Annotated in this window: 60 protein-coding genes; 30 read left to right on the plus strand and 30 right to left on the minus strand. The window is 53.7% G+C overall.

Annotation, left to right across the window (positions count from 1 at the left end; translation table 11 throughout):
• Window positions 1–90: 90 nt before the first annotated feature.
• The 8 genes from ACYVHB_RS28880 to ACYVHB_RS28915 all read right to left on the minus strand — a co-directional run bounded on the left by ACYVHB_RS28880 (window position 91) and on the right by ACYVHB_RS28915 (window position 14,002).
• Window positions 91–1,176, minus strand: coding sequence for a restriction endonuclease subunit S (locus ACYVHB_RS28880; protein ID WP_461055379.1), 1,086 nt, complete (start codon window positions 1,174–1,176; stop codon window positions 91–93).
• The gene (locus ACYVHB_RS28885; protein WP_461055380.1) at window positions 1,173–1,397 is read right to left on the minus strand and encodes a hypothetical protein; all 225 of its coding nucleotides are present in this window, start codon (window positions 1,395–1,397) and stop codon (window positions 1,173–1,175) included. The genes ACYVHB_RS28880 and ACYVHB_RS28885 overlap by 4 nt, the downstream gene beginning before the upstream one ends.
• A gap of 76 nt (window positions 1,398–1,473) precedes the next feature.
• Window positions 1,474–1,683 (minus strand): hypothetical protein, encoded by a 210-nt coding sequence (locus tag ACYVHB_RS28890; protein ID WP_461055381.1) that lies wholly within the window; start codon window positions 1,681–1,683, stop codon window positions 1,474–1,476.
• 2 nt (window positions 1,684–1,685) lie between these two features.
• A complete protein-coding gene (locus ACYVHB_RS28895) occupies window positions 1,686–2,165 on the minus strand; it encodes a DUF6932 family protein (protein WP_461055382.1) in 480 nt (159 codons plus the stop codon).
• On the minus strand, window positions 2,162–4,246 hold the full coding sequence (locus ACYVHB_RS28900) for a type I restriction-modification system subunit M (RefSeq protein WP_461055384.1): 2,085 nt from the start codon (window positions 4,244–4,246) through the stop codon (window positions 2,162–2,164). Before ACYVHB_RS28900 ends, ACYVHB_RS28895 begins: the two co-directional genes overlap by 4 nt.
• Before the next feature lie 319 nt (window positions 4,247–4,565).
• Window positions 4,566–6,548, minus strand: coding sequence for an autotransporter outer membrane beta-barrel domain-containing protein (locus tag ACYVHB_RS28905; RefSeq protein WP_461055385.1), 1,983 nt, complete (start codon window positions 6,546–6,548; stop codon window positions 4,566–4,568).
• A gap of 15 nt (window positions 6,549–6,563) precedes the next feature.
• The gene (locus tag ACYVHB_RS28910) at window positions 6,564–7,586 is read right to left on the minus strand and encodes a hypothetical protein (protein ID WP_461055386.1); all 1,023 of its coding nucleotides are present in this window, start codon (window positions 7,584–7,586) and stop codon (window positions 6,564–6,566) included.
• 8 nt (window positions 7,587–7,594) lie between these two features.
• Entirely contained in the window at window positions 7,595–14,002 is a 6,408-nt protein-coding gene (locus tag ACYVHB_RS28915) for an RHS repeat-associated core domain-containing protein (protein WP_461055387.1), read from the minus strand.
• Window positions 14,003–15,528: 1,526 nt separating this feature from the next.
• On the opposite strand from ACYVHB_RS28915, the gene ACYVHB_RS28920 reads away from it, so the two are divergent.
• Window positions 15,529–16,293, plus strand: a complete 765-nt coding sequence (locus ACYVHB_RS28920; RefSeq protein WP_461055388.1) for a hypothetical protein — start codon at window positions 15,529–15,531, stop codon at window positions 16,291–16,293.
• A 1,551-nt stretch (window positions 16,294–17,844) separates the two neighbouring features.
• On the opposite strand, the gene ACYVHB_RS28925 is transcribed toward ACYVHB_RS28920, so the two are convergent.
• The 9 genes from ACYVHB_RS28925 to ACYVHB_RS28965 form a co-directional block, all read right to left on the minus strand.
• Window positions 17,845–20,166 carry a T9SS type A sorting domain-containing protein gene (locus tag ACYVHB_RS28925; protein WP_461055389.1) on the minus strand — a complete coding sequence of 774 codons (2,322 nt, stop codon included), beginning with the start codon at window positions 20,164–20,166 and terminating at the stop codon, window positions 17,845–17,847.
• A 29-nt stretch (window positions 20,167–20,195) separates the two neighbouring features.
• Window positions 20,196–20,435 (minus strand): hypothetical protein, encoded by a 240-nt coding sequence (locus ACYVHB_RS28930; protein ID WP_461055390.1) that lies wholly within the window; start codon window positions 20,433–20,435, stop codon window positions 20,196–20,198.
• A gap of 6 nt (window positions 20,436–20,441) precedes the next feature.
• The gene (locus tag ACYVHB_RS28935; protein ID WP_461055391.1) at window positions 20,442–21,521 is read right to left on the minus strand and encodes a serine hydrolase domain-containing protein; all 1,080 of its coding nucleotides are present in this window, start codon (window positions 21,519–21,521) and stop codon (window positions 20,442–20,444) included.
• A gap of 4 nt (window positions 21,522–21,525) precedes the next feature.
• A complete protein-coding gene (locus ACYVHB_RS28940; protein ID WP_461055392.1) occupies window positions 21,526–22,908 on the minus strand; it encodes a hypothetical protein in 1,383 nt (460 codons plus the stop codon).
• Between the two features lie 53 nt (window positions 22,909–22,961).
• On the minus strand, window positions 22,962–24,332 hold the full coding sequence (locus ACYVHB_RS28945) for a hypothetical protein (RefSeq protein WP_461055393.1): 1,371 nt from the start codon (window positions 24,330–24,332) through the stop codon (window positions 22,962–22,964).
• A gap of 43 nt (window positions 24,333–24,375) precedes the next feature.
• A complete protein-coding gene (locus ACYVHB_RS28950) occupies window positions 24,376–24,801 on the minus strand; it encodes a hypothetical protein (RefSeq protein ID WP_461055394.1) in 426 nt (141 codons plus the stop codon).
• 110 nt (window positions 24,802–24,911) lie between these two features.
• Window positions 24,912–25,406: a Spy/CpxP family protein refolding chaperone gene (locus ACYVHB_RS28955; RefSeq protein WP_461055395.1), complete on the minus strand. Its 495-nt coding sequence runs from the start codon at window positions 25,404–25,406 to the stop codon at window positions 24,912–24,914.
• Window positions 25,407–25,410: 4 nt separating this feature from the next.
• Window positions 25,411–25,725 (minus strand): hypothetical protein, encoded by a 315-nt coding sequence (locus ACYVHB_RS28960; protein ID WP_461055396.1) that lies wholly within the window; start codon window positions 25,723–25,725, stop codon window positions 25,411–25,413.
• Between the two features lie 14 nt (window positions 25,726–25,739).
• Window positions 25,740–26,330 (minus strand): RNA polymerase sigma factor, encoded by a 591-nt coding sequence (locus ACYVHB_RS28965; protein WP_461055397.1) that lies wholly within the window; start codon window positions 26,328–26,330, stop codon window positions 25,740–25,742.
• Window positions 26,331–26,627: 297 nt separating this feature from the next.
• On the opposite strand from ACYVHB_RS28965, the gene ACYVHB_RS28970 reads away from it, so the two are divergent.
• A complete protein-coding gene (locus ACYVHB_RS28970) occupies window positions 26,628–27,431 on the plus strand; it encodes a sterol desaturase family protein (protein ID WP_461055398.1) in 804 nt (267 codons plus the stop codon).
• 44 nt (window positions 27,432–27,475) lie between these two features.
• Here the strand turns inward: ACYVHB_RS28970 and ACYVHB_RS28975 are convergent, their stop codons facing one another.
• Entirely contained in the window at window positions 27,476–28,615 is a 1,140-nt protein-coding gene (locus tag ACYVHB_RS28975; RefSeq protein WP_461055399.1) for an alpha/beta hydrolase family protein, read from the minus strand.
• A gap of 249 nt (window positions 28,616–28,864) precedes the next feature.
• On the opposite strand from ACYVHB_RS28975, the gene ACYVHB_RS28980 reads away from it, so the two are divergent.
• From ACYVHB_RS28980 to ACYVHB_RS28995, 4 genes are all read left to right on the plus strand, one after another.
• On the plus strand, window positions 28,865–30,040 hold the full coding sequence (locus ACYVHB_RS28980; protein ID WP_461055400.1) for a hypothetical protein: 1,176 nt from the start codon (window positions 28,865–28,867) through the stop codon (window positions 30,038–30,040).
• A gap of 365 nt (window positions 30,041–30,405) precedes the next feature.
• Window positions 30,406–30,657, plus strand: a complete 252-nt coding sequence (locus tag ACYVHB_RS28985; protein ID WP_461055401.1) for a hypothetical protein — start codon at window positions 30,406–30,408, stop codon at window positions 30,655–30,657.
• 26 nt (window positions 30,658–30,683) lie between these two features.
• Window positions 30,684–32,141, plus strand: coding sequence for a DUF1800 domain-containing protein (locus ACYVHB_RS28990; protein WP_461055402.1), 1,458 nt, complete (start codon window positions 30,684–30,686; stop codon window positions 32,139–32,141).
• A 93-nt stretch (window positions 32,142–32,234) separates the two neighbouring features.
• Complete coding sequence (locus ACYVHB_RS28995) at window positions 32,235–33,455, plus strand: DUF1501 domain-containing protein (RefSeq protein WP_461055403.1); 1,221 nt, start codon at window positions 32,235–32,237, stop codon at window positions 33,453–33,455.
• A 290-nt stretch (window positions 33,456–33,745) separates the two neighbouring features.
• Here the strand turns inward: ACYVHB_RS28995 and ACYVHB_RS29000 are convergent, their stop codons facing one another.
• Window positions 33,746–34,696, minus strand: a complete 951-nt coding sequence (locus tag ACYVHB_RS29000; protein WP_461055404.1) for an alpha/beta fold hydrolase — start codon at window positions 34,694–34,696, stop codon at window positions 33,746–33,748.
• Window positions 34,697–35,429: 733 nt separating this feature from the next.
• Between ACYVHB_RS29000 and ACYVHB_RS29005 the strand changes: the two genes are divergently transcribed.
• The 8 genes from ACYVHB_RS29005 to ACYVHB_RS29040 all read left to right on the plus strand — a co-directional run bounded on the left by ACYVHB_RS29005 (window position 35,430) and on the right by ACYVHB_RS29040 (window position 47,126).
• The gene (locus ACYVHB_RS29005) at window positions 35,430–37,367 is read left to right on the plus strand and encodes a glycoside hydrolase family 127 protein (RefSeq protein ID WP_461055405.1); all 1,938 of its coding nucleotides are present in this window, start codon (window positions 35,430–35,432) and stop codon (window positions 37,365–37,367) included.
• A 9-nt stretch (window positions 37,368–37,376) separates the two neighbouring features.
• The gene (locus ACYVHB_RS29010; protein ID WP_461055406.1) at window positions 37,377–38,897 is read left to right on the plus strand and encodes a sulfatase family protein; all 1,521 of its coding nucleotides are present in this window, start codon (window positions 37,377–37,379) and stop codon (window positions 38,895–38,897) included.
• A 20-nt stretch (window positions 38,898–38,917) separates the two neighbouring features.
• Window positions 38,918–39,448, plus strand: a complete 531-nt coding sequence (locus tag ACYVHB_RS29015) for a gluconate 2-dehydrogenase subunit 3 family protein (protein ID WP_461055407.1) — start codon at window positions 38,918–38,920, stop codon at window positions 39,446–39,448.
• A gap of 41 nt (window positions 39,449–39,489) precedes the next feature.
• Entirely contained in the window at window positions 39,490–41,205 is a 1,716-nt protein-coding gene (locus ACYVHB_RS29020; protein WP_461055408.1) for a GMC family oxidoreductase, read from the plus strand.
• Window positions 41,206–41,218: 13 nt separating this feature from the next.
• On the plus strand, window positions 41,219–42,841 hold the full coding sequence (locus ACYVHB_RS29025) for an arylsulfatase (RefSeq protein ID WP_461055409.1): 1,623 nt from the start codon (window positions 41,219–41,221) through the stop codon (window positions 42,839–42,841).
• A 28-nt stretch (window positions 42,842–42,869) separates the two neighbouring features.
• Window positions 42,870–44,435: a sulfatase gene (locus tag ACYVHB_RS29030; RefSeq protein WP_461055410.1), complete on the plus strand. Its 1,566-nt coding sequence runs from the start codon at window positions 42,870–42,872 to the stop codon at window positions 44,433–44,435.
• Between the two features lie 234 nt (window positions 44,436–44,669).
• Window positions 44,670–46,859: a TonB-dependent receptor gene (locus ACYVHB_RS29035; RefSeq protein ID WP_461055411.1), complete on the plus strand. Its 2,190-nt coding sequence runs from the start codon at window positions 44,670–44,672 to the stop codon at window positions 46,857–46,859.
• Between the two features lie 45 nt (window positions 46,860–46,904).
• The gene (locus ACYVHB_RS29040) at window positions 46,905–47,126 is read left to right on the plus strand and encodes a hypothetical protein (protein WP_461055412.1); all 222 of its coding nucleotides are present in this window, start codon (window positions 46,905–46,907) and stop codon (window positions 47,124–47,126) included.
• 7 nt (window positions 47,127–47,133) lie between these two features.
• Here ACYVHB_RS29040 and ACYVHB_RS29045 read toward each other — a convergent pair whose 3' ends face one another.
• The 4 genes from ACYVHB_RS29045 to ACYVHB_RS29060 all read right to left on the minus strand — a co-directional run bounded on the left by ACYVHB_RS29045 (window position 47,134) and on the right by ACYVHB_RS29060 (window position 59,485).
• Complete coding sequence (locus ACYVHB_RS29045) at window positions 47,134–47,916, minus strand: 3-keto-disaccharide hydrolase (protein ID WP_461055413.1); 783 nt, start codon at window positions 47,914–47,916, stop codon at window positions 47,134–47,136.
• Between the two features lie 127 nt (window positions 47,917–48,043).
• The gene (locus tag ACYVHB_RS29050) at window positions 48,044–52,981 is read right to left on the minus strand and encodes a putative Ig domain-containing protein (RefSeq protein ID WP_461055415.1); all 4,938 of its coding nucleotides are present in this window, start codon (window positions 52,979–52,981) and stop codon (window positions 48,044–48,046) included.
• Window positions 52,982–53,258: 277 nt separating this feature from the next.
• Window positions 53,259–57,875 (minus strand): putative Ig domain-containing protein, encoded by a 4,617-nt coding sequence (locus ACYVHB_RS29055; protein WP_461055442.1) that lies wholly within the window; start codon window positions 57,873–57,875, stop codon window positions 53,259–53,261.
• 119 nt (window positions 57,876–57,994) lie between these two features.
• A complete protein-coding gene (locus ACYVHB_RS29060; RefSeq protein ID WP_461055416.1) occupies window positions 57,995–59,485 on the minus strand; it encodes a hypothetical protein in 1,491 nt (496 codons plus the stop codon).
• Between the two features lie 99 nt (window positions 59,486–59,584).
• Between ACYVHB_RS29060 and ACYVHB_RS29065 the strand changes: the two genes are divergently transcribed.
• Window positions 59,585–61,012, plus strand: a complete 1,428-nt coding sequence (locus tag ACYVHB_RS29065) for a sulfatase family protein (protein WP_461055417.1) — start codon at window positions 59,585–59,587, stop codon at window positions 61,010–61,012.
• A 93-nt stretch (window positions 61,013–61,105) separates the two neighbouring features.
• Window positions 61,106–62,725 (plus strand): hypothetical protein, encoded by a 1,620-nt coding sequence (locus tag ACYVHB_RS29070; protein WP_461055418.1) that lies wholly within the window; start codon window positions 61,106–61,108, stop codon window positions 62,723–62,725.
• 17 nt (window positions 62,726–62,742) lie between these two features.
• Here ACYVHB_RS29070 and ACYVHB_RS29075 read toward each other — a convergent pair whose 3' ends face one another.
• Together ACYVHB_RS29075 and ACYVHB_RS29080 are read right to left on the minus strand one after the other, a co-directional pair.
• Window positions 62,743–64,902, minus strand: coding sequence for a glycosyl hydrolase family 28-related protein (locus tag ACYVHB_RS29075; RefSeq protein WP_461055419.1), 2,160 nt, complete (start codon window positions 64,900–64,902; stop codon window positions 62,743–62,745).
• Between the two features lie 138 nt (window positions 64,903–65,040).
• A complete protein-coding gene (locus ACYVHB_RS29080) occupies window positions 65,041–65,292 on the minus strand; it encodes a hypothetical protein (RefSeq protein WP_461055420.1) in 252 nt (83 codons plus the stop codon).
• Between the two features lie 211 nt (window positions 65,293–65,503).
• Here ACYVHB_RS29080 and ACYVHB_RS29085 point away from each other — a divergent pair, with 211 nt between their 5' ends.
• From ACYVHB_RS29085 to ACYVHB_RS29095, 3 genes are all read left to right on the plus strand, one after another.
• The gene (locus tag ACYVHB_RS29085) at window positions 65,504–67,165 is read left to right on the plus strand and encodes a sulfatase family protein (RefSeq protein WP_461055421.1); all 1,662 of its coding nucleotides are present in this window, start codon (window positions 65,504–65,506) and stop codon (window positions 67,163–67,165) included.
• Between the two features lie 348 nt (window positions 67,166–67,513).
• Window positions 67,514–68,941 (plus strand): sulfatase family protein, encoded by a 1,428-nt coding sequence (locus tag ACYVHB_RS29090; protein ID WP_461055422.1) that lies wholly within the window; start codon window positions 67,514–67,516, stop codon window positions 68,939–68,941.
• Between the two features lie 41 nt (window positions 68,942–68,982).
• Window positions 68,983–70,410 (plus strand): arylsulfatase, encoded by a 1,428-nt coding sequence (locus ACYVHB_RS29095; protein ID WP_461055423.1) that lies wholly within the window; start codon window positions 68,983–68,985, stop codon window positions 70,408–70,410.
• A 196-nt stretch (window positions 70,411–70,606) separates the two neighbouring features.
• Here the strand turns inward: ACYVHB_RS29095 and ACYVHB_RS29100 are convergent, their stop codons facing one another.
• A complete protein-coding gene (locus ACYVHB_RS29100) occupies window positions 70,607–71,809 on the minus strand; it encodes a helix-turn-helix transcriptional regulator (protein WP_461055424.1) in 1,203 nt (400 codons plus the stop codon).
• 255 nt (window positions 71,810–72,064) lie between these two features.
• On the opposite strand from ACYVHB_RS29100, the gene ACYVHB_RS29105 reads away from it, so the two are divergent.
• The 10 genes from ACYVHB_RS29105 (at window position 72,065) to ACYVHB_RS29150 (ending at window position 83,945) form a co-directional block, all read left to right on the plus strand.
• Complete coding sequence (locus tag ACYVHB_RS29105) at window positions 72,065–73,492, plus strand: purine-cytosine permease family protein (RefSeq protein WP_461055425.1); 1,428 nt, start codon at window positions 72,065–72,067, stop codon at window positions 73,490–73,492.
• Window positions 73,489–73,680 carry a hypothetical protein gene (locus ACYVHB_RS29110; protein ID WP_461055427.1) on the plus strand — a complete coding sequence of 64 codons (192 nt, stop codon included), beginning with the start codon at window positions 73,489–73,491 and terminating at the stop codon, window positions 73,678–73,680. The genes ACYVHB_RS29105 and ACYVHB_RS29110 overlap by 4 nt, the downstream gene beginning before the upstream one ends.
• Window positions 73,677–75,497, plus strand: a complete 1,821-nt coding sequence (locus ACYVHB_RS29115; protein WP_461055428.1) for a beta-L-arabinofuranosidase domain-containing protein — start codon at window positions 73,677–73,679, stop codon at window positions 75,495–75,497. Before ACYVHB_RS29110 ends, ACYVHB_RS29115 begins: the two co-directional genes overlap by 4 nt.
• Before the next feature lie 96 nt (window positions 75,498–75,593).
• A complete protein-coding gene (locus ACYVHB_RS29120) occupies window positions 75,594–78,839 on the plus strand; it encodes a SusC/RagA family TonB-linked outer membrane protein (RefSeq protein WP_461055430.1) in 3,246 nt (1,081 codons plus the stop codon).
• Between the two features lie 33 nt (window positions 78,840–78,872).
• Entirely contained in the window at window positions 78,873–80,534 is a 1,662-nt protein-coding gene (locus ACYVHB_RS29125; protein WP_461055431.1) for a RagB/SusD family nutrient uptake outer membrane protein, read from the plus strand.
• 8 nt (window positions 80,535–80,542) lie between these two features.
• Window positions 80,543–81,526, plus strand: coding sequence for a formylglycine-generating enzyme family protein (locus ACYVHB_RS29130; RefSeq protein WP_461055432.1), 984 nt, complete (start codon window positions 80,543–80,545; stop codon window positions 81,524–81,526).
• A gap of 345 nt (window positions 81,527–81,871) precedes the next feature.
• Window positions 81,872–82,447 (plus strand): antitoxin Xre-like helix-turn-helix domain-containing protein, encoded by a 576-nt coding sequence (locus ACYVHB_RS29135; protein WP_461055433.1) that lies wholly within the window; start codon window positions 81,872–81,874, stop codon window positions 82,445–82,447.
• Between the two features lie 24 nt (window positions 82,448–82,471).
• Window positions 82,472–82,948, plus strand: a complete 477-nt coding sequence (locus ACYVHB_RS29140) for an RES family NAD+ phosphorylase (protein WP_461055434.1) — start codon at window positions 82,472–82,474, stop codon at window positions 82,946–82,948.
• 396 nt (window positions 82,949–83,344) lie between these two features.
• Window positions 83,345–83,782 (plus strand): recombinase family protein, encoded by a 438-nt coding sequence (locus tag ACYVHB_RS29145; protein WP_461055435.1) that lies wholly within the window; start codon window positions 83,345–83,347, stop codon window positions 83,780–83,782.
• Between the two features lie 46 nt (window positions 83,783–83,828).
• A complete protein-coding gene (locus ACYVHB_RS29150) occupies window positions 83,829–83,945 on the plus strand; it encodes a helix-turn-helix domain-containing protein (RefSeq protein WP_461055444.1) in 117 nt (38 codons plus the stop codon).
• A gap of 226 nt (window positions 83,946–84,171) precedes the next feature.
• Here the strand turns inward: ACYVHB_RS29150 and ACYVHB_RS29155 are convergent, their stop codons facing one another.
• The 4 genes from ACYVHB_RS29155 to ACYVHB_RS29170 form a co-directional block, all read right to left on the minus strand.
• Complete coding sequence (locus ACYVHB_RS29155; protein ID WP_461055436.1) at window positions 84,172–84,600, minus strand: response regulator; 429 nt, start codon at window positions 84,598–84,600, stop codon at window positions 84,172–84,174.
• Window positions 84,601–85,293: 693 nt separating this feature from the next.
• Window positions 85,294–86,205: an alpha/beta fold hydrolase gene (locus ACYVHB_RS29160; RefSeq protein WP_461055437.1), complete on the minus strand. Its 912-nt coding sequence runs from the start codon at window positions 86,203–86,205 to the stop codon at window positions 85,294–85,296.
• A gap of 196 nt (window positions 86,206–86,401) precedes the next feature.
• The gene (locus tag ACYVHB_RS29165) at window positions 86,402–86,872 is read right to left on the minus strand and encodes an RES family NAD+ phosphorylase (protein WP_461055438.1); all 471 of its coding nucleotides are present in this window, start codon (window positions 86,870–86,872) and stop codon (window positions 86,402–86,404) included.
• 8 nt (window positions 86,873–86,880) lie between these two features.
• Window positions 86,881–87,294 (minus strand): antitoxin Xre-like helix-turn-helix domain-containing protein, encoded by a 414-nt coding sequence (locus tag ACYVHB_RS29170; RefSeq protein WP_461055439.1) that lies wholly within the window; start codon window positions 87,292–87,294, stop codon window positions 86,881–86,883.
• Window positions 87,295–87,648: 354 nt separating this feature from the next.
• Here ACYVHB_RS29170 and ACYVHB_RS29175 point away from each other — a divergent pair, with 354 nt between their 5' ends.
• Window positions 87,649–88,059, plus strand: coding sequence for a hypothetical protein (locus tag ACYVHB_RS29175; RefSeq protein ID WP_461055440.1), 411 nt, complete (start codon window positions 87,649–87,651; stop codon window positions 88,057–88,059).
• The last annotated feature ends 477 nt before the right edge of the window (window positions 88,060–88,536 follow it).

Below are 88,536 nucleotides of genomic sequence, written 5' to 3' on the forward strand. Positions count from 1 at the left end.
AAGGTAATCAGCTCGGCTTCAACAAGATCAATATGCTTTTCTTTGCGGCTCATGCCGCTAAAATAGTTGATCTATTCTAAATTTGCCTAATTACTTATCTACTGTTGCCCCCAATTTTGAGCAATAAGTCAAAATGAATTTTTGCATACCCTTTAAAAGCCACTTCAGAAACTGATTTGATATTTTAGCTTTTGGAACTATAGCTTTCATATCCTGATTAAGGGTGACTTCAAGAGTGTTTATTGCAACCGGAAGCGTATGCTTTAAAATACCTGAACGTACCACCACCAAAATACTCCCGGCTGGAATCAAAGTAGTTGCACTGTTTTGTAAAGCCAATTCAGTTATGTAGTCTTGTGTACTTGATATTAATTCAACCTTCATATCTTTAGGAGATACCCAGGGGATGTCTCCATCCCAAAAAGCCTTCTCAGTTGTAGAGGGAGTACCTCCGCCTAACACTTGTTGCACTACGTATTTCAACTTCTTCACTTCCCAATGGGCCGGAATCTTGCCCAACCACGGCAAGCCGGAGTCTTTACGTGGTGCGCGGGCGATGAGGCCTTGCGTAACGGCGTCGTTGATAAGCCCGGCCCGTTCTTCTTGTAACAGCGCAATCAATTCTCGCTTCTGGGCCAGCAGGTCGTCAATCTGGGCGGTTCGGCGGTCGAGGTAATCGGCAATGGCGGCTTGTTCAGCGAAGGATGGATAAGGTAATTTTAAATGGGCTATATAATCGTCCCAACTTGCACGTGGCATCTTAGTGCCTTCCGTTGAACTGTTGACAGTACTGATGAACTCATTCGACAGCAGACGATAATACGTGTATTTACCAGACAGTTCACCTTTTGATCGCGAAACGAGCAACTCTCCCAAACAGCCACCTGATTGATTGGCATAATAAACCTTTGCCAGATAAGGTCTCAGTTTATTGAAGATTACGTCTTCTGGTCGAAAACCTGTTGCGTCGCTTTGAGTGAATAATTCATCAGATAAATTTACCAATCGCCCGGTTCCGCTTTCAATATTCTCAACTGCAATCCGAAATGAGGTTTGTGGAAAGTCATTCTTTACTGACGTTAATAAGTACTTTAACTTCTTTACGTTCCAATGCTCGGGAATATTACCGAGCCATTCGACGCCGGAGGACTTATAAGCAGGGTAGGGGTTAGTCATTCTGATTTCTTACGGGCCGTATGTTGGTGCGCGTTCAGTAACGCATCTAAATCGGCTTGGGTGGTTAACTTGTGTTGTTGAAGCCGCGCCATCTCCTCGTCAGCTTTCCGCACAAAGTAGTCGGCCAGCAGCGTTTTGATGTCGGCTAATTCGTTTTGGTCCAAGTCGTACGAAAACAACTGGAGCAAATGCAGTTGTACGGGGTTGAGTTTCGTTGGCATCAGGCTGAACGTAGGTCTCTATTCCAAATTTACGGAGCCGACGCAAAATAACGGACTGGTGTGCATCAGCGTGTGGTCATGCCGCTACGGATACGTTAAGTTCGTAGCTTTCCCGCATAAGCTGGCTCAGTTCATCAGCAAATTGCTGCCGTAGCCGCTGATAACCTTCAATAGTCAATTGATCGGGTTCGGATTGGGCCTGATGGGTATGAATAAGCTGGTTGAGCCGGGCAATGTGGTTCAGCAGATCTTCGATGTCGTCAAAATGTACGTTGGTCGGTTGCATCGTCAGTCAATGGTTAAGCAAACGCATCCTTTGGGATGTCGGCGGTTTGTTCGGCGATCTTTCCGGGATTGGGTAAACAACGACAGCCATTCCATCTTGTCTAAGTTAGTCAAAAAATGACTTCGGTGGTCATCGGGAAAGACCCGCACCGCATAAGCATCTAAGTTAGGGTAAGCGGCAAACCGTTCTCGAAGCTCACCTTCAAGCTGTTGGTGTTGTCGAAACGGAATAAAAGTCACTAAGTCCATATCGTTGGGGTATGACTTCTGCGTAACAAAACTGCCGTTCACCCATTGCTCGGCTCCTGCCAATTCCAGTCTCCGAAGGTCAACCAGTAGGTCAGCGTGTTGTTGAAGCAGCGTTTGTCGATGTTCATTAAAGCCGAACGTTTCCCGAAAGTGGTCAAGTGTCGTAACGATGGGTTGGGCAGGCACAAGGTAGCCCCATTCATCAAACACCAACGGCGTATTCGGTTGCATCATAAAATTTGTCGAATCATCCCGGCCGTTTTCTCTTCCAGGGCCAGAATTGCCGCTTTGATTTCGGTCAGGGAGCGTGGGGCTTTGTACTCGTAGAAATACCGCGTGAAGTTGACTTCGTACCCCACGATGCCTACTTCGCCATCACGCTCGTCGCGTTTCTTCTTATCGGTATCAATCCAGGCGTCGGGAACGTGTGGCAACACCTCCCGCTTAAAGTAATCGTAAATGTTCTCCCGAAGCGGCACATTTTCGTAATCGCGCAGGTTGGCGTCAACTTCAAAAGGAGATGGCGGTCCGGCGGTCCGGTCGTCCGGTTTGGATCGTTCTTTACGTACTTCAGCCGCTTCCGGGTCAACCTGGCAAAGCAAACTGACCACGGTCATGATCTCACTGTCTTTCAACGCCGGGCTTTTGAGCATACTTTTTACGCGCCGTCTGACCTCGTTGAAATCGTAGTACGCATCAGTTCCGAACTCCGTCCGCAAGGCATTGACCCACTCCAACACATCGGCTTCCAGCAGCGATTTATTGAACAGCAAAGCGGTTAGTTCATCATCGGTTAACTCGCGCACCTGAAACCGTAGCCGCAACGGTCGCTCAATGGTAATGCGCCGATAGCCGAAATCGGTGTTGTTGAAGATTTTGCAAAATCGTCCTTCTTCAAATTCATCGTAGAGTCGGGTAATGTCCGAAATCTGGGGTTTAGCCGTAAGATCGTCTTCGTCGGGTTCGCTGATCTTCTTACGCTTATTGCCTAAGCTCTTGGGCATCTTGACGTAGAACGGATTATTCTTGTCGTCAAATTGACTGCCTGATGCGTTGATGAGTTGCACCTTACCCCGACGTTCGGGCTTCTTGCGGTCGGTCACAATCCAGATGTACGTGGCAATACCGGTGTTGTAAAACAGTTGATCGGGCAAGGCAACGATGGCTTCAAGCAGGTCGTTTTCAAGTAACCACCGCCTGATTTCGCTCGGCCCGCTACCAGCCCCACCACTAAACAGTGGCGACCCGTTGAAGACCACCGCAATGCGGCTCCCGCCCGTATTACGTTTCATTTTCGAGACCATGTGCTGCAAAAACAGCAGCGACCCGTCGCTGATGGGCGGTAGTCCGGCTCCGAATCGTCCGCTCCATCCCTGGCTGGCGTGTTCATCGCGAATTTTCTTCTCGACCTTTTTCCAATCGACTCCGAATGGCGGGTTCGACAGCATATAGTCGAACTGAACCCCGGTCAATCCGTCCTGGGTGAGCGTATTTCCGAACTTAATATTCTCGGCCTTATGGCCTTTGATAAGCATATCGGACTTACAAATAGCGTAGGATTCGGGGTTGATCTCCTGCCCAAACAATTCCAGCTTGGCATCGGGGTTCAACCCATCTAATGGATTTACCACGTATTCTTCAGCTACAGACAACATCCCGCCCGTGCCACAGGCTGGGTCATAGATCGTTTTGACGATGCCAGGCGTAGTCAGAACGTCCTTATCATCCGCAAAAAGAAGGTTTACCATAAGCCGGATTACCTCGCGGGGTGTGAAGTGTTCTCCGGCAGTCGCGTTAGAGGCTTCGGCAAACTTGCGGATAAGCTCTTCAAATACGTATCCCATCTCCAACGAGGTAATTTTCTTAAATACCTTATTGGTGGCATCCTGACTTGCAAAACGTTTTATTACAAGATAAAGTAGATCAAACTCTTCCAGTTTACGTATCTGATCGTTGAAACTGAAATACTCAATAATCTGACGAACCTCCGCTGAAAACCCATTCAAGTAGTTACGAAAGTTGTCGCCAATGTTATCAGCATCGTTAGCTAAGTCGCTAAATGAAAAGTTGCTGCGATTATGAAATTTGAGCTTAGTGCGGCTATTAAGCATTCGCTCCAGAACATCAGGCGATTTATCTCTTAACCTTTCATAATCTGTCAATACGGCTGCTTTGGTTGGCTCTAACACCATATCAAGCCGCCGAATCACGGTGAGTGGTAAAATGACAGTGCCGTAATCTGCTTGTGAATAATGACCGCGCAGCAGGTCGGCAATATCCCAAAGAAACTTGGCTTTCGCTTTAAAATCTTTCATCTGTAATCTCAGTGAACAATATGTATCTTCTTACGGTGGTCTCAAAGGTACATATTGCTCACTAACCAGCGAAGGCCGACCCCTACGCATGAGAGGATAAAATACGTAAAGGGTATGAGCTAAGACCTGCGCCAGATATTACTTTGGTTTCTGCCCTGCTGCTGTAAACACAGCATCTAACCAACGCGAAGCCCTTGGCGAAGCTCTGATACAGATTCTTCAATGTTATCCTGCGAACAAAGAAGTACTGGTCCCGCGCTTCGCCTTTGTTCGTTTCATAAAGGTGATGGCAAAAGGTAAAACGGCAGTCGGTATTAGCTCATTTAGGTGAACCTGCTGGTGTTTGCCGCTCAGCATGAATGAACAGTTGATTCACTAACTCCTTCAACTTCTTTAAGTCCTGACTCAGTTGTTCGTTCGTCTGTCGTAATTGATCGTTGTCAGATTTGAGGCTGAGCAGGTGCAACATCTGCTCTTCCTGCGTCTTAACTAAATTGATAATCAAATTTTCAACGGACGCGCCCTTTGTTGTCATTTCGTCCGCAGAAGGAAAACCAGGGAGGTGCCGATTTGTCAGTAAGTATTGTTTAAGCTGGTCAAGCGGCATTGAGGTGTATGGCTCCTTTAATACATAATCGGGCCAAAGTTTTGCCGACGTGGTTTGCAGCCGTATTGTGTTGGCCGAGGCTGTCCCCAGTACCACCTTTCCTTCTTGATCTACAGTTAGAAAATTATCGGTCCGCGCCGTTGGACGGCTCTCGGCGGTCAATCTACTTAGTAGCAGCCCAGAGTCATCTGCTTTTTCTCCTACTACGTGCAGTCGCGCCAGCGGAGCTGAAGTCCCGATGCCCACGTTGGCATTAGCTCCCAAGACTACTGCATTACTGATTGTTACACGAGCGTCGGCACCAATAGCCGTGGCATTTTCTAAATTAGGTGACTCCCCATTTGCCCGATAGCCAATCAGGGTATTGCTCCCACCCGACCAGTTTCCTCCACCTGACTCCCCGCCAATGATAACGTTATGTATTCCTGAACCATCCCCCGCTTGACTGTTGTAACCCATCAATATGTTATCATTACCAGTAATGACGTTGGTATTTGAGGTAGGGCCAATAATGATATTATTATTGCCTGTAGTGTTACTGGCACCTGCTTTGAAACCGATGAATGTATTATTTTGGCCAGTGGTAGTGCCTTTACCAGCCTGATAGCCAAACATTGTATTTGCTGAACCAGTCAATGAATTACCGACTTCTGTGCCGACTAATGTATTCTGTCCGCCGATAATATTATTATAACCGGCTACTAAACCGATAAATGTGTTACCTGCTCCTGTGGTATTTCGGTAACCGGAACCATAACCCATAAATACGTTACCCGAACCAGTTGTATTGGAATAACCTGTTGAAGTTCCAAAGAAGCTATTTTGATTACCCGCGTTAGCTTGACCTGACTCAGATCCGAAAAAAGAATTTTGATAGCCTGATGTATTATTTAGCCCTGAACTTTGTCCAACAAATGTGTTATAAGACCCTGTTAGATTTCCGTAACCTGCTCTCCATCCTAATGATGTATTACTCTTACCCTGCGTGTTAGATTGACCTGACTGCGTACCAAGAAAAGTATTTTCAGCACCTGTAGTGTTGTAAGAGCCAGAGTAAGTACCAACAAAGGTGTTATCGTAGCCATCTTTATTACTGTCACCGGACCACCCACCTAAAAATACATTCTGCCGCCCGGTTGTGTTTAATCTCCCTGTTGATAGACCGATAAATGTATTGCTATTTCCAGTTGTATTGCTTGTACCACTTAAACCACCTACAAACACATTATAAAAACCAGTAGTGTTTGCTCTACCACTGGAAATACCAACCATGACATTATTTTGCCCCGATGTATTAGATTCTCCAGCACTTTTACCTACAAACACATTATCATTCCCTGTTACATTACGATATCCGGCTCCCTGCCCAACGAATGTGTTTTGATTACCCTCTGTGGTGCTCTCGCCTGCTAAACTTCCCAGAAATGTATTATAAGCTCCGGTCGTGTTATAATATCCCGTATTGGCTCCGAAAAAAGCGTTAAAACTTGCCGTGGTATTCACCCTTCCGGAACCCTGCCCAACAAATACATTGTGAGAACCAGTAGTTGATGATCCCGTTGTATTACCGATAAACAGATTTTGAGTACCCGTTATGTGAATAAATTTATTTGGGCCAAACTTAAGTACGTCCTGCCCCTTTCCTGTTAAGGTACATAAACCGAACAGTGCGCTGAAAAATAGTTGCTTTGTCATGGCTTGAATAGAAGATCAGAAAGGTTGAAGATTAACAAAACCTCCGTTTTGATTAATAATGTAGCCCCCACCTAAAACGAGCGTTTTGGCATTGCCGATGATGCCATCGACCGTAACGATATGGCGAATGTAAACCTCATCGCTAAGCGTGGGAATACGCCCACAGACCCAGGTAGACGGCGCATTCCAGGGACCCGCCTGAGCAGTTATGAGAGCCGTTCCAGCATTACAATTATGCGAACCACCCACCGACACAACTGATTGGCCGCTACTGGGACAATACGGTTTGTTGCAGTAGGCAACGAAGTTGGTAGCCGGTTCATAGACTTTTACGGAGACACTACTACCAATCTGCCCGGTTGACCATAGCACCGTACCCGTGCAGCCATAAGCGTTGAGCGTGACCGGCTGGCCGTAGGGTACGGAGGGGCTGTTGGCGTTAGTTGCAATATTATCCGCCACACAGTTGACCGTTACGCCAATGCTGGCCGAACCACTGTTGGGGCAGTAGGGTTTGGCACAACGAGCCGTATACATAGTCGTAGCCGTTGGATTGACGGTGATTTGATTGCCGGTCTGCCCGGTGCTCCACTCAACGACGCCTACACAGCCGTAAGCGTTTAGTAGAACAGGCTGCGTAGGTTGCACCAACGTGGTGCTGGCCCCAACCGTTACCTCGTTGACCGCACACTGGGTAACCGTTACTTCCACTTTCCCAACTCCGCTGGTGCAACCCGTTACCACGCACGAAGCCGAATACTGCGTTGTAACCGTCGGGTTAACCGTGATGCTGGCTCCCTCTTGCCCCGTTGACCACCGCACCAAACCCGTGCAACCCGAAGCTGCCAGCGTAGCGGCTTGGCTGGGGTTTACCGCCTGCGGACTGGCCGTTACCTTTGGGTGTGGGCTACTACCCTGCATTTTCTTAGAAATGCGGTTCCCGCTGGCATCGTAGGTTAGAGCCGTAATGAACTGGGCACAGCAATTGTGTACTAAAATCCAATAGAAAAGAACCAATACGACAAAGAATTTAATCATTCCAAAGTTTATCTATTTTGATTGACGGTTTGATTATATTCCTCATAGGTAGATCCACCTATTACACCTACATCAAATGCTGTTAAACCAACACCAACCCATCCTGCCCAACGGGCACCTGCACGAAGTAAACCAGGTGAAGCTCTCATTTTAAAACTGTCAGTCAAAGGATAACCTACAGGAGAACGTATACTACCTATTCTAATATCTCCTGTTCTGAGAATAATAGAGGACGCTAAAGATGTCGTACCCGAAGCTCCTTCCATAATAAACGATTTTGGTATAATATCCCAAGTCATACCAATTGTTGCTATTTCCCCAGCTTCTCCAAATCCAAACTGAGTAGCTGTTCGATTTTTTAAAATTTCCCAAGCTAAACCCAATTTTGACAAATCTCTCTTTCCGTTATATTCATATGTCTTGTGTATTTGTTCTTCATTATACATCTGCACAAATGCTCCCGAAATTGCCCCATTAGTGAAACTACCTCCAGCTAAACTGGAAGCAGTTCCTCCAGCAATTGCGGACGTTGCAATACGAGCACTGTAATCACTCAGTTGATTAATGAATGGTCCGGCGGCACCTGAAACGGCACCTGAGGCAAAACCTTGGATGAATTTACCTCCCTGCAACTCAGTCATCGATCCTTGCACTACACCATGACCAACAGCCTTAATACCAATATGAGCAGCCTGCTCCGCTAACGTTGCTTGTGCGAATTCCTTACCGTTTAATGCAGTTTCTGCCAAGTCGCCAACTCCGTAAGTTAGTCCAGCCGACACCCCACCAATGACCGCGCCTTTCAATCCAGATTTTAGGGCATCTCCTAAACCTCCTCCGTTTAATAAAGTACCCGTTGCGTTAGAGGCAAAACCAGCAGCAGCCCCCGAAACAATGATCGCTCCGAGACCACCCGCTTGTAAACCTATTGCCCCAGCCAGTAATGGGCCACCAATTCCACCTGTCACTACCGCTACTGCTGTAATCACTACTGGCTTCCAAACCGCTTTTACTACCTTCTTTATCTTTTTCCAGGCTTTACTAAGCCAACCATATCCGCTTGGGTCAACGTAGCTCAAGGGGTTGTTATTGGTGTAGCTGTACCGATTCAACGATTGCAAATCGGTCATGTCCTGAATAAATGGGTCGGGCGAGAGGAAGCGGCCCAACATGGGGTCGTACACTCGCCCGTTCATGTCGATCAGGCTGAACAAATCGTAATGCTCGTGGTCGGTGAAGCCGCGCTCGTGGCTGCCAGCGAACCGTCCGGCTAATGCCGTCCAGTCGGCGTTACGTCTCTGCCCCCAGGCGTCAAAACTCATTTCTTCAAGCAGTACACCGCCCGCTCCCGTAAAGCCCGTTACCGAACCGAGATGATCTTTCAGATAATATTTTGTCGTAACGGTGGTGCTGGCTCCCTGCGTTTCGCGGACCACAATGCCCGCTCCACCAATGTAGCTGGTCGTTTTGGTCCGCCCGGTGGCAAAACTCTCAATTTCAACCAGCCCGCCTACGTAGATTTTGGTACGGGTAAGCGTTCCCCGTACAAACAGCTTCTGCATGACCCGCTGCTGGTCGGGGCCGTAGTAAATTTCGGCGTAGGAGGTATCGTTGGCAATCCGCCGAACTTTGTTGAACGACGTGAACTCAGTCGTAATGTCGAGGGTGATTGAGCAGGCGAGACCGGGATTGTTGGACCGCACGTTCAGCAGCCGGTGCGGGCCGTTATTCGCGCTCCCGTATTCGTAGAGGCCCACGCCCGATTTGTAGGTGATGTTGCCCAAGTCGTCGTAACGTACCGTGTCGCGGGCGGTGCCGTTCAGGTACGTCAGCGTCAGGCGGTTTATGTCATCGTAGTCGAACGATTCGCGCTTGGATCGCTTTACGTCTTGCCGCTCCATCAGGTGACCCAGGTCGTTGAACTGAAACGCAAACTCCTGCAACACTGCCCCGTTGTAGGTCGACTTGATGCGTTGCAAATAATTCGTGGCGGCCTCGTACTGTTGCTCCGTTCGTACACCATTGCCAAATTCCTGCTGCGTTACGTCACTCTTGGCGTCCATCGTGATGACCTTCCAGAACAGGCTATTATCGGCGTTGTTGCGCAGTTCAGACAAATGACCGTACGCGTTGTAAACGTGCTTCAGCACCAAGCCCGACGAGGGGTAGGTTACCCGCTCTACCCGACTCTGACTGTCGTAAACGTAGGCAGTAGCGTAATTCTGGCCGTTCACCGTGAGGGTTTCCTGGCTTTTACGACCCAGATTGTCGTAGGTAAACGTTTGATTCGATACGTAACCGGTTACGCTGCTGAGCCGCCCGATGGCTTTGTTGCCCTGATCGAAGGCGTAGGTTGTTACGCCTTCGTCCTCCGTTCGTTTCGTCAGCCGCCCCAACCGGTCATACTCCATCCTGACTTCTTTGCCACTGGGATACGTCTGTTTGGTCAGTTCACCAAAACCGTTGTATTCGTAACGATACGTCCCCATGTCGGGGTCCGTCATGCGAATCTTATAGCCCCGTGCGTCGTACTCGTTGGTGATTGTATTGCCCCTCTGATCTTTAACCGTCAGCAGTCGGTCGGCCGCGTCGTAGGTGTAATAAACGTGCTGACCGTTCTGCCAGCTACTTTGTACCAACCGGTCTTTGGTATCTTCGACCTCGGTTTTCTTCTGGTTTTTATAATTGAATTGCTCTGTCACTAAACCCCCGTACACGGTATTGGCCGTACGGACACCCCCAGTTTTAGATTCCGAGACGGCAATCGGCCGACCTAAATTATCGAGTTGCTTTTCGGAATAACCCGTCGACGATTCGTTGGCGTAATAAGGAAACGAGTCCTGAATTTTCTCGCGGTACTCGGGCGAGGTAACGCGGTCAAACGTATGGTCAACCACAATCCACCGCCCGTCGAAACTCCGGCTTTTAGTTTGCACCGCCCGGTTATACGAGTCGAAATGCTCGATGCTCTCCTGACCCGCGCTGGTTTTGGTATACGTCAGAAATACGGCCTCGGCGGGGCTTTGGTAGTTGGCAGTACTGGCTTTCCAGTAGGCCATCGTCCGCCAGGTACCATCCGGCCCGGTTTGCCGTGTGGGTCGGGAGAAACCATCGTATTCGGTCGTGCTGGTCAGACCGTTGGGGTCGGTTATCACCGTGGGCAGTCCAAACCGAAGGTCATAAGCCGTAGTGGCCGTTTGGCCCAGCGGATTGGTGACTTTAACCGCAAATCGTTTAGTAGCGGCATCGTACTCGCTCAGCATAGTGCGCGTATCGAAAGCCGTTCCAGTCCAGGCCGTCGTCTCACTTCGGGTGACGTTACCGGCTGCATCGTAGGTATACGTTTTTCGGACCTGTTGCTGGTTATTCAGGTTAGCATCGGCCAGTTCGCCCGTCAGCAGACCTGTAGCGGCATCGTAAGTGAATGAGGATTGGCGGGTAATCGTCGGCTGGCCGGGCGCGTAGCGGTACAGTGTAGCCGTGGTCAGCCGCCCCAGAATCCAGTTGGCCGCGTCATTAGTATAGGTACTGACGGTTGAGTCGCGCAGGCTACTGCCATAGTCGACGGTCACGTAAATTGGATTTCCCCAGTCGTCATGCGCTTTACGGACGGTCTGCGTTTTACCATTTACGTAGTCGCTGGTAATGGTTCGCTGGTCGTAGGCGGCAAAACTGGTTGGATTGGTTGCCGGGTAATTAATGAGCGTTGGAAAGATTTCGGTTTTCGCAATTAGGACACCATTCGGATAATAGCGTTCGGTTCGGGTCAGCGTCTGGCCAGTGTACTTAAAATTGTCGGCATCCTGACGGTAGTGTCGACTCTCATAGATGCCCGTGATCGTGTCGCGCTCAATCGTCTTGACGAATCCCCGAAACCCCCGCCCCTCGGTGTTGATGGTAGCCCCGCAGTACCAATACGTTTTGGCTGTTTCGTCGCCGGTACTGGTGCGGGTTTTGATTTTGGCCACCACATAGAGGGGCGACTGCACATCGATGTTTGGGAACGTCACTAAACCTGCCCGCTCGTAAAGAGCACTATTGAGCATGTTGTCGTAGCTTACTTCTACCGACAGCCCCGCTCCATTGGTAACCCGTTTAAGCGAATACCCTTCGCTTTGCCGCAGGCGTTGCAGGTAATACTTGTTGGCAGCCGCATCGAAATAGTACAGATCGGCGTGGGACCCCTTCAGAAACTGGCCAACCCGAAACTGATTAGCCGCTTTAAACATAGCCGTCGGCCAGGCGTCGTAGAGCGTCGTGGTGACGTTAAAGTTGAAGTTGCCTTTATTGATGAACGTGTGATTGTGGCCTTCAGAAGCGTCGAAAAATGTTAGATCAAGTAGCCCGTCGGCATTGAAGTCGTTAGGATAAATACCCGTAAAACTACTGGGAAGGGTTTCCGAAAGCGCTAAGGAAACCGGTTGTACAGTGGTGGGTGCGGTTCCGAACAGATAAGCTACTCCACTGCTATGCGGATAGCCGCCCTGGTTCGGGTACAGAAACACCTGTCCAGCCGCCGGTTTGTAAACCAGCAAATCCGGTAAGTCATCGGCGTTGCAGTCGGCCAGTAGGACGGTGTTCGCGGCTCCTGCCAGCCACGACGCGGGAATGCTGCTGCTACGGTCGTAGCGAGTTTGTTGGCTTTGAAACTGATTTTTACGGGTAGCCGCATCGGCTACCGTGCGCTGCGCTTCCGTCCAGACAATGACATTGTTTCCACTCGCTTTGTCGTAAATCAGGATGTCCGTCAGGCCGTCGCCGTTGAGATCATTAAACACCTCTTCGGGACTGGAGAAATTAAGGGTGTTGTTATAGCCAGTCAGCGATGCAGCCTGCACCGATTGGTAGTACGTCTGGACCGTGGCGTTGTTCGTTGGTAAGGTTTGAGCTACGTGAGCCGCCGAAAGCGTCGGTACGTTACCCGGAAAGGAGAGATCAACAAAGTCCGTCAGGCCGTCGTGATTGAGATCGGTTAAATAATCGTCCCACACACTTGCGCCTACTTTCCCAAGTTTTACGTAATAATTGCAGGAGTAGGGTTGAGCCGACACCGGGTCCGATAGGACAAACGCATACGAGTTAGCACCAGCCGTATTTGGCTGGAACGTAACGATGATGTCATTAAGCGCATCGCCGTTGAGTTCGCCCACGTCTAAACGCAGATTGGTCCCGCCACCTCCGCCCAGGTCGACCGCCCGGCTGATGGATGTTACGAAGGAGCGGTCGCCATTGTTGAGGTAGAACTGAATGGTGACGATGGTTCCGGCAGTGGTCCAGGTGGTAATGTCGGTCAGGCCATCGCCATTGAAATCGCCGAAGAGCCGGTTCGTGCCGATGTTGGTCGTTGTAACTTCGGCGGGTGTTCCTAAGCCAATCGTTTTGTTACTCCATTCAAATGTAGTTGGGTTGAATGTCTGTACGGGCGACGATCCGTCGGTCTCGGTAATCTGCGTTAGCAGCGAGTACTGGTCGAACTGATAGGAAAGCAGATACTCGCGAATCAGCGTAGTCTGGTAATAAACTTGAACGCTTCTTAAACGCTTCGTGTAGGTGTTTTTCTGTTGATAGCGGATACCATACAGCAGGATTGGGTCGGGCCGAGTTTCGTAAACGAACTGGATTTTGTTGTACGGTGTGACACTGGCTCCGGTATTGCCGGTATACTCAATCTTATCGGGATAAACTTCGCCGGTCGTAGCATCGCGCAGATACGAAAAGGTCATGTAGTTTCCTTTCCGGTCCTCAATCCGATTCACGAGCCATTGAATACCGACTGATTGACCAGACGGTGATGAACTCATTACCCGCGAATCTGTCGTATTGCCATATTCAAATATTAATCCTGACTTCGTGTAGGTTTTGAAAAATTGGGGGCTTTGCGTACCGGCATTTTCGGTCAGCACTACTTTAGTGAAGCTATTCTGCTCTGTGTAGTACTGCGTCTGATCGTTGCCGTAGTTAGCATCAAATGCTTGCGCTGGTGGTACCGATTGCGGAGCTAATACCAACCGCTCACCATCTAAACTGAAGCGATCATTCTTGTCGTAAGTAATGCCAGTTGCTACGCTCTTAGTCTGTTGTGCGGCATCGGCTGTTTCGTCCTGAGCGCGCGTGCGCGTGGAGCGGCTAATACTTGATAGTCCGGTCACCATCCACCCCAATCCGACTGTACCGTTACTGTTTTGGCTACTGTAGCTCAACCCAACTCTGGGTTGCAAACCGGCTGTGCCGAGCGGGAGGACGAACGGAAGTTGATAGGTAGCTGCCCCAGCATCGGAGACGGCAAACTGGCCGGGGGTATAGCCAAAGTTGTGTCCAGTAGGAACGGCCGTTTGAGCGAATAACGATGAGAAGTTACTGAATAAACTCAGCAGTGCAATAACACTGAGAACGGCGTGGTAAAAAGGTCTCATCATAGGCGTTTGCTGGTCTACAATCAGTACGCTACACCTTTTATGAACCTATTTTAATAGGTGATGATGAATTAGGTAGACGCGACTCAAAGCAAAAAGAATAGACGTTGAAAGATAGGTCCAAGACATTCAACTACCTTACTTCTATAAGAGTAACCTTTATTAAATTTATTAAACGTAGTAATGTTAACCCAAAAAGTAAAAACTAAATAGATGGTAAAGTTAAATCAACGGCTTCAGCTTAGCTCAAAGATTAGCAGTCACACAGAATCCATCATAAACGGTTAAGCTATATCAACTTAGTTTCTAACTCACTCTAAATGAATTATGAAGACGATTAACAAGTTTTACGCTTATAAAAACTAATACCTCAAGCTACCAATGAGAGAAGTGTATGCAAATTGTATGCAAATAAAAAAGCCAGTTAACTTTATATAAAGTTAACTGGCTGATAATCAAGTGCACTCGTAGGGACTAATAAAGCTCCTTGATTATCAGTTAGTTACGTCCAAATTTAAATCATCGTATCAAAAATGTAGCAAAACGGGGTGAGGTCCCCCAATTTCCGGGTCGGTGAGCGGTGATCTCGACTCCTCATTTTTGATTCTTCATTGACGCGAAAGTTGACTGGGTAACTGTCTGTCTTCTCATGGCATGCATGACACAGTGTACGGCCATTATCTACATCCCAGGGCATAGTACAGCCAATGGCCTCTTCCAGATAGGTAACTGCATTCCCGCGGATCAAAGTAGACAAACTAACGATATGGTTAGCCTCAATGACTCGCTTCCGTCCATTGTTAGCTCCGTCGTCAAGACACAGGTAAAATAATCTCTCACAAGTACGGCTCTTTTCTGGTCTTCGTACTGCTAGCCAGTTGTATAAGCTGAGTAAATAGTTTACGTTGTTGTACGGGATTTGGTCCCATATAGGATGTATAATCAGTTCGAACTACTACTTGTAGAGCTATTCGTTTCAATCTGGGTATCAGTTGTAACGCTCGAAATAGGGCTTCTATACCGGTACCATTCACCCGTAACCGACTACCGAAAAGCTGAATCGGAGTTTAGTTGGGCCACACGATAAGACGCACTACGACACCCCAAAGCAACCCGCCATGTTTGCATAGGATTTGAGCCACCCCTCGACGAAATGGCCTTTGCCAAAACTCGTCCAACTAAGTCGGCTCAACCACAAAACACTATGCGCTGGCTCTATTACCAACACCTACCCCCTTAAAGAAACCAGCTATAACCTCCTGGCCTCCCACGAGCTGATCACTCCCAAGGGCCTCCGAACTGCCTGCCCGAAAGCGACCTGCTCGGCAGGAGACACCATCCTTGTGACCCTGCCCCGGAGCAGGCGTTTTTTAGCCCTGCCCCCTGTACTGTTGGCCTATAAAGTGATCATTCTTGACCCCTGTTCCAATGTCTACCCTCGTACATTGTACCCGTGTATACACTGTACAGGTGAAGAACAAACCAAAAGCGATTCCTAATTCGTAATGACACGCTCAACCAAACCAATCATGGCTAAATCCCACGACCCCCTCTCTATTGGCCAGCTGGCTCAGCCCCTTGCCGCTCACGCTCATCAGGCCGGCCTGACACCACCCGCCCAATCGGCTTATCAAGACAATTTTGGTAAATTCGTCCGACAGGGAGCCACCTACACGCATGTCATCCGCTTCGCTGACACCCGAAAGTCGACCCTGATTGGCTACAGCCAACCCCGGGGGGGGCGCGAGAAACAGGATAAGGTGGTGCTGCTCCAGGACATCATCCGCCGCCTACTGGCTAGCCCCAAAGCCTACCTGCAGGCGGGGGCCTGCATCGAGTTTTACAATAACCTCTCCGATGATGACCGCGACTCGATCTGGATATTCACCCTCCACCACAGCCGGGCCGAGCCCAGCCACTATGCCAGCCAGCTCCCCTGGCTGATGGCCTACCTGGAGGGCCTCTATAAACCCAAACCGGATGCTTACGTGCAGGGTCTCTTCACGCCCCCTACTGGCAATCCTGCCGCTTACTCACCCCTGGTAGCCCTGTCCCCCACCAACACCCCACCGACGATTACCCCCCAGCCAGGGAGCCTGCCCTTGGCTACCCACTATGCAGAGGCGGGGACCCGAGCCTTATCGGAGACCAAGCGCTTCCAAGACCGCATGGAGCTCGACGACTATCTCAAACCCTTTATCATCGCCGGGGTCATACCCCCCGGTGAGATCGAAGGCTACCGCTGGAAGGTGATCCGCAACCAGCACTTGCCCGACAACTACATCCGCCGTTGAGCTGCTCGTGCCTCTCCCCCCCATGTAGCGGTGGCTTACTGCTGAAGCGATGGGTTCGAGAAAGTGGTCCCTTGAGCACCTGACCAAGGGGTCCATCCAGGCGCCAAAAACGGTGCTCTTGGGCGAGCTACTCAGTGGTCTGTTGAGGAAGACCGACTGGTCAGCTCGCCCAGGGGTTTGGGTGCCGACACCAATGCCATTCGGGTCGAGCGAAGGGGTTACCCAGGTTGACCACCTCAGCTGGGTAGGCGACTACCCAGCTTACACCCCGCTTACACTCTGTAATCATACTGCCCAATTGGAGCCGATAATGAGCTGACCCCGTCATACACCCCCCTTACACCCTGTAATCATGCTGCTCGATCGGAGCCAATAATGGGCTGACCCCGTCATACACCCTGTAATCATGCTGTAATCACCCCGATTACACCCTGTAATCATGCTGTCTGACTCCTGTAGTACCGGTGTAAGCCTAAACCCATATGACAACCGGTACACCAGCGGTTGGGGAGATCTACCAGACAAGTGCTAAGCCCAGGCCCCACAAGAAAGACCAACTGACAAGGGGATTGTCGACTGGACCTAAAAACCAAAACTCATCAACTACCCATGAAAACAGAAATAGGGGCATCTGCTCCCTTAAAGGTGACTACTTAGCAACCTTCATTGCTTCGATAAAAACTACATCCACTTTGGAGATCCCTTCTTCAGCAGGCCTCTCATTGAGCCTGTGTCAGCCCAAGTACCGCCCCGCATGCACCCCGCGCAGGGGTGCATCGAGTAGCCCGTTTATCTCCTCCGCTGCCCACCCTCAATTGATTGATTCGCCCAGAGAGGCGATTAGTCCCCAAGGGGCGCTGGCAATGGGACCCAGAATGGACCCTATTAGTAACTAGGTTACCACCCAGTTCATGAGGGGTATTTGGTCCAAACAAGCCGCACTAGCGGATCGAGCGGGGCAGGAGTGTTAACTACTTGGTTAATGCTTATTGTCAAACTCATAGCCATAGGCTATCACTAAGAATTCTCTATATGAGGCGTGAACGACGCGTATGATTGACCAATCAGGTCGTTAGACGTTTTTTACTGGCGTCACGACGTTACTGCTGATCAAGAGTCAGCTTAGGTCTTGACTTAAGTTGAACGATGTGGCTACTTGGCCGCCGTATAGATCCGCTCATTAGACTGAAAGACGCCTTTTTTTTACTGACGAGGTCACGCAATCTTAAATAAAGGGAGGTTTTTATGAACGATTTCCAGCAGTAGCCCATACTGATACAAACCATTCATTGATAGCAAAATAACGAGTTCATTTATTAGAATTAGCTACCCTTTTATTGGTTGAAAACGGCCATGACCCGTCCTGAAATCACTCGATTATGCAGGTACCATTGAATAGGAGGGGAGCCTGTACGGATATAAATAGGCAAGTTATAGATAGAAAACGCGACTTAATCTATACCAGAAGCCTGACGAGGGGTTATTGAGCTATTTTTTGGCTGAAGGAAACGGAGCAGTACTGTACGCCAATAATCACTGGTTAAACGCCGGTCAGTATTTTAAAAAGCGACCGGCCCGGTTGTCTGACCGGATAATGTACAGGCCCGTCGGTAAATCGGCGATGGAAATAGTCGTCGTTGGGTGGTCGCTTTCCTTCACCAAAAACCCGCTGACGTTGAACATCCGATACCCTTTATCGCAGGTTACATTGATGACCGAGGTGGCCGGGTTGGGATAAATCAGGCCATTTCCGGGCGGAGAAATGGGCTCCTCCACGCCGGTTACGACGGCTGGTTTGGCAAACCGATCCAGACTGGTGGTGATGTAGGGCCGACCGGGTTCGTAAACATGGTCGCGCAGCACAAAAATGGTGTTGCCGTCAAAGGCGATGGCGCGGGCAAAAATTCGTTCCAGCGTCTGGTCGAACTGATAGAGCGCGTTCAGATTCCCGTTGATATCGAACAAGGCCACCACCATATCGTCCGACGCGGGCGTACCTAAGCTGTTGTTGCTGGCCCCGGCGAAACTCCCGAACGTATAAAAAATCACGCCAACGCCCGTACCCGACAACGCAATCGACTCGCCGGACTGCCCTTCGCTCAGGCCCAACTGGTTCAACCAGACAATTTTGTGGGTGTTGTTGTCGATTCGGGCCGTGAACACCTGCGGCATTTGCGGATTACCAAAGCCCGAAACCAGTTCGCCGGTGGTCATGCCGGTAACGAACATATCGCCACTGACCGGGTCAACGACCAAATCAAACGCGAGGTCGTTTTCGGCGGAGGCATATTGGGTGTTTCGGAGCCGTGTACCGGTGGGTGTCAACTCGATGATAAACAGGTCGTAAGCTCCCAACGGCGTTCCTGCATCGCCGATTTGCCCTTCCGTATCGCCGAAGAGCAGGATGTTTCCGTTTTTCGCGGTTTGGCTGGCAAAAATCCGGTCGTTTGCCGCGCTACCGAATTGAAGCGTGTTTAGCACGGTGCCAGTGGCCGAAATCCGAACGGCAAACGCATCCAAGCCGCCCGCGTTTTTGAACGCTGGAAAATTACCTTCCGTGAAGCCCGTGGCCATCAACGTGCCATCGTTCAGGAACGACACGCCAAACCCGAAATCCTTGCCGTCGGCCGTGCCAAACGTGGTGCGCATCTGCAAAACGCCATCGCCGTTCAGCTTCAACACCAGCACGTTATCCTCCGATTTCAACGCGCCCCCGCTGCTACCGATCCCGACAATGCCGAAGGTGGGATGAGTGTTCAGCGTTCGCAGGTATTCGTTTTCGTTACTCAACCAGGTCCAGAGCAGGCGGTCATTCTGGTAGGCGTTGATGATGGTTTTCTGCTGCACAAAATCATACACAGCGGTGATGACTTTGCTGCCGATGGTGACCATGGATTCGCCCCCCGTAAAATTCGATTTGCGATCAAGTTGAGCATCCAATTTCCCAACCATGCAGGCAGGTTGCGTCAGGGGCGACGCGCCGGTTCCCCCGCCGACGGGTGGCGTGTTGGGGCTGATGCCTTCGACTTTTAGCTGACCGGCAGAGGGTGCTTTGGCCACGATAAAATAAAGCCCCCGCGTCGGCGACCGAAAATCAATGGAATCGCCCGTGGTCAGCACCCGGCCCTGCGACGATAGCAGGGTCAGCACGGGTTTTGCGCCCGTGAAATTGATCGGTTTGATTTTGGCACGCTCACCCCGCAGCAGTTGCAGAATCGGGTGACGACGGATGCCAGCGGTCATTGCCACAGTGCCTTCAGTCAGCACCGGCCCCGCCTGAACAACGGGAATCGTATCGGCCAGGCTCGTGCCATTGGACAGCCGCGCCAACAGGATAACGGGGGCCGTCGTGACGTTGTAAAACACTAACGGATTGGTCGTTACGCCCCGAATGACTCCGCCCGTTCCTGAAATCGACCAGTTTACGGTAACGCCCGCTGGCAGGTTGATTGTCGAGTAATTGTCGTCCGAATTAGGCAGCACGGAGTCGGGGCCATTATACAAAACCGTCTGTGCCCAGGCCGTCACCGAAGCAAAGGTCAGGATAGTTAAGAGGACTAAAAATCGCATAGGTAGGGTGATTTTACGGGCTAAACGGGGCGAGGTGACCGACTGATCGCCGACAGATGCCGAGCCTGTATAATTCCCAGTCACGGCTATTTGACCGTCGGGGCCAGAGGCTACGCCCCGTGCGTAGTAGTCACTGGTTCCCCCGTAGCTTTTGGCCCACGTCCATGTTGGCTCCGTGCCGGTCAGAGATGTTGGTGAAACTGGCGCGGAAGGGTCTGGATTTTGGCAGGCAAATGATCCTAAAGCCAGTAACCACACCAGACTTCGATAATTCGGATTATGGCTCACTGAATACAATCTCATTTTATAGGTCTGAATAACCAATCCAGGTTTTAGTCGCTACACAAATCACTGGAATAGACCAATAAATAGGGAATCCAGTGGTCGGCTTCGGGTCGGCAATGAATGTGTACCGTATGGCCAGCAATGGAGCATATCGTCACGCTGGCTCCATCGACCTTTACCATTTTGATAAATCGCCCCTTTAAATGAATCGCCAGAATCTGCTCAACAGCCGTGAGGTGCTGAAAAGGACAGGGGCCATTAACCGAACAATGTACGGACGTTTCCATAACAGGTTATTCCGAGGCTTTTTTACCCCGCAGCAGGTAACTCATAAAATCTTCGTCGGTAAACGAACGGGCCGACGTGCCCAGCGTTGCCTGCCGAACTATGACTAATTTTTGCGACGGAATCACGTACAGGCGCTGCCTGCCCGCCCCGGCTGCGAAATACAAATCTTCCGGTGCCCAGGTCGCGTTGGCCAGGGCCTGCAATTCTTTCACGGTCGCGTTTTGGTTGGCAATGACATCGCTGACGGGTTGTTTCAGCCACCAAGTCAGGCCGTAGGTTGGGTTTTGGGGCACGGTTGGTTTCATACACTCGTCGATCAGTTCGGGGCGGATGAGTTGCTTTCCCTGCCACAGCCCACGATTTCGGACAAACTCACCAAACGTAGCCCAGTCTTTAGCGGTCATTGTGGCTCCTCCGGCGACCTGCGGATTGCCATCGGCGCAGCGGTAAATCCACTGAACCTGCACACCGAGTGGGTCCATAATCCGGCGTTTGAGGTAGGCTTCGTAGGTTTCGGTGCCGCCGTTTGCCTGTAGTTTGCGTTGTATAGCTGCCGCAAATGAATTGAAGTGATACGGCCCGTACTCGAATCGCTGGCCCGGTTCGTAGCACGTGGGTTCGGCCAGAATATCGGCCCACGATTCCATGCTCGTGGCCGATCCCTGTTCGCCGGATAATTGCCCATCGGTTTGGTTGAGCATTTGCCGGAGCGTGATGCGCGATTTGCGGGCATCGGTTTTCCATTCCGTGATGTAGGTGCTGGCCAGATCATCGAACGTAATCAGGCCATCAGTGATGGCGACTGCGGCTACGATGCCGTTAAAACTTTTGGTGCCACTGGCCAGCATCTGTTGTTGCGAAGCCGAACCGCCGTTGTCGTACTGCTCAAAAACGACCTTGCCATCCTGCATGATGTACAAAGATCGACCGCCGGTATTCTTCTGATAATCAGCCATTAGTGTCAAATTGGCAGCCAGAATGGGCGGCACTGTGACGGGTGGCACGACGGCTGTGTCGTCGGTATTGGATTTGCAGCCAGCTAGGGTGGTTGCGAGCAGCGTGGCAAAAATGATGGATCGGATCATGGCTTTAGTCTTCGTAATAATAGCCGAAAATGATACCCATTTCGTCGTCCGATGTCAGGCCGGAGCGCACGGTTTGGGTTGTGTTGTTGTAGTAGGTAATCTCCGACGTCAGCCCTTCGCCTTTGGCCAAAATCAGCGCGGGCGTGAAGTTTTTAATTAGCGGGTGTACCCAATCCGTGCTTTCATAAACCACCTGTCCGTCGCGGGAGCCGCCCTTGATGCGGATGATGAATTTTTCGCCCAGTTTGTGGTTGTGCGACGTCAGCATCACGATGTGCCGGGGCGTATCGAACGTCCAGGATTTGGTGAATGTTTTGCGTTGCCCTGCCGGAACATCGATGCCCTGATTGCCTAAATCCAGTTCCTGCACCACGTGCTGCACTGTGGCGGGGGCTGTCGTGTACAGGTTGACGTAATTTTCGCCGTACAGCACCGTGTTGGTTTTGTTGAAATAATGGGCGTTTACGTCAATCGAATAGTTGGCCGGAAATTTCAGGGCCATACCCGCCGGGAACGTATAATCCTGATTAGATTCGGTGCCACCACCCAGAAAAATGTGATTGGCCGCCGACAGCGATGTTTGCCGGTTTAAGGTGTTATCGGGGTTCCGCAAGTCGCGCACCTGATTCATGGCCGGTAACACGGCCCGGTTCCGAAAGTCATACAGTACCATATGGTGGCTGTTGGGGCGGCTCTGCGACACAATGCGGTTGACATAAATCTCGGTCGGATTGCCAACGGCCCGGTGGACAAATATCTCCCGCTCAAAATTCGGATTCACATCGAAACGATCCAGTTTCAGTTGGTACCCCGTGCCAACAGCGGGCGCGGCCATCGGCATAAATGCGGCTGTAGAATTACTCGGCGTTTTATCGTCCAGCAGGGCTGCGTCGGCTACCGAACCCGTAGCGGGCGCACCGGCTTCGATCCACCGGCGCACAAACTCGATCTGTCCTACCGACAGCAATTGCCCGCCCAGCGGCATTGGACTCCCGTAGTTTTTGCCACTGTGATGAATGGACCCGTTGGGTTCCAATTTGTGATACAGCAGACTCGACGCCGACGCAAACGGTTTCACCCGCATTAGCCCGTCGGCCAGCGCGTTGGGATTTTTCGATAGCACATCCACCAAATTCTTGTAAGCCACCCCTTTTGCCAACACAAGGCCGTGCTGCTTAAACCCCCCGTCTGATTCTGATGCGTGGCAACCCGCCGTGGCGCAGGAAGTCGTCAACACCCGATCCTGCAATAGCTCGAAACTGGCCATCTCGACGGGCGTAACCGGCTCCGATTCATTGGATTGGCAACCGATCAGGCTGACCAATAAGCCGGTCAACATAACCATACCCAGCCGGGGGGCGAGCGAATAGAGCGTCTGTGTTTTCATGAAATTTGTTGATGGAAAAAGGAGCTAACGAGTAGGAATATTGACACTGATAATCAGAACGTTCCGCGATAAATCCAGGCGGCTTTCGAGATTGGGATGCTGTTGCAGTCGAATCCACCGGCATAAATCACTTTCCGATTATCGGAAGCAAACGGCGACACGCACATCGACCGGGTGGCAACCAGGGTGTCGCGTACCGTGGGGGCGTTGTTCACGATGTATTTCAACGTGTAGTCAACGTTTCGGCCCCGTTGCCGCCGGTCAAAATACATCCCGTTCGTTGACCAGCGGTTCAGGTTCGACGGTGGGTTGCTGCCAGTCAATGCCGACGGATCGTAGCGCATCTCAAAGCCAATCAACCGAATATCGTCGGTAGCATTGGCGGGATTGAAAACGGGGATATTGTCGTTGTACGCGGCCAGGACGTATTTGATCGGAATGCCCAACAGCGTGGTCAGACTACCCGTAAAATCATATTCGACGGTGGTGGCGAAGTTGCCGACCGGGTCTATTCGGAGGGCTTCGTTGTTCCAGCACAGCCACAGTACCTCACCGCTGCCGCCCGGATTGGGGATCGCCGACAGGCCGCGCACGTCTTCGCTTTCTCCCCCGCCAGTCAGCGTCTTGACCAGACTCCAAGCTCCTATACCGTCCGTCCGCCTGTAAACGTGTCCAACACCACCACCGCTGGTGGCGCAGTAAATAGCATTGTTACAGACGGTAAAGCCCATTACCCGCTCGTTGGGCGGGGCCACAAACTCTGGCTTGGCCGACCATTGTATTTTGCCTGGCAAGGTGCTGTTGTGAGTACCGCTGAAAATGCCATAGTCGACCAGACCGGCAAAGACAACCGTTGTGCCATTGACCGAGTCTTTGTGCAACCCTAATGCCCGGCAGTTGATGTTGGCTGGCAGGGTCGCAATCGTGGTGCCGATCCAGGTGTTGGCCGCATCGTTGCGGATGTAAAAAATGACGTTCCCGGCATTGTTGTTAGGAATCGTCAGCAGCAGCGTGTCAGGTTTTATGGCCGCACCCGTACAGTTGGTCGTAAACACAAACGATTTCATGGCTCCGATCCGCAGATTTTCGGCGGTAAACTCCTTATCAACCTGCCATTGCGCATCGGCCCGGTCTAAGCGCAAGATTTCGGCAGAACGGATGCTTACGTCGGGTTCCATCCAATAGCTGTTACCAGCATAGAGCTTACCCTTGTGCGCCACGATCTGCATGATCTCGTTTCCACCCCGGTATATTCCCGCATTGTCGCGGGTGCCGGGCAAAAACGTACTTGTCCAGTTGGTTTGCGTCGGTGTGGGCGTTGGCACCACAACGGGCGTTGTGTCGGGTGTTACGTTGGATTTTTTGCAGCCGCTAACCAGTAACACGAGCCAGAGCAGGGCGATAGCGAAAGTCGTCGATTTCATGCGTAGCGAATGGGTTCGGTTGCCGGTTAGCGGTCGGTTATGGTTAACGACTATCACGATCACGCTGACCTCGATTCTGCTTCATACGATCTTTCCGCTCGTCTTTGAACACTTCATACTGTTTGTATTGACCGCTGTTGAGCACTTTTTTCAGTTCCTTGTCCTGGCTGTTGGCCATATCGCGAACCTGCTTCATCATGTTTCGGCTACGCTCACCATTGGCGATCAGCGGTTGCATCTGCTGCGCGTACTTGAGATTGATGGCGGCAACAGTCGTCTCCTGATCGGCGGTAAGCGACAGTTGCTTTTTCATCCGGATCGTTTGCCGGTTGGCGCGTTGTTCGGGCGTGGTAGCGGCCAACCGCTCCCGGCGGGTAGTGCCCCCATTGGTCGTTGGAGTTGTTTGGGCCACGGCTTGCACGGCAATGAACAGACCGAAAAGGATACTCAGGATTGTGTTGCGTTTCATCAGGTTGGTTTGTTAAATTGGTTTGTCAGCGAACACTGTCCGTTTGGCGGCCCGGTTTCAGCAGTAAGAATGCGAAGCGGGCTGAGAACTTGCGGGTATCGACCATATCTTTAAAACTGGTTTCGTAATCGCTCGCGCAGGCTACGGGCCTGACCGGGGTTGTTGATTCCCCGTTCGATGCGGCTGATGACCTGGTCAAACCGGGTCTGCTGCTTGGGCGTGCAAAGGGCGCGTACCTGCTGCCAGTGCCGAAACCGAAGCCGGGTGATCTGTCCGTTTTGCCGGGCGATCTGCTCCAGCAACTGATTCACGGCCTCATCCGATACGGCTGGCTCTTTGATCCGGCTGAATAACGTGCTACGCAGTGTCCGTAAACTGTCTTCGTAACGTTTACTCTGCCGTCGCATCTGGCGGTGACTCTGCTGATACTGCGTCATCTGTTCGGGCGTAAGGGCCAGCCGTTTAGCCAGAAACTGCTCCGAGTTCGGGCGACTACCGCGCACCGTATCCGTTTTGCGAATGACCCAGCCAATGGTGGCTACGTTCAGGATGAGTAACAGAACGATAGCGGCCCAGAGCCAGTAAAATTTGGTTTTTGTATCCATGTGATTACCAGTTCAGCGCGTCGGATTCAAGTTCCCACTCAGTGGAGAAGCCCGCTGATTCCTGCTCCTGTTCGTGCTGAACCACCTGATCCCGGACGTACACTACCGCCGACAGATTCAGCAGCAGAACCAGTCCAAGCGAGGCCACTACGTAAGCCGGACGGAACACCCAGGCCGTCAGCGGTTTGGGAGTGGTACGCCGATCCAGTCGGGCCTGCACCCGCGTCAGAAAAAACGGTTTGGGCGCGGCCCGTTCGATGCCGTCGAGTGAGCGGAGCGTCTGTTCGATTTCTTCGTCGATGCGCTGATTCGTTTTCATGTCTGTTTATGTTGTCACAACCCGTTATCTTCTTTGTAATAATTTGCTAATCGTTTTCGCAGATTCACCTTCGCCCGGTGCAGCAGCGATTCGACGGACGAGAGCGAAACCTGCATCACCTCGGTGATTTCCTGATAACTCAATCCTTCGATGTTGTGCAGCGTGAACGCTATTTTCTGCTGGTCCGACAGCCCGTCGATAGCCCCAAATAGCACCTTTGCCCGCTCCTGATGCTCTAATTTCACGCCCGGATGCGCAAAATCGACCGGGTGCAGCCGATCATCGAACCCTTCCTCGTCTTCTCCTGTGAACAGCGACGTGAAAAACGCAAACCGCTTGCGGGCGTGGCGTTTGCGGTAGGCTTCGAGGGCTTTGGTCGTGGCAATCTGGTAGATCCAGGCCGTCAGTTTACCCTCACCCCCGAATGTGTGAATCGACTGAAAAACCTGAACGAACACCTCCTGCGCTACATCTTCGGCGTCTTGGGGTTGCCGCACAATGGCCAGCACCGTGTTATAGACGCGGCTCTGATAGGTCTCGACTAAGTGCCGAAACGCATCGGGACTGCCACGTTGCAAACCGGTGATAAGTTGAGGGACATCCAAACAGATTTTGGGCTTTAAGAGAGTAAATGCCGATTGGAAAGCAAAACTTGCGGGCAGGTTTAAATTTATCCTCATCCACAAAAAAAGGGTGAGTCCGCAAGTTTTTTGGCGCACCTGCATTTTTAAGTTGGAACGTGCTCTGCCGAACAGCCTTTTGCCGAAAGTAACGGCTGCCCCAGACCCAGGCAGAGCCAGCCGGAAACGAACTAAGCACCGCCGGTCAAACCAGGCAAATCTGAAAAATCAGGTTGCTGCTGTTTCCTGTGGCACTATCTTTAACTTGTTAACAGCGTTATTATGCAACCGATCATTAAATCCATTGCCGATCAATTTGGCTTATTTCCCGTTGGGGTAGTGATGGCCATGCTGGTCTTCGGGCGGTATCTGCTGATGGCGGGCGGGGTTTATCTGCTCGTTTATGTCTGGCTGACACGGTTCGTTAGCCGCTACAAGATTCAGGGTAAAGCACCGCAACGCCGTGCCGTGCTGGGTGAAATACGGCACTCATTCTACACCGCGCTGGTCTTTGGTGGCATCGCCACCATTCTGTTCGTAGCCCGGCAACACGGTTATACCCGCCAGTACATAAACATCAGCGAGTACGGCTGGGCCTATTTTGCCGGGGTATTGGTGGCGTTGATCTTCATTCATGATGCCTATTTCTACTGGATACATCGGCTCATGCACCAGCCCCGGCTGTTTCGGCTGGTGCACGGGGTGCATCATCGGTCCACAAATCCTACCCCGCTGGCTGCCCTGTCGTTTCATCCGCTGGAGGCCGTGCTGGAGTTTGCGTTCGTGCCCGTAGTGGTGTGGTTGTTGCCGGTGCATCCGGCTGCGTTGCTGCTGCTTTCGCTCTGGTCAATGGTTTGGAACATCGTTGGGCATCTAGGCTATGAATTGTTTCCGACGGGCTTCACCCGGCACTGGCTGGGGCAATGGTTTAACACGGCGACCCACCACAACCTGCACCATCAGCGCGTGAAGGGTAATTATGGGCTGTATTTCAACGTCTGGGACCGGCTTATGCACACCAATCACCCCGATTACTTTTCCACTTTCGACGCCGTGAAATCGCGCGGGCAGGTTGTTGATCACTGACTACCAATTGCTTTAGCTCCTCAGTAGCCGAAACAATTGTGGCGTTACAGTGATTTATCGAAGAATGAGATTGTCCGGGCGTTGGCGTCCCGGTAAAACTTGTGTTCGGCGTAACACACAAAAAGTTGATCCTCAATGCCGTTGACTAATGCTCTATTGCCGGCAATCGAGCCGCTCAGTGCGCTTTTCCAGGCGTCCGACTGTCGGGGATTAGTCCTGAAAAAATCGTTTGAGTCCAACTGTTCACCTTTTTTCAGGTCATTGTGGAGCAGGATGGACGTTGCCTTATCTACGCCCGGAACAATCGTAAACCGTTTGGGATAGACTGGTGAGGGTTCGTTGACGTAGAATTCCGCCCGGATGCCCCGCCCGGCAAGTTTTTTGTAATTGGCGTAGGAGTCGGCCAGCCGTGTTGGTTCTTCCGCTACGTCATTGCGGGAGATATTCCACAGGATCGGCACCGTTGACTGGTCGAACACCGCGCTGATACCCGGTACGCAATACAATGCACCAGCCTTATAGCTATTCAGGGCCGTAATCAAACTGCAAAATCCGCTCCCCTGCGACATCCCGACCCCAAACAGATTGGTCTGATCGAGCAAAATGGCGCGTTGTTTCAGGGTGGCCAGCACCGCATTGATGGCGTTGATGTCGGGGTTGTTCGTCGGGGCATTGCTCCACCGTTTATTGACCCGGTCTTGGCTTTCGGTGATGACCGCGGCGTAACCATTGGCAACGGCATACCGCACAAAATTGTCGTTCTCGACATTCGTGCCAATCCAGCCGCTAGCATTACCCCCTGCCCCGTGAAACGGTAAAATTACGCCTTTGTAGCCCATTGGTACGTAATAGTAAACTGACGAGCCATTGATGGTTTCACTCACAAACGTAATGTTTGCGCTGGCTTTGTAAGTTGCCGCCGGGATCAGTCCGGTTGCGGGCACGCTTACCTTGCTTTTCCACTCGTTGGGGTATTTCAGCCCCGAAACATCCCCCATCCATTTGACGAATACCGTTCCGGGTGCGGGTGGGTTCGACCAAACAAAAACCGAGTCGCCGACGGTTGCCGTGCCACTGCCGTACCCATTCGTGACCTGAATGGTGGCCGTAGAAGCGGTCGGGGTGGGCTGGGGCGTTGTTACGGTATCAGATGTACAGGCAGCAAACAGGATCCCAGGCAGCATTAAAGGCCATCGGTTGTTCATAATTCATTGTTTGTTTACAAGATCAGAGTGTTTGTTCTCAACGAACCGGAGCTACTGCCGAAAACAACGGGTACTATTAGCGAAATGCCGTAACCCGAAAAAACTTGCGGTCGAACCATTGTAAAAGAGCCACTGGGCAATTGACTGCAAAAAAATGACTGCCCGCGCAAGTTTCATTCGGCAATGGCATTCTATCGGTAGAACCCTAAAACACCTATCGCACTGCCTATGAATCGATTTTTGTTTCTGTACCTGCCCGGTGCTATTTTGTTGCTTGTCAATTTGCTCTCCTGCCGAAGAACGGATGAAACGTCCACTCCTGCCGCAGTAACTCCGGCCATCCTCGCCGACCGAAGAATTAGTCCGGAAGGGCTTAGCTATCAGGATATTGAGATTGACAATGCCCGCAAAACCGCTGTTTACCTGCGGGGGGAAACCAGTGAAATATGGTTAGCGAACCTAAACGCAGCCAACGGTGGCTTCGCATTAGCCAATGGAGCCGATCTGCGAATGGCAACAGGCGCGGCCCCATTTAACCTGAACAATGTGAACGGGCCGGAGTTTGGCGACAATGCTAATGGCTGGGGTGTGTACTACACCAAAACCAATGGCTCAGTCTATCAACTCTGGCGGTCAACCCCCGACGCCACTACGGCCACCGAAACGCCCCTCACTACGGGCAATCTGCTTCGTTCCGGTGTATTGGCCAGCACCAATCGGCAACTTTCCCAGACCCGGCTTATCTACATCCGCAAAACGGATAACAAAATCATGTGGTCAGATGAGAATAACCCTACCGCAGAGGTCGAACTACCCGGCGCGGTGGCTGGCGTATCCGGGCCACGCTCCCTGCCCAACTCGCCCGACATTGTGTTTTGTACCACTAACGGCCAGATCGCCCGCTACAGCACGGCCACCAAAACCGTGCAAACGCTGACCAACGATTCGGGGACAAAGACCGACGCTTTTGGCTGGCTGGCTCCCGAATACGGGGGCGACCTACTGCTGTTCGCCATTGTCGATCAAACCCGTTTAGCCGTTTATAAAAACAACGGCGGGGCTTTTTGGGAGCGCATTAAAACGCTGACCGTCGATCCAACGTCCAATCACCCGTATGTGTATTCAGCAGAGCCTTTTGTGGGCAACGGCGGCACTAAATCCTACTTTTCGCTGCACCAGCAACGGGATAAATTAACGCCACCGCTCCAGACCGACGCGTCGGTCTGGGTATGGGGATTGGATGGTACCCGAAAGCGGTGTGATAATGGCGCGGCCGGTCGGCGGTTAGACCCGGAATTTTTTTATGGAGCCACCGAAATTCACCTGCTCTACAACCTGATCGTTCCGGCTGCGGGCGGCAACCGCTGGGAAGCGTGGAGTTGCGGAACGGGTATAAGACCGTAGTACTATTTACTGCAAAACTACCTGACCATTAAGACGATGCAGCAAATCAGCTTTTTGACGTTAAGCGGATTGCTCATGCTGACGGGATGCCAAAAAGCACCAGATTCTGCTGTTACGCCCGCGCCCACAATGACAACTCTTAAAAATCCTGGCCCCGCAAGTTTTTTCCGGTTATTGCATTTTATGGATAGAGACGCCGTACTACGGTCGGCTCCATCAGCCGAATTACCGAAAAAAGAAGAGCACCATAACCCCTGGCGTTTTAATCCGGCACCGAATTTTCAGTCATAGTAATGCCGGTAACAGGACAACGATTGTTACGCTGCCCAACAAAATCAGTTCACAACCATAACACTTACAAACCGATGAAAACCGCAAAAATTGCCCAGTCTCTTGTCCTAGCCTTCGGCCTGTTCGTTGCGCAGATTGCTGATGCACAGCGCGTGGTGGTTCGGGTTGCGCGGCCACGGCCCGTTTATGTCGCCCCCCGCCCGGTTGTCTACGTGGCTCCCCGTCCGGTGTATGTCGCCCCCCGTCCGGTGTATGTCGCTCCGCGCCGGGTATATGTGGCCCCACGCCGGGTGGTAGCTCCGCGCCGGGTGTACGTAGTGCGGTAAACAGCTTCTTAAACCAACGACCTTATATGCGTTCGATCAGCAAACAACAACAGATTCAGCACCTTTACTGGCGGGCCGGATTTGGCGCAACCCCCGCCGTGATTCGGCGCGACAGCCACCGGCCCGTCAGAAAGGTGGTACGCGACCTGCTCCAGAACAACGACCCGTTCGCCCCCCTAACGGTGGTCGAGCCGACACAGCTCATGAACCGGAAAGAACTGAAGGGCATGTTTCGCGATGGAATGCTCGACCGCGATGCCCTCAAACAGCGCATCAAAGAGAACACCGGGCATATCCGGGATTTGAATGTGCTGTGGGTCGAAAAAATGGGGTCTGGCAAGGGTATTATGCGGGAGAAAATGGCGCTCTTCTGGCACGGTCATTTTGCCTGCCGCGTCCTGAATCCGGGAGCTATTCAGCAGTATCTCAACACAATCCGGCAACACGCGCTGGGCAAATTCAGTGATTTGCTGATGGCTGTCTCGAAAGAACCGGCCATGCTCCAGTTCCTGAATAATCAGCAGAACCGCAAGAACGCTCCCAACGAGAACTTCGCCCGTGAGGTGATGGAATTATTTACCCTGGGCCGTACCGATGGCGCATCCAGGAATTATACCGAAGCCGACGTAAAAGATGCCGCCCGTGCCTTCACTGGCTGGGGATTCAATTTGCAGGGTGATTTTACATTTCGGCCAAATCAGCACGACGACGGCCCGAAGACGGTTTTCGGGCAAACGGGCAATTTTGCCGGTGAAGACGTAATCCGGCGGCTGCTGGAGAAAAAGCAGACTGCCCGCTTTGTCACGGCTAAAATCTACCGGTTTCTGGTCGATGAGCAGGCTACTGACGCGACCGCCAAAAACCGGATCGACACGCTCGCCGACCGCTTTTACAAAACCGGCTACGATATTGCCGATTTGCTGGAGACGATCCTGACCGCCGACTGGTTCTACGAACCCGCTGTTGTGGGAAACCGCATCAAATCGCCGGTCGAATTGGTGGCCGGGATGCAGCATGCGCTGGGTCTGCAATTCGAGCAAAAGCAGTCGATCATTTTTATTCAGCGCACGCTGGGCCAGGTGTTGCTTTATCCGCCCAATGTGGCGGGTTGGCCGGGTGGGCGAAACTGGATTGATAGTTCGAGTTTGTTGTTCCGTATGAAATTGCCCGATGTGCTGTTGCAAGCGGGTCAGGTTCAGATTCAGCCCAAAGAGGAAGGCGACGTGAACACCGAAATCCTGGCCCGGCGCGGCAAGGGCGGATTAAGCGTCACGGCAGATTGGGCAGCTTTTGAAGAAGCATTTGCCCGCGTAAGCACCGACAAACTTCCCGATGAGTTAGCGGCTTTCCTGTTGCAGCAACCCCTCGGTTCCGACCAGCGGGCGGCAGTCCTGAAGCAGGTAGAGCATGGCGGTTCGCGCAGCGAGCAAATCCGAACACTGACAGCTACATTGATGGCCTTACCTGAATACCAACTTTGCTAATTTAACGAATGAATGCGTGATTGAGCGAATTAGTGACAAACACGATGTCGCCTGTTTACTCAACCAGCATTCACTCCATCACTCGATAAATCAATGAGACGGAGAGACTTTCTGAAACAATCGGCCCTGACCACTGCCGGGACCATGCTGATCCCGCACTTCCTGAAGGCCTACGAACTGAACCAGTTGGGCGTGACCCCCACCACCGGCAAAACGCTGGTGATTGTGCAACTGTCGGGCGGCAACGACGGCCTGAATACAGTGGTACCCTATCGCAACGATATTTACTATCGCGAACGCCCTACGCTGGCCATTCCGCGCAATAAGGTCTTGACGATCAATGATGAAATCGGATTTAACCCCACCCTTGAATCGCTCAAAGCCCTGTACGACGATGGACTGGTGACAGTCATCAACAACGTGGGCTACCCTAACCCCGACCGGTCGCACTTTCGGTCGATGGACATCTGGCAAACTGCCAGCGATTCGGATAAATACCTCAACACGGGTTGGATTGGCCGCTACCTCGACGCCAGTTGCCGCGGCACCGATGCTTGCCAGCCCCATCGCGCTATTGAGGTCGACGATACGCTGAGCCTGAGCCTGAAGGGAGCCCGCATTAACGGCCTGGCAATGCTCAATCCGCAGAAACTCTACAACCAGACCCGCAGCGGACTGGTAGGCGGACTGGCTAAAATCGACCACGACGACGAACACAACAACGTGGCGTACCTCTACAAAACCTTAGCCGAAACCGTATCGTCGTCGGCATATGTTTATGACAAATCGGCGCGGTCGGCCAGATCGATCAACACCACTAAGGGCATTTATCCGGCCAGCGAACTCGGCAATCGGTTGAAAACGGTGTCGGAACTGATTCAGTCAGGAGTAAGTACGAGTGTGTATTATATGTCGATTTCCGGTTTTGACACACACATCAACCAGCCGGGCCAGCAGGAACGGTTACTTGGCCAATATGCTGAAGCGGTAAAAGCGTTCATGGGTGACATGAAAGCGACTAACCGGCAAAACGACGTATTGCTGATGACCTTCTCAGAGTTTGGCCGCCGGGTAAAACAGAATGCCAGCAACGGAACCGATCATGGTACGGCCAATAACGTGTTTCTGATTGGTGGCGGATTAACACCGGGCAAGGTATTTAACGAAGCCCCCAACTTAACCAATTTAGAGGAAGGCGATTTGATATACACCGTCGATTTTCGGAACATCTATGCCACACTCCTCCGCGACTGGCTTAAAACGAATGATGTAGCGATTCTGGGTCGGCAGTTCGAGACCCTCGGTTTTGTTTGATCTGACGCTAAAGAGGTGATTTCTTCAGCACACTAAACCACTTCAAAAAGCCCCACCCAGATTCGGCTGACGGGGCTTTTTGAAGTGGTAATTATTTCGGTACAGTGGGTGGAAAGGGAATAAGAAACCTGTTTCAATCCCTATTTACCTTACACAAAGCGTCATTTGGAGTTCGACGTTCTTCTAAACCCAACCAATGACCCGGCCCATGCAAGACTGTCTAGCCTAAAGCCTGCTTGGAAAGAATTCAAACAAGGGTTAGCCAAGCTGCTCCTTCGACTAGCTTACCTTTACCGGGTTTGATCTCCCTGCCGATGCCCTTCTTTCGGTCCGCTGGGTCTCGCCAGCAGGGCTTCCAAACTCACCATCGCTGGCTCACTCGTCAGTAAACTATGCCCCAATCGGGGCAATACCGTGGCGCTACGCAAAGAAGGTAGATGCTGGCAGGCTCGTTCCAGCGTTGCCCCATAAGCAAATAGCTTATCAGCCGCCCCCAACAGCAGATCGACCCGCGGACGGATCTCCTCTAACTCTTCTTTTGACAAGGCCTTGTTCCACCAAGAGGTGAACTGAAACTCGGTCAAGGCGTGCAGTTGAAACGCCACCAACAGCGTTTCAACTGCAACAGGAAGCCCCGGTGCCAAGCCACCGAAGACGGCCTGCTTCAAAAACGAACGAACCGCGTCCTCACTGGGGTGGCTCAGGCCCAACCAGTAGTAGCGCAACAGCGAAAAGGACGGGGTTAGGGCGTGAAGGCCAGCAGGGTTGATCAGGATCGCCTGGTTAATCTGAGCCGGAACCTGCTGACAGGCTCGCAAGCTGATCAGCGCCCCCATCCCCAGACCGATTAAGGTGACCTGTTTGGCACCCAGTTGATTGAGCACCTGGGCGACCCACTGACCATAAGCATCGGTCTCCAAAGTGGGACTGTGGCCGTCACTTAAACCGGGTTGGCCGTTGATTTCCACCAGACACAGCCGGTAGTTGGTCTTGAAGCGGGTTAGGCTTTGGTTGATGTCCCAGGCCAAGGCCGGACTGTGAAAATCAGGCAGGAAGAGAAGGGTCTGATAAATCCGGCGTTTGGGGGTATGCACCCACACCACTGTTTGGCCCCAATCGGTAGGCAGGCTCAGGGCCTGGTAGTCCAAACCGGCCCGCTGTTGCACCTGCTGGTTCCACTGGGTCAGAAAAGCAAAGGCCTGTTGGGGGTCTTTGTAGCGGGAGAAGCCAGCGGGAGTCATGAGTGAGCAGCCAAGAGAGGGGCCTAAGGTAGTTATTTTCTTTACTGGACGGACACTCGCCTGTAGACGTAGAGCAAGGACAATACAAAGGACGATACACCTGGACCTGGCTGGAATCGGAGGTTAAAATGAACGATTTTATTGGCGGTTTATTCTGAGATAAATCATTAGCCGACAGCCGTTTACAGAGTCCAATAAATAACATTGATTATCTTTTAACGGCTGAAAAAGGTCGATTAAAGTAGGAGTTAAGCGTGTACGAAAATAAACATTGATGTCACATAGGGAAAAAGCTACGCAACGTCCACCAGCAGCTTTGTGAAGGTGTTTTAATCTATTTCTTGCCTATACCAAGCTAACCAGTACTGTCCTTATAATATCACTTGTTTTTAGTGAAATTGTCATTGGTAGAACGCCATCGGCAGACTACAGGAGTATCTGACTCAATTCGTTACAAACAGGATTCGTTTACAGGGTTCTATGCTCAACTGTCTATTACAATGAATAACTTGACTGTCAAAATATACTGATCCTGTCAGTTGCGAGTCATGTAGCCAATCGAAGATAACGCAACTAATCAGACGGTAGAGACGCGGTTTCTGACCTAAGAATGTATTCGGATTTATAAAAGCGAAGAAACATAGAACACATCCGAAATAGATTTGCACAAAACAAAGGAAGCAGATCAAACTACCGCCTTTCCTAACAGTTGTACACTAACGGACCAACGGATATGTCCCTGAAATCGCCACGCATCTGGTTCAATTTATTCATTGTCGCAGTGGGCTTTGTGCCTTCGTTAACCAGTGCGCAGGTGCTGGTTCAGCCCGTGATTGGCGACCGGCTGCGGCCCGCGCAGGAAGCCCGATTAACCGGGTACGTCGGTCAGCAACTCGACGCATCCTACGAAAACCGGATTCTGGCCCAGGACGCAACCCGGCTGGTCGAACCGTTTCGCCACCGCACCGAAGAGCGTTGCTGGCAGAGTGAGTTCTGGGGGAAGTGGTTCACCTCCGCCGTACAAGCCTATCAATACCGACCGGAACCAAAGCTGAAAGCCGTTCTCGACAAGGCCGTTGCCGATTTGCTAACCACCCAAACACCCGACGGCTACATCGGAAATTATTCGGATGCTAAACGGCTGGAGCAATGGGACATTTGGGGCCGTAAGTACTGTATGCTGGGGTTGCTGGCGTATTATGACCTGACCAAAGACCAAAAAAGTCTACAGGCGACCCGCAAAGAAGCGGACTTCCTGATGCAGGAGTTACAAACGAAGCAGGTCCAAATCGTTCAGAAAGGCAATCATAAGGGCATGGCCGCTACCTCAATCCTGGAACCGATGGTGTTGCTTTACGCCCGCACCAAAGACCCTAAATATTTGGCCTTTGCCAACGAAATCGTGCAACAGTGGGAATCGGCGGATGGCCCGCAACTGATCGCCAAAGCAGGGTCGGCAGTGGGCGAACGTTTTCCGGTGCCGCAGAAAAACTGGTTCGGCTACGAACAAGGGCAGAAAGCCTACGAAATGATGTCGTGTTACGAAGGCCTGCTCGAACTCTACCGGCTGACGGGTAAACCCGCTTATCGAACCGCTGTCGAACAGACCTGGACCAGCATCCGCGACACGGAAATCAACGTGGCTGGTTCCGGTTCCAGCATCGAATGCTGGTTCGGCGGCCGGAAAGTACAGGCGTTACCCGCCAAACGCTATCAGGAAACGTGCGTGACGGCCACTTGGATCAAACTGAGTCAGCAACTGCTGCGGCTTACCGGCGAGGCCAGATACGCCGAAGCCATTGAGCAATCATTTTACAACGCGCTGCTGGGGTCGATGCGGCCCGGTGGGGCAACCTGGGCTAAATATTCACCACTGGTCGGCACCCGGACACAGGGCGAAGACCAGTGCGAAATGGGCCTGAACTGCTGCATCGCCAGCGGGCCGAGGGGTTTGTTCACCCTGCCACTCACGACCGTGATGAGCGGCAAAGACGCACTCACCGTCAATTTTTTCGCGGCCGGTTCGTACCGGGTGAAGACACCAAAAGGGCAGGTTGCCGAACTGAAACAGCAAACGGATTACCCGGCTTCGGGTACTATTTCGATGGTGCTGAACCTGCCAAAACCCGAAACGATGGCCCTGCGCGTCAGGATACCGGCCTGGAGCGGGCAAACGACGCTCACCGTGAATGGTCAGGCGGTGGCGGGTGTGATGCCCGGCGAATACGCCACCATCAGCCGGGTCTGGCAACCGACCGACACCGTGACACTGACGCTGGATATGCGGGGCCGAGTCGAACGCACTGGTACAAAACCAGCCGAATACGTGGCGATTCTGCGCGGTCCGATGCTGCTGGCCCGCGACAGCCGAATTGCCGGCCTTACCGACGTAGATGAGATTATTTCACCCGCCTTAGACAAAGACGGTTTTTTGCCGCTCGAACATACCGGAACGGATCAAAACGGCATCTGGATGCGTTTCAACGCCCCGTTTTTGATTGGGACGTACCGGTCGGGTGAGTATCTGAAACCCGTGTCGCTGCCGCTTTGCGACTACGTTTCGGCAGGAAATACCTACGACGGTACATCGCGCTTTCGGGTGTGGTTTCAGCAATTGGTTGATCCGGCAGGCCCCGGTACGGTTCCGGTGCAGGCAAAACCCAATAAATAGGTCCCGTTCATGAAGTTACTCGTCTTTTTGCCGGTGCTGCTGCTCGGCTACTTCGGGCTTTCACTAAGGTTACCCGCGCCGAACCTAACTCCACCGAATCCGCTCCGCAACGTGATCGTTATTATCGGCGACGACCACGCGGCTCACGATCTGGGCTGCTACGGTAATCCGGTGGTGCGTACGCCAAATCTGGACCGGCTGGCGGGGCAGTCGGCGCAGTTCGAGCGGGCGTATGTGAACAGCCCCGTTTGTACGCCCTCGCGCCAGTCGTTCCTGACCGGAAAAATGCCCCACGCCGCGGGCGTTACGCTGCTTACTACAGCCCTGCCCGACACGACCTACACGCTGGCCGAACACCTCAAAAAGCAGGGTTTCAAAACGGCATGCATCGGCAAAACGCACTTCAACAGCGAATTGACGCATGGCTTCGACGAGTTAGTCTGGCAAAAGGAATACAACGAGTACCTGAAAACGGTGCAGGAGACGCTGCCCGCAACCGTCCGTTACTCGCAGGCCAAACACCCTTGGAACGACCCCGTGCAGGTATTCTGGAACGCCGAGGGTCTGCCCGCTCCGCACCACGACGAATATGACATCGGCACGTTTTTCGCTAACCGGGTCAACGATTTTCTCGACCGCAACCGGGCTAATCGGTTTTGTTTGTGGGTGGGTTTTAAAGAACCGCACGCGCCGTTCAATTTCCCGATTGAGTACGCCAACCGTTACCAGCCTGATGAGCTGATTTTGCCGACTGGCAGCCCGGAAGATGATCGGTATGAGCCGCTGGTTTTCAAGGCGTTGACCACTGCCGACCGCCGGGGCATCATGCGGTCGTACTACACCTCGACTGAGTATCTGGACAAAAACATCGGCCTGATCTTAGACAAAATCCAGTCGCTGAACCTGACCAACGAAACGCTGATTATTTATCTCGGCGACAACGGCTATCTGCTCAATCACCACAAGCGATTCGAGAAACATACGATGTGGGAAGAAGCCGTTCGGGTGCCGCTCATCATCCGGGCCGGTGTCGGTAATCCCCAGGTTATCAGTAGTTTGACCGAAATGATTGATCTGGCCCCGACAATCCTGGCTGCGCTCGGTGTGGAAACGATGCCCGGTTTGCACGGAAAATCATTGCTGCCGCTGCTGGCGGGCCAGACGAACCGACACAAAGACCTGATCTTTTCGGAATACCTGCCCGACAATAAGGCGATGGTCAGGACGGCGCAATACAAGTACGTGTTCACCAACGGCAAACGCGACCTGGGTATGGGCTACGCCACCGGCAATCCACCGGCAGGCATCCACCACGAACTCTATGATCTGCAACACGACTCCCGCGAAACGACCAACGTATTCACCAAAGCCGCTTACCGGAAAATAGGGCAGGATTTACAAAACCGGATGCTGGCGGTATTCCGGCAAACACACCCGAACGCGGGATTAGTCGCTAAAAATCAACCGGTTGACCGGCAGTTGGCCGCGTTTTGCGAACCTCCGGAAGGCGAACGGCCCGATGATAAATAACCAAAAAAACTCACGAACAGATGAATCGAAGAGAAGCCATCGGGCAGGTATCGCTGTTGCTGGGCGGGATCGTTTCGACACCGGTTATGGCCGGTATGCGCAACGAACGAACATATTTCGGGCCGGTTGTGCCAGTTGGTTCCGACCAACAGGCGTTGCTGGCCGAACTGGCCGAGACCCTCATCCCGACCACCACCACGCCCGGAGCCAAAGCCGCCGGGGTGGAAAAATTCATTGTCCGGGTGATGCAGGACTGCTTTGAAAAACCAAAGCAGGAGAAATTTTACGCAAGCCTGGCGACCATCGAAACCGACTGTAAAACCCAATTCGGCACCGGCTTCGCAGCATTGGACGCGGCTCAGAAAAACGCCGCGATGACAAAAATTATGGCGCAGGACAAACCGTTTTTTCTGACCCTGAAAGAACTGACGGTATCTGGTTATTTCACGTCCGAAATCGGCGCGACCCAGGCCCTGGCCTACCTGCCGGTGCCGGGCCGTCTGGACGGTTGTCTGCCGCTGGCAAAGGGGCAAAAAGCGTGGCAATTGTAGGCAGTTATTGGGTATAACAACAGTCATCACACAAACAGACAATGGCAAATCTGAATATAGACCAGATCAAAGATGCAACTTATGACGCTATCGTGATCGGGTCGGGCATCAGTGGCGGATGGGCGGCTAAAGAACTGACCGAAAAGGGCTTACGGGTACTGATGCTGGAACGGGGCCACAAACTCGACCACATTACTGACTACGAAACGGCCAATAAAGACCCCTGGGAAATGCCCCACGGCAGTTATCTGACCACCGAACAACGCGCCACGCACCCCAAGCTGGGCCGCGCCCGGCCCTACAACCCCGGCACGGAAAGCTACTGGCTCAAAGACACCGACGCACTCTATCAGGAAGATAAACGCTTCGACTGGTTCCGGCCCAATATCGTCGGCGGCAAGTCCATTATGTGGGGGCGGCAAACGTACCGACTCAGTGACCTTGACTTCGAGGCCAACACCAAAGAAGGTATCGCCGTGGACTGGCCAATCCGCTACAAAGACATTGCGCCCTGGTACAGCTACGTGGAAAAACACGTCGGTATTTCGGGTGAAAAACTCGGCCTGCCCCAACTTCCCGACAGTGAATTTCTGCCGCCGATGGAGATGTACTGCATTGAAAAAGAAGTCCGGCAACGGATCGAGAAAAACTTTCCAGGCAGGGTGATGACCATCGGGCGGGTGGCGAATCTGTCGAAAGCGACGCAGGCGCAGATGAATATGGGCCGGGCTTCGTGCCAGTATCGCTACAAATGTTCGCTTGGTTGTCCGTATGGTGCTTATTTCAGCACCCAATCCTGCACGTTGCCCCCGGCGGCCAAAACGGGGCGGCTCACGCTGCGGCCCGATTCGCTGGTGTCAGAAATCCTATACGACGAGACCCGCAAAAAGGCTACCGGCGTGCGCTTGGTGGACACCGTGACGATGGACAGCCGGGAGTATTTTGCGAGCGTCATTTTCGTCTGCGGCAGTTCGATCAGTTCGGCGGCTTTGCTGCTCAACTCCAAATCCAACCGCTTTCCGAACGGGCTGGGCAACGATTCGGAGCAGGTCGGGCATAACCTGATGGATCACCATTCGTCGCTCGGAGCCGACGGTCATTGGGAAGGTGACTTAGACAAGTATTACCTCGGTCGGCGGGCCAACGGCATTTATATTCCGCGTTACCGCAACTACGGCACCGACAAACGCGACTACCTGCGCGGCTTCGGCTATCAGGGCGGAGCAAGCCGGACGGGTTGGCAGCGGGAGATTGCGGAGTTTAATTTCGGGGCCGATTTCAAGGAGCGTATGACCCAGCCCGGCCCCTGGATCATGGGCTTAGGCGGCTTCGGCGAGACCCTGCCGTACTACGAAAACCGGATGTACCTGCACCCGACCGACAAAGACAAATGGGGCCAGCCGATTGTGGTTTTCGACGTTGAGTTCAAGGAAAACGAGCGGAAAATGCAGCGCGACATGGTCAACGACGCGGTAGAAATGCTCGAAACGTCGGGATTCACGCGGGTAAAACCCAATACTACCAGTTCGTTTCCCGGACGCGGTATTCACGAGATGGGAACCGCCCGGATGGGCCGCGACCCCAAAACGTCGGTGCTGAACGGCCACAACCAGATACACGCCGTGCCGAATGTGTTCGTCACCGATGGGTCGGCCATGACCTCGTCGTCCTGCGTCAATCCGTCGCTGACCTACATGGCATTAACGGCCCGTGCCGCCGATTTTGCTGTTAAACAACTGAAAGTGAAGGCATTATAAAAAACTGGTCAAGATGAAAGATTTATCATTCCTAATTCTGCTGGTGTTGATCGTCGTTGTCGGGTTGATGGCCTTCCAGCCACAGCTCGAAACGCCGACCGCGCCCGTCCGCAAACCCAATATTATCATCATCCTGGCCGATGATATGGGCTATTCCGATCTCAGTTGCATGGGATCAGAAGTGCCAACGCCGAACATTGATGGGCTGGCGAAAAACGGGCTGTTGATGACGCAGTTTTACAACGCCGGTCGCTGCTGTCCGTCGCGGGCGGCTTTGCTGACGGGCTTGTATCCGCACCAGACCGGCATCGGCGACATGAGCGGGGACTATAACCATCCGGCCTACAAAGGCGTGCTGAACGACAAGTGCATCACCATCGCTGAGGGACTCAAAACGGCGGGGTACGTGACGGCTCATTCGGGTAAATGGCACGTCGGCGATAAGATGGCGAGTCTGCAGCCGATGCGCCGGGGCTTCGACCAGAGTTATCTGATTGACCGGGGCGGGGGGATTTATTTTTACCCGGCGGTGGGGCCGCACACGATTTTCGAGAACGATGTGCCGCAAAAAATAGACCCGAAAACCTACTATTCGACCGAAGCCATCAACGATTTTGGGGTGCGGTTTCTGGAACAGCAACGCAAGGGCGACAAGCCGTTTTTTTTGTATCTCGGCCACATCGCCCCGCATTTTCCGTTGCAGGCCTGGCCCGAAGACATTGCCCGGTTCCGGGGCCGGTACCGCAATGGGTTTGCTGTGATTCGCCAACGTCGTTTTGCCCGGCAACAGCAGTTGGGACTCGTGCCGAAAGGCCAAACGCTGTCGGTTCCTGATGATTTGGTCAAAACATGGAACAACCTAAGCGAAGCCCAGCGCGATACGTTCGACCTGAAAATGGCCGTTTATGCCGCCCAGATCGCTTGTTTAGACCGGGAAACGGGCAAACTGATTGCCAAACTAAAAGAAATCGGGCAGTTGGAGAATACAGTTATTTTCTTTTTATCGGACAATGGTTCGTCGCCGGAGGAGTTGCCGGTGCCGGCCAGCAACAAGTCGGAACCCGGTTTGGCGCAGGTGGACAAGTCCATTGGTACTCCCCGAAGCTGGGCGATGGGCAGTCCGTCGTGGGCCAACGTGAGCAATACGCCGTTTCGGATGTACAAGCAGTGGGCGCATGAAGGCGGCATTGCCACGCCCCTGATTGTACACTATCCCGCCTTGATTAAGAAGAAACGCCTTGATAATCAGGTCGGTCACATAACGGATATTCTACCGACGTGCTTGGAACTGGCGGGCGCGACCTACCCGGCGACGTACAAAAACAAGCCGGTGATCCCGGTCGAGGGGCGGAGTTTGGTGCCGATTCTGGCCGGGAAAAAACGCGCCGAACGCCCGTTTCTGGCCTGGGAACACGAAGGCAACCGCGCCATCCGGCAGGGCAACTGGAAATTAGTGTCAAAATGGCCGCAGAACCAATGGCAACTCTTCGACATGAGCCGCGACCGTTCGGAGATGAACGACCTGAGTGCGAGTAACCGGCAGAAAGCCAGCGAATTAGCGAACCAATATCAGCAATGGGCCGATAAAGTTGGCGTGTTGCCCTGGAAAGACCTCGAAGCCATTGCCAAACCGTGACGGGTACACACCTTAAAAACAGGCGTATATGCATAAGCTGTTACTCTTTTTTGGAATATGCGGGCTTACCAGCTTTCTGGTCGCGCACATGTCCGCACCCCGCCCGGCTTCGCAACGCTACAATGTGCTGTTCATCGTGGCTGACGACTGGAAACCAATGGCGGGCTGCTACGGAACCCGCCAGATCAAAACGCCCAACATTGACCGGCTGGCCGTGCAAGGCACGGTTTTCCGGCGAAATTATTGCCAGCAAGCTGTTTGCGCGCCCACCCGCGCCAGTCTGCTGACCGGCCAACGCCCTGACTACACGCGCGTCTGGGACCTGGAAACGCAGATTCGGGCGATGAACCCATACATTCTGACCATGCCGCAGTATTTCCGGCAGCATGGATACGTGACCTCTGGCATTGGCAAAGTCTATGATGGCCGGTCAGTAGACAAAGGGCAGGATTCGCTGTCGTGGTCGGTGCCGTATCACCAGCTTGCGGGCTTTGGCGCGGCTTTCCAGATGTACCGAAACCCGCAAACCCGGCAACGGCTCGACCGGCTTGAGGCCGAAGCGGTAGCGAAGGGCGTTCCGGTCGGGCCATATATTCAGCAGCGACTCTGCCCCGTTGACGAAGGCGAGGCCGTTGCTGATTCGGTCTATGCGGATGGGAATGTCGGGCAGAACGCGCGGAGAATCATTCGGCGGTTGGCTGGTCAGCAGGCTCCGTTTTTCTTCGCCGTTGGCTTTCGGAGTCCGCATCTGCCGTTTATCGCACCCAAAAAATACTGGGATTTGTATGACCGCTCCAAGCTGACGCTGGCGGCTTACCAGCAGCATAGCAAGAACCCGGTCGAGGTAGCCTACCAGCCTTCCGGCGAGTTGGTCACGCAGTACACGGGGACAAACGGCGAACGGTTTCCCAAAGGCTACGCGCCCTATGCCGACTCGGTGCAGCGACGCCTGATTCACGGCTACTACGCATCGGTCTCCTACATGGACGCGCAGGTCGGACTGCTGCTGGGCGAACTGAAAGCGAGTGGTCTGGACAAGAATACCATCGTCGTGCTATGGGGCGATCACGGCTGGCACCTCGGCGATCACGCGATGTGGTGCAAACACACCAATTTCGAGCAGGCCACCCGCTCGCCGTTGATTATTACGGCTCCCGGTTTTCAGGGCAACCAGCAAACGGAATCGCTCACCGAATTTGTGGACGTATTCCCAACACTTTGTGCGTTGACGGGCCTGAAAACGCCCGATGCGCTGCCCGGGAAAAGCCTCGTTTCGGTGCTTAAAAAACCGGCAACGGGCGTAAAAACTTACGCCGTAAGCCAGTATCCGCGCAGCAACGATAAGGTGATGGGCTATGCCATTCGCACGGACCGCTACCGCTACGTGGCCTGGTTTGAACAGGATTTTCGGAAAAACCCAATCCGAACGGCGCTCAAACCGATGGCTACTGAACTCTACGATTACCGGAAAGACCCAGACGAGACCGAAAACGTGGCTGCCAATGCCGCGTATCAGGCCATCGTCAACCAGCACGCCGATTTGTTACGGGATTTTTTGCAGCAACAATCCCACCCGCTGGCCAGCAACAAATAAAATAACCCCACGATGCCTATTTTTTTGTTCTCCATCCGCACCATTTGGGGAGTGGTGCCTGTGATTGGTACACTACCGATGACTTTATCGCTGATGAGTGACTGACCGGATGGAAAAATAACGTTCGGTTAACAGTCAGCCACCCGATCTCTACTTAGTTTTATGAGTAAATACTGGCAGCAGGTGCGTCTTCCGTTTCCTGGTGTCAACCACCCGCCTGTAACGATTACACCTATGTTGAAATTTACTGGTTTGGTGCTCCTTACCGGCTGCATTGGATTCAGCAAAGCCAGCGCGCAAACGGAGATCGTGGGGCGAATCGTTGATAAAATCACCAGCCAACCGATTTCTTTCGTCAGTGTGGCTCTCTATCGCCAGCCCGATTCGACAGTCGTGAGCGGCACCATCACTGACTCGACGGGAAGGTACAGACTACCCAATCTGAAAGCAGGATCGTACAAACTCAGGACCTTTTTCGTCGGTTACAAACCGGCCTCCGTGCCGTTGACCATCGACCCGCAGCAACGGCTCGATTTGGGAACCCTGCCGCTCGAAAGTGACTCGAAAGTCCTGAACGAAGTGCAGGTGACGGCTCAGCGGGCCGATGTTGTGGTTAAGGCGGACCGGCAAACCTACTGCGCGGCCCAATTTCAGTCGGCAGCAGGCGGTACAGCGACTGACGTGCTGCGTAACCTGCCCGGCCTGACGATCAATGCCGAAGGTGAGGTAAGTCTGCGCGGAGCCAACGGATTTCTGGTACTGCTCAACGGCAAACCCGTTCAGGCCAATTTAGGTACGCTGCTGAGTCAGCTTCCGGCCAACACCATCGAGTCCATTGAAGTCATTACTACGCCGAATGCCCGCTTCGACCCCGACGGCAAGGCGGGCATCATTGCCATCGTTACCCGGACCGGAGCCGACAACGGCTGGTCGTCGCAGGCCAACGGGCTGCTGGGTATGCCCAGCGTGAATGACTTTGGCAATGCCCGCTCCCCCCGGCGGTACGGGGCTGACCTGACCCTCAACTACCGCGCCACCCGCTGGGACCTGACGCTGAGTTCGGCCTACATCCGCAACGACATTGCCGGGCGGCGGGTGGGCGACGTGAATACGACCATCGGAAACCGCTTTACCCGATTCCCCTCGACGGGCGAGCGCAGTTTCGACCGCTACACGCTGACCAACCGGCTGGCGGTGGCTTACCTGCCCAACAAACAAAATGCCTGGAATTTGGGCCTGTATCAGAGCCAGCGCACCGAAGACCGGCTGGCCGATATTTTCTATACCAATACCACCACCAATCTCAACACGGGTCAGACCATTGGCCGGATTGCTTATTTCAACAGTAATTTGGTCAGAAGACAAGGGCGGTTCTACACGGCCAACCTCGATTATACGCACACCTTTCGCAGCAAAGCGACGATTGGCGCGGGGGCCTTCTACGAGTATGACCGGATCGATGGCTTTACCAGTAACCTGAACCTGAACCGGGCCGATTACACCGATACCCTCCAGTATACCCTGTCGACTACCGAGAGGCCGATTCAAAATTTCCGGGCCAGCGTAGATGCCAGCTTACCCCTTTGGGGCGGTAAGCTGGAAGGGGGCTATCAATACCGTTACCAGGACGACACGGGCGATTACGACTATCGCCAGCAGGATGGAAACGGCTTACCCCTCCGGTTGATACCGGCCTTCACGGGGCGGGTTGCCATTGCCAACCGCATCCATAGCTGGTACACGCAGTTTGGCGCGTCCACTAAAAAGGCCGAGTACACCCTGGGATTACGCTACGAAAATGCCGTGCGCGATTTGATCGCCCGGCCCCAAAACCAGACCTACTCGCTGACACTAAACAACCTATTCCCCTCGTTCAATCTGCTCTACAAGCCCCGAACCGGGCTGGCACTCAAGGCCGGGTTCAGCCGCCGGGTGCAGCGCAGCAGCAACTTCGCCCTCAATCCCCTGCCCGAACGGGAACACTCCGAAACGCTTGAACAGGGCGATCCTAATCTCCTGCCCGAATTTGTGAACCTGGCCGAAGTAGGCGTAACCAGAGAAATTGGCCGCAGCACCTTACTGGCAACGGCGTATTACCAAGGCATTGAGAACATTATCAACCGGGTAAACCGGGTGTATACCGATACGATTCTTAGCCGCATTTTTACCAACGCAGGCCTGGCCCGGCGGGTTGGGCTGGAACTGGCTGCCGACCTGAAACTGACTAAAAACTGGAAACTGTACGTCGGCGGAACGGGCTATCGCTACACGCTGGACGGGCAATTGTTTCAAAACACGGTGACGTTTGAGCGGGCGGCCTGGGTGTATTCGGTCAACGTAAACACCACTGTGCAGGCTACGCCCTCATTCTCTGTGCAGGCCAGTGTGAATTACTTGTCGCGCCGGATTACGGCCCAGGGCTAAGATTCGCGGTTTCTGACCCCCAATCTGTCGGTCAAAAAAAGCCTGATGAGCAGTCGGTTGACCCTCATGGCACAATGGCAGAATATCGGGCTGGGCCTGTTGCCCACCAATGAGCAGCGGATTACGACCCAGGGCCGGGATTTTTTTACGACGACCAATTACATTCAGGAAAAAGACATTTTTCTGCTCAACATCAGCTATTCGTTTCGCCAGTTGAGCAAACGGCCCAAGCTGCCGGGCAACGAATTCGGCGATAAGGAGTTCTGAAGAATTGTTACAGTTCCCGAATCCAGATGTTGCGGAAACCAACCGGGTTGCCATGATCCTGCAACATGATCGGCCCGGCTCCATGCGCCTGTACTTTCGGATAGCCAATGTAGGCAGTCGTGCCGCGAATGGCCGTGTGGTGCTGCACCAACACGCCGTTGAGCAACACCGTCACGTGGGCGGGGTTGGTCATCAGGCCGACTTTATTGAACGCAGGAGCCTGATAAACAATGTCGTAAGTCTGCCATTCGCCCGGTTTTCGGCAGGAGTTGGCCAGCGGAATCGCCTGTTTATAGACCGAACCGATCATGCCGTTTGAGTAAGTTGGATTGTTGTAATTATCCAAGATTTGCAACTCGTACCGGCCCTGCAAAAAGATACCGCTGTTCCCCCGGCCCTGGCCATCGCCTTCTACAGTTGAGGGCGTTTTGAACTCGACGTGCAGTTGGAAATCAGTAAATTCCCGCTTCGTCCGCGCCCAGAACCCTTTCGTCGAGTATAGCACGCCGTCGTTTACCGGCCATTGCAGCGGCCCCGCAACCGTTTTGTCCCGATTGGCGGCTACCCATTCGTCGGTGTTTTTGCCATCGAAAAGCACGACCGCATCGGACGGAGCGGTGGTGCCGGTGGCATTGGCCGAGGTTATGCCGGGCGTAACGACTGGCGGCACGGGTTCCCAGATTTCGCTGGATTCCGGGGTTTGTTTACCAGGTTGCGTTTGTGCAATTGCAGCAAGCGATAGACTGACCAGACTAACGCAAAAAACAAGTCTAAACGGAGCATTCTTCATGAAACTGCAAATAAATCAGAGAAATAGGCAGGTAGATGGGTCAAGTTCGAGACAGGTCTTGGGCAGATAACAGGACGTTTAGGAAACAAACTATGTATGTTCCCCAAACGTCCCGAAACACCAGTAATTATGGCTTGATTAGCTTGACGGTTTGGGCTTGCGTTGGGGTGCTGGCCCGCAGCAGTAAGGGGCCTGCCGGTCGACCGCCAAAATCCAGTTCGTACTCCTCACTCGACGCCGGACGCGAACTGAACCGCTCCGCGACCACTTTGCCCCCCACCTCGGTTACCAACAGCCGCAGCGGTTGACCGCCGGTGCCCGCTACCCGCACCCGCACACTCTCCGCCCGAAGCGGATTGCCCAGAATCGTCACCCGCAAGGGTTCGGCTACCTCGGCGACGCCAAGCCGTGGACTGCCACTACCGCAGGCCACCAGCCAGTTGTAGCCGAAAGTAGCCACCGCGCCGGACTGCCGGGCACTGAGGGTGATGGTGGGATTGTCGGTGTACAACCGCAGCACGTAGGGACCCGGTGCCGTCGTGGGCAGGAGTTCATTGACCACCGAGAAACTGATGGGGGAGCCACTGGCCCCGCTGTAGACCGGCGTGAAGGTGAGTCGACGCTCCCCCGCCGAGAGAACCTCACAAACAGTGGTGCTGACGCTGGCAATGGCGAAACTGCCCGGACCAGGGGCGGGAGTGCCGCAGGCGGCTAACCAGTTGTAGGCGAAGCTGACTTCACCGGTGGAGCCGGTCTGGGTGGCCTTCAGGGTGATGGTGGGGTTGTCGGTATAGAGCCGCAGGGTGTAGGGCCCCGGTGCCGTCGTAGATGGCAGTTCGTTAACGACCTGGAAGGTGATGGGCTGACCCGTCGCACCTGCGTACTGGGGCGTAAAGGTCAGATTTCGTTCGCCGGCCGAGATTGTCGTGCAACTCCCTGTCGTTACCCCCGTAATGCTGAAGGGGCCACCCGGCGTCACCGTCATCAAAGCCGGACTCACCGTCAGGGCAAAGCTGGTGCTGGCACTTAAACTGCCCGGATCAGTGGCCGTTACCATCACCGTCGGAGTGAGGCTCAGCGAGGGTGTGCCCGAAATCGTCGCCGGAGCCGTAAAGCTCAGCCCATTGGGCAAACCGCTCACCGACAAAGTCAGTTGATCGGGTGTTTCGGCATCGGTGAAGGTGCTGGCCGGAATCACGTAACTGAACATCTGCCCGACAGTGGCCGACTGGGGCGGAATCACGTTGGCCATTGTTGGGGCGGTGTTGACCGGCACCGACGCGGTAACCGTCACGCTCACCGTACCCGAAATCGTCTGGCTGGTGGGCGTGGTGGCATCGGCCACCGTGAGGGTAAAGGTCTGCGTCCCGGCGGTTAAGCCCGACACGCTGGCCGTGTTACCGCCAAGGGTGAGCGTACCGGGTCCGGCGAAGCTGTAGCCGTAGGGGGGCGTGCCGCCTGACACATTGGCCGACAGGGTGGTCGTGCCCGTGGTCAGGATGGTAGTGGGGCTGGCCGAAGCGACCAGCGTGAGTGATGCCACCGCGACCGGGTTGCACACGTTGGTCGGACTGGCCGAGTTGCGCGGAGCCGGGGTGGCTGTGGCAAAGTCGGCCGTGTTGTTATTCGTATCAGTACAGCCACTCAATTTTCGGAAACTGGCTACGGTGTTGGACGGTGTTGGGGCCGGGCCGCTGCCCTCGAAGAAGTTGGCAGTCCCGTAGCCGACCAGGTCAACAATGCGGGCGACGCTGGCAGCCGGACAGGGAGTATTGGGGCTGCTGCTGCTACAGGCCAGGAGCAAGGTGGAGTTGACTACGGCCACCTTGCCTGCACCGCTGCCCATGCCGAGGGCCGGATTCGATGCGTCGGGCGTGGGTAGTGCCCGCCCCGTCGTGCCACCGGCAAGCCGCACCAAGTAGTACTGACCCGGAGCAATGATGCCAGTCAGGTCAACGACGTTGTTGCTGAAGTTGCTCGTACCGCTGCTACTGGCCTGCACGGTCCAGCCATCGAGCGGAACGGAAACGTTACTCTGGTTAAATAACTCGACATAGTCATTCTGAGGGGTAGTACCACCGCTTGCGCCCCCGCCGTAAATCTGGCTGATGACCACCCCGGTCAGGCTGCTGACCTGCGAGGGGTCGAGCACCCGGATGCTGAATGTAGTGCTGGCCGATAGACCGGGCGGGTCGGTCGCCGTAATCGTGACCGTGAACGGTGAGCCGCTGGTGTTGGTCGGTGTCCCCGAAATAATACGGGTCGCCGGGTCGAAACTTAATTCTGCCGGTAAACCCGTTGCCGCGTAGGTCAGGCCGGTGGGCGTTTCAGCGTCGGTGAACGCCGTAACGGTGTGCAAAAACGGAATGCCGACCGTGGCCGTCCGGTTGATGTTCGTCGTGGACTGGGGAGCGGTATTGGGCGGCAGGTTCACCGTCACCATGACCGTAGCGGAGGCTGTTTGGCTGGTGGGCGTTGTCGCGTCCCGGACGGTCACGGTGAAGGTCTGTGTCCCGGCGGCCAAGCCCGACACCGTAGCCGAATTACCCGTTTGGGTGATCGTTCCCGGCCCGGTGAAGGTGTAGCTGTACGGCGATGTGCCGCCCGAAACGGTGCCAAGCAGCGTGGTTGTCCCCGTTGTCAGGATCGTGGTCGGATTAGCCGAAGCGATTACCGAAAGCGGAGCAACCGTAACGGCGGCAATCACACTGAGCGTGAAGGTGGTGCTGCCCGACAACCCGCCCGGATCGGTGGCGGTGATCGTGACGCTATACGGCGAACCCACGGTGGTGCTTGGTACGCCCGAAATCACGCGGCTGTTGGCGTTGAAAGTCAGTTCTGCCGGTAAGCCGGTCGCCGTATAAGTCAGGCTGGTGGGCGTTTCGGCATCATCAAAGGGGTTGACCGTGTAGGCAAACCCACTCCCGGTTGTGGCGGTCTGGCTGGGGTTGGCCGTGGTGACCGGAGCCGTGTTGACCACGCTGACGATGAACAGCGGAACGTCAGTCGATAAAGCAAATTTACCTTCTTTCATCGTCTGCGGCATCACCCCTTTGGCCATCGTCTTCGTTACCCCGTATCGGGTATCAACCACAACGATAGGCCTGACTAATTCGGGGAACCGGCCCCTTTCGCTGACAATGACCGACACGTTGGCATCGGTCGTGTTGATGATCTCCTGGTGGACATCGCCCCGAAACACGCCAAACACGATGGCACCCAGCACCTCGGTGGAGCCGTAATCCGTGGTAACGAAAGGAACCCCGTAGCCTTCCGTATCAAACCCCATCATCCACAGCTTTCCCCCCTTATTGTGCACCATCGGGTTCACGTTCTCCGGGTTCAAATTGCGGGCAAACACCTCCTGGTGGTCGAACAGAAAGCCCGGTCCCGGCATCGTTACTCCGTAGGGATTCGAGGCCAGCGAATTCACATCTTCGATGAAGAGTGTGCCGGGCGTATGGCTGGCATCATATCGGTTCCGATAGACTCGGTTTGCCCCATTGAATGAATCATGCCGGAGGATGAGTGTCTTTTTAGAGTTATTCTGAACGTACTGGTAGTAGTTACCGTTTTGCGTTCTGATTCCCTGGATAAGCAGGGCCTCGTTGGCGCCCGTACCAATCTCGAAGACCGCCTTTTTGATGGCCGGATCGAAAACGCCGTCATTTGTCGTCAGCGTCGATCCGGTGACGTTGATCTCGCCCTGCACCAGAAACCGCTTCACCTGGTGGCCATCGGGGAAGACAATGGGTTTGTTGACGTAGATAAATCCGTACCGAACCCAGATCGTTGATTTGCCCGAGGCAATAGCCGCGTTGATCGCATCGGCATCATCGGCGGTGCCGTTGGCGTTGGGGTCCACGATGGCCCAATTGTTAAAATCCTCGTCCCAGGGGATGACCGGCGCATCTTTTATGGGCAGGTTCATCGACGTGCCGATTGTCAGCCCGTCAATGTTGTAAACGCCCCTGGACGACAACTCACCCCCGTCGGGCAGTTCAGCCGAGCGGTTCACGCCCAGATCAAGAAAGCGGACGGGATAGTCGATGGTCAGGTTCCGGGCAAACACCCCGCCTTCCTGGTTGTTGATGGCGGGCGTGGGCAGGCTGCGGTCGCCGGTGTAAAATAGCTTGCTGTCTATAATGACGATGGTGCCTACGCCCGGTACACCGGGAATAAGGGTGGGCGTGTTGACGATGGCCGGTACGGCATTCCGGCTCGTTAACCGGCGAATCTGAATCGGTTTATCCAGGTTTACCAGACCCGCTACCCGCTGGCCTTCCAGTTCGATGTCCTCAAACAGGTACGAGATGGCGTAGGCCCCAACGTTGATGCCCTGATCGAAACCCTCGACGCGCACGTTTTTCACGTAGCCGATGCCGGTGTTTTCAATGTTCATTTTCAGGCCGATTTTCCCTCTTTTCTGGCTGTCGCGGGTCTTGATGGTGACATCTAAAATGCCGCCGTAGTTGTTGTTGTGAAAATCAAGCCCGATGGCATTGGGATTATCGGCTCCGATGTCGATAGTCAGGTTTCTCACGTAGTTCCCCATGGCGTTGTTGTTGAACGTACCTTCAAAGAACACCAGCATGGGCGTTACGGCCGTTGAACTGACCCCGTCAAAATCAGGACTGGCATCCACCAGTCTCAGAATGGCTCCGTCGCGGCTTTGCCCCTGAAATATTACTTCGCGCGACGTGGTGCCGGTGCCCTGAATGGCTCCCAGTGTCAGTTTTTTGTTGATGTAATAGGTGCCGTTGGGAAAATACAGAACCTGAGAAACAGGGGTCGAAGCAGGGTCGTACCGCCTACCGTAACAATCAACGATGGCCTGCTGGAGCTTCGTCGAGTTGTTGGTCGCTTCCGCCACGTTATTCGGCACAAGCCCGTAGGCCGAAACAAGATTGGTCACGCCCGTTGCGGGCGGATAAACAATATTCTGGGCAACGACCCACAAGGGGCTGAGGAGTAAGGCGAACAAAATAAACCGGAAGCGGTCTTGATCTAAACTTCCCCGGTTGATCGGCAGAAGATAGTGGGAATAAGTAGTCGTCTTTTTCATGTAATATTTGTTTAAAGGTTTATTTGATGGTCCCAATCGAAAAGGGTGTTGTGGTCGGTGTCAGTAAAAAAAGGCCGAAGTTTTAAACGGGTCACCGTTTGTCTCGCTGAAAGTATACCCGTCGGGTTTGGCTATCATCTCTGTTGCTGAGCGGGGCAACTGCCAGGGGATCAACCGAATCCAATGTCATACAGGTCTCTACACCAGCCATTCAGGTCTTTCAGGTAACGAGCGGCATTCGTTACCTGAAAGACCCGAATAATATAGACGCAGGTGACTATTGCTTGATTAGCTTGACGGTTCGCGCTTGCGTGGGGGTGCTAGCCCGCAGTAGCAGTGTGCCCGCCGATCGGTCACCCAAATCCAGTACGTACTCCATACTCGACGCGGGCTGCGGGCTGAACCGGTCCGCGATCACTTTTCCCCCCATGTCGGTTATCGACAGTCGCAGCGGTTGACTGTTGGTGCCCTCCACCCGCACCCGCACGGTGTGATCCTGAAGCGGATTGCCCAGAACCGTAACCCTCAACAGTTCGATTGGTTCTGCAACCCCAAGTCGTGGACTACCACTGCCACAGGCCGCCAGCCAGTGGTAGGCGAAAGCAGCCACCACGCTAGACTGCCGGGCACTGAGGGTGATGGTGGGGTTGTCGGTGTACAAGCGCAGTGAGTAGGGACCCAGTGCGGTTGTGGGCAGCAGTTCGTTGACCACCGAAAAACTGATGGGTGAGCCGGTAGCCCCGCTGTAGACGGGCGTGAAGGTGACCCGACGCTCCCCCGTCGAGAGAACCTCGCAGTTGCTGGTGCTGACACTAACGATGGCGAAGCCGCCTGGACCGGGGGAGGGAGTGCCACAGGCGGCTAACCAGTTGTAGGTGAAGCTGGCTTCGCCCATGGTGTCGGTCTGGGTGGCTTTCAGGGTGATGGTGGGGTTATCGGTGTACAACCGTAGTGCGTAGGGACCGGCGGTAGTCGTAGGCAGCAGTTCGTTGACCACCGAGAAGGTGATGGTCTGCCCATTGCGTCCTGCGTACTGGGGCGTAAAACTCAGGCTCCGCTCCCCGAAGCTCAGCGTCTGGCAGTTTACGGTAGTGACGCCCGTGATGGCGAAGGGCCCCGTAATAGTGGTGCTGGTCGGGGCGTTGACCGTCACGCTGAGGGTAGCCGAGACCATCTGGCTGGCAGGCGAGGTGGCATCGGTGGCGGTGAGGGTAAAGGTCTGCACCCCGGCCATCAGGCCCGACACGGTGGCCGTGTTGCCGCTGGGCGAGATCGTACCCGGACCCGTAAAACTGTACATATACGGCGCGGTTCCGCCTGACACGGTGGCCGAAAGCGTTGTCGTACCCGTCGTCAGAACCGTCGTTGGACTGGCCGAGACAACCAGCGAGAGCGGGATTTCTACGACGGGGTTACATACATTGGTAGGACTGGCCGAATTGCGCGGAGCCGGTGCCGCCGTAGTAAAGTCATCCCTGTTGTTGCTCGTATCGGTACAGCCACTCAACTTTCGGAAACCGGCCAGCGCATTGGACAGCACCGGAGCTGTGCCACTGCCCTCAAAAAAGTTGGTACTCCCGTACCCCACTAAGTCAACGATGCGGGCCAGATTGGCCGCTGAACAAGGATTGGCCGGGCTGCTGTTGCTACAGCCAAGGATCACCGTTGAATTAACCAGGGCTATCTTCCCGCTGGCACTGCTCAGTAAGATCTCGGTATTCGATGCGTCGGGAGTGGGTAAAGGACGTGGCCCCCCAAACCCTCCGCCCATTTGGATTAGGTAGTACTGCCCTGGGGCAAGGATACCTTTCAGATCAACGATATTACTACTGAAGTTGCCAGTACCGCTGGCTGCCTGCACTGTCCAGCCATCGAGGAGAATAGGTCTATTACTCCGGTTAAACAACTCAACAAAGTCATTGCGGAAGGCGTTGACGTTAGACCCTCCACCCCATATCTGGCTAATGACCACCCCTGTCAGGCTACTTACCGTCGAAGCGTCAATCACCCGAAGCCCAAAACTGGTGTTGGCTGACAGGCCGCGTGGATCGGTGCCGGTTATGGTGACACTGTACAGCGATCCCACTGTGGTGCTTACCGTACCCGAAATGGTACGGCCATTGAACGCCAGTTCTGCCGGTAAGCCGGTCGCTGCATAGGTAAGCTCGTCGGGCGTCTCGGCATCGGTAAAGGGGTTGACTGTGTAGATAAAGGGAACTCCCGTCGTGACCGTCCGATCAGAACTGGCAACGGCTTCAGGGGCTGTGTTGGGCGGAAGGGTTACTGTGACAGTAACCGTGGCTGAGGCCATCTGACCAACAGGTGATGTGCTATCTTGGGTTACCACGGTGAAAGTCTGAACCCCAGCGACTAATCCCGAAACGATAGCTGAGTTGCCGCTGGCGGTAATCGAACCCGGCCCCGTAAAGGTATAACTATACGGGGCGGTACCACCCGAAACCGTGCCCAGCAGCGTCGTTGTGCCTGTCGTCAGAATCGCAGTGGGATCGGCCGAAGCGATTACCGACAATGGAGAAACCGTATCACTGGTGACTACAGTAAGCACAAAACTGGTACTGGCTGACAGGCCACCCGGATCGGTGCCCGTAACCGTGACGCTGTACGGCGACCCAACCGTGGTACTCAGCACACCTGAAATAATGCGGGTACTGCCATTATACGTTAGTGACGCAGGTAAGCCAGTAACTGCGTAGGTCAGGTCATTGGGCGTTTCGGCATCGGTGAAGGGGTTGATCGTGTAGGCGAACCCACTTCCGGTTGTAGCCGTCTGATTGGCGTTAATCGTGGCGACCGGAGCTGAATTGACTACGCTGGCGATGAACAATGGAATGTCGGTCGATAAGACGAATTTGCCATCCTTAGCCGTTTGCGGCATCACACCCTTTAGCACTGTTTTTGTCACCCCATACCGCGTATCGACCACAACGGTGTTCCTAACCCGATCGGCAAACCGGCCTTTCTCGCTGGCAATGATGGATACATTCGCATCGACCGTATTGATAATCTCTTCATGCACATCGGCGAATGTGCCATTGACCACTCCGCCCAGCACTTCGGTGAAGCCGCCCTTGGTAGTGACAAAGGGCACTCCCAATCCTTCTGTTTTAAACCCCATGATCCAGACTTTACCCCCCTGGTTGAGCATCATCGGATTTACATTCTCCGGGTTGAAACTGCGGGCAAACACCTCCTGGTGGTCGAACAGAAAGCCTGGCCCCGGCCGCGACTCCCCGTAGGGATTCTCGGCCAGTGTGGTTACGTCTTCGAGGAAAAGTGTGCCAGGCGTGTGGTTGGCATCGTACCGATTCTGATAAACCCGGTTTGCCCCGAAAAAAGCGTTGCTTCGGAGGATGAGCGTCTTGGTGGAGTTATTCTGAATATACTGAAAGAACCTGCCATTCTCCGTCCTAATCCCTTCAATGACTAAGGCTTCGTTGGCTCCCGTGCCAATCTGGAATACCGGCTTTTTTACAGTCGGATCGAAGACTCCATCTGTTGTCGTTAGTGTAGAGCCGCCTACCTTAATTTCTCCCAGTACCAGAAACCGCCTGACATTGTGACCGTCCGGGAATACGATCGTTTTATTGATATTAATACTACCGTACCGGATGCAAACCGTTGATTTACCCGACGCAATAGCCGCGTTAATCGCATCGGCATCATCAGTGGTTCCGTTCGCATCGGGGTTGACCACCGCCCAATTGGTGAAATCTTCGTCCCACGGCACAATCGGAGCATCTTTGATCGGCAGATTCATTGACGTACCCGTCGTTTTGCCGTCGATGTTGTACACCCCCCTGGACGAAAGCTCGCCCCCGTCGGGCAATTCGGCTGAACGGTTTACCCCCAAATCGAGGATTCTGACGGGATAGTCGATGGTCAGGTTGCGGGCGAACACCGAACCTTCTTGGTTGTTGATGGCTGGTGTATCCGTGTTGCGGTCGCCGACATACTCCAGCTTACTGTCAATGATAACGACAGTGCCAACGCCCGGCGCGCTGGGAGTAATCGTGGGCGTGTTGATGATGGCGGGTACCGCGTTCCGGCTCGTCAACCGGCGAATTTGGATGGGCTTGTCCTGATTCACCAAGCCCGCGATCCGCTGGCCTTCCAGTTCAAGGTCTTCGTACATATACGCGATGATATAGGCCCCAACTTTGATCCCGTAGTCAAAACCCTCAACACGCACATTTTTGATGTAGCCGGTGCCGGTATTTTCGATATTCATCTTCAGGCCTGTATTCCCGCGTCGCTGGCTGTCGCTGCTCCTGATGGTCACGTCCGAAATGCCGCCGTGGTTATTATTGTGAAAATCGAGCCCGATGGCATTGGGATTATTGGCCCCGATGTCAATGGTCAGGTTTTTTACATAATTCCCCATTCCGGTATTGTTAAATGTCCCTTCAAAAAAGACCAGTACCGGCGTTACTGCTGTCGAACTGACCCCGTCGAAATCGGGGCTCGCGTCAACCAGTCGAATGATCGCACCATCCCGGCTTTGTCCCTGAAACGTTACTTCCCGCGACGTTGTCGTACCGCCCGTGATATTCCCCAACGTCATTTTCTTGTTGATATAGTAGGTGCCGTTTGGAAAATACAAGGTCTGTGATGTCGTCCCATTTCTCCTTCCAAAACAGTCAGTTATGGCCTGCTGGAGTTTCGCCGAATTACTGGTCGCTTCTGCTACATTGTTGGGAACGAGACCGTAGGCAGTAACCAGATTGGTTACGCCACTTTCGGGCGGGAACACGATGTTCTGGGCGACGGCCCACAAGGGTCCGAGGAGCAGCGCGAACAAAATCAGCCAGGCGTGTACTTTGCCAGGGTTTTGCCAATTTCTTGATAGAGAAAGTCGGCATTGAGTAGTCGTCATCTTCTTCACAGGAAACATTGTTTAGAGGTTCAGTCGATAATTGTTATTGAAAAGGGTGATAATGAAAGCGTTTTGGCCAACTGCCCGTTGTTCTGTTGCAGGCTCTCGACTCCCTGAACCTAAGTCACTAATGGCGCGTGAAACTGCCGAAATCGCACCGGCGCACCGGCTGAGTCTGTACCCATCAAATCGGTGGCAAGCACCTGGTTTTGGGCGGTTTGATTGACGAGTAAGGTTCGCTTTTGAGAGCCGTTTGCAAACTGCCAGCCGATCAAACCCGGCACGGTTTCGTTCCGGTCGTTGGCCAGGGTGGGCGCGTTATCGAAGGTCATCGGTGTGGCCGAAGTCATGTTGCGGGCGGTCTGGGCATAGAGATTCATCATCAGCCCGCCCGCCGTGAGTGCGCCGGGTTTGCTGGTCAGTTTCTCGTTCAACAGGTAGTTCAGTTCTTGCTCATTCTGATAGACTGCCCCGAACAGACTGCTGTATATGTTGTGGAACATAATCACGTTCACACGGGGGTCTTTCAGAAACCGGGTCAGGAAAGTGCTGATTTGCAAGCTGTTCAACCACGTGCCGCGAATGGCCGAGTCGTCGGCGCGCATGTTGAACTCGGTGATCCAGACGGGCATCGTGGCCGGAGAGCCGAGTTCGTCAATCGTACCCGCCGATGTCTGCACCCGTGAAAGACTATTGGCAATGGCTTTTGAATCAGTTAGTTGCGCGATTTCCCAGCGTTGACGTTCGGCCATGTCGGTGGGTGCGATACGGGTCGCGGACGGGTTTCTGGTGGTCTGATCTTTCACAAGCCCCAGATCGGGCTGTTTGATGCTGCCGTCCAAGCCCAGCGCGGAATAGGCATGGAAGGTCACGGCATCGGCGTTGGTGCATTGGCTCAGGACGCGCTTCGTCCAGTTGGTATTGCGGGCATCGCCGTTGACGTAGTAGCCGATCACGGCACATTGCGCGTCGGGAAATTCTTTTTTGATGGCCCCAATCCACGTTTGGCAGGTGCGGCCGTAGTCTTCGGGAGTTGGAAAAACCCGCTTCATCTTGACTAAACCGAAATAAAGCTCGTTGCCCAGCTCGACGTGCCGGACCGGAAAGCCCAGGTCGCGGAGTTTGCGGAGGACGTTCAGGTTATGTTCCAAGTCTTTGCCCAGCATATTCAGCACCACCAGCGGAGCCATGCCAGTGGCTTTCAGTCCGTTGGCGTAGTTCTCAAGGGTGAAGGTACGTTTAGTGTTCTTGAAGTTCGAGACGATCCAGGGCTGCATATCCGCGTCCGGCTCGGACTTATCGACCCCGCCGGTCTCGAAATTCCAGTGGTTGGCAATCATACCACCCGGATACCGCAGGAGTGCAACACCCGTCTGTTTCAGGTCAGTTACTGCGTTGGGCCGGTCGAACGGGGCGTCGTAGGCGGTGATGTTCCCGTTCAGACCAAACAACGTGGTCGGAATCGGTCGGGTTTTGCCAAGATGGATCTGTATCTGGGCGACAACCGGCGACAGGCTGGTGGCGATAAACAGTGATGCACCGAGGTAGATGGTTCGTAGTTTCACGGTGAACGGCAGGTAAGGTTTGCTGGCGAAAATTCTGATGTGCAAAACTTCAAGTTCTATCCTGGAAAGGTCTTCGCATTTACGAAAGCAGAGAGAATTTAGGAGTGATCTCCTGTAGTTTTGCACAAAACACAGTCAATTCCCATGCGACTACTCCTTGCCCTGCTGACTCTCAGTCTCTTTTTTGGCGACCTCGCCCTGAAACTCCCCGTCCCAACCGCCGACACCCGACCGAACGTCCTCTTCATCATTGCCGATGACTGGGGTTTTCCCCACGCGGGCGTCTACGGCGATCCCGTCGTTAAAACGCCCCATTTCGACAAGCTCGCCCGCGAGGGGGTGCTCTTTACCGATGCTCATTGCACGGCCCCGTCCTGTTCGCCCTCGCGGGCCGCCATCCTGACCGGCCGTTATCCACATACCCTGCGCGAAGGAGCCAATCTGTGGGGAACCCTGCCCAACGAGTTCGCTACGTTTCCGCAGGTGCTAAAACAGGCAGGCTACGAGACCGGCTCGTTCAGCAAGGGCTGGGGTCCGGGTGATTTTACCGCTGGTGGCTATACGCACAACCCCGCCGGGCCGGAAACGAAAGATTACCGGGGCTTTTTCAAAGGGTTGCCCGCCGAGAAGCCGTTCTGTTTCTGGCTCGGCACCTACGACCCGCACCGGCCCTACGAAGTAGGCAGTGGCAGAAAAGCGGGCTTTGACCCGGCGAAGGTGAACATTCCGCCCTTTCTGCCCGATGCGCCAATTGTGCGGGAAGACATCACCGATTATTACGCTGAGGTGCAGCGGTTTGATGCTATGATCGGCGATGCAGTGCAGTTGCTCGACAGCTTGGGCCGGTTGGACAATACGCTCATCATTGTCACCAGCGATAACGGAATGCCGTTTCCCCGATCCAAAGCCCGGATGTACGATGCCGGTACGCGCATTCCGCTGGCTATTTATTGGAAGGGAAAAATCAAGCCCGCCCGCCCGACGGCGGAGTTAGTGAACCTGATCGACGTGGCTCCGACGGTGTTCGCGGCCCTGAACGTGGCCCCGCCGTCGGAAATGCACGGGCTGAATCTGTGGCCGTTGCTGACGGGCAAAACCAGCCGCACCCAGCCCGCCATTTTTCTCGAACGCGAACGCCACGCGAATGCGCGGCTGGGCAACCTGAGTTATCCATCCCGGGCCATTCGCACGAACGAGTTTTTGTACGTCGCCAACCTGCGGCCCGACCGCTACCCCGCCGGTGATGGTGACTACGAAAATTCGCAGGGTATCTACAACGATGTCGATACCGGGCCTACCAAAACCTGGCTGCTGGCACACCGCAACGAGACCGCCGTAAAGCTGCTGTTCGATCTGGCCACGGCCAAAATGCCCGCCGAAGAATTATACGACCTCAAAAAAGACCCGTTCCAGATGGTCAACGTCGCCACTGACAAAAAATACGCAACGATCCGGCAGCGGTTCGGTCAGCAATTAGCCAACTGGATGAAGCAAACCAACGACCCCCGGCTCGACGGCAAAGGCGACGAAATTGATCGGTATATCTATTACGGTAAATCCCGGAGAGAATAACCCGTTCATCAATGACTCATTCCAACTTGTGAGACTATCAATCTGTCAATTATGATTGCTAAAAACGGCTTTTGCCTACTGATTTTCAGTTGTATGCTGACCCAATCGTCGGCAATGGCCCAGCCCTCGACACGGGAGGATCGATCGGCGATAAAACCGCAGTCCGACACGCTGACGAAGGCGTATGATTATTTCTGTACCTGGCGTACCCAGCGAATGCAGCTTCGTCCTGAATTCGTAAAACCGGGCGCGGTTCAAAGTGATTTTAAGGCAGCCATGCGCGATAATCTGAATGAAACCGTGCTGTTTGGCAGGCAGGGTTGGCTGACGACTCTTTATCCGTCCGTTCGGAAAAACCTGTTGTTTGTGCTTGACTACGGTTGGGACGTACCCTTGTCCATCAGCAAACCCTCAGATATCAGCCGGTTTGGGGCAATGATTCCTGATCCTGATCGGTTCCCTTCGCTGGTCGGGACTCCCGCCGAAAAATTACGTCAGATCCGGGAGCGGGTCACGCAGGCTGGCTGGAAAGGATTGGGCCTTTGGGTGGCGGTTCAACAGCCCGGCGAGAAAGACAGCCTTTCCGCGACGGTATCGGATGCAGAGTCCTATTGGCGGGAACGCGCCCGGTGGAGTCGTCAGGCCGGCATTGTCTACTGGAAAGTAGATTGGGGCAAACACGCCAAAGAGGAGAACTATCGGACCATGATGACGCGCGTAGCCCGTGAAGAAGCACCTGATTTGCAACTCGAACACGCCTACACAGGTGATTTTTTTAATGACCTGGAGAGCACTAATTCCCGGACTGGTGATGCCAGAGGAGGGCGGTTTAAGTTCGCCGAAAACGGAGCTGTATTGACGAATACGCTGGACCTGCTGGCTGTGAGCGACGTACTCAGAACCTACGACGTGGCGTATATGCTCGCCGTGTCTACCACGCTGGACCGGGCGGTTGAGCTACTGAAAAAAAAGCCCAGCGCGAAACGGAGCTATCTGAATACAGAAGACGAATTATACCTCAGCGTGGTATTGCATACAGCCCTGGGGGTGATGCGGTCTCCGCTGCCGCCGGGCCGAATGCGGTTGCCATATCATAATCTGGTCGAAGTTTATCAGCGCAACACGGAGGTGCTGCGGGCGGTCAACTGGCGCACGCTGACTCCGGTTGTGCCAGCCGGTCAATCCGCGTTGCTGCAAAGCGACTCGGTGCTGGTTGATACGTGGAATTTCGGGCCCCGGCCCGATCAGTATAACAACCTGACGGTCAGGCAGGGCGCACCGGCTGTTGTGTCGTTGAATATGCCGCTGCCGAGGGTCAAAACAGCCAATACGCCCCTGCCTTTTGTGCTGGCTTCCCGGCATCCCAATGGAGCCGTCGCCGTGGCTACCTTACCCCGAACGTCCATTGAGAAAGGCGTTCATACGCCCCTGGCCGATGTAGAAATAAATCTGACGGATGCGATTAAACCCGTCGGCGTTTTCGGGCAATACAATACGCTGACGCTTGTTTTTCCGTCTGCCCTGGGCAAGATTCGCGTAATGGCGCAGGATTTGGCGAATCTGTCAGACAAGTACATCGACATCACCGATCGACTCACCAATCAAAAAAACCGGATTATCATTCCAGGTACGGTCATTCAGCAAATCGGGTTGTCGGCAAACGGCGCAGATGATTTGTCTGAACCTGGGTTGATCCTGAAATTTACCCGGTAAGGCCGATCACCAGCGAACTACCGGGATCGTTTGGCTGGCGTTATTGATTTTTTCAGCGATTTTACGGGCTTGACCACGTAGGAAATAAACAGCGGAATGTCGGTCGATAGAACATATTTGTTTTGCTTGGCCGTTTGCGGCATCACGCCTTTCAGCATCGTCTTCGTGGTGCCATTCCGCGTATCGACCACAACCGTATTTCGGACCAACTCATTAAACCGGCCTTTTTCGCTGACAATAATCGACACGCTGGCATCGGTCGTGTTGATTATTTCCTGATGTACGTCGCCTTTGAATGTACCGTTGATTTCTCCGCCTAACACTTCGGTATAGCCGCCCTGCGTGGTGACAAACGGTACGCCGAGACCTTCCGTTTTTACGCCCATTATCCAGACAGTTCCGCCCTGATTGAGCATAAATGGATTTACGTTTTCGGGGTTGAAACTGCGGGCAAATACTTCCTGATGATCGAATAAAAAACCCGGACCTGGCTGGGTTTTGCCATACGGATTTTCGGCCAGCGTCGCCAAATCCTCGATAAATAACGGGCCGGGTTTGTGGCCTGTATCGTAGCGGTTTCGGTAAACCCGATTCGATCCGTACAGGGAATTACTTCTCAGAATGAGCGTCTTTTTGGAGTTATTCTGGATGTACTGGAAGTAATTGCCATTCCGGGTTCTAATCCCTTCAATGACTAAGGCATTGTTCGCGCCCGTGCCGATCTCGAACACCGGCTTTTTGATGGCCGGATCAACGATGCCATCAGTTGTCGTCAGCGCGGCCCCGCCCGCCTTTATCACGCCCAGCACCAGAAAGCGCTTTACCTTGTGACCGTCCGGGAAGTTGATCGTTTTGTTGATGTTGATAAGCCCGTACCGGATACAGACCGTCGATTTGCCCGACGCAATGGCCGCGTTGATCGCGTCGGCATCGTCGGCGGGTCCGTTCGCGTCGGGGTTCACGATGGACCAGTTGGCAAAATCTTCGTCCCACGGCACAACTGGCGGGTCTTTGACGGGCAGATTCATCGAGTGGCCCGTCGTCGTCAGCCCATTGATGTCGTAAACGCCCCGCGACGAAAACTCGCCCCCGTCGGGCAGTTCAGCGGAGCGATCCACGCCCAGGTCGAGAATACGGACGGGATAATCAATCGTCAGGTTGCGGGCAAACACCGACCCTTCCCGGTTGTTGATGGCGGGTGTTTTGGCGGTGCGGTCACCAGTATACGTCAACTTGCTGTCGATGATAACGATAGTACCCACTCCCACCGACGCGCTGGACACGGGCGTATTGACAATGGCCGGCACGGCGTTCCGGCTCGTCAGACGACGAATTTGGATGGGTTTGTCCTGGTTGACCAAGCCCGCGATCCGTTGCCCTTCCAGTTCGATGTCTTCGTACATATAGGCAATGATGTAGGCCCCAACCTGGATGCCGTAATCAAACCCCTCGACGCGCACATTTTTGATGTAGCCAATGCCAGTGTTCTCGATGTTCATCTTCAGGCCCGTATTTCCGCGTCGCTGGCTATCGCTGCTTTTGATAGTGACGTTGGAAATGCCGCCGAAATTATTGTTGTGAAAATCAAGCCCGATGGCATTGGGATTATTGGCCCCGATGTCGATGGTCAGGTTTCTCACGTAATTCCCCATCGCCACATTGTTGAACGTGCCTTCAAAGAAGGCCAGTACCGGCGTTGCGACGGTCGAACTGACCCCGTCAAAATCGGGACTGGCGTCAACCAATCGCAGAATAGACCCGTCCTGGCTTTGTCCCTGGAACGTCACGGCTCGTGCGGGAGTCTGCACTTTACCCGTACCGTTGACGCTCCCAAGCGTCATTTTCCTGTTGACGTAATAGGTGCCATTCGGAAAATAGAGAGTCTGAGATACGTTGGTTCTGTTTCCGTAACAATCAATGATGGCCTGCTGAATTTTCGCCGAGTTACTGGCCGCTTTTGATTTATTATTCGCGACGAGACCATAAACTGTACTCATGTTGGTTACACCACTTGCGGTCGGATACGTGATAGTTTCGGAGATCGTAGGGGAGGTTTGGGCGATGGCCCACAGGGGCAAGAGCAGCACGAACAGCATCAACCAGACTTGTACCCTGCCAGGATTTTGCCCGTTGATCGACAGTGAATGTCGGAATAGAGCAGTGGTCGTCTTTTTCATGGGAAACATTGTTTAAGGATTTAGTCAATAATTGTACTGAAAAGGGTGGTAACGAAAGCGTTTGCGCGGCTTAGACGTAGAAATTCATCATCAGCCCGCCCGCCGACAGCGTGCCGGGTTTGCGCTTAATTTTTTCGTTCAGCAGCCATAATCTTCGGACATCGAGAATACCCGCTTCATCTTGACCAGGCCGAAATATCGTACGTTGCCCATCTCGACATGCCGAACTGGCAGTCCCGTGTCGCGGAGTTTGCCCAGGATGTTCAGGTCGTGCTCCAGGTCTTTACCCAGCCTATTCAACACAACCATCGGGGACATGCCAGTGGCTTTGAAGCCCTTCGCGTAGTTGTCGAGAGTGTAGGTACGGGGGCTGTTTTTAACGTTCGACACAATCCAGACAGACTGGTAGTGATGAGCAGTGGTACACCGAGGCAAGCAGTTCGTAATTTCATCGCAAGCGGGAGAAAAGCAGGCAGGATTTGTTGACGAAAATTCTGATGTGCAAAACTTCAAGTTATATCTTGGAAAGGTCTTCGTATTTACAAGAGCGGAGAAGATTTAGGACAGAGTTGCTGTAGTTTTGCACAAAACACAGGTTTCCATGCTACTTCCTGCTCTACCAATCCTCAGTCCCACCAAGTATCTATTTCTTTTGTTCGCCCGATGTGGGTCGGTGTTGTGGCTCGTTTTGACGACGGCTTCGCTATCGGCCCAACCAAACCGCACCAACGGACCGGTGGCCCCACCGAACGCGGCACCACTAAACATTCTCTGGATTACCTGTGAAGACATGAGTGCCCAACTGCCCAGCTACGGCGACCACACCGTGCCCACGCCCAACCTCGACCGGCTGGCGCGGGAGGGCGTCCGCTACCGACGCATGTTCTCGACCAACGGCGTATGCGCGCCCAGCCGCTCGGCCATCATCACCGGTATGTATCCCAACAGCATCGGCTCCAACCACATGCGAACGGGGCAGGTTTCCGCCGGTACTGGCCTCATCGCTTACGAGACGGTGCCGCCCGCTGCCGTCAAGTGCTTCCCGGAGTACCTCAGAGCCGCCAATTATTACTGCACGAACAACAGCAAAACCGACTACCAGTTTCTGCCACCCTTCACCGCCTGGGACGAGAATGGCAAAAAAGCTCACTGGCGCAACCGGCCAGCCGGTAAACCGTTCTTCGCTGTATTCAATATCGAGGTAACCCACGAGTCCCAGATTTGGGCGCGGGCTAATCAGCCCCTGCGGGTGAATCCGGCCACGGTGAAACTGCCGCCGATTTATCCCGACAACGTTGTTATCCGGCGCGACGTGGCCCGCAACTATGATAACATTATGGTCATGGACAGCTTAGTTGGCACGATTTTGAAGCAACTGGAAGACGACAACCTGTTGGACAAGACCATCGTCTTTTTTTACAGCGACCACGGGTCGGGCATGGCCTGGCACAAACGCGAAATCTACGACCGGGGGTTGCACGTGCCAATGATAATTCGCTATCCCGACGGGCGGCAGACCGGTACGTGGGACGAAGACCTGCACAGCTTTGTCGATCTGGCTCCGTCGGTGCTCTCGCTGGCCGGGGTACCGGTGCCAAAGAACTTGCAGGGGCAGGCATTTCTGGGTGAACAACGGGTCAAAACGCCCCGTCAGTACATTTTTGCCGCCCGCGACCGCTTCGACGAACACTACGATTGTGCGCGGGGTGTGCGCGACAAACGCTTCAAATACATCCGCAACTACCAGCCCGACAAACCCTACTACATGGATTTGACTTACCGCAAACAGATGCCCATGATGCAGGAGATTCTGCGTCTGCGCGACGCTGGTCAGTTGCCGCCCGTGACCCAGCGGTGGTTCGGACCGAAACCCGTCGAGGAACTCTACGATACCGAAAAAGATCCCGACGAGTTAATCAACCTGGCCCAAAACCCGGCTTTCGCTGGACAACTGAACGAGTTACGCCGGGTTGAGCAGGAATGGGTGCGCGACATCCACGATAAAGGCTTCATGCAGGAGCGAGACCTGATCAAACTCTTCTGGCCCAACAATGAGCAGCCCGTCACCGAATCGCCAAAACTGAGTCGGCAACCCGCCCAACTCGCGCTTACCTGCGCCACTGAAGGAGCCTCCATTGGCTACCGGCTCAACGACGGTCCTTGGCAACTCTACACCCAACCCGTCACGGTGCCAACGGGCGCAAAAGTGACGGCCAAAGCCATTCGAATCGGCTATAAACCCAGTCCAGAGAATACGTTTTAAGTCACCGTTTCCCCCCGATAGACGGCATCGTCAGGAATTTTCCAGCCTTCGAACGGTAATTACGTTCATTATATTTCTTTCGGTCGGACAATCAATGTTCCGGGCGCTGCTGGGCAGGGTTGTTGTCAGGTACTGACCGGAGCCGGGCCGACCACCAGAACCAGCAGTATTCCGAGGTAACGAGAGTGTTCTTTATAATGACCGAACGAAATTTTGCGCGTCGGATTTACCCGATTGATTGTTGTGCAGAATCTGACCATCCAATGCTGAAAGGTCTTCGTATTTACAAAAGCAGAGAGAATTTAGGAGTGATCTCCTGTAGTTTTGCACAAAACACAGTCAATTCCCATGCGACTACTCCTTGCCCTGCTGACTCTCAGTCTCTTTTTTGGCGACCTCGCCCTGAAACTCCCCGTCCCAACCGCCGACAACCGACCGAACGTACTCTTCATTATCGCCGATGACTGGGGTTTTCCCCACGCCGGAGTTTACAACGATCCCGTCGCCCGAACACCCCACTTCGACAAGCTCGCCCGCGAGGGGGTGCTGTTTACTGATGCCCACTGTGCGTCGCCGTCCTGCTCGCCCTCGCGGGCGGCCATCCTGACCGGCCGTTATCCACATACCCTGCGCGAAGGAGCCAATCTGTGGGGAACCCTGCCCAACGAGTTTCCTACCTTTCCCTCCGTCCTGAAGCAGGCGGGCTACCAGATCGGCTCGTTCAGCAAGGGCTGGGGGCCGGGCGATTTTGCCGCCGGGGGCTATACGCATAACCCCGCCGGCCCCGAAGCGAAGGACTACCAGGAGTTGTTGCGGAGCATGGCCCCCGACAAACCATTCTGTTTCTGGCTCGGCACCTACGACCCGCACCGGCCCTACGACGCGGGAAGCGGCAGAAAAGCGGGCTTTGACCCGGCGAAGGTGAACGTCCCGCCCTACCTGCCCGACGCGCCGACAGTGCGGGAAGACTTCACCGATTATTTCAGCGAGGTCGAGCGGTTCGACGCGATGGTGGGCGGGGCGGTGCGTATTCTGGACAGCTTGGGCCGGTTGGACAATACGCTCATCATCGTCACGAGTGACAACGGGATGCCGTTTCCGCGCGCTAAAGCCCGGATGTATGACGCGGGAACGCACATTCCGCTGGCCGTTTATTGGAAAGGCAAAATCCGGCCCGGCCGCAGCACGGGCGAGTTGGTAAACCTGCTCGACGTGGCCCCGACGGTGTATGCGGCCCTGAACGTGGCCCCGCCGTCGGGGATGCACGGGCTGAATCTGTGGCCGTTGCTGACGGGCAAAACCAGCCGCACCCAGCCCACCATTTTTCTGGAACGCGAACGCCACGCCTGGGCCAGAACAGGCAATCTGAGTTATCCGTCCCGCGCCATTCGGACCAAAGAATTTCTGTACATCGCCAACCTGCTGCCTGACCGTTTCCCCGCCGGCGATGGCGGCAGCGCGACCGCGCCGGGAATGTTTATCGACATCGACGGTGGTCCCAGCAAAACCTGGTTGCTGGAACACCGCGACGAGCCTGGTGTAAAACCGCTGTTCGATCTGGCTACGGCTAAAATGCCCGCCGAAGAATTATACGACCTCAAAAAAGACCCGTTCCAGATGGTCAACGTCGCGGGCGACAAAAAATACGCAACGATCCGGCAGCGGTTCGGTCAGCAATTAGCTACCTGGATGAAGCAAACCAACGACCCCCGGCTCGATGGCAAAGGCGACGAAATTGACCAGTATCCCTACTACGGCAAGGCCCGGAAAGAGTGATTTTCGCTGTAAACCCACCTGGACTATCCTGACAAACCGCTATGCGACAGCTAATTATATTTTTTTTCGCGGGCCTCTTGTGCCTTTTTTTTGGTAGCGGGCCGGTGGCCGGTCAAACTCCGGATCGCCGTAGCCCCAATATCATCTACATCATGGCCGATGATCTGGGTTACGGCGATCTGAGGTGTATGGGGCAGAAGATAGTGAAAACCCCAAATCTTGACCGCCTAGCCCGGCAGGGAACCCGCTTCACCCGTTTCTACGCGGGCAACACGGTTTGTGCCCCCTCGCGCTGCGCCCTAATGACGGGTAAAGACATGGGCCATGCCTACGTTCGGGGCAATGGCGGGGGGGATATTCCGCTTCGTCTCACGGATACGACCATTGCTCTGCGGCTCAGGAATCGGGGCTACCAGACCGGGATGTTCGGCAAATGGGGCCTCGGTAATGACACCAACTCGGGAGCACCCCAAAAACAGGGATGGGTTCAGTTCTTAGGGTATCTGCGGCACGGCCACGCGCACAATTACTACACGGATTCGCTCTGGCAGGTAAAAAATGGTGAACTCTCCATACTGCGCACAAACCCAGGCCAGTATACCCATGAGTTGATTATTAACGCGGCCACATCGTTTATCCGGGATAATCGCGCGAAACCGTTCTTTTTGTACCTGCCCGTTACGCTCGTTCACGCCGAATTAGCCACGACATCCGACGATGAGAAACCGTTCTTGACTGCCGACGGAAAGAGCATCTTCCCCGAAACGCCCTATCTGCGAAAACCCAACACCATCTTTACCCGCTACTCCGCCCAGCCCAACCCACATGCCGCGTTTGCCGCCATGCTCTCCCGACTCGACCGGGACGTGGGCAAGCTGATGGATTTGCTGACCGAGCTGGGGTTAGATCAGACTACCTACGTCTTTTTTACGTCGGACAACGGGCCGCACGACGAAGGCGGAGCCGACCCCACTTTTTTCGATAGCAACGGCCCGCTACGGGGTATGAAGCGCGATTTGTACGAAGGCGGTATCCGGGTGCCGATGCCGGTACGCGGGCCGGGCGTACCGGCGTACCGGGTCAATACCATGGCCTGGGCCAACTGGGACATCCTACCGACGCTTTGCGACCTGACTGCCACCCCCAAACCAACCGATATTACTGGTCTCTCGATGGTGTCGTTGTTGCGGGGAGAACCCTCGCCTGCTCCGGCTGACCGAACATTCTACTGGGCCTTCAACGAGGGCGAATACCGAAGAGCGTTGCTTCAGGGCAACTGGAAGCTGATCTGGCTTAAGAGACCCGACGAAGCGGCCCGGCTCGAACTGTATGACCTTGCCCATGATCTTGGCGAAACGACTAACCTTGCTAACCAGAACCCGGCCAAAGTACGTATGTTAACCGACCTGATGCAACGGGCGTCGACTCCCGCCGAACACCCTCTATTCGACTGGAGTAAATTGAACTGAGTGGATAGAAAACTGTGCTCAAATCGTGTACGTAGACGCCCGCGTATAGTGTGTACCGTTAGTGATTGGTCATTCTATGTTGGGCGTTTAAGACAATTAGGGACAGCAAGCCAATGAAAAAGTGGAACGGTCTCATTAATGGTCGTGCTTAAAGAGGATGGTAAGGATCGGATTCGTGAGGGAGCAGATGTTGACTTCAGACCGTGCTGGTCTGGCTTTTTTCTTCTTTATATTTTTTGGGAGTCAGGCCAGTGTATCGCTTGAAATTCGTGTAGAAAACGGACTCGGAGTTGTAGCCACACTCCAGCGCAATGGCGAAGATGGTGTAGCGGTTCGATTTGGGCGAAACCAGCAGCCGCTTCGCTTCGTCGATGCGGTTGCGGTTCAGAAACTCATTGAAGGTTTCGCCTACGTGGTCGTTGAGCAGTTTCGACAGCAGATACGGCTGAATGCCCACGGCGTCGGCCAGCATTTTCTCGTTCAGTTCGGGCGTCAGGTACGCTTTTTCCTGCCTCATCAGAACCGCCAACCGGTCCAAATAGGGCCGGGCTTCTTCGGGCGATATGTGAATTTTTCTGCGGGTGACGTCTTCCTCCTGTTTGGAATCGGGTAGGGCGGGCAACTCCACTTTACCCAATGCTGACGCTGGTATTTCCCCGAAGATAGATGGTTCAACCAATTGATTCGTAGTCGGTTCGACGCGGGGCAGGGCCAGAATAAACGGATACTGAAACAGTTGAATCAGCACAACGAGCATGATGACAACATCGAGCAGAATAAAAATAATCTGCTGCGACGATTCGACATAGTCTTTATTATAGAACCCCACAATCATGCGCAGGGTGAACAGGTACAGCACAGGTATGGCTTTGAACCACAACAGCGTGCGCAGTACGTAAATCCATTTTCTGATGTGCGGCTGAGCTGGTTGAGCCGCTCGGATCAGGCTGTTCAGCCGCCATAGCCAAAACAGGAAAACAATACACAGACAGGCTAAAACAACCGGTCGCAGTGGTGTAAAGGCGTAATATTTAATGTGGTAAGGCTGGTGTTGCAGCAACTGAAAAGTCACGAAGTAAAGCGCGAAGATGGCAGCGGGCAGGTAATACAGTCCCCAGGCCGGGGGTAGCTTCTTTTTGAGAACTAAATAGATGTACAGGTAGAGCGTAGGCGCGAAGGAGAGCCGGATCACGTCGGCCACGAAGGAGAACTCCGGTAAAATGTAGAGGTAGTTTCTGAAGTTGAAGAAGTACTGCAGGGTTACCAAAGCCCCCCCGATCAGGAAGAAAAATGACAAAATCCGGTTACACTGATTCCGGCGGAGGAAAAGCAGAATCAGCCCCAGAAACAAACATTGAAACGCATCCCAGACGTAAAGGGCTTCTTTAAATGACTGCATTGGATAACGATAGACGACCTGCCTTTAAAATTAGTGCAATTACTTAGCTGAATAAAACTATTCTCTACGGTTTTACAAAATCGTAGGAGAGTCTTCTTCGGAAAGGCCAGTTTTGATGCGAAATGCACGATTTTTCGTTTCCCGGCGGCATGATTCTTTTCCGAAGTCTACTGCTGTTCTTACTCTCCGGTATCCTGGTGAACCCGGTTGCGAAAACGCATTCACCAACTCATCCGTCCCTAAGCGAACGCCTGTATGGAACACCCAACCCCGTCGGTTATTGAGCCGCCCCGGTCGATTGCCAATCAGTTAGATGCCATCAATGAATACGAGCGGGAGCCGGTTCCCGAACATAAAACCAAAGGCTTTCGGGAGTTTCTGGCCTTAGTGGCCGGTGAGCATATCGCCGGTACCGAGTTTGTCATTGGGCCGCTGTTTGTGCTGCACGGGGCTACGGCTACCGATGTGTTGCTGGGGCTGCTGGTCGGTAATACACTGGCTACTTTGAGCTGGACGCTGGTCTGCGCGCCAATTGCCGTTCGGACCCGGCTGACGCTATTTTACCAGTTGGAAAAAATCTGTGGCTATCGGTTGGTCAGTTTCTTCAACGCCCTGTCGGGATTACAGGCCTGCGCGTTTGCCGCTTTTATGGCCGTCGTATCGGCCGGGGCCGTGGGGTTGGTGGTGGGCTTGCCGACGCCGGGTTTCTCGCAGTTAGTACCGCAGCATCCGTCCTGGTTTGTGCTGGTCGTGGTGCTGATGGGGCTGATCACGGTCATTTCTATCCTGGGAATCGACTGGGTCACGCGGTTTGCCAAAATCAGTACGCCCTGGATGCCCTGGATTTTTCTGGCTTCCGCCTTAGCCGTATTGCCACAGTTGGGCGTTCGGTCGGTCGATGATTTATGGACCGTTGCCAACCGAACCATCTGGACCGGAACGCCCGCCCCCGGCATGACCAGATACACATTCTGGCACATCATGACGTTTTCGTGGCTCTGCAACACGTCTATGCACATTGGTCTGTCCGATATGATTATCTACCGATACGCCCGCAAACCATACTACGGCATTGCCTCGGCGGGTGGCATGTTCATTGGACATTTTTTGGCTTGGATCGCGTCGGGTATTTTGTGCGCGGCTGCGTTACGGGCCGGTATCAGCGACCCAACGCCGGGACAGGTGGCCACCATCGGCGCGGGGCTGGCCGGCACGATCTGCGTCGTGATTGCGGGCTGGACAACGGCAAACCCAACCCTCTACCGGGCCGGGCTGGCCGTGCAGGGGCTGTTTCCGGGAGCCAAACGCTGGAAAATTACGGTCGTTCTGGGGGGTATTGCCGCTGGCATGGCTTGTTTCCCCGGCCTTGTTTCGCGCTTAGACCAGGTCCTGGCCGTATTCGCACTGGTGGCCGCGCCGGTGGGGGCGGTGGTGTTCATGGATGTCTATTTTTTCAGGAAGTGGGGACTCACGCCCAACTTCGCGCAGCGAGCCGGGCTGTCGGTCAACTGGGCCGTGGCTATTACCTGGCTGCTATCCATGCTGATCTGCTACGTGATTTACCGGTGGACCGACGCTGATTTCTTCTTTTTTATGGCTATACCGGGCTGGTTTATTGCCGCTGTCCTGTACGTCATCAGTAGTCGTTTGCTTCAAAAATCACAATCCCTGCTCGTCAGATGAATGGACTACTAAAATTAATTTCCGGCACTGGGCTGGTCCTGACTGCCTTGCCCGGCCTGTTTGTTTTTCTGGGCCTGCTTTCTTTTCAGAGCTACACGCAATGGCTGCTGGCGGGTTCGCTGCTGTGGTTTGCGTCGGCCCCGTTCTGGATTGGTAAAGAAACAAAACTCACCCCCCGCCGACCATGACGATCACCCCGCCCCCGCACAATCGGGCAACCAGCACCGCCCCCACAGACTCCACCGGCGAGTTTGCCAAACGACTGGCGATGAGCCACCACCGCCTGACCCGGCCGACCGTCGTCCCGCATTTCACCGAGACCTTTATCCTGGCCGACGTGACCCTGAACCCCGAAACACCCCGCCGATTTTATAATTTCAGCGGTGATCTGTCGGGCCGGTACTTGGAAGTGATGTCGCTTTTTCCCGATCAAAATAATGCGGTTGACCTGCACGATCTGGTTGGGAAACTCATCCGGCACCAACGCTCCGACGGACGGTTTGGCCGCACCGATCTGCCGTTTGCCGCCGACCAGATTGCCGATCAGCACATGGCGTTGCTGTGGGGTAACGGGCGGCTGCTGGTGGGCCTGGCTACGTATTACCAGCAGTATGGCAACGAGGCCGTGTTGGGCGCGGCTGAACGGCTGGGCGATTTTCTGCTCAATACCTACGCGGCCTGTTCGGCGCCGGAAGTAGCAGGGCGGCTGGCTGGGCTGGGCGCGTTCGGTTTCATCTGCTTCACGCAGCTCAACGAAGGCCTGGTGCTGCTCACCCGCGCGACGGGCAACCCGGTTTACGCCGGGGTTGCTGCCGGAATTTATGCACTGTTGCCCCCCCGTGGTGATCAGCACAGCCACGGCTATCTGACCACGCTACGCGGAGTGGTGATGCAATACGAACTGACCGGCGAACAGAAACACCTCGACTTTGCGGTGGAAAAGTACCACGAACTGCTACAGTCGCCCGACTTTCTGGTTTGGGGCGGGGTGAAGGAGTATTTTGGCGAAAAACCGCTTGAAAACCGCGATGAAGGCTGTTCCGAAGCTGATTTCCTGCGGCTGTCGCTTCAACTGTTCGCGGCCACCAACGACCCGTTTTACCTGGAACACGCCGAAACGTGTCTACTGAATGCCCTGTATTTCAACCAGTATGATACGGGCGATTTCGGCCATCACCACTGCGACGCGGAGGGCTTCGGGTTCCGGCCCAACTACCGGCATTGCTCGTGGTGGTGTTGCACAATGCACGGCCTGCGCGCTTTTTACGACGTACAGCAGGCGGCAGTCCGATTCGATGGCACCGATACGGCCATCAATCTGTTCCTCGACGGGCGCTTCGAGGTGGAAAAAGCCGTCGTTACCATCCGCAAAAACGGGGTTGCCTACGAGGTCACGGTGCAGCCCCGAACGCCCGAACCCGTTAGTCTGACTGTTCGAATGCCGACCTGGGCCGTTGCCTGCACTTACCGGCTGAACGGTCAGCCAATTACGCCCCCGATCACCAACGGCTACGTACGCTTCGACTGGACTAACCCCGACGACTGCCTGCGTGTTGATTTCACGTACCGGTTAGTCCTGAAAAACGAAGCTTTGCAGGACGTTCCGCTTACTGACGTGACCGACGCGCCGACCAAACTGGCGCTCTTCTGCGGGCCGTATCTGCTGGTTGCCGACGACCAGGCCGACCCTGCGTTTGTGGCCGAACCGCTTTGGGAAAACATTCTGTACCTCAACAGCCTGGCCCCCGCGCCCAATCCGCTGTCTCATCTCGGAGAACTCTACCACCGCATTGCCTACAAGCACCAGGGATTTCCGGGAATTTTCCAGACCACGCTGCGGCCCCTGTCCGAGATGGCATGGGGAAATCGCGGGTTTGTGATGGCGTGGCTGTTTTTCGTATCGGGCCACGTCCGGGATATGCGGCTGGCTGGTAACTCGGTCAATATCCCCGCCGGGAATTATGCCGGACTCATTGATGAGGCACAGGCGGGCGGGCAACAATAACTACTTCTGATTCCGAAAGCAGGAGTATCCCGATGAATCAGTCATTGTATCTTGCAATAAATCTTGTTAAAACTACAATTTATTAACCCTTGGTCTATGAAACAACTACTATTTACCACCCTGTTCGTACTGGCCGGGTTCGTTGCCTGGGGCCAGTCTGTCACCGTGAGTGGCGTGGTCACGGCAGACGATAACGGCCAGGAACTGCCCGGCGTATCGGTCGTGATTCAAGGCAGCAGCCGAGGCACGGTGACCGATGCTAACGGCCGTTACTCGGTCGATGCCCCTGCCGGGGCGACGCTGGTTTTTTCCTTTATCGGTTACCAGTCTCAGCAAATCAAACTCACTAATCAGTCGAAAGTAGACGTAAAACTGGGGGCCGCAGCCGGTCAGTTAGACGAGGTCGTCGTCGTGGGATTCGGTACGCAGACGCGCCGGGATTTGACGGGTTCGGTCTCCTCGGTCGATACCAAACAACTGACCCAGATTCCAGTGGCTAACTTTCAGGCGGGGTTGCAGGGTCTGGCACCGGGGCTGAACGTGACCAATTCGGGCGGTTCGGCAGGGTCTCCCGTTCGTATCCGGATTCGGGGATCGGGGTCGCTCACGTCGGGCAGCGATCCGCTGTTTATCGTGGACGGGGTTCCGATTGAGAGTGAGTCAGGCTCCAATTTCAACAACACGGCACGCGGTACACAGCCGGTCAGCCCGCTCAACTCGATTGACCCGAACGAGATTCAAAGCATCGAAGTCCTGAAAGATGCCGCTGCCGGGGCCATCTACGGCTCGCGGGCAGCCAACGGCGTGATCATCATCACGACGAAGCGCGGGCGGGCGGGCAAAACCAAATTCAATGCCGGTTTCCAGACGGGCACCTCGTCGCCTACCAATCGGCTCGACTACCTCAACGGCACCGAATACATTCAACTGCGGGACCAGGCCATTCAGCAGAGCCTCAATTCAGGCATTACGTTCAACAATTTGCCTGGCAACGTACCCACGGCCTACCTCAACGGCGGCTACGACCAGTTTTTCCTGAACAGCGTACCCGCCGTACCCTTCGACCGGGCGCGGGCCGAGCGGGTAGCCGCCCAGAATATTAACCACTTCGACGATATTTTTGTCAGAGGCAGTACCCAGTTAGCGAATTTATCGGCAGCGGGTGGTTCGGAAAAAACCCAGTTCTACGTGGGCGGGTCCATCTACAATGAAAATTCTTTTATCGCCAACAATTATTTCAAACGGCTCAACGGACGCATCAATCTTGACCATCAGGCGACCGCTCAACTGAAATTCGGTGTTCAGTTGAGCGGCTCATACAGTGACAACAACGTGTTTCCGGTAGGCCAGTCCCGGACTGGCGCGACCAACGCCTACGAACAGGGCGGCTTCGACGCGGCCTCTAACACCCTGCTGCCGATTTTTCCCCGCCTGAACGACGACGGCACCTATTTTTCGCCCGACCGGAACCTGAGTATTCTGGCCCTGCGCGACGAAGAACTGTTTTTCAACAAAACCGAGTTATCCCGCTATTTGGCCAATGTGTACGGCGAGTATAAATTGTTGCCGTCGCTATCGTTGCGTACTGAGTTGGGAAGCGACTTTTCGGCGCAGGTAACCCGCTTTTACGTCAATCCGTTGCTGACATCGGGCGGTTTGCTGGGTACGATAAAGGGTCTCAACGACTACCGCACCCGGAACGTGAGCAACATCAACAACAACACGTACCTGACCTACAACCGGGTGTTCGCCCAAAAACACGCACTTACGGCCGTGGCGGGCGTCCAGTACACCTACAACAACGCCCGCACGAGCTATATTCAGGCCAATAACATCCCGTCGATTACGCTGCTCAACACTACCCAGACGGCCCTGAACGCAACGTCGCAAAACCGGCTCGATGAATACGTATACCTATCGTACTTAGCCCGGATCAACTATAAGTTCGCCGAGAAATACCTGCTTGCTGTCAGCTTCCGGGCTGATGGTTCGTCGCGGTTTGGGGCCGACAACCGGTACGGCTATTTTCCCTCAGTTTCGGCGGGCTGGGTGCTGACGGAGGAGTCGTTCCTGAAGAACAATTCGACCCTTACGTTTTTGAAACTACGGGCCAGTTACGGGCAGACGGGCAATTCGCAGCAAGGCTCGATTGTGCCGTTCAGCTACCCGGCCCTGGGGCTGGGGACGGAGGGAGCCTACGGCGATTACTTTGGGTTTCCGCTCCGGCGCGCCCCCAACGTGGCCAATAGTGTCCGGTGGGAGCGTTCGACGCTGTTTGATCTGGCCGTTGATTTTGGTCTGCTACGCGACCGCTTCAACGGAACCATCGGCTACTACAACCGCCAGTCAACGGATTTGCTGCTGGCTGCGGTTGCTGCACCCCAGACCGGTATCATTGGCGGTAATAACACCCAGAATGCGGGTGCGCTCGAAAACAAAGGCGTTGAATTTAACCTCGCCGGTAAAATTCTGAACGGATCTGCCTTCAAATGGCAGGTGGACATCAACGCAGCCTATAATACGAGTAACCTGCTCGAACTAAACGGCTTGTCGCCCTCGGCCGTCTCCAGCGGTGCGGTGCAGAGTTTTATCGGTAAACCCATCGGCACGTATTTCCTGCCGTTGTATCTGGGCGTTGATCCGGCTACGGGCTACGAAACCTTCGCGTCGGTCACCACCGATGCCAGCACCGGCTACCCGGTTCACGACGCGAGCAAACCGATTGTAGTTGATTTTCTGGGCCGGGTGGCGGGCACAACCACCAACGTGAACTTTGCTACCATCGCAGCCCCCGTCGAGGGCAAACCGGCCCAGCCAAAGTGGACGGGTGGTCTCACCAACACCTTCAGCTACAAAGGGCTGTCGCTGGGGGTACTGTTCACATTTAGCCAGGGGGCCTGGATTCTGGATCAGGGAGCCAAAGAGCAGGCGTACATGGTGCAGGCTGCGCAGAACGTCCGGTCTCAGTTTGCCGAAAATGTCTGGCAGAAACCGGGTGATGTTGCCGAGAATCCCGCGTTCTATTTTAATCCCCTGTACCGGGCGCAGAACTCCAGCCGGTTTTTGTATAACGCTGATTTTGTGCGGGTAAAAAACGTGCGGTTGAGCTACGCGCTGCCCGGCGCGTTGACGAACCGACTGAAAATGACCAACGTCAGTGTGTTTGCCAACCTGACCAATGTGCTGACCTTCACGAAGTTTCCTGGCTGGGACCCGGAAGTCATCGGGTCGCAATCCCAGCAAACCTTCAATAATCAGGCGTCAAACCAGTCCCCTTCGACCGTTAACAGCGATCCGCCCCAAGCCAAAACGTTTCTGGTAGGACTCAACTTTGGTTTTTAACAACCGGCGATCCGGCAAACTCATACCGAACAAATGAAAAATCAGTCACAAAAATTCCTGCTCGTTGTGCTGGCCCTGGCAAGCGGCTGCAAATCGCTGGACATCAAGCCAACGTCTGAGTTGGGCTACGAGGAAGGCATCAGTACCACGGCGGGGTTGGAGGGTGTCATCAACACGGCATTTGGCCGCTACATTTCGGGCAACGGTGCGGCTACCTACTTCGATGAAATTCTGTACGCCGAAGCTCAGGCAACCCGAAACCTAACCCGGTCGGCACTGGCTCCCACCTCCGGCAACACCTATGAATTGAATCTGTTTAACGTGCAGGCAAATTCCGGTGTATTATCGGGCCTGTCGCGTAGCCGCTACGCCACCGTTACAGCCGCCAACGTGGTTCTGAACGCCATTGCCCGCAATGCGCCACAAGATGCCGACGCCCCAATCCAGAAGGACCGTCTTATGGGTGAGGGGTATTTTTGCCGGGGAACGGCCTTCTTCGACGCGGTTCGTTTCTGGTCGCACCAGTACGGTTTCAATAGCACGGCTCCGATGAGTGGCGTTCCGATTCCCCTGAACGTTCCGGTCAACGGGTCGCTCGACGTGGGCCGCAGCACGACCGAAGAAACTTACGCTCAAATTATTGCCGACCTGACAAAAGCGACTCAACTGCTGCCCATTGCGTACGATGCGGCTATTCATGGAAAGTTTCCGGCGTATCGGTTTCGGGCCACGCGGGCGGCAGCGTTCGGCATTCTGGCGCGGGTCTATTTTCAGCAGGGAACCAACGAAAGTTACCAGAAGTCGTTGGAAGCCATCAACGCTATCCTCGGCCCAACGCCCGGCACCATTGCCGCTACGGTCAACACCGGCACCCGTGTGTTTGCGCTTCAGCCGTTTCACAGCGGGACGACCTTATCCGCGGGCGGACCGTTCAACACAACCGGCTTCGTCGTGGCACCGGCCAATTCGGAAGAGATCATCCGGCTCGTCAACAACACAGTCACCACCGGCGGCTACATCGCGGCATCGGCTAATCTCACGCTCGAATCGGGCGGTAACCCCGTCAACCGGGGCGGGGTCCGCTGGGTACTGAAACGCCCCACACCCGACGTGGCCCTGACCGCGCCCGTTATGACCAGCCCGCTCTTCGACGACGTGGTGAACGACCGCCGGTTTACGGTGCTGACGGCGAACAACAATTTTGGCACGGCGGCCGCGCCCCGCAACGAACGCTACTCGCTTAAGTGGGGCACGCAAACCGGCACGCTGGTTGGGTTCCAGACCTGCCCCATGCTCCGGGCTGGCGAACTGGTTATTACCCGCGCGGAGATCAATGCGGTGCTGGGCAACCTGCCCGCTGCCGTGGCCGATTACAACCTCGTGCGGACGCGGGCGGGGGCGGCCACCAAAAAACTGGGTGATGCCAGTTTCACAACCAAAACGGAAGTGCTGGCCGAAATCGTGAAAGAGCGCCAGCGTGAACTGTTGTTCGAAGGCGACGATTACTGGGCGTGGAAACGCATGGGTATTTATAATTCGAAAAACGCAGGCATTTACTCCGCAGCAGAAGTGGCTCCGTTTGTTCGGGGGGGCGTTTCCTACAATTGGAATAGCAATAAAACACTGCTTAAATTTGCTAACGAAGACATCAATTTGGGTCCGTTGATGGGTCCGGCGTCCCAAAATCCGGACTAACTTACTAAATGAAGAATACGAAATGGTTTGAGAAGTGGCCTTGGGCATTTCTGCTCATGGCCACTGGCATGAGTTGCACAGACGGGCGTCTGAGCCGGGAAAGCAGCGACCAGCCCCTAACCCCGTCGGTAACGCTGATTGCGGGGCCAACCGGCATTGGCACGGCCATTTCATCGAGAGCAGCGACTAATAACGCACCGGATTCGTCCCTCCGGGGGATGGTATTTGTTCCCGGCGGGGAGACCCAAATTGGCTCGGAGGAGGGTGGTGAAACGGAGAAACCTACGTTCTGGGTGCGCGTAAAGCCGTTCTGGATGGACGAGCATCCAGTTACGGTTGCCGAGTTCAGGCAGTTCATCAATGCCACAGGTTATAAAACCCAGGCTCAAACCTTCGGCGATGGGGGCGTTTTCAGCGAAGCCACCAAAGGCTGGATCTTGACTAAAGGGGCGTGCTGGCACCACCCGCAAGGCCCTGACCAATCAGCCGTGCCAGACGATCACCCGGCTACGCAGGTATCCTGGAACGACGCAACGGCCTACGCGACCTGGGCAGGTAAGCGGTTGCCCTCGGAGTTGGAATGGGAACATGCAGCCCGCAACGGACGCAACGACCGAACGCTGTATTCATTTGGCAATGAACTGACCCGACAGGGGAAAGCGATGGCCAATACCTGGAACGGTCATTTTCCAGAGCAGAACAACAATACAGACGGATTCAGAACGACTTCGCCGGTGGGCTATTTCGGGAAAACGCCGTTAGGCCTGACCGATATGACGGGTAACGTTTGGGAGTGGTGCGCTGACTGGCGCAGTACCTACACCGATCTGGCCATTGGAAAGATATCGGCGCTGGAGCAGGAAAAAGTGCAACGGGGCGGTTCGTTTCTCTGTGAGCCGGGTTGGTGTCATGGCTACCGGGTGTCGGGGCGTTCATTTACCTCGCCCGAAACACCCTTGATGCATGTAGGCTTTCGATGTGTAAAAGATTGATGAAAATCGGGTGATTTAGTCGGCACACTAAAACGTGTTAAAAAGCCGCGTTCAAATTCTTTTCACGCGGCTTTTTGGCGAAGTGTTTCTTTCAGTAGAATTGGTTGGAAAGGGAATAAAAATCTGCTTCATTGCCCTTTCACATCTTGGAAAGCTCCGGTTACAATCGGACGTTTAACTGAACACCTTCAGAGAAGAGACAGCCCACTTATACTGGTAACCATATCTGTCGCATACTGACCAACAATTACTATGTGAACTTCTAAGGAAGTGGTTGCTAAGGAAGACACACTGAAATTTATTTTGAAATAATTCAGTTATCTTCATGCAAAATTTCATAAAGTTATGATAACGCCATCCGTAAAACGTTCCGGTCTAGGCTGGGGCTTTTCTACCGCCGACCTAATTCTACAAGCTCGCCAGAAGCTACCGCGTAGTCGGGTCGACGAAGTAGCCTTGTTAGGGGGGTTAACTAAAAAACAGATGGCGCTTGTTTTAGGGGTCACAGAACGGAATTTATATAACCACCATCAGGGTGAATTATCAGTGCCACTCTCGGAGCGCCTTTTACTGCTGGAAAAATTATTTCAGCACGGGCTTGACATCTTTGACGGGCACCGGGAAGGATTTTATAACTGGCTTTGTACCCCCTTAGCCGAATTAGCTACCCCTGAGGTAGGATTTGCTTCCCCTACCAGGGAGTATACCCCTCGGCCCATGACCGAAATGGGCACTAAACAGGGACCCGCCGACCTGCCAGCTGCAGCGCAGGCCCGTCGGGAGCGATTGGCAACTAAGGCGGCAATCGCTGAGGAACCGATGCCGCCTTATCCGACTCCGTTATCGTTACTGGATACAGTCACCGGCTGTAAATTGGTTGATAATGTATTTACCCGCATCGAGGCCGGGGTATTTAGCTAAGTTCGCTAGCCGTAAGCCATTATTGTGGAGGTATTTCGCATTTTAAAAAAGCCATATTGGCATGACCCACTCTCGGTGATGGGGGCCGAAATCGCGGGTGGGCGGTGGAATCCACCAGGAGTGGGCATTCTTTACTCGGCTAGCTCACCCGCCTTAGCGTTGCTGGAAACGTTAGTTCATTTTCCGAAAGTACCCTACGACCAACTTCCTGCCTTGCGCATCTTCACGTTACAAATTCCAGAGGGTGAAGTCCGGTGGATCCATCCTGATTTGTTGCCCGATGAATGGGCTTACCCAACGGCTTTACCCTTAACGCAGTCGATTTTTGAAGAGTGGTTGCAAAATCCGCTTGATTTAGGAATAGGTGTTCCCTCAGCGGTTATGGACATCTCCTATAACGTGCTTTTGCATCCCAAGCACCCCCTATATCAGGACATAACTATTTTGGGGAGTCAAGATCTGATTTTGGATCAGCGCTTATGGAACAGACCAACTTCCTAAGAGCAAATATAGAACTGAATTGGAGGTTTAATTGAACGGTTATATTGTAAGAAGGTAGCGGGACCAAACAAACCTTTTTTCGATCAGAAAAGCCGTTCACTTTAATCGTTCAGGATTTTGGCGCTTTGGAAGCTTTTCATAACCGGTCTGAGTCTTACCGCCCGGTAGCCCGGTTGGACGTTCTACCCGAAAGGAAAACCCCGAATCAATCTACCAGTGGTCTATGTGCTGGGCTGGATACCTTAGCTGGAGCGGGGTATCTGGAAGGGGCTACAATCACTGCCTACAGGAACTGGGTAAATTACCGTATCTTCAACGCCGGTGATCAGCCCTTAGAAGGCACTCTTCGGCTCGCGGACCCCGAGTTGATTGGTTTAACCCGCTCACTGGCTTACCATGAAATTAGGCTACGCCCGCGTTTCCACACAGGATCAAAACCTGGCTCTCCAACTCGATGCGCTGAAAACAGCGGGTTGTGACAAAGTGTATCAGGAGAAAGTCAGTGGCGCAATGGCCGAACGGCCAGAACTGGGTAAACTACTGGAGTTGATTCGAGAAGGAGATACCCTGGTGATTTGGAAGCTGGACCGGTTGGGCCGGTCCCTGACCAACTTGATTGGGCTGGTAACTGACCTGGAGCAACGTCATGTAGGGCTGTTAAGTCTGAATGACCCCGTTGATACGACGACGGCCCAAGGTCGATTGATATTTCGAATTTTTGCCAGCTTAGCTGAATTTGATCGGATCGCCGAAGCGACGCGAAGTCATCCGGGAACGCACCTTGGCTGGTTTGGCGTCGGCCCGTCGGCGAGGTCAGTTGCTGGGACGTCCTAAGGGTCTCTCCAAAGCGGCTGAACAGAAAGCTCGCATCGCTGAAAGTTTGTACAAGGAAGAGAAATACTCTATGGAGCAGATTGCTCGTGAGCTAACGATCTCGAAGACAACGCTTTATAAGTATTTGCGTCGACGAGGGGTAGCAATTGGCACAGTTGCGTAAATCAGGGTTTTTGTGGACTAAATAGGTCGAACTGTTGTTTGCACTAAAGCAGAAAAGAAAGTAAAGTTTAGCATCAAAATTTTCATTGTTTAATTAGTAAAGTGAGAAGATAAGCTTGCTTCTCATAGGAGTAGGAAGCTTTACATCAACCGTTGTGCTCGCTAAGCAAGGTGGCCCCTATCCGTGCCCACACCTCACCCATTTTATGGAATAGAGGCTCCATGAATTAATTAAAACGACTGTTAGGATGTAGACATTTATCCCAGTAGTCAAGGATGGAGCGCAGTTGTTCTTGTAAGCCCGCAAAGGTTCGCTCTTTCTTAAAAAAACCCTGAATGGTCATCCGATAAGCCGTATTGACCAGACCTTGATCGGCTGCCGTTGTTAAAAAAACGAAGGGAATACATTTCTGTTTCAAATACTCATTCAAATCAATCAGCTGGCGAAGTTCAAGGCCATTCATGGCTGGCATGTTGACATCGCTTAGAATTACTAACGGAGCTTCTGGGGTAGCCAATAAATAATCAATGGCCGCAACGCCATTGCTAAAAAAGACGACTGGATTCACAATGGCCAAACTAGTAATGGCTTCCTCAATAAAGAGTTGATCATCCTCATCATCTTCAATCACCACAATAGGGGCTTTGCTCGTCATAGGATATAGGTCAAACGTACGTACAGTTTTGGCGTGTTGTCAGCCAAAGCGATCCGTCGATATAGAAAGTATATGGACAGCAAATGTACCAAAATACGGGTAGGCTGAGTAGTTACAGCCTGATTGGCTTTACGCCAGAAGGCCTGACCGATGAGCCAGATCTTTTTCCCAGGAAATTTAGGTAAAGCCGGTCCAATCCGAAGATTACGTTCTACGGGCGTAACGAAAAGGGGTTTAGAGGGGCAAATACGCGCCTGCTTGCCATAGCGTCGCTAAAATACTTGAGCGATACGAGACCGGTATTTCTACTCAAGCTTAACCGGTTTCACCGATGGGGTTCAGCCAGCCCGTTCCCTCCGCTGGGCGAATAAACCAAGGACTGGTGCGATCGGATGACCTATTGGATTGTTCGTCGAAAGTCGAGCGAATGCCTCAATAGCGTCTCTGTTGGGTTTGGCGGGTACTGTACCATTGACATCCAGTGCTCAAAAAGGCCAGTTGCTGAATCGGTTGAGTAGGTTGATCCGACGAGGTTGACCACTCGCGGACAACGCATGTCCAAAATGAACAGGATTTGCTGCCATTTCATTGAACACCAATCGAGTCAAGTGACGGACTTTACGACCATAGTCTGAAGCAAAAGCCAGTAAATAGTAACGAACGTCTTTAAGGCCTATTTGATCTGGTTTGACGTTATCTTCTCCCTCCAAAGGATAGAAACAGGCCTACCACCAGCACCGCAGCACTCAAACCAATAAAGACCTTTCCTGTAAGCTCCGACGCTCTTGCCGAAGTATGAACTTGGGATTGAAGTTCGTAGCGACCCTCCGTAACGGCCAGAATCAAGGCAACCGTTTCAGCGGGCACATCTAGTTGCGGAACGTGTCCGCAATGCGAAAACCAGTGTAGCTGAGCATCAGGAAATAATTTTATGGCTAGCCGTGACTGACTGGGTGGACAAATCCGGTCCTGACGACCCCAGCCAATGACCAGGTTTGGTATGGAGCCAATGGGGGCCCCCTGCTGCGGAGGACCATGGGCTAAACTATCCAGCAGCTTGGTAAAGCTGGGGGTCGGCAAAAACTCCCGAAATTCATTGAGGGCTACCCTAGCTGGGATCGTCCAGGGATGGGCTGAAAATTGAGCGAACAATACCGTTCGGCTTATAGGATTACTCACCAGGGGCGGTAAGATCGGTTGGATAAGGCTGGACAATTGAGCCGACAAACGAACCGAATGGTAGAAATAAGCTACGTGCCACCCTTGCCAGAAACCACCCGGATCCAGGGATACGACTGCCCCGACAACCTGGCCCCGCCGGGCAAGTTCGAGCACCAGCCTGGCTCCCATCGAATTCCCCACCGCATCAATGCCTAAGAGCTGGTGCTGGGTTAAAAAGTCGGTCACCGCATCGGCCAGGGTAGGAATGGATACCTCTCCGATTAGGGCCGGTGATTGACCAAAACCGGGTAAGTCTACCGCAATTACATCCCGCTGGATAGCCAACTCATCCATAATGAGATCCCAGGTCTTCAAGGAACTACCCAGGCCATGGAGCAGTAGCAGCGGTTTACCGGCCCCACGCCGGACATAATTCAGGGTCATAGGTAGTTGTCAGTAGGTCTTAAGTCTGAGCTGAGCAAATCAACGTACTAAGAACGGCTACAGATGCATATAGTTTAGGCAGGTAGACTGGCTACCTCTTAGAGGACACCACTAAATTAAGCATGATCTTACTGGCCAGTTTAAGGTAGCAATTCCAGTTGCTGAGCCGGTAAGGATGACATCAATTGCAGAAGGGCTACATGGCTCCTCGCCAAAGCCGCCGGTCAACGGGCTGAATCTCCTGACCCACAATCTGAATCTTATCGAATAAGGGATGAGACGGGTGAAGAAGCACATTATAAGACAAAGGCACTAGCACCGACGGCACAGCAACCCCTAATTGATCAGGTAGGGACAACCAGGGGATTAACCAAGTTTGGGTTCTTTCATAGGTTTCGTCCTGCCAATAAGCAGGGAGTTGGTCTCGGCTGAAATACCGAATATCATCAGGCACTTCCAACGAAAACACCCAGTAAGTAGGCAAGTCTTCATAACGGACTGCGGGAGCGTGAGCTAACGTCTCGACTAAACCCAACTCGGGCGTTGAGGTGGCATATAATACGGCTGTGCCTTTAGGGTTCCAGCGGCCACCAAACAATCGACTGCCCACAACGGATAGTGGCTCATGTCGATACTTGTCCCGAATGATACAATAAAGAAGGCCCATAGTGACCATCAGGCGGGCAAACCATAGTCTAAACGACCCAGCACATCATCGGCTAAACCGAAACCGGTTACCGTGTCCAGTAATTGAAGGGGTGCTTGACTAGCCAATTCTCGAATAGGTGTCCGTAGCCATTGTAAAACGGTCGGTTTGCGCCCCTCAAAGGTATCTAACCCATGCATCAGCAAGTTCTTTAGTAAGAGTAACCTCTCGGAAGCATCCACATTGAAGCGCTGCTCATCCTTAAGCCGATGCAGATTGCGGGGCGTCATATTGAGCGCATAAGCCATTTCCCGATCCGTTAGTCCTACTAAAGCGGCCACCTCGTCCACTTGCGAGCGAAGAACCCCTTGCCGCGATGAGTTGATTACTCCAAAGGGTGAAGAGCGAGTTGGACTGAAGACCTGGGGAACTGGGCTTTCCATGGCAGATATGAATTAAGTCACAAACGTAAGTGAAACAAGTCATCATCGCAAGTAGTTTCACCGGGTATGAAGCCCAATTTGTCCACAAGCCACCAGTTGTGCCGGATAATAAAGAGTTATTACGAGTAACTACTCATGTATTTGTTAGGCATCTGGTTCAGCATTTATTGAATAGAAGCACCGCTATCGGTATTGATAGTTATAACATACACACAAAATTGCAGAACTTAAACATCTTTATAGGCGGCATCCTCCTTCTGTAAAGATAAAAAAACACGGTGCCCACTCAGCCCTAAACTCACTCCATCACAATCTGGTTTAAAGCTTGACTTACTAACCACAACACGATTTACCATGATTGATCTACTAACTACATCCGCTGGGGCAGACCTGGCCCAGTTGGCTTTTCAGGCTTGGGCAAGAGGCGAGCAAACCGGCCTCTACGATGACTATAAAGCCCTGTTGAGTGATTCGTTCCGCTTGTTTTCGCATCCGCTATTAGGCCGATTTATCGAATCGGAAGCCTTAACTGGCATGCTGGCATTGATCGCTGAACGCGAAAAGACCCCGAACCAGCTTGTCTTTTCCAACGTAGGTATGGCCTCAAGAGAAAACACCTTTCTGTTCCAGTTCGATTCAGCGGGAACCGTGTCAGGGGGGGGGGGCTACCATGGCTACAATATCATTGGTTTGGTTGTCGAGGAGGGTCAAATAACGGGCTTTCGTGAGTACTTCGGTCACATTGATCCCCAATGGTTCAGGTAAGCATCCAGCATGCATTCACCTTACGAGTGCGTAAGCCCCCGCAGTAAGCCAGAAGACAATCTTCGGATTGCTAGTTAGTTCGTTCTAGTGGCTGATATGTGCGATTTCCCGTTCAGTAAGCCAAGCGTTTCACTGAACGAAAAGGGTTGAACTACTAATTGTACTAAAATAATAAGTAATGTTGAATCAACTTATAAAAATTCAGTACAAGAGGTAGTATATTTCCAAGTAAATCTCTGTTTTCAAGATAGTATTCATTGGCCGTCTCGTACCAAACCCTCGATTACCTTGTAGCTTACGGTCCCGCTCCGGCTGTTGCGCCAGGCCGTCGGAAGGGTCGCTTCAGCGCTTCCTAACATATAGATGATTATACGACAAGCCGTATGCTACTGATTTCTGTGTACAGTAAATTGGTAAGCTCATGTATATTAGCGTATTACAACGAAATAAGAAAAATAGAAAGTCGCGGCATTTCAA

It is taken from the genome of Spirosoma arcticum (assembly GCF_054779955.1).

Bases quoted from the DNA above. Each gene is read 5' to 3' on its own strand.
- ACYVHB_RS28880 (WP_461055379.1), bottom strand. From the start codon at position 1,176: ATGACTAACCCCTACCCTGCTTATAAGTCCTCCGGCGTCGAATGGCTC.
- ACYVHB_RS28885 (WP_461055380.1), bottom strand. From the start codon at position 1,397: ATGCCAACGAAACTCAACCCCGTACAACTGCATTTGCTCCAGTTGTTT.
- ACYVHB_RS28890 (WP_461055381.1), bottom strand. From the start codon at position 1,683: ATGCAACCGACCAACGTACATTTTGACGACATCGAAGATCTGCTGAAC.
- ACYVHB_RS28895 (WP_461055382.1), bottom strand. From the start codon at position 2,165: ATGATGCAACCGAATACGCCGTTGGTGTTTGATGAATGGGGCTACCTT.
- ACYVHB_RS28900 (WP_461055384.1), bottom strand. From the start codon at position 4,246: ATGAAAGATTTTAAAGCGAAAGCCAAGTTTCTTTGGGATATTGCCGAC.
- ACYVHB_RS28905 (WP_461055385.1), bottom strand. From the start codon at position 6,548: ATGACAAAGCAACTATTTTTCAGCGCACTGTTCGGTTTATGTACCTTA.
- ACYVHB_RS28910 (WP_461055386.1), bottom strand. From the start codon at position 7,586: ATGATTAAATTCTTTGTCGTATTGGTTCTTTTCTATTGGATTTTAGTA.
- ACYVHB_RS28915 (WP_461055387.1), bottom strand. From the start codon at position 14,002: ATGATGAGACCTTTTTACCACGCCGTTCTCAGTGTTATTGCACTGCTG.
- ACYVHB_RS28920 (WP_461055388.1), top strand. From the start codon at position 15,529: ATGGCTAAATCCCACGACCCCCTCTCTATTGGCCAGCTGGCTCAGCCC.
- ACYVHB_RS28925 (WP_461055389.1), bottom strand. From the start codon at position 20,166: ATGAGATTGTATTCAGTGAGCCATAATCCGAATTATCGAAGTCTGGTG.
- ACYVHB_RS28930 (WP_461055390.1), bottom strand. From the start codon at position 20,435: ATGGAAACGTCCGTACATTGTTCGGTTAATGGCCCCTGTCCTTTTCAG.
- ACYVHB_RS28935 (WP_461055391.1), bottom strand. From the start codon at position 21,521: ATGATCCGATCCATCATTTTTGCCACGCTGCTCGCAACCACCCTAGCT.
- ACYVHB_RS28940 (WP_461055392.1), bottom strand. From the start codon at position 22,908: ATGAAAACACAGACGCTCTATTCGCTCGCCCCCCGGCTGGGTATGGTT.
- ACYVHB_RS28945 (WP_461055393.1), bottom strand. From the start codon at position 24,332: ATGAAATCGACGACTTTCGCTATCGCCCTGCTCTGGCTCGTGTTACTG.
- ACYVHB_RS28950 (WP_461055394.1), bottom strand. From the start codon at position 24,801: ATGAAACGCAACACAATCCTGAGTATCCTTTTCGGTCTGTTCATTGCC.
- ACYVHB_RS28955 (WP_461055395.1), bottom strand. From the start codon at position 25,406: ATGGATACAAAAACCAAATTTTACTGGCTCTGGGCCGCTATCGTTCTG.
- ACYVHB_RS28960 (WP_461055396.1), bottom strand. From the start codon at position 25,725: ATGAAAACGAATCAGCGCATCGACGAAGAAATCGAACAGACGCTCCGC.
- ACYVHB_RS28970 (WP_461055398.1), top strand. From the start codon at position 26,628: ATGCAACCGATCATTAAATCCATTGCCGATCAATTTGGCTTATTTCCC.
- ACYVHB_RS28975 (WP_461055399.1), bottom strand. From the start codon at position 28,615: ATGCTGCCTGGGATCCTGTTTGCTGCCTGTACATCTGATACCGTAACA.
- ACYVHB_RS28980 (WP_461055400.1), top strand. From the start codon at position 28,865: ATGAATCGATTTTTGTTTCTGTACCTGCCCGGTGCTATTTTGTTGCTT.
- ACYVHB_RS28985 (WP_461055401.1), top strand. From the start codon at position 30,406: ATGAAAACCGCAAAAATTGCCCAGTCTCTTGTCCTAGCCTTCGGCCTG.
- ACYVHB_RS28990 (WP_461055402.1), top strand. From the start codon at position 30,684: ATGCGTTCGATCAGCAAACAACAACAGATTCAGCACCTTTACTGGCGG.
- ACYVHB_RS28995 (WP_461055403.1), top strand. From the start codon at position 32,235: ATGAGACGGAGAGACTTTCTGAAACAATCGGCCCTGACCACTGCCGGG.
- ACYVHB_RS29000 (WP_461055404.1), bottom strand. From the start codon at position 34,696: ATGACTCCCGCTGGCTTCTCCCGCTACAAAGACCCCCAACAGGCCTTT.
- ACYVHB_RS29005 (WP_461055405.1), top strand. From the start codon at position 35,430: ATGTCCCTGAAATCGCCACGCATCTGGTTCAATTTATTCATTGTCGCA.
- ACYVHB_RS29010 (WP_461055406.1), top strand. From the start codon at position 37,377: ATGAAGTTACTCGTCTTTTTGCCGGTGCTGCTGCTCGGCTACTTCGGG.
- ACYVHB_RS29015 (WP_461055407.1), top strand. From the start codon at position 38,918: ATGAATCGAAGAGAAGCCATCGGGCAGGTATCGCTGTTGCTGGGCGGG.
- ACYVHB_RS29020 (WP_461055408.1), top strand. From the start codon at position 39,490: ATGGCAAATCTGAATATAGACCAGATCAAAGATGCAACTTATGACGCT.
- ACYVHB_RS29025 (WP_461055409.1), top strand. From the start codon at position 41,219: ATGAAAGATTTATCATTCCTAATTCTGCTGGTGTTGATCGTCGTTGTC.
- ACYVHB_RS29030 (WP_461055410.1), top strand. From the start codon at position 42,870: ATGCATAAGCTGTTACTCTTTTTTGGAATATGCGGGCTTACCAGCTTT.
- ACYVHB_RS29035 (WP_461055411.1), top strand. From the start codon at position 44,670: ATGTTGAAATTTACTGGTTTGGTGCTCCTTACCGGCTGCATTGGATTC.
- ACYVHB_RS29040 (WP_461055412.1), top strand. From the start codon at position 46,905: ATGAGCAGTCGGTTGACCCTCATGGCACAATGGCAGAATATCGGGCTG.
- ACYVHB_RS29045 (WP_461055413.1), bottom strand. From the start codon at position 47,916: ATGAAGAATGCTCCGTTTAGACTTGTTTTTTGCGTTAGTCTGGTCAGT.
- ACYVHB_RS29050 (WP_461055415.1), bottom strand. From the start codon at position 52,981: ATGAAAAAGACGACTACTTATTCCCACTATCTTCTGCCGATCAACCGG.
- ACYVHB_RS29055 (WP_461055442.1), bottom strand. From the start codon at position 57,875: ATGACGACTACTCAATGCCGACTTTCTCTATCAAGAAATTGGCAAAAC.
- ACYVHB_RS29065 (WP_461055417.1), top strand. From the start codon at position 59,585: ATGCGACTACTCCTTGCCCTGCTGACTCTCAGTCTCTTTTTTGGCGAC.
- ACYVHB_RS29070 (WP_461055418.1), top strand. From the start codon at position 61,106: ATGCTGACCCAATCGTCGGCAATGGCCCAGCCCTCGACACGGGAGGAT.
- ACYVHB_RS29075 (WP_461055419.1), bottom strand. From the start codon at position 64,902: ATGAAAAAGACGACCACTGCTCTATTCCGACATTCACTGTCGATCAAC.
- ACYVHB_RS29085 (WP_461055421.1), top strand. From the start codon at position 65,504: ATGCTACTTCCTGCTCTACCAATCCTCAGTCCCACCAAGTATCTATTT.
- ACYVHB_RS29090 (WP_461055422.1), top strand. From the start codon at position 67,514: ATGCGACTACTCCTTGCCCTGCTGACTCTCAGTCTCTTTTTTGGCGAC.
- ACYVHB_RS29095 (WP_461055423.1), top strand. From the start codon at position 68,983: ATGCGACAGCTAATTATATTTTTTTTCGCGGGCCTCTTGTGCCTTTTT.
- ACYVHB_RS29100 (WP_461055424.1), bottom strand. From the start codon at position 71,809: ATGCAGTCATTTAAAGAAGCCCTTTACGTCTGGGATGCGTTTCAATGT.
- ACYVHB_RS29105 (WP_461055425.1), top strand. From the start codon at position 72,065: ATGGAACACCCAACCCCGTCGGTTATTGAGCCGCCCCGGTCGATTGCC.
- ACYVHB_RS29110 (WP_461055427.1), top strand. From the start codon at position 73,489: ATGAATGGACTACTAAAATTAATTTCCGGCACTGGGCTGGTCCTGACT.
- ACYVHB_RS29115 (WP_461055428.1), top strand. From the start codon at position 73,677: ATGACGATCACCCCGCCCCCGCACAATCGGGCAACCAGCACCGCCCCC.
- ACYVHB_RS29120 (WP_461055430.1), top strand. From the start codon at position 75,594: ATGAAACAACTACTATTTACCACCCTGTTCGTACTGGCCGGGTTCGTT.
- ACYVHB_RS29125 (WP_461055431.1), top strand. From the start codon at position 78,873: ATGAAAAATCAGTCACAAAAATTCCTGCTCGTTGTGCTGGCCCTGGCA.
- ACYVHB_RS29130 (WP_461055432.1), top strand. From the start codon at position 80,543: ATGAAGAATACGAAATGGTTTGAGAAGTGGCCTTGGGCATTTCTGCTC.
- ACYVHB_RS29135 (WP_461055433.1), top strand. From the start codon at position 81,872: ATGATAACGCCATCCGTAAAACGTTCCGGTCTAGGCTGGGGCTTTTCT.
- ACYVHB_RS29145 (WP_461055435.1), top strand. From the start codon at position 83,345: ATGAAATTAGGCTACGCCCGCGTTTCCACACAGGATCAAAACCTGGCT.
- ACYVHB_RS29155 (WP_461055436.1), bottom strand. From the start codon at position 84,600: ATGACGAGCAAAGCCCCTATTGTGGTGATTGAAGATGATGAGGATGAT.
- ACYVHB_RS29160 (WP_461055437.1), bottom strand. From the start codon at position 86,205: ATGACCCTGAATTATGTCCGGCGTGGGGCCGGTAAACCGCTGCTACTG.
- ACYVHB_RS29165 (WP_461055438.1), bottom strand. From the start codon at position 86,872: ATGGGCCTTCTTTATTGTATCATTCGGGACAAGTATCGACATGAGCCA.
- ACYVHB_RS29170 (WP_461055439.1), bottom strand. From the start codon at position 87,294: ATGGAAAGCCCAGTTCCCCAGGTCTTCAGTCCAACTCGCTCTTCACCC.
- ACYVHB_RS29175 (WP_461055440.1), top strand. From the start codon at position 87,649: ATGATTGATCTACTAACTACATCCGCTGGGGCAGACCTGGCCCAGTTG.